Origin of the sequence: Pantoea sp. GM_Pan_3 (genome assembly GCF_026541045.1) — a bacterium.
Lineage (GTDB): Bacteria > Pseudomonadota > Gammaproteobacteria > Enterobacterales > Enterobacteriaceae > Pantoea > Pantoea anthophila.
On record NZ_JALNVA010000004.1, the window covers coordinates 1 to 115,343 of the forward strand.

Genomic DNA, 115,343 nt, shown 5'->3' on the forward strand with positions numbered 1-115,343 from the left:
ATGGCAGATAAAGACAATGAAAACAAAGCGTTGCTAGAACCTTTTCTGTCAGTGACCAAAAACAGTGGTGAAGTTATTCAGCTTCACCCCAATAAGAATAATACCGTTCAGCCGGTCGCCTTAATGCGTCTGGGACTGTTCGTGCCGACCCTGAAATCGACGGCTCGCGGTAAATCCGGTGCGATGGCCTCAACGGATGCGACTAAAGAGCTGAAGAACCTGACGCTGGTGAAAGCCGAAGGTTACGAAAAGATTACCATTACCGGCGCGCGGCTGGATATGGATAACGATTTCAAAACCTGGGCGGGCATCATTCAGTCGTTCTCCCGCTATCCCACCAAAGGCGATACCGTCACACTCCCCTTTATCGACTTTGTGAAGATGTGCGGCATTCCCTCGGCAAACTCTTCAGCCGCACTGCGTAAGCGCCTGGACGCGTCGTTACGCCGTATCGCGACCAATACCCTCTCCTTTGAAGGCAATGGCAAGGCGTATCACACCCACCTTGTTCAGTCTGCTTATTACGATCGCGAAAAGGATATCGTGCGTATTCAGGCTGACCCAAAGCTGTTCGAACTCTATAACTTTGATCATAAAGTCCTGCTTCAGCTGCGCGCGATATCCCGTCTGAAGCGCAAGGAGTCTGCTCAGGCGCTCTATACCTTCCTGGAGAGTCTGCCCACCAATCCGGCCCCTATCTCACTGGCACGCCTGCGCATGCGCCTGAATCTGGGCTCCAAGACCACGACGCAGAACCACGTGGTACGACGTGCGATGGAGCAGCTGAAAGAGATTGGCTATCTGGACTATTCAGAAGTAAAGCGTGGTCGCTCAGTCTTTTTCATTATCCACAGCCGTACGCCAAAGCTGGATGGCATCAGCAATCTGGAGAGTATCGACTCCCTGGATGACATCGAGTTTGATGACTAACGGCTCGCGTTCACTGTAATCAGCAGTCCGCGTGGCAGTGTCACTTTCCCGCTGCCTGTGGGAAGCGAGCCTCTCCTCACCATTCACTGTAATCAGTCACCACCACTCATTCACTGTATTCAGCAACGTTCACTGTAATCAGTAGCCTTTTACCTCTCAGAACGATACCAGCGATAATCCTTTTCCTGCAGGTTCTACCGTTTCAAGCCTTTAGAAGAAAGTGTGTACTCACATACATTTCTCGTCATCTTCTCTGCGCTGACGTTTACTGATTACAGTGAACGTTCCGGGCCGTCCTCTTATCCCCTGTTGCTGATTACAGTGAATGCAGCAATCTCTCCCTGCTTTAAAGCAGCGTGATGATGATGCACCGGTTCAGCGCGCTATGATCCTCTGCCGCCAGGGTCAGAACAGCGGGGTGGCGTTACTGATTACAGTGAACAGTAACAGTCTGAGGCTGTCGTCATACAGGGTGGCGGATTGCTGCGTTACCGCTACTGATTACAGTGAATATTTCTGACGCCTGCCTGAAGCTTGCATGCTGATCAGTAGACGATCGGAAGCATTGTACTGACTACAGTGAATGTTCTACTGATTACAGTGAATGCCTGGCTGTTAACGAACAATTCCTGCTCCTGTTTGCTGATTACAGTGAACGTTAGCAGGGAATCAGAGATACCCTGCAGTGACGTTGTCAGTTACTGCGTCAGGCAGGGCCCTGATTAATCCTTACAGCAGCCAAACCGGATCTGACATTTCTGCTGATTACAGTGAATGTCAGCCTGGACTTTGTTCAATTACCGACTACAGTGAATAGTAGCCCACAGTGGGCCGGCTGATTACAGTGAACGTTACCAGCCACACGCCGATAGTTATCCGCCGGTGAAGTGACAGTTTCACCTTTTATCTGCTGTTCAGCGTCATGTTTACCCTCCGTGAAGAAGGTCAGCAGACTATTGCTGATTACAGTGAATTTTTGCCCTGCCCTCTCTGCCTGATTGGCGTATACCATGCCATTACTGATTACAGTGAACATCAGACAGGCCATCGTCAGCAAACTGAACGCTACTGATTACAGTGAACGTTTTGATTTGTGCTGGCTGAGCCACGGAAGAGGCTTTTTCCCGCTAAAAGCAGATATCCGCAGGTTGCCCAATCCTGGTCTGGCGAACCATCCTGCCGATCGCTACCGGCATTGTGATTATGCTGCTGCTGATTACAGTGAATGTTTTCCGCTTATCTTCCTGTGCCTGCTGTTTTTCCCTCTTGTCTGTCATTGCAATCATCCACTGCTTACCCTTAAGCGGCTCACTCATTACAGTGAACGTTGTGCTGATTACAGCGAATGTTTCCGGTTCTGAGCGCGCGATATCGTTCCGCTCTGCTGCAATAGTGTGATGAAGCTCACTATAACCCGTGCTGTTACATAAAAACGCAGATTGTGTTGAGAAGATAATTTATTGCCTCATGTGCAGGATTTCTGTATAAAGTCGTAAATCCTACATATCTGGAGCAACTATGGCTAACGACGACAAGCAGGTGATGAAAGTTGCACAGCGTTCAGAACGCATGCTGCTCAGCCTCACCGAGCAGATTCAGGCGCAGAAGCAGGAACTGCATGAAAATACTTATTATCAGGTCTACGCCAAGGCGGCGTTAGCTAAGTTGCCTAAACTGACCCGAGCCAGCGTCGATTATGCCGTTAATGAGATGGAAGAGAGTGGCTATCAGTTTGATAAACGCGCCGCAGGGACGTCTGTTAAGTACGCCATGTCGATCCAGAATATTATCGATATTTATCATCATCGTGGCGTGCCAAAGTATCGCGACCGCCATGGTGAAGCCTACACCCTCTTTGTCGGCAATCTGAAGGGCGGCGTTTCCAAAACCGTTTCAACCGTCTCCCTTGCGCACGCGCTGCGCGCCCACCCCCATCTGCTGTTTGAAGACTTGCGTATCCTGGTTATTGATCTCGATCCGCAGTCCTCAGCCACGATGTTTCTGAACCACGAGCGCTCAGTGGGGCTGGTGGAGGCGACGGCTGCTCAGGCGATGCTGCAGAATGTCTCGCGGGATGAGCTGGTTAACGAATTTATCGTTCCTTCAATCATTCCCGGTGTAGATGTGCTGCCAGCCTCGATTGACGATGCCTTTATCGCTTCGCGCTGGGATGAGCTTTGCGCTGAGCATCTGCCACAGCAGAACGTTCATGCCGTGCTGTATGACAACGTTATCGCTAAGCTGAAAAAAGATTATGACTTCATCTTTGTCGACAGCGGGCCGCATCTGGATGCGTTTCTCAAGAACGCCATCGCGGCTTCTGATCTGCTGATGACGCCGGTTCCTCCGGCCCAGGTTGACTTTCACTCAACGCTTAAGTATCTGACTCGCCTGCCAGAACTGATCGCGATCATTGAAGATTCCGGCGCAACCTGCCGCTTACAGGGCAACATCGGCTTTATGTCCAAGCTCTCAAATAAAGCAGACCATAAACTCTGCCACAGCCTGGCAAAAGAGATTTTTGGTGGCGATATGCTTGATGCAGCCCTTCCCCGCCTGGATGGTTTTGAACGTTGTGGTGAATCCTTTGATACGGTCATTTCCGCGAACCCGTCGACTTACGTAGGCAGCAGCGAAGCCCTGAAAAATGCGCGCTCCGCCGCAGAGGATTTTGCAAAAGCCGTTTTCGACCGTATCGAATTTATTCGCCTGAACTGAGGTTTGTATGAGCGCAAAAAGAATCACGATTGGCAGAACCTTCAGCCAGACGCCACTGGAAAATGATGCACCTGACAGCCAGCACAGCCAGACTTTCGTGCTGGCAACCGGCAAGCGAGCGCAGTTTCGTTTTGAACGCATTGCCGCAGGCGATGTAGAAAGCAAAACCTTTGTCACGATGGAAACCAACGGACGCGATCAGGCAGGACTGACACCTGATTCCCTGCGTGACATTATCCGCACCATCAAACTGCAGCAGTTTTTTCCTGCGATTGGTGTGATGCGTGACGGACGCATTGAGATCCTTGACGGCTCACGTCGCCGTGCCGCTGCGCTTTACTGCAAGACCGGTTTAGATGTCCTGATAACCGAATCGCCTGTCACCGCCGATGAGGCGCGCAGACTGGCGCAGGATATTCAGACGGCCCGGGAGCATAACCTGCGTGAAGTGGGGATGCGTCTGCTGACGCTGAAGGATGGCGGATTATCACAAAAAGAGATTGCCGAAAATCAGGGGCTGTCTCAGGCAAAAGTTACGCGTGCGCTTCAGGCTGCCAGTGTCCCTGCCGATCTGATTTCGCTATTCCCTAATCAGGCTGAACTCACTTATCCGGACTATAAAGCGTTATTACAGGCAGCGGAGAAGCTGAACGAGTCAGGACAAAGCACAGAGGCGCTGATTGAAGCCATCTCGATGGAAATTGATGTAGTGTGCGCCCGCGAAGGTCTGGCGGAGGATGAGATTAAAAATCACATCCTGCGACTGATTCGTCAGGGAAGCCAGACGCTGATCAAGGAACCGGAGAAAGATAAAACGCACTCAGTGGCGCTCTGGTCATTTGCTGACAAAGATCGCTTTGCCCGCAAAAAGGTGCGTGGCCGGATGTTCAGCTATGAGTTTAACCGGCAGTCGAAAGAGTTGCAGGAAGAACTGGATAAAGTCATCGCCGAGACGCTAAAAAAATATCTCAACCGCTGAGTTCATGCTTTTCTCATCAGCCAGCCTTCGGGGCTGGCTTTTTTTATTGTTATCCCTGCATACGCCGTCTGACAGACGACTTAAAGCCGAATTTCAGGCTGAAATCGCCATGATTTCAGCGTGTGGATAATGATTAACCTGTTGAATAGAATGTATTTATTCATAAATTATCTGCTTTCAACCGTCATGAAATCGCCACGTCATCAGCCCTTTTGACGCACGCTTCGTCGCCGCCCGGTTTACGCTAAAGGTATACCCTTGCCTTTCTCTGCTTTACCTTTATTGCGCCGGTTCGGACCGCCTGGTCAGCGTAACGGCATACTGCTGTCGCTAAGGTGCTTCATTAGTGACCAGCCCGGCCAGACTGATTTTGAGTCGTCGTGCCTTAGCTCAGAATTATCCAGCGCCGCCAGGCGAACCTTCAGTAAAAGTGCGATTGTCTGCGTGATGGTTCTCACCTTAACCCATTGTATTTAATCTTTATGTACTGAGAATTTCAGCCTGAAATCGCCATTAGCGCCACTAACCCGTCACCAGCGTGGTGTTTACAAATGAGCAGAAAGGTGGAGAAACGAAGCCTGTCTGCTTCATAGCCTGGTGAAGCTCAGCCAGTATGAAAAGATACTCAGAAAATATCCCTCAGTTATCCACAGAAAAAGTGGATAACTTTTCTCTCCGGCAATAAGCCTGCTACTGTTTACAGTGAATCGGGAAGTCATCGGTTCCGGGTACTGCACCGACAGACTTTACGCCCTGCTTCCCACGGCTGTCCCTTTGCACTTACCGCCACACTTCGCCCCTGGACACTGGCGTCGAGAAGGTAGCGCAATCATCCGATCTGTTCATAACGATAGTGCGTCGATATTCCACCTGCACTGTCCACTGCAATCAGTAAAAGGACGTTCAGGTGTCATCCGGGGTTGTCAGGATCAGATCGGAAAATGCACATTTCTGCCAGCCAGCTGACGCGGTATCCGCCGGACAGCATCACCATGAGCGATGTCATCACACCGGCAGAGGGTTAGTCAGTCAGCGCGACTATCACGCTGATTAACCTGTTTAAAAGTCACGCTTTATAAAAAGTGCCTTGCCAGAGCTAACTCCAGAATACCGTCTACACTTCTTTACACAATTGGTGCGAATGTTCCATTTCTGGTCCGTATGAAATTTAATCAGGTGGGCCGCTTAACTTTTATGACAGGGATATGATGAATATTAATACTTCAGACTCGGGTGATAAGGGCGACCACGCGCCTGCCGATACGGTTCGCCAGCGTATTTTTCTGGTGGTGCTGGTGGCGACGATGGGTGCGCTGGCTTTTGGTTACGACACCGGCATTATCTCAGGTGCATTACCTTATATGACGTCCCCGCCTGCTCAGGGCGGGCTGGGGCTCAACTCCTTCACCGAAGGACTGGTCGCCTCTTCGCTGGTATTCGGGGCCGCGATCGGTTCTTTCCTCAGTGGTTTCTTCTCTGACCGCTTTGGTCGCCGTATTACGTTACGTTCACTGGCGGTGATTTTCGTGCTGGGTTCACTGGGTACGGCGCTGGCGCCTTCGGTCAACGTCATGGTGGCAATGCGCTTCCTGCTGGGGATCGCTGTCGGCGGAGGCTCGTCGACTGTGCCGGTGTTTATCGCCGAGATTGCCGGGCCGCGCCTGCGTGCGCCACTGGTCAGCCGTAACGAGTTGATGATTGTGACCGGGCAGCTGGTCGCCTACGTTGCCAGTACGCTGCTGAGCTATCTGCTGCATGATGAGCACCTGTGGCGCTATATGCTGGCGATTGCGATGGTGCCGGGGCTTCTGCTGTTTATCGGCACCTTCTTCGTGCCTGCATCGCCACACTGGCTGGTGGCGGAAGGCCGACTGAAAGAGGCGAAAAAGATCCTGAAGTACCTGCGTGAGACGCCGCGTGAGGTGCGCCATGAGATGGCGCAGATGAAGAAGCAGGCGAGGGCGGCAGAGCGGGGTCCGGACGCGAAAACCCTGATCCGTGAGAAATGGGTCATCCGGCTGATGATCATTGGCGTCGGTCTGGGCTTTGTCGCGCAGTTCACCGGCGTTAACGGGTTTATGTACTACACGCCTATTATCCTGAAGTCGACCGGTCTGGGCACCAGTGCCTCGATCGCCGCCACCATCGGTAATGGCGTGGTATCGGTACTGGCCACCTTTGTCGGCATCTGGGCTATCAGTCGCTTCCCGCGTCGCACCATGCTGATCACCGGACTTTGCCTGGTTGTCACCGCGCAGATTCTGCTGGGGAGCGTGCTGACCTTTATGAGCACCAGCCTGATGCAGAGCTATCTGGCGCTGGCCTGTATTCTGCTGTTCCTGTTCTGCATGCAGATGTGCATCTCGCCGGTCTACTGGCTGATGATGTCGGAGCTGTTCCCGATGCAGCTGCGTGGCGTCCTGACGGGCGGTGCAGTGTCACTTCAGTGGATTTTCAATGCGGTAGTCGCGTTTGGCTTCCCACCGATCATGGAATATGCCGGCAGCACTACCTTCTTTATCTTTGCCGCGATTAACGTCGGATCGCTTATCTTCGTGATGGCGATGGTGCCGGAAACGCGCGGAAAGAGTCTGGAAGAAATCGAATCGCACATGAAAGAGAAGTTTGGCGAAAAGCAGAAAGCGGCTGAAGCCTGATAATTCCACCCCCGGATTCGGCACACGCGCCGAATCCGGTTTTCCTCTCCGCATTCCCCTCAATCTGCCTTTTTCTTCCTCCGGCTGATGCGTCACCAGAATAAACGTTCACTGTAATCAGCATAGAGGTGTGGTCTGTTTTTATACCGCCTTGGCGATTTCAGGCTGAAATCGCCAGAAAACAACGCATTACTCTCCCGGTAGCTATTACAGAACCGGTCAGTCAGATGAAGCATGACCGCAGACAAAGATTGCCTGAGGCGCTGCGCTATACTCCCTTGTCATCTGCTCTGCACACCAATCGTAAGGGGTTCACCGCGCGGAGGGCTCAGAAAACGCTGCTGTTCTGATGCGCTTTTATTCAGAGAGTCTCAGGCGCTGAACGGGCCGTTCACTCACACTCCCGGCCATACAGTAACGGCAATGTGCCGTTCGCAGGGTTCGCTGTACATTCTGATTTTTCTGGAAAGGAACTATGACCCGGAAGCTGAAAACCATTTCCCGCAGGCTATGGCATGTCATCCTGGTGGCTGGGGGGCTGATACTTCTGTTACTGATTTTTCGTATCTATGAAGCAGAACGCGGACCTGAGCTACAGCGCTGGCATACCTGGGTTCCGCATGAGCTGACCGTTGAAGCGCTCGATAAGGCGAGCTATGCCGACTATCTCAGGGCAGAGAACCGGCTGTTCGATGAGATGAAGCAGCATGTCACTGACCAGCTCAGCGATGATGAGAAAACCCCGCTCAACCGCTACTCTGCCGACAGCATGATCTATCCGGGCCATTTTGCTCAGGACTGGAACCGCTCCTATATTCTGCACCCGACCGGCAAACCCCGTGGAAGCGTTGTCCTGTTGCATGGGCTGACCGACAGTCCCTATAGCCTGCGGCACGTTGCAGAAGTGTATCGTCAGCAGGGCTATGTGGCGGTCGCAATAAGGTTACCGGGTCACGGGACGGTGCCCGCAGGGCTGACCGATGTTGACTGGCAGGACTGGATGGCTGCGACACGTCTGGCGGTGAGAGAGGCGACGCGGCTGGCAGGCACGCAGACGCCTCTGCATCTGGTGGGATTCTCGAACGGCGGGGCACTGGCCGTAAAATATGCCCTCGACAGCCAGAATGATCCCACGCTGCGTCAGCCGCAGCAGCTGATTCTGTTATCGCCGATGATCGGCGTAACCCGTTTTGCCCGCTTCGCGGGCATGGCCGGTCTGCCCTCTGTGTTGCCGGCCTTTTCGAAAACGGCCTGGCTGAACATCGTGCCGGAGTTTAACCCGTTTAAATATAACTCCTTCCCGATACACGCAGCCCGCCAGACCTGGCTGCTGACGCAGGCGCTGCAGAAGGAGATTCAGCAGAATGCCCGTGACCAGCGATTGTCAGATTTCCCGCCGGTGCTGACCTTTCAGTCAGTGATGGACTCGACCGTGAGTACGCCTTCGGTCATCCGATCGCTCTATCACTACCTGCCGGAAAATGGCAGTCAGCTGGTGCTGTTTGATATCAATCAGGCGGTCAGCGTCAGTCCGTTATTCCGCCGCTCCTCCTACACCGCGGTCAGTCAGCTGTTGCCAGAGGCGCGTCGGGATTACGCCACGACCCTCATCACCAACGCATCACCCACCTCGCTCAAAATGGTGACCCGAAGCGTGCCTGCGGGAGAGACGCAGGAGAAGAGAGCGCCGCTGGCGATCGACTATCCTGCCGGCCTCTACTCTCTGTCACATGTCGCTATTCCGTTTCCGGCGGAGGATGGGCTTTATGGCAGTGCGCCTGAAAGGAAAAATGAATTCGGCATCAGTTTTGGCACGCTGTCGCTGCGCGGTGAAAGTGCCGTGCTGATCGTGGGGCTGGACTCGATTATGCGTGCAACCTCTAACCCGTTCTATCCTTACATGATCGCGCGCATCACGCATCACATTGACTGCAGTGACAGGCCCCCACTGGCAGCCTGCCTCAGTGACTTCTGAATGCAGCATCACAACCGGCCTGCGCGTGCAGGCCGGGATTTATAGCGTATTCAGTTTTGCCATCACCTCGTCTGACAGCACCAGGCTGCGGCTGGCGAGGTTCTCCTGCAGATGCGCGGGGGAGGAGGTGCCCGGTATCAGCAGAATATTGGGCGAACGTCGCAGCAGCCAGGCCAGGGCGACCTGCATAGGGGTGGCGTTCAGGGACGCAGCCACCTCATTAAGTTGCTCCGACTGCAGGGGAGAAAATCCGCCCAGTGGGAAGAAAGGCACCCAGGCGATGCCCTGCTGAGCAAGCTGATCCACCAGCTCATCATCCTGCCGATGCGCGAGGTTATACATGTTCTGTACGCAGACAATCGGCGTCATCGCCCTGGCCTCTGCGATCTGCGTAGCCGTGACATTACTCAGACCGATGTGGCGAATCAGCCCGCGCGCCTGCAACGCCAGCAGTGCCTCCAGTTGAGGGGCCAGAGAGCCCTCTTTGGGTTTAGCCGGATGCAGCATACTGCGCAGATTCACCACCTCAAGAACGTCCAGGCCCAGGTGGCGGAGATTATCTTCTACGGCCTGGGTCAGCGCCTCCGGCTCCATCGCCGCCTGCCAGCCGCCTCTGGCATCACGACGTGCCCCCACTTTGGTGACAATACAGAGATCCTCCGGATAGGGATGGAGCGCCTTCCTGATTAATTTGTTGGTTTCGTGCGGACCGTAAAAATCGCTGGTGTCGATGTGGTTGACGCCAGCCTCAATGGCGTCACGTAAAACCTGTATCGCGCGCGCTTCATCTTTAACCGGGCCAAACACGCCAGGCCCGGCCAGTTGCATAGCGCCATAGCCAAGACGGTTAACTTCGCGATCGCCTAACTTGAAAGTCATGGTGGTATCTGACATGAAAACCTCCTGCGTGGATGTCGATTAAGTGTAATGGTGATTCAGCGATCCGGCAGGTGTTCAGCTATACCAGCTGAGACCCTGTGGCACCCGCGAAAAACCGGCGTGGCGTAAAGCGTTAAGCAGGGGAGACTGGGTTACCGGTTTGCCATCTGCCCGCTCCAGCGTAAACATGGATGAATTTTCCCGTTGCAGCGCCGCACCCAGCGCCGCCACCGCCGCCTGTTGCCGTGCGGGATCGTCGGTAAAGGTCAGTAACTCTTTACCGCCGGGGGTCAGGTAGAGCAGCAGTGCGCCACCGGCAATCACCACGCGTCCGCCCGGACGACGGGTGGGGCGTGTACCGCTGCCATGAACCGGCCAGCTCAGCATCGCGCCAAACGGATTAGCCGGATCGGGTGCCGCCAGTACGACGGCGTCAGCCTCAGCGAGCAGGTTCTCTGCCAGCTTGCGCAGTCGTTCAATCGTCTGCTGATCGGCAAACTGTGCACCGCCCGCACCGTCGACAAAACGTCCGCGTAACAGCCGGCCGGCATCTTCCATACTGCGCAACACCGGCTGCAGAGCCGGAAACCCTCCCGGGACCTGTTCAGCGACCGCGCTGCCACGGGTGATCACGCCATAACGGTCAAGCAGGTTCTCCGCCAGCGACAGGGCCAGTTGGGCAGGCGCAACCGGCTGACGCGGAAGCCGCGACCAGCGTCCGGCCAGAGTGTTGACCGCCGGTCTGCGGGCCGTCAGCGCACCATGTGTAAAGCGCTGGCCAAAACGCGTGCGCAGAGTACGTGCCGGACGCGCACGGGATGCACCGGGTGTCGTGAGCAGGCCCCGCACCGCAATCCAGCTGTCTGCGGTGACATAACCCTGCCACACCAGTTGCCACAGCGCCTCACATAGGCTGTCAGACGGCAACTCTGCCTCCCCCTGCTGCGCCATGATCTCATGAACAAACCAGGAGCCACCCCGGCTGAGTGTGTCAATAACCTGCTGCTGCAGCGGCGTGACAGGCTGGGTGGTGTCAATGACCGGCAGCGTCTCTGCGGCACATTCCGTCAGGTGCAGCGAGATCAGCCCATCGTTGTGGCCCAGCGCCTTATGACCACACCAGATCACCTCGCCACGGCTGAGCAGTTCATCAAGCATGGCGGGTTGATAGTCGGCCACTCTGGCGCGCAGGATCTGCGACTCCCAGAGCGAGGCGGGTAACGGCACGCCGGCGAGCTGCTCAATGACCCGCAACACACCCTCGGCACCCTGCTGCTCCTGACGCCGTTCATTCAGCACGCCGTGGCGCTCCAGCAACAGAGTGACCCAGACAGCGGGCGGAACAGGGCGCGTGGCTTCACGTGCTGATTGCAGTGAACGCAGTCGCAGTCGCGAGAAGATATCGGCGGCAACCCACGCCGGTTCCGACTCGCCTGCTGCCGATCCCATATTCAGCAGGCTGCCCTGCTGAAGCAGGGTCAGCAGTACCTCATTCACCACGGCGACACCCAGACCATAGCGGGCTGCCAGTGACCGGGCGGTGAACAGCGTATGGGTGCGTGCATACTGGCCGATCAGATCATGCAGCGGGGCGGCGGGTGGTAACAGAAACGTCGCTGGCAGGTCATCAGGTAACGCTACCGCCAGCGCATCGCGCAGCCGGGCAGCATCTTCAATGACGGCCCAGCGATCTTCACCCGCGATAATGACCGGAATAATACGCCGCGCAGCCGCAAACTGCGTTAACGCCCCGGTAACCTGCTGTGCATCCCCGCTGAACCGTGCCCGTACCTCCGTTACGGAGAGCGGACCGAGATCGCGCAGCAGATCGATGATGCCTTCGGCGTGCTGTGCCTGATAGCGGGGATCACGGCGCTGTAACGCCTGTTCAACCCCGGCGACGACAGCGGGTTCCAGCAGGTCACGCTTGCGGGTCTGGCCAAGCAGTTCACCCAGCAGGTTGCTGTCGAGTGACAGCAGAGAGGCACGACGTTCCGCCTGAGGGGCATCGCTGGCATAGATAAATTCAGCGACATAACCGAACAGCAGCGGAGCGGCGAAAGGGGAGGGCTGTCCGGTGGTGACTTCGCTGAACTGCACCTCGCCCTGCGCTATCTGCTCCATTAAATAGTGCAGGGCTGGCAGGTCATAAACATCCTGCAGACATTCGCGTGCGGTCTCGATCAGGATCGGAAAGTCATCATGCGCGCTGGCAACCGCCAGCAACTGACCGGCGCGCAGCCGCTGCTGCCAGAGCGGGGAACGCTTGCCCGGATTGCGCCTGGGCAGCAGCAGCGCGCGCGAGGCACACTCACGAAAGCGGGCGGCGAACAGCGCAGAGTGACCCACACTCTCGGTAACGATCTGCGTGAGCCTGTCACTCCCGAAGACAAAAAATTCCGCGCCCGGAGGCTCCTCCTCGCTGGCGGGGAAGCGGGCGACGATGCCATCATCGCTGGCCGCCACAGAGGCATCCAGGCCCATCCGGTGCTCAATACGTGCGGCAATGGCCAGTGCCCAGGGAGCATTGACCCGCTTTCCCCACGGGGAATGGAGAATGACCCGCCAGTCACCCAGTTCATCACGGCAGCGTTCGATCAGCAGCGTGCGGTCGTCCGGGATGACGCCGGTTGCGGTGCGTTGATCCGCCAGCAGGGCCAGCAGATTGGTCACTGCATGGGGATTCAGGCCCAGCGACAGCAGCTGTTTCTCCGCCTCAGCCGGGGAGACGTTATTCAGCTGGCGCAGAAACAGCCCGAGGCTGGCTCCGGCATCGGCCGACCGGCCAACCCCTTCTCCCCGCCAGAAGGGCAAACGAGCCTGACGGCCCGGAGCAGGCACCACCACCACCTGGTCGTGCGTGATCTGCTGAATCCGCCAGGAGGAGGCGCCCAGAGTGATGATGTCATTGATGCGCGACTCATACACCATCTCTTCATCCAGCTCCCCGACGCGACGCGAGCCAGCCTGCTCTTCGCCTTCCGGCAGCATCACGCTGAACATGCCGCGATCGGGAATGGTGCCGCCACTGGTCACGGCCAGGTGCTGAGCGCCGGGACGCGCGCTCAGCAGACCGCTCTCTCGATCCCAGATCAGCTGTGGCCGTAGCTGCGCGAAACCCTCCGAGGGATATTTCCCGGCCAGCATATCCAGCGTGGCGTCAAACAGGCGGCGCGACAGCCCGCGAAACGGGTCGGCCCGGCAGACGAGGCTGTACCATGCATCAACCTGAAGGGCGTCCATGGCAACGGCTGCCAGCGTCTGCTGCGCCAGAATATCCAGCGGATTAGAGGGAGGGCTAAGCGCATCGAGCTGGCCGGTACGCATCGACTGTAAGGTGACAGCGGCATCCAGCAGATCGTGTCGCGTCCGGGGAAACAGGATGCCGGTTGACATGCCGCCAACCTGATGTCCGGCTCGCCCCACGCGCTGCAGAGCGCTGGCGACCGACAGCGGAGCGCCTACCTGAATCACCAGATCCACCGGCCCCATATCGATACCAAGTTCAAGGCTGGAGGTGGCGACCACGCAGCGCAGGCTGCCCTGCTTGAGTGCCGATTCGATCCCGGCGCGCTGCTCTTTGGAAACGGAACCGTGATGCGAGCGGGCGATAGGGTCAGCACGGCTGTCGCTGCTTGCGGTATCCGGATCTTCCGCCGCCTGCCTTTCAAAAAAACGCGCATTGAGACGGGCAGTGAGTTTTTCAGCCAGCCCTCGCGAATTAACAAACACCAGCGTGGCGCGATGGGCCATCACCTGCTGCAGAATGCGTGCTTCGATATGCGGCCAGATCGATCCGCTGGCTGACGGCGTTTCGCCGCTGAGGTCGCTGTCACTGGCGATGTCCGTCATATCCGGCACCGGCACCTCGATAGTCAGGTGCAGGGTGCGATCGGAGGAGGGGTTAACCACCTGGACGGGCTGGCTGCCACCCAGGAATGCAGCGATACGCTCAACCGGCCGCACCGTGGCGGAGAGCCCCACGCGCTGAGCGGGCCGCGGCAGCAGTGCATCCAGCCGCTCCAGACTCAGGGCGAGCTGAGAGCCGCGCTTCGAACCCGCTACAGCATGCACTTCATCAACAATAACCGTGGTGACACCCTGCAGCGTCGTGCGCGCTTTTGAGGTCAGCATCAGAAACAGCGATTCCGGGGTGGTGATCAGAATATCGGGTGGGCGGCGCAACAGCCGGGCGCGCTCTGCAGCTGGCGTATCGCCGGAACGCATTCCGACAGTCAGGGTGATCGCGGGCTCATCCAGCGCCTGCCGCTCAGCACAGACACCGGCAAGCGGAAGCGTCAGGTTGCGCTGCACATCCGCCGCCAGCGCTTTGACCGGCGAAATGTAGAGCACGCGGGTCGTGGTTTCACGTGAGGGGGCGGGCTGTTCTGCCCGGACCTGAAACAGCGCATCGATGGCGGTCATAAAGGCGGCCAGCGTTTTTCCTGAGCCGGTAGGGGCAATCACCAGCGCATGCGCTCCGCTGGCGATGGCCTGCCATGCCGCCTGCTGTACCGGGGTCGGGGCCTTAAAGGCGGCAGAAAACCAGCGCCGGGTTGCAGGGGAAAAGCGGTCTAGGACCGGAAGGGATTGGGATTTCGGCATCATTCTCACGGTATCGCACAGCAACTGCACCAGACATTAATGCGTTGAGTGTAAGTGAAAATCGCCGATTGTGGATGACGCGGCTGCTAACCGGCCGCGTCATCCAGGGATCAGGAACCGGCTGCGCCCGCCAGCGCACGGCCTCTTACTGCCAGCAGCGACACCATCGCCAGCACCAGGATGGTCATCCCGTAGCACCAGGCCGTCCGGGTCAGTCCGAGATGCGGCGCGACAATACCGGCGGCAATTGCGGGCAGGGCAAACGCGAGATAACTTTTGATCAGAAAGGCGGAGAAGAGGCCCGCGCGTTCATGACTTTCCGCTAACTGCATGATGATCTTCAGCACGTTAGCGAAAATAGAACCAAACCCCTGGCCCGCGAGGGCGGTGCCGATATAAAGCCAGGCCACACTATGCAGCGAAAGGCCGGTCAGCGTCACGCTCACGCCGGTCATCAGCATCAGCGTCCCGATGACCAGTGCGCGGGCGGGCGGCAGCGGACGAAAGAGAAAGACCGCTGCCGTTGCGCTCAGCATCAGCGTCGCAACAACCGAGCCGCCGATGAAGGGCGAGGTGAGTCCGGTGGCGTTTGCCACCATCGTGGGCATCAGAGAGAGGTAGAAACCGCCGAGCATCCAGGTGGCGATATTCACCGGTGCCACTTTTAACAACGGGCCGAGCGCACGGCGCGGTATGCTGACCTGAGGGCGCAGAGCGGCCAGCACGCCCGGCTGAGGCGAAATGGTTTCAGGGATAAGCGGCAGCAGTGCCATGGCAATCAGCATCAGTAACAACAGGAGTGCATACAGCGTTACGGTAGGATAGGGGGCCAGACTCACCAGAATGCCGCCCGCGAGGGTGCCCAGCGTCATCCCCAGGAACGCGGTAAACGAGTTGAGCAGCGGCCCGCGTGTTTTGCTGGCATCCAGCAGGCTGGCACCGAATGTCGGTAACGCAATTCCCGTGGCAAACCCCTGCACCAGACGGGCTGCAATCAGGGTTGCCGCCGACCCGGCGGTCATAAAGATCACCAGGGCAATGGCGTTGAGCGCCAGCGCCAGCAACATCAGCGGACGTCGCCCGGTATAGTCGGACACTTTCCCTACCGTCAGCAGCGCCGCCAGCAGCGCGAAAGCATAGGCACCAAAAATCAGCGTCAGCATCGTCGGCGTCAGGTGAAAAAGAGTCCGGTAAAGGGGATAGAGCGGTGTGGGCGCACTGCTGGTGGCGGAGATCAGCGCGGCGCTGGTAAAGCTGAAGATCGTGGTGCGGGTTGCGGCCTGAGGCGTCAGAGCATGGGTCATGATAAGTCCCTTAATGCAAAATATTAGCTTTAAAAGAGGTATACGCCTGCTCAGAGCTTAATGCAATATCTTTGCTTTAACGAATCCTGCTGTCTGAATGATGCGCCTCTCCGGCGCGTTGATCATCTGACGCTGAGACGGCCAGAGGCGGGTGAAATGTCATTAAATCAGACTGAGTAAGAATCTCAGAAATCGGGTTTAAGGAGGCCTGAACATGAAAATAGCGGAGATCGATCATATCCATTTGTACGTTGAAGATATTGCACAGGCCGAGCAGTGGTATAACGCAGTGCTGGGCTTTTCACGCGATGTTTCGCTCGCTTTCTGGGCTGAACAGGGTGGGCCGCGGGTTATCAGGAATAACAGAGCATCACTCTCTCTCTTCCTCAGAACCACCCAGCCTCCCGGCCATACCGTCGCGTTCAGCGTGGCCGCCCCGGCGTTCGGCACGCTGATTCCCGTCCTGAGAGAGAACAGCATCCCGTTCAGCATCAGTGACCATGAGGTGTCGATGTCGGTCTATTTCAACGATCCCAGCGAAAATAAGATTGAAGTCACCTCTTACGACTACAGCCAGGCAAAGAGCATTCTGGCGCGCTTCGCCTGACGCTATCTCTTCCTGCTCTCAGCAATGAGCCTGCTGATCCCTGAAAAGCGATCGGCAGGCACGAAGGATCAATAGAGCGAATTCTTCAGGCGTTCTGGCAGCGCTTTGTCATAAGCGTCACCATCAATTTCCGCAATGTGCCGGAGAATGGAGCCGGTGCTGGGCAGGCTCTGCCGCGGGATCTGCGTTGTCACATCCCAGAGTCCGGCGCGGAGAATCGCCCGGCTGCACTGAAAGAAAACAGTGTCGACGGCGATACGCAGCACCGTTTTTGGCGGCTGGTTGTTGACGGCAAAACGTTCCAGCAGCGCTGGATCGGTGCTGATTGCGGCAGTGCCGTTTACCCGCAACGTCTCGCCAATACCGGGGATCAGAAACAGCAGCGCTACCCGATTGTCATGCAGAATATTGCGCAGACTGTCGATGCGGTTGTTGCCGCGCCGGTCTGGCAGCAGAAGTGTTCTGTCATCCTCGATGTCGATAAATCCGGCCGGATCGCCGCGCGGTGACACATCCAGCCCGTCAGGTCCCGATGTGGCCAGGGCAACAAACGGCGAAGCGTCGATAAACGGACGATAGGCGGGGTGGATATGATCCGTCACCTTAGCGATCGACGGCCGGGCTACCGTGCCGTAAAGACGTTCTAGTTCAGTAAGTTCAGTGATGACGCTGCTCTGTTCCGTCATGTTGCTCCATCCTCCTCATCAGTCAGAATGTCCATGATGCCGTGGCGACACGCCAACGTCCGGGCGCGTCAGATGAAACAGAAATTTAACACTAATAACCGCAGCGTCAGAACAGCTATGTTGTCATTTGTGATACCGGCCCGTCTGTAAAGCGCTGAAGGCATTCCGCTGCTCTCTCCTGAGAGGAGGCTGACCTGCGCGGTGTTGGTTACCAAAGACATTGCTGATATAAAAGTAAGCCGCGGCGTATTCCGTCCCCACAAGGAGCAGAAAATGTATTGGGAATCAGAGCGGTTGCTCTACAGATTTACCCGCCAGGAAGATATTGACGACCTCTTCAGAATCTACAGCGACCCTGAAACACACAGATTTAATCCGCGCGGCCCCTGGCCCGATAGATCGTATGCTCTGCAGTCCATGGAGCGCATCCTGCAGGGGTACCGGGAACAGGGGTTTGGCGACTGGACGATATTTGAAAAAGCGAACCCGGAAAAAATTATCGGCTTTGGCGGCGTCTTCAGAAGCCAGTTCGATGGCCGTCAGACCAATAATCTCGGCTATCGTTTTGAGCCAGCCGCCTGGGGAAAAGGTTATGCCACCGAACTCTCCCGCCGGGCCATACGTTATGGCTTTGAAGAAGCTGAACTCAGCGTCATTACGGGTGTGGTGCGCGAAAATCATCTCGCTTCGCGACGGGTGCTGGAGAAGGCCGGATTAACCTTCCTGAAAAAGGTCAACGATCTGGAGGGCTTCTCGCCGAGCCTGATGTTTACCCTGACCCGCAGCGACTGGCTCAGGGCAGGCAACGCGCCTTCCTCTCCCGGTAGCACGCTTTAACGCCTGTAAAATTTCAGATGCGGTACACTGCGATAATCCGTTAATGCAATTTCGTTGCTTTAATTTTACATCTGAAGCTGATGAGCCAGGAGGAAAAGATGGCGAGGGAGATGGTCCGACAGGGCGGGCGCAGTGCGCGTATTCAGGCGGAAGTGCACAACACCGTGAACCGGCTGCTTGAGACACTTGACCGCTCCGCGATTACGGTGCCGATGATAGCCGAACAGGCAGGCGTGACGCCCTCCACGATTTACCGGCGCTGGGGCGATCTGACGCAGCTGCTGGCCGACGTGGCAGTGGCGCGGATGCGGCCCATTGCTGAGCCGGAAGATACCGGGTCGATGACCGGCGATCTTACCCTGTTTATCCAGCAGTATGCGGAAGAGATGTCGTCAAAAGTCGGCCGCGACATGCTGGCCGACGTGATGAACAGTCATGCGGAGGAGGCCAGCCAGAAATGTTGCGGGTTTACCTATCAGCATCTCGAAACCCTGCACAACCGTGCTGTCGCGCGTGGCGAAGCGGGCTTTGACATCGATCGCGTCATGGATGTGGTGGTGGCGCCCGTCATGTACCATATTCTGTTCGGCGATCGTGACGTCTCTGCGGAGTACTGTGCTTCACTGATTACGCGGGCATTCTGACGGCGGGTCAGCGCTGAACAAACGGCAGAGCAGCTTCAGCGATCAGCTGCTGCAACAGCGTGCGCGCCGGATCTTCGCCCCGATCTGCGCGGGCGAGCGCGATGCCCAGTGTGCCAGGCGGAGGCAGCCGCTGTGATTCCGTCACCAGCCTGTCGGGCATACCGGCGCGGGTGCGGAGCGTCACGCCAAGACCGGCCTGCAACGCTGCCCAGATCCCGCTAAGACTGTGACTGGTAAATACCACCCGCCACGGAATAGCGGCTGCGTCCAGCGCGTCGATGGCTCGCGAACGCATCACACACGGCGCATCAAACACCACCAGCGGCAAAGGCTCGTCGCGCTGTAACATGCCCGCCAGGTCAACGTCCGGATGGTAAATCCAGGCTAACGGACACTGACCGATCAGCGGCGTGCCAGCCTGCGGTTCCGCCTGCCAGAGCAGGGCAAGATCCAGTTCATGACGCGCCAGCGCCGTAAGCAGTGGCAGATTTCTGTCGACGCGGGCGGTCAGCATCACCTCCGGGTGCTGCCGGTTAAAGGCGCCCAGAATCGCAGGCATCAGCGCCTCGCCAAAATCCTCCTGCATACCGATGCGTATTTCACCCTGCAATGCTTCGCCTCGCACGGCCCGCAAGGTTTCATCATTCAGTGACAGCAGGCGTCTGGCGTAGCTCATCAGCTGCTCACCGCTGCGGGTCAGCTGCAGGTGTCGCCCTTTTTTCATCACCAGTGCTGTTCCGCATTGCTGCTCCAGTTTTTTAAGCTGTGCGCTGATGGCGGACGTCGATCGGCACAGGTGCTGCGCCGCGGAGGCAAAACTGCCTGCGTCAATGCCCGCCACGAAACTGCGCAGCGCATCCATATCGAGACACTCGGGCACTTTATTCATGACTGTCCTGTTAACGTGGATGGTAAGTGCGGATTAATTTGATTTTCAGGATGATATCCTCAGGCGACACTCTCGCTGACAACACAGGAGAGCGCAATGAAAAATTCACTGGATCGGGAAACCCTGGCGCAGCGCGCGCCAAAACTGGCTGAACTGACGCAGCAGGTGCTGTTTGGGGATATCTGGCAGCGCGGCGTGCTGTCTCCGCGAGAGCGCAGCCTGCTGACGCTGGCCACGCTGACGGCGCTGGGACGTGTGCAGCAGTTGCCCTGGCACCTCGATTTCGCCCGGCAAAACGGGCTGTCGCAGGAGGAACTGATTGAGAGCTTCACCCATCTGGCCTTTTATGCCGGCTGGCCCGCCGCGGTTACCGCCCTGAGCTATCTGGAGGAGAATGCCTGATGCCATTTACCCGGATTACCTTAGGTGAGGGTTACAGCGACACCGCGCTGACGCAACTCTCCATCCTCCTTCAACAGGCGCTGGTTGCAGAATTTGATGTGCCTGAACGTGACTGCTTTCAGGTGACAGAAAGGCTGCCAGCCAGTCAGCGGGTCTTTGACCGGCACTACCTGAGCGGCGGACGGAGTGACAGGTTTGTGCTGTTTCAGGTGTTGGCGGGCAGGCCACGCACCCGGCATCAGAAGCAGAGCTTTTATCGCGCGCTCTGCACGGCGCTTCAGGCGGAGATGGCCATCGACCCTGACGATGTGATGATCATTCTTCAGTTCAACAGCACCGAGGAGTGGAGCTTTAGCGGTGGCCGGATGCTGGCAGAGGAGGAGGCGCGATGATTGCGATGCACTACCGGTTTACCCTGCCAGCGGATTATGACATGGCGATCATCAAAGAGCGCATCAGACAGAATGGCGCCCGGCTGGATGGATTTCCGGGGCTGGTAGCAAAGGCATTTCTTTACAGCTGTGAGAGTGAAGGCACGCTGCATGAAAACCGCTATGCACCGCTCTATTTCTGGCAGGAGGCCAGTGCGATGCAGCGCTTCCTGCAAAGTCCCGGTTTTGCCACTCTGGTCAGTGACTTTGGCTGGCCGATCATCGAAAGCTGGCTGGCGTTAGAGGGGCACTCTGTGGTCAGGCATCTGACCGACGCGCGGTTTATGACGCTGAAGCGCTGGACGATCGCTCCCCACTCCGACCTGGCGGCACTGCCGGTCAGGGGAGACTTTAATGCCTGGGACATCAGCCGCTGGCAGGGCGTGGAGATCTCGGCCAGCGTTCAGCCACCAGCAGACGGGCAGGAGAGTTATCGCATTGGCTATCTCGCACGCGGTGCTGTCGCGGCAGAGATGTTGCTTTAGCGAGAAAGAGCGATCAGCGCTTTAATAATTCCTGACAGGCCGCGCTGTCTTCTGCGGCGCGCTGTTTTGCATCAGGCGTCAGCTGTTGCCAGCGACCGATCACGCGGCTGCCCAGCGCGGGTTTATAACTGTTTTTCTGCAGCGCATAGTCAGAATTACTGCCCTCGATTACCTTTTGCATCTGCGGCGCCAGCTGCTGTTCATCTTGATGACTGATGGCGCAGAACACGGCGATGTAATAGGCCGTCTCTTCATCACTCTCATGCGGCATCAGCCACCAGGCCGCGGCGGCCAGAATCAGCAGGAGGGGAAGAATGAATTTGAGTTTTGTCATGTCAGTCACGCGTTGGGTGAAAATCAGTCTGCCGGATAGGGCAGGACGCAGGCCGCGTATCCTGCCACAGAGTCTGCGCACGGGTCACGCCGTTCGGCAAAATTTATGTCTGGCCTGCTGAGTATCGTACCTGCGCCTGCGAGCGCAAAAGGTCATGTTCACAGTGAACGGCACCCTGGCATTGCCAGACATTTTTACTTCACCGCTTCGCCGGGAAACGCCAGCAGTAAGCTTTTCAGCAGCCTTTCCAGCTCAGCGCGATCTTTCGCTGTCAGCGGTGCCAGCACGGCCTCCTGCGTGGCGGTGTGGATCGCCAGTGCGCGTTCAATCTGCTGCAGCCCGTGGGGTGTCAGTCCGACCAGCAGGCTACGCTTATCCCCTGCGGCAGCCACACGCTCAATCAGATTCTGCTGTTCCAGCCGGTTCAGACGATTCGTCATCGCCCCGGAGGTGACCAGCAGGGACTGATAGAGTTGGGTTGGCGACAGACGCCAGGGTGAACCCGCCCGGCGCAGGGTAGCCAGCACATCAAATTCACCTTCCTGAAAGCCAAAAGGCGCCAGCGCCTGACTGCGCGCCTTCGCCAGATGTTTCATCAGACGCAGCATCCTGCCGAAAATCTGCATAGAAGAGGCGTCGAGTTCGGGCATCGCGCTGTCCCACTGGCTGACAACGAAATCAATATGGTCCTGCATGAATCACCTGTAGTTGCTGAGGTTATGTTGTCGGGTTGTGCGCTACGGCTTAACACCGGCCATAATTTATCTTAACGTTAAGATAAATCATGGCGGCCTGCGGCTGTCATTGTGAATCCTCTCAGGGCCTCAATGATGAAAAATACAACACTGTTCCCCATTTTGTTTGCCGCCATTGCCTTTCTTATCGGACTCAACCTGCGACCGATGCTGGCTATTATCGGTCCGCTGTTTCCGGCGTTGCAACTGCAGGCCGGGCTGTCAGCGACGACCTTCAGTCTGCTGACCACGTTGCCCGTGGCGATGATGGGGGTGGCTGCGCTCTCCGGTCCCTGGCTGATCGCCCGGCTCGGGCCGGTATCGGGCATCGCCGCCGGTTTACTCTGTCTGGCGGTGGCCTGCCTGTGGCGGGGTTTTAGCCTGAGTGTACCTCAGCTGATCTTTACCGCGCTGGCGGGCGGGGCAGGGATTGGTGTGATTCAGGCGCTGATGCCGGCGCTGATCCGGCAACGCTTTGCTGACGCTGCAACAACGCTGATGGCGCTATTCAGCACCGGCATCATGGCGGGGGCGGCGCTGACCGCCGCGACTGCCGAACCGCTCTATTCCTGGCTTGGTTTGCAGCCTGCGCTGGCGCTCTCCGGCGGCATGGCGCTGGTGACGCTGCTCATCTGGCTGGGGGTTGTCAGGCGTGCGCCGCAAACGAGTGTGGGGGCGACAAAACCCGGACACCTGCCTGTCAGGCGGATCGGGCTGCTGACGATCTTTTTCGGTATTGGCACTGCGGCCTATACGCTGGTGCTGGCCTGGCTGCCTCCCTTTTATATTCAGCAGGGCTGGAGTGCGCGTCACAGTGGCTATCTGCTCGCCATCCTGACATTAACCGAAGTGGCCGCAGGCTTCATCGTGTCGGCAACGTTACATCGCTTTCCCGATCGCCGACCGCTGCTGCTCGGTGTGCTGGCCCTGCTGCTGGCAGGACTGCTGACTCTGGTGTTCTGTCCGGACTGGTTGCCGCTGATCCCGACGCTGCTGCTGGGAGCGGGTATCGGTGCGCTCTTCCCGCTGTCGCTGGTTGTTACGCTGGATCATGCCCGTGACGCCAGAGAGGCGGCTATTCTGCTGTCACGTGTGCAGGGGGGCGGATATCTGATAGCGGCCCTGATGCCGCTTGTGGCGGGCGGGGTGCGCGACAGCGGCGCATCGCTCTCCCTGGCGTGGCTGATCATGAGCGCGGGCGTCGTGATGCTGATGATCATGGCCTGGCGTTTCAGGCCGCTGAATGCTGCATCTGAACAAACCGATTGCTGAACCCCGCCGATCTGGCATGCTGAGTTTTCATCCCTGAATCTGGAGAGCATCGTGAAAGTCATCGGTCTGTTAGGCGGCATGTCGTGGGAATCTACCGCGCTCTATTACCGCATACTCAATCAGCAGGTTAAAGAACGGCTGGGCGGCCTGCACTCGGCGGAGCTGGTGCTCTACAGCGTCGATTTTCAGCGCATTGAGCAGCTGCAGGCGGCGGGAGAATGGCAGCAGGCGGGTGAGATACTGGCCGACGCGGCGCGCAATCTGGAACGGGCCGGTGCGCAATTCATCGTACTCTGTACCAACACCATGCATAAAGTGGCTGCGCAAATCAGTGCGGCAACAACGATACCGCTGCTCCATATCGCCGACGCCACGGGACGCCGTATCCGGCAGGCGGGATTACGTAAGGTCGGTTTACTGGCGACACGATTTACCATGGAGCAGGCCTTCTATCGCGGGCGGCTTCAGGAACAATTCGATCTGACGGTGATCACGCCGGATGAAGAGGATCGTCACTTTGTCCATGAGGTTATTTACCACGAGCTCTGTCTGGGCGAGATCAATCCCGCTTCGCGTCGCCGTTACAGAGAGATCATGGCGCGGCTGGTCGGGCAGGGGGCGGAGGCCATTATTCTGGGCTGTACCGAAATCACCCTGCTGGTGGATGCCACCGATGCCAGCGTCCCGCTGTTCGATACTACGCTCATCCATGCCGAAGAGGCGGTCATTCAGGCACTGGCCTGACGTCAGCGAGGAAAACAGATGAAAATTGAAAATCTGCCCTTTGGTCTGACGCAGTGGGATCAGATTGAAGAGACGGTCCATCCCGGCGAGCAGGGGCATGCGACCTGGCGAACCGTGAAGTTCAACGATATCCGGGTGCGGATGGTGGACTATTCACCGGGCTATGTCGCCGATCACTGGTGCACCAAAGGCCATATTCTGCTCTGCCTGTCGGGTGAGCTGCACACCGAACTGGCCGATGGCCGCCGTTTCGTTCTGACGCCGGGTGTCAGTTATCAGGTGGCAGATGACGCTGAACCGCACCGTTCCTTTACGTCAGCTGGCGCGCAGCTGTTTATCGTAGACTGAGATTGCGCTCCGGTGTTTCATCGCGTCGTTGACACTTTTAAAAGTAAACTGAATCTGCTTTATAAAAATCAGCAAAATTAATGGCTTATTTCATCAGAGTTATCTGGTTCTGACAGGAATTATTCGTATCAGGCTGTATGCTTTAGGTTTTATGGATTTATTGCAATCACCTGATGTGGGGTAGCCTGTGCTGATAAAAAAGAAGAAAGTGCGTTCGCATACCGAAGATCGACTGCTGGCGCTGGTGCTTGCCACCACCGCCGGTATCCTTAATGCCATGGCGCTGGGGGCGTTTGGGTTTTTCCCCTCGCACATGAGCGGCAACACCTCGCAGATCTCTGCCGAAGTTACCACCAGCGATCTCCACACCATGCTGTTTCTGATGGCACTGATTATTGCCTTCGTTTTTGGCTGTACCATTGCGCGGCTGGCAGTGGTGGTGGGGCATAAATACCGGTTACGCACTATTTTCTGTCTGATCATTCTGGCGGAGGGGCTGGCACTGACGGCGGCCTCGATCTTTGAGCTGATGTACTATCGGCCCAGTTACAACGGAGAGATCCTGATCGTGCTGGGCTTCCTGATGGGGATTCATAACGCCACCTCGACGCAGCTCTCCAACGGACGTGTCAGATCGACCCACATTACCGGGACGCTGACCGATGCGGGTATTGCGCTGGGTTCATGGATTTTTGCTCACACTTCACATGCTGTACATCTTGAGACGGACGACCGTCGCTTTTTCCAGAAGGTGCTGCATACCCATCTGACCACGGTCTTCTCCTTCTTAAGCGGCTGTATCGCCGGACTGCTGCTCTTCAAGGCCCATGGATTTAATGCCATGGTTGGCCTGGGGGTTTTCCTGATGCTGGTAGCGCTGACGGCGATCGCCGTCACCGTACAGCGTACCCGCAGGGTGCTCTACTGATAGAAAAAAGCGCCGGCCCGGTGTCCTATGTGCATCGGGCCGGTTGCTTACTGCCGGGTTCGGGTTGGCCGCACCACAATTTCGTTCACATCCACCTCTTCCGGCTGCTCAATCGCATAACGCACGGCGCGACCAATGGCGTCCGGCTGCAGCGCGATGGCGCGATACTGCTGCATCGCCTCCGCCGCTACCGGATCGGTGATTGTAGACGCCAGCTCACTTTCGACCACGCCGGGGTGAACGCAGGTGACGCGCAGCTCGCTGTTCTCCTGCCGCAACCCATCGGAAATCGCCCGCACTGCAAACTTCGTGGCACAGTAGACTGCCGCGGTGGGCGACACCGCCAGCGCGCCGATGGATGCGATGTTAATGATGTGACCACACTGGCGGGTCAGCATGGACGGCAGTACCGCCGCAATGCCATACAGCACGCCTTTGATATTGACGTCGATCATCTGATCCCACTCTTCCACACGCAGCGACGCCATCGGCGACAGCGGCATAATACCCGCGTTGTTGATCATCACATCCACCCGGCCCCATTTCTCCAGCGCATAGTCAACGAACTGCGTGACGTCATCGCGGCGTGTCACATCCAGCGCTTTGATTGCCACCTCAGAACCATTAAAGCGCAGCTCTTCCGCCAGGGCAGCCAGACGACTTTCACGACGTGCACCCAGCAGCAGAATGGCATCGCTCTTCGCCAGTTCGCGTGCGATGCCTGCACCGATACCGCTGGATGCACCGGTAATTAAAATCACTTTCTGCGTCATCTTTTCTCTCCACTCAGGTTGTGAGTGGCGATCTTACGACGGGTCGATTATAAAGATAATCCATCAACCGCTTTACAGACTGGTAACTGAAACTAACCAATGAACAGTGATAAAAATGCGCTCGAAATTTTTGTTATCGTGGCACAGACGCGCAACTTCCGGCTGGCGGCAGAACAGCTGGGCGTGACGCGTCCGGCCATCAGTCAGAGTCTGCGGCGGCTGGAGGACCGGCTCAATATCACGCTGATGCAGCGCACGACGCGGTCGGTTCAGCTGACGGAAGCGGGACAGCGACTCTATGCCGAGGTGGCACCGGCTATCAGCGCGCTGAATCGCGCCGTTAACGACATTGCTGAACTGGCGGCAGAGCCACGAGGACAGCTGAGGCTGGCGATCTCCTCTATCGCGGAACGCATGCTGGGGGGCGAGCTACTGGCGAGCTTCATCACCGCCTATCCATACGTTGAGCTGGACATCACCGTGACCGATGAAGAGTTTGATATTGTCGGGCAGGGTTATGATGCGGGTGTGCGACTGGGGGAGGTTATTGCTCAGGATATGATTGCGGTGCCGGTCTCGGTTGCTCAGCGTCAGGTCGCCGTGGCGTCACCGCACTATCTGGCACGTGCAGGCACGCCGCAACATCCGCAGGAACTGGTGCATCATCGCTGCATCGGCTGGCGCAAGGAACCGGGCCTGGCCCCATACCGCTGGGAGTTTGCTGAGCAGGGGCGCGAGTTTGATGTTGCCGTCAATCCGCAACTGACGACCAATGATATGGGCGTGATGATCCGCACCGCCTGCGCTGGCGGCGGCATCAGTTTTGGGATGGAGGAAACTTTCCGGCCCTACATTGATCGGGGCGAGCTGGTGACGTTACTCGACGAATGGCTGCCCACGTTTGCCGGTTTCTATCTCTACTTTCCGAGCCGCAAAAATCTGGCTCCCAAGCTGCGGGCGCTGATTGACCACGTCAGGCTGTCACCCCAGCCGGCCCCGGTTCAGCGCTGATTTTTTATCCGGGAGGAGGCTTTTCAGGCCGTCATGTTGTAACGGGTGATGATGTTGATTCTGGAGTAGGGCGCGGGTGGCTCAGATGCCGGCAGGAATCCATGAAACGCCAGCAGGGTTCTGAAGGCGTGCAGCGCATCGAGCTGTAAATTATGCTCGATCAGGGCATCGATTTTACCCTGATGCAGTAGCGCACAGTTCTCGCGATCAAGATCGTGCCCGATAAAGGCGTTCAGCGTGCGCTTCTCTCCCGCAAAAGCGCGCAGAATGCCGGGATTACCACCGCCCACGGTATAGACCGCATCTGCATCCGGATGCTGCTGCAAAAAACGCGTCACCGACTGATGCATCCGCTCATCAATCCCATATCCGCCAGCGACCACGCTCACCTGATGCTGAGGAGCAAACTGCGCTATTGCACGCTGAAAACCGTCGATTCGCTCCCTTTCGCCGATGAAGTCATGGCTGCCGGTCACTGCCAGGATGTGCGAACGGGTCACCCGCAGCCATTTTGACATCAGAAAGGCCGCCACCTTTCCGGCATCAAAATTATCCATACCGATGTAACGCAGGCGCGCGCTGCCGGGCAGATCGCTCATCATGGTGACCACCGGCACACGCTGTTTCAGCAGGGCTTCAAGGGTAGGGTAAAGCGCTTCAGCGCAGGCGGCTTTAAGAATGACCCCGTGACTGTGAAGCGCATTCTTATTCAGCAGCGCGTTAATCCCCTCTGTTGTGAGATTTGCCCCGAGGTGAAAACGCAGCTGAAGTTTAAACGCGGCAAAGCTGGCGATCTGGCTGCTGAGAGCCTCACGGATCAAAGGCTGGAACCGGTCAGGAGTATGCATGATGACGTCAAAATAGATCGTCCGCCCTCTGGCCAGTCCCGCTTTGTGCATCAGTTCCAGGTCAGCTATTGCCTGCTGAATACGATGTTCTGTGCGGGCATGCACGTTGCCGCGCTGATGCAGCGCGCGATCGATGGTTGCCAGACTCAGTCCCGACTGGGCAGCGATCTGTTTCAGGGTGAATTTTGCCATGTGCCCGCCCGTTAGCCGGAGAATAAAGTCTGTTTTATCATACTGCATGATATTACCCGAATGGGTTATGTTGCAGTATGAGAGGTGGTGCAGGCTGGCAGGGAAATGAAAAAGCCAGAAACGTGTAAATAAGCTGTTCAGCCGGGGCTTTATCGCCTGAATATAAGCAAAGCGCTAACCCTTGTGCCGCCTTTGCTATTCAAAACGCCGTTGTTATCTTAGCCGGAAATAATGCCCGGGAGGATTCTGATGTTGGCTAAATAATAGACATTCCGCCGCTTCGCTTATATTTCCGCTGTAACGGCTTTTTTGTTTTTTACTTCTCGCTAATGATAGACTGTACATTCATACACCGTTGGGAGGTCGTGTGAAGTACGACAACGATAGCGAGATCCGTGCACTGGTTGGCGCGGTAGTCAGTGATTTAATCAAGGCGGGAGAGCCGGTTAATTTTCACGACATCACGGACGCGCTGTTTCGCCTGAGCGAAGAGACGCGTGACAGCCGGCTGAAAGCACTGTGTCTGGAAGCAATAAGCTTCTTTACCCGCAAAATGCATTAAGGCTGATGGCACCAGTCAGGGGTGCCATCTCCAGCCTCATTTCTATTCTGACCCCGCCACCTTCACCCGGCCTGAAAATATCCGGCAAAGTATTCAGCGATTAATCTGAAAGGGCAGTCTGACCATTTTCGCCTGTTATTAGATATCTGATTATCACGCTGCGGTAACTTTTGCCGCAAAGAGGCTCTATTTCAGGCTACCTGTTCTCTGCATCATTATATTTGCAGCGCTCATAATCATTCATTCTGCCTTACCGGCTTCACAGGATAGGTGAAAGCGATACGATAATTAATATCAATTGTATTTTCATAAAGTCATCCGCTCTGACATGCCGTCAAAGGGAGTAATAATGAAAAGCCAGGAATAATCAATCATCAGCGATGGGGGAGAATGAGATACCCTGCGCTACCGATGCAGCGCAGGGCCGCCTGTCAGATGCCCGCATCGTCAGGTGTGCGGCCTACCACAATTTCCAGTGTCTTACGCAACACATCACCCCTGACTACGTCAGAAGTGCATTCCAGCTCTGCAATCAGATAGAGGATGATGGCTTTATTTGTTACGCGTCCCTGGTCAGCCACAATGTCGCGAATGATTGCGCCCAGCAGTTCAGTTTCCTGAGCAAGCAGATCGCCTTCACTACGGAAATACTCAATGATGGATGAATCTGTTGAAGAGTGTTGCATGGTTATTCTTTCTCTAAAGAAAAGGAGTCAGACGCAATGGTTGAAGTCAAAAACGAGTGTAGACGCTGTTTTCGTTTTGCCCAGCCGGCCTAAAATTTTTTAATGTGGCTGCCGCTTCGCTTAAAGTCAGCCGCGCACATCTAATACGCAACATTTTTCAATCAGTGTTTTTTGGAGCCGTCAGGCGGCCCGTCACTGTTCATACGATGTGCAGTATTTTCACGTTCGGTAACGTCACCCTTCACACGTTTGCGTGCTGCAACCATACCGTTACGGACTTCAATGATGGCTTTGCGAATAATCGAAACCTTCGCGGCATCATCATTGGCAGCAGCGGCCATCACTTCAAGCTGTGCGATCAGGGCATTGCTGGATACCGGTTTGTCTGACTTGAGTAATGTCAGAACGGCTTCACCGATCATGACATCTGTCAGTTTCTCGTCTTCACTTCTGTACATACTGGCTTCTCTGATTACGAATCAATGGCCATGCTGCGGGCCCGTATCCGTCAGGAGGTGCGATTGCGGGCACCTGATACGGGGAGGCAGTGCTGGGCTTCTTTACTAAACTGAATCTTCCTGAACGAGGGCTGAAAGCAGACGTCCTGAGTTACTCTGCGGGCCGTGGTAGGGCATTAATCTTCGCGGCGAAAAAGCATCGCGATCAATTCATGCAAATGATTCTCTTGTTCTGGTGTGGCGGCGAACTCGAGGCGACGCAGAAGCTTGCTACAGATCGCTTTGCGACTGAGACTTTGACCTGCGCGCAGAATTTCAACGACAACCGATCCCAGCGTCTCCTGTTGGGAAGGTGAGCTGGCCTGATTGAAGTAACGGGCAATATCGCTGATCGTTTCCGGGCTTTGACCGTTCTGACGCATGTTGATGTCCTCGAGTGATTAAAAATGCCACGCTCTGGATATGCAAATTATACACCTTTCCAAAACTTGTACAGGATTTTGAATTTTTAGCGTTATTTTTTTTGTGCAAAAAATGCTATCGCTTTTAAAACAGCATGTTACGAGGATATCAGGCGAGGTAAAAATTGTACCAGAATTTTGTATCGATATCACCCCCGGACGCTCCGACCTGTACAAGCAGGTCGGCAGGGAGATAAGTACTATGCTCAGTGTTTAATGACGATGTCATCCGCCGGGGCGGGAATGGCTGACTCTTTACCGAACGATCGGGAAAGCCAGTTTGCCGGGGCATTGCCGCGCGAACCGATGGTTTTAAAGCCCATCAGCCACTGACGCGCACATTTCAGTTTTTCAAGGCGAATCTCATTAACTTCCGAGTTAGCCATGACCTGTAGCTCATTTATCAGCAGTTCAACGTTGACTTCCTGACCGGCAGTAAACAGGTTCATTGCAGCTTCGCCAATGATGACATTTGCTTTTTCATCGCTGGAAAAATACACAATATCCTCCTGGGTGATTGCGGTAAGTAACTTTAACTGTAGCAAAAAAAATTAAGAAACTTAATCAATTCAGCCTATCGATAAGATAATATTAATTGTCCATTTCCTGAACGGATAAAGCGTTCTGACGCTCGTGTCATGACGGGCGATATCCGGCTGAATCGCCTTTTCCGAATCAACTTATTTTTGCCGATTCGCTTATCCCGCTCTCCATTTAAAGCGAAACGGCATAAACAGCCTGTTTTCTGCCCGCGTCATTCTCACTGACTGACCCCGGGGTGCAGAAATAAAGCATTGTGTTTCATTATCTTAATCATGGTATTTACATAACTTCACATCTGGCACCCGCCGCTGAAGAAACTTCACACAGGTGAGCTTTCGCACAGGTATAGCCTGTGCTATAAAAAATAGCTCTGGCTATTTGTGTTCTGTTTTTCACCACCTCCGGAGAGTGCCGTATGGCCCCATTTAAAAAAATCACCGCGATATTACTGAGTGCGCTGCTGACCACACTGATGGCCACCAGCAGTAATGCTGCAGAAAAATTTAAGGTCGTGACGACGTTCACTGTCATCGCGGATATGGCGAAGAACGTGGCGGGTGAGGCTGCGGAGGTGACCTCAATCACTAAACCGGGGGCTGAGATACATGAGTATCAGCCAACCCCGGGCGATATAAAACGCGCGCAGGGCGCACAGCTCATTATGGCGAACGGCCTCAATCTGGAGCGCTGGTTTGAGCGGTTTTATCAGCACCTGGAGGGGGTGCCGGAGGTGATTGTTTCTGCCGGCATCACGCCAATCGGGATCGGCGAGGGGCCTTATAACGGTAAACCGAATCCACACGCCTGGATGTCACCGGACAATGCGCTGATTTACGTCGATAACATTCGCGATGCGCTGGTGAAATATGATCCGGCGAACGCGGAAACCTATCGCCAGAATGCCGACGCCTATAAGCAGAAAATCAGTGCTGCGATCGCGCCTCTGCGCCAGCAGATAGCCGGGATCCCGGAGAACAAACGCTGGATGGTGACCAGCGAAGGGGCCTTTTCTTACCTGGCTCGCGATCTGGGGATGAAAGAGCTCTACCTGTGGCCGGTCAATTCTGACCAGCAGGGGACGCCGCAGCAGGTCAGAAAAGTGATCGATCAGGTCAGGAAGCAGGGCATCCCCGCAGTGTTCAGTGAGAGTACCGTCTCCGACAAGCCTGCCCGTCAGGTCGCCAGAGAAACCGGCGCACATTATGGTGGGGTGCTTTACGTTGACTCCCTGAGTCAGACTCAGGGGCCGGTGCCAACCTATCTGGATCTGCTGAGCGTGACGACGGAGACGCTGGTGAAGGGCCTTAAAGCCGGGGAGTCCGCGCAATGAAAGAGACTATCGTGGTGTCCGATGTTACCGTCACCTGGCGCAACGGCCATACCGCGCTGCGGAATGCGAGCTTCAGCGTGCCGGGTGGATCGATTGCGGCGCTGGTGGGTGTGAATGGCTCGGGGAAATCCACCCTGTTTAAAGCGCTGATGGGATTTGTCCGGCTCGCCAGCGGCAGCATCTCGATTCTGGGCATGCCTACCCGCCAGGCGCTGCGTCAGAGTCTGGTGGCCTATGTGCCGCAGTCGGAAGAGGTGGACTGGTCTTTTCCGGTGCTGGTAGAGGATGTGGTGATGATGGGGCGTTACGGTCATATGGGTCTGCTGCGTCGCCCCAAAGCGCGCGACCGGCAGAGTGTGACGGAGGCGCTGGCGCGGGTGGATATGCTCGAATACCGGCATCGCCAGATTGGTGAACTTTCCGGTGGCCAGAAGAAGCGGGTCTTTCTGGCGCGCGCTATTGCCCAGCAGGGCAGTGTGATCCTTCTGGACGAGCCTTTTACCGGCGTGGATGTTCAGACCGAGGCCAGAATCATCAGCCTGCTGGGCGAACTGCGCGATGAAGGTAAGACCATGCTGGTTTCCACGCATAATCTGGGGTCGGTGACCGCATTCTGCGACTACACCGTGATGGTAAAAGGCACCATTCTGGCCAGCGGCCCGACGGAGACGACGTTCACGGCGGCTAACCTTGAACGCGCATTCAGCGGCGTGCTGCGTCACGTTATGGTGAAAGGGCTGGATGATCAGATCATCACCGACGATGAGCGTCCCTTTATTGCGCCGCGCGGTGCACACCAGGAGGTGCGCTGACCATGGAACTGTTGCTGGAGCCCTTCAGTTACCACTATATGCTCAATGCGATGTGGGTCTCCGCCATGGTCGGGGGACTCTGCGCTTTTCTCTCCTGTTATCTGATGCTGAAAGGCTGGTCGCTGATCGGTGATGCGCTGTCACACTCCATCGTCCCGGGCGTGGCGGGCGCCTATATGCTGGGCCTGCCCTTCGCACTGGGGGCGTTTCTCTCCGGTGGCCTGGCGGCGGGCAGCATGCTGTTGCTGAATCAGCGCACCCGCCTGAAGGAGGATGCGATCATCGGTCTGATCTTCTCCTCCTTTTTTGGTCTTGGCCTGTTTATGGTGTCGCTCAACCCGACAGCGGTAAACATTCAGACCATTGTGCTGGGCAATATTCTGGCCATTGCGCCTGCGGATATCCTGCAGCTGGCGCTGATTGGCGGCATCTCGATCGCGGTTCTGCTGGTTAAATGGAAGGATCTGATGGTGACCTTCTTTGATGAGCAGCACGCCCGGGCGATTGGTCTGCAGCCTGAACGGCTGAAAATCCTTTTCTTTATCCTGCTGGCGGTCTCAACCGTGGCGGCACTGCAGACGGTCGGCGCGTTTCTGGTGATCTGTCTGGTGGTGACGCCGGGGGCAACGGCCTGGCTGCTGACCGACCGCTTCCCGCGTCTGCTGGTTATTGCGGTGGCAATTGGCAGCCTTACCAGTTTTTTCGGCGCATGGGCGAGTTACTACCTGGATGGCGCGACGGGCGGCATCATTGTGGTCGCCCAGACGCTGCTCTTTCTGCTGGCATTCATCTTTGCACCGCGACATGGTCTGCTGGCTAACCGGCGTCGTGGCCGGCATCAGGCTAAAAAGGAGGCAGGCTGATGTGGATAGCTGAACCTTTTCAGTTCGCATTTATGAACAATGCGCTGCTCATCGCGCTGGTGGTATCCATACCCTGCGCGTTGCTGTCGGTGTTTCTGGTGCTGAAAGGCTGGGCGCTGATGGGTGATGCCATGAGTCATGCGGTCTTTCCCGGTATTGTGCTGGCCTGGATGGTGGGGGCACCGCTGGCGGCAGGCGCGTTTGTGGCGGGGCTGTTCTGTGCCGTCGCCAGCGGCTTTTTGCAGGATAACAGTCGTATAAAGCAGGATACGGTGCTGGGGATTGTATTCTCGGGCATGTTTGCGGTGGGGCTGATTCTTTATGTCGCGGTGAAACCAGAGGTGCATCTCGATCATATTCTGTTCGGGGAAATGCTCGGTATTAACAGAGCGGACCTCATTCAGACGCTGATTATCGCCGTGCTTATCGTGCTGGTGATTGTGGTGAAATGGCGTGATTTTATGCTGTTCAGCTTCGACCCGCAGCAGGCACAGGTAAGCGGTCTGCCCGCGCGCTGGCTCCATTACGGCTTACTGTGTATGGTTTCGCTGACCATCGTCGCTACCCTGAAAGCGGTGGGGATTATTCTGTCGATCTCGCTGTTGATTGCGCCCGGCGCGATCGCGATTCTGCTGACCCGACGCTTTTCACATGCCCTGCTGGTGGCAACCGGGGTATCCGTGCTGGTGTCGCTGAGCGGGGTTTATCTCTCATTCTTCATCGACAGCGCCCCCGCGCCGACCATTGTGGTGCTGTTTGCCGCGGTATTTATCGTGGCGATGGTTGTGACAGGCCGAAAAACACGGCAGCGCGAGCGTCTTAAAGGTCATCATCACGGCAGCGATGCGGAAACGGGCTGAGGCTGAACCGGCTATCATCCGGCCGCGAATCTGTTCGGGAGCGTTGTCGGTTGCAGACGGCAGCAGATCAGTGCAGGTGCCTGTAAACAAAAACGTCGCGCCCGGAGGGGACGCGACGTTTTTTATTGCTGCTTACTGATTCCGGTTTTCAGGGGTGGACTTTGACGGTTCGGGCAACTCTTTGCGTAGTTTTTCGACCTGTTCCGCTTTCACCGGTGGTGCCTGATTACCCCAGCTATTGCGGACAAACGTCACCAGGTCAGCCACCTCCTGGTCGCTGAGACGCCAGGCAAAATCTGGCATCGCCAGCCCGGTTACCGCATCCTTTGTAACCGCCATTTTGCCTCCTCGCAGCACAATGCTGATAACCGACGAAGGGTCATCACTCAGGACCGCAGAGTTACCGGCAAGGGAAGGGAAGGTTTTTGCATACCCCCTGCCATCAAGGCGGTGGCAACCAGAACAGTTATCCATATAGAGTCTGGAACCCGGCATGCTGACATCGCCCCTGATGAGTGCGGCGGTTGTCGCATCTTTGCGGGGTGCAGGAGGCGTTTCAGACGCCGATGACCCGATTGATTTCAGATAGGTTGCGACCGCATTGAGATCGGACTGGCTCCAGTATTGCGTACTGTGCTCAATCACGTCGGTCATCGAACCAAAAGCAGCCGAGGTGTTGGTGCGACCTGTTCTCAGGAATAGCGCGATATCCTCGTTCGACCAGCCGCCCAGTCCCGACTTAACATTTCCCGTCAGGTCGGGCGCGTGCCAGCCTTCCAGTGTTCCGCCGGTCAGATAACTTTTTCCCTGCTGATCCAGCGCTTTCTCCTGAAAAGCAATGCCGCGCGGCGTATGGCAGGTGCCACAGTGACCCAATCCCTGAACAAGGTAGGCACCCCGGTTCCACGCGTCGCTTTTCGTGGTGTCAGGGGCGTAAACCTTATCGTCGTGAAAAACGCTGTTCCATATGGCCAGAGGCCAGCGCATATTCAGCGGCCAGGGAATGTCGCTTTTTATGTTCTGCTGGTGAACGGGTTTAACGCCATGCATCATATAGTCATATAAGGCATGCATATCCTCATCATTAATTCTGGCATAGGCCGTGTAGGGCATCGCCGGATAAAGATGACGTCCATCTTTCGCAATACCCTCGCGTAAGGCTTTGGCAAAATCGTCGTAGGAATAGTCACCGATGCCGGTCTCTTTATCGGGGGTGATATTGGTTGAGTAGATCGCGCCAATTGGCGTCGACATCTTCAGTCCCCCGGTAAAACTCGCCCTGCCCGCAATGGAGTGACAGGCAACGCAGTCGCCCGCTGTAGCAATATATTTCCCCTTGCTGATGTTGTCCGGCGCAGTCTCTTCCGCAGCAGAGGCGAAGCTAAACAATAAAGTTAATAAGGGCAGTAACTTTACACAGGTTATCTTCATCGTCTTATTCCTTTAAGCCTGAACCATCGGGCCGGGGTTCTTCAGGTAGATCGTTTTTATGGCGTTTGCTGAAAAGAGCGTGGTCGCGCCGACGATTCCGGTTGGGTTATAGGCATGGTTTTGCGGGAAGCAGCTTGCGCCGGCCACGAAAACATTGGAAACGTCCCAGCACTGAAGATATTTATTCACCACGCTGGTCGCCGGGCTGTCTCCCATGATGGCGCCGCCTGTGGTGTGAGTGGACTGATAAGGGCGAACGTCGTAGTGGGCAGAGAGGGACTTGAACCCCATATCGTAAGAGTCAGGTCCGATCGCTTTGACGATATTTTCCGTTTTGCCCGCCATGAACTGGGTCATCCTGAGTTCATTCTGCTGCCAGTCAAAGGTCATCCTTAACAGCGGCAGTCCGTAACCATCTTTGTAGGTCGGATCGAGGTCTAGGTAGCACTGTTTATAGGGCATGACGGAGGAGCTGACGCCAATGCTCATGTTATGTAGATAGCTGTCACGGATAGCCTTTTTCCAGCCCGTTCCCCATTTGGGCGCGCTCTTCGGCGTGACCGTCTGTTCAATCGGGCGGCCACCGGTCACATGGGCAGAGACGGTGCTGCCGCCGATAAAGCCCGCTCCGGCGTGATCGAAGTTTTCACTGTTGTAATTGTCTATATAGGCCCCTGAGGCACCGGTAGCGGCAAAGTGGTTAAACCACGTCTTTTCATTGAAGAAGAGTTTGGCGCCACCCAGCATCTGATAGGCATAATTCTTTCCAACCACGCCTTCGCCGGTTTCCGGATTGTAGGGTTGGCCAATCTTAGAGAGCAAAAGCAGCCGGACGTTATGGAGCTGGAAGGCACTGAGAATGACAACGGATGCGGGCTGCTCGACTTCACGGCCATTTTCATCGATATAGGTGACGCCGGTGGCCAGTTTGCCCGAACTGTCTTTGTTGACGCGTAACACATGCGATTTACAGCGCAGCTCAAAGTTGTCGTACTGCCTGAGCGCCGGAATAATCGTGGTTTGCGGTGACGCTTTTGAATAGTTGTAGCAGCCAAATTTTTCACAAAAACCGCAATAGTTGCAGACGCCGAGTGCGACACCATAGGGGTTGGTGTAGGCTTCGGTGCATATCGCCGCCGGGCCGGGGAAGGGGTTATATCCCATCTCTTTCGCAGTTTTTTCAAACAGCATGGCGGAGTACTGATAAAGCAGCGGTTTAGTCGGGAAAGGATTCGCACGCTGCGCTTCGAACGGGTTACCGCCGTCAATGCGCTCCCCATTAAGATTTCCGGCCTGGCCTGAAGCCCCGCAGATCCGCTCAAACTTATCGAAATAGGGTTCCATTTCACTGTAGGTGAAAGGGTAATCCTGAAGGGTCATATCCCCCGGAATAAAGCTGGCACCATATTTCTCAGTGACGACCGTTTTCAGTCTGAGATCGGCTTCCAGAGGACGCCACAATAATCCATTCCAGTGAACGCCCGCTCCGCCGACACCATCGCCCGGCAGGAAAGAGCCCATACGGCGATAGGGCAGAGCCGTATCTTTAGGGGTATGCCTGACCGTGACACTCTCTTTTGAAATGTTCTGAAAGAGTTTAAGTCTTACGCCGTAGGTTAACTCATCAACGATGCGCGGATAGGCGAAATCAGGATAAGTGTCCCGTTGCTCACCCCGTTCAAGCGCGACAATCTTCAATCCCGTTGATGCCAGTTCCATCGCCATCAGCGAGCCCGCCCAGCCAAAGCCAACAATGACTACATCAACCGGTTCTTTTTTAATCGTCATTTTAATGCACCATACTTACCAGAAATACTGACCGGACCTAAGGGATAAGGTTTGTCCGGATTTTCCATTACCTGAATAAAATCCGCGCGTGCGCCCGGAAAACCGATCAGTTTCCAGGATGCCATGGTCTGATTACCGCCATGCACGGGATCGGCTAAATAGCCCTCTTTCGTGTTTTGTAATAACTGAGAGAAAAAGAGTTTTCCGGAGAGAGCGTCGAGGCTTAATTTGCCGGCATCCAGGTCATGTAAAATGGCTTCCTGTTTGTCTCTGGCTAAATCGGCAAAATTATGCTGGAAATTATCGCGGCAATATTTATTCAGGCTGGCGATCCCTCTGCGGTAAATATCGCGCGGCACCAGATTAGTCTGGTAGCCCATTTCCGGAATCGACTCCTGAAAAGGGGGGCTCATATACCAGAGGTAGCCATGACCGTAGGGGAGTTCCATCTGTCTGTCGATGTAGACCGGGACACCTTCACTTACCGCACCGGGGCCGAACTCATCCTCAGGGATCAGCAGGTCGGTAGCCGCTAAAATGAACCGCCACTCGTCATTATTAAAAAATACCGGGACGTAATGAAACGTTTCCCCTTTTTCTTTGGCCGATGCGACCGCGCTGACTGCTGTTGTTCCCGCGACCGCGGCAATGGGAATGAGTGAAAATGTTTTCCGAAGAAATGATCGTCTGGATGACTTCATCTGGCGCTCTTTTAAAATTTATACCGATTCTTCCTGAGCACAGAGATATTCCTTTCTGTACCCGTTTCCTTTGCTCGCCCTTATCTGAAAAAGGACATAATTAATAACGTTGCGTAATTTTTGTTGTGCAATCATCAACTTCAGATTGTGTCTGATCCTTCCTGGCGGACATAAGAATGAATCCCTGCTGTTTCCATTGATTTTATCCAGTAAAACACCGTTTCGCCTAGTGAAACAGGTGAGTTTTGTTATACATAAGTTTAACAAGGATGTTTTTTTGTTATTAATGTTGTCAGTTTGTTGCGGAGGGTTGACGACAGGCGGGATTTTTCACAACACCACCGGCCGCCTGACAGCAAAAGGCCAGGGCAGTAAATCCACCCTGGCCTGCTGGATCAGATCAGTTAAGCGTACAGATTATGCTGGATGAGGAGATCAGCCAGCGAACCCTCATGGCTGGCAGAGGGGGTGTGATAAAGATCGTATTGATGGCCTTCAATGTTGCGCTGCCCATCCTCACTCCAGACACCGCCTTCAGTGGTACTCAGCGTGACCGGATTGCCCTCTGCCTCTTTTATCGTCATCAACTCACGGGTATCGCCAGTCAGCGGTAACTGCTCTTTTTGCTCCAGCGTAACGCTGTTGCTGCTGAAGGCATTCAGGTCGATAACTCCGCTATTGCTGACTGACAGCCCGAGCGAGGCAAAGTCCAGCGCCTCGTGCGAGCCGTCCGGCATCAGGGTGTCGTGACCGGCAACGCTGTCCAGGTGGGTAAGCAGATTTAACAGAGAAGGCGAGGGCGTTTCACCGCTTTGTGTCTCTGGTGTGTCGCTATGGCCATCACTGTTGTGATGAAAGGAAGTGCTATCCATCGCGCGCGCAAGTGCTGGCTGTGGATCGGACGTATAAAGCTCGACGACGTGCGAAACGTGGTTAACGTTACCTGCCGCATCGCGAATGCTTGCGGTAAGCATATACTCGCCCGGTTCAGCGGTGTGCGTATTCAGCGCCTCAGGCTGAACGGCCCATTTGCCTTTGCTGGTCACGGTGGTTTGCCACTGGTGGTCACCCAGACTGACTGTGACGATATCGCCCGCTTCACCTGTACCAGATATCCGCTGCTGCAGGCTGCCAGCATTAAGATCGATTTTCTGTCCTTCTGTCAGATGGGTAAAAGCGATTCTGGGGGCGCAGGCATCTGCCTGATAGGTCGTGGTTATCGTAGCCGTGTGGCCTGTTGCGTCAGTCGCGGTCACGACAATGTCGTGCTGACCATGACCGAACCCTTTTTTCATTGTCTCCGGCGTCAGGGACAGGTTCCAGTGACCATCGTCACTGACTTCAGCAAGGCGATGTTTGCCGCCAGTCATCACGGTGACCGTCTGACCACTACCGGTTACGCCAGTTGTGCCGGTCAGCGTCGCGCCCTCTTTTTTCTCTGCACGATTGAGCCAGCCGTCACCAAATGGGGTATCAATGACAGGGGCAGGCTCGCCGGGGTGATCCACCACGGGCGGGGTACTGCCGCCGTCGGTGGGATTATCCGGCACGGACGGCACCGGGTCGCCGCTGTTGTCACTGACCGGTGAAGTCAGGTCGACCGTGACGTAGCCACCCTGTTCAAACCAGTTTCCCGCGCCATCCAGCACGCCAAACGACAGGCTGTTGCCGCCCTGAGAGAGCTCCGACGCGCTGATTTCTGCCCGCCAGCTGCCATCAGGCTGGATCACCGCATAATTCCAGTGAAAGGTATCATCAACCTGTACCGCAAAGGTCTGGAGCGGCAGCGGCGCTTCAAGCGTGCCGCTGATGACGTACCAGGTCTCACCGTCATGCTCTGTCTGATTTGCCTGAGTGATGTCGTTGACCGTCACCTTTGGGTTGCTGCTGTTGTAATGCGTAATCAGCAGCAGATCCTGGCTGAGGCTGGTACTGTTACCATTCTGATCCGTTGCGCTGACGTTAATGAGGTAGTTCCCGTCCTGGATAGTCCTGACGTCGCTGTCAGAGAGCTGAACCTGCCACTTATCCTGATAGACGCTGCCCTGCCAGGTTCTGCCGTCCAGGATCAGTTCAACCGGGGTACCGGAGGGGAGATGGGCAGCCGTACCGGAGAAGATAATGCCGTACATCCCCTCCTGATAACTCACCGCATTGTCGCCGGTGACCGGATCCAGCGTCAGCTGCGGTAACGCATCAGACGCATAGATTTGCACGCCTGCTGAGGCAGAGCGGCTGTTACCCGCTTCATCGGTTGCTTTGGCCACGACAGAGTAACTGCCTTCCTCCATCCCCTGCAGCGTTTCTGCAGGCACCGGGAACTGCCATTGACCGTTCTGATCGACGATGCCACTCCAGTGCAGGGCGCCAAAGGTAACCTCAATCGTGCTGCCCGCCTCACTGCTCCCGGCGATCACCAGCGCGCTGTTGATTTCCTGATTGTCGATCACTCCATCCCCGGCCAGCGGATCAATCCTGACAAGCGGATCCTGCGTATCGGTAATAAAGGTTGCCTCACTGGTTCCAGACTGGCCCCAGCGATCGGTGGCGGTCACCGTGATGGTATGGTTCCCCTCTGCTAACTCTGCGTCGGCCAGCTGGAGGGCTGAAAGCGAGACTGACCAGTTGCCCAGGCTGTCCACGGTGCCCGCATAGTTAACCCCATCCACGTCCAGGGTGATCTTCTGGCCCGCCCCGGTCACGCCGGTAGAGCCGCTCAGCGTTACGGGCTCAAAGCGCTCACTGGCGTTCATCAATCCATCGCCAAACGGCGTGTCGATGGTCGGCTGAGGCGGGGTCGCATCAGACGGCGGAACTGACGGCTCGACGGTGATCGCTTTGCTGGCGGTAGTCGTACCGCCAGCGCTGTTTTCAAAGGTGACGCTGATGCGGTTAGATCCGACCGGCAGCGCCTGCAGATCGGCAGCCGGCAGGATGACGCTCCAGCTGCCATCCGCTGCCAGGGTTGTCGTATAGGACTGACCATTCAGCATAATGGTCAGCGTGCTCTCTGCGGCAAGATTTTCTGTGGTGCCGCTGAACGTTTGTGATGTGAGTTTCTCTTCGGCGCTTAATACGCCGTCACCGGTAAAGCTGTTAATGGTTAAAGATGGCGGGGCACTCACGGGCGGAACCGGCGTGCCACCGTCGGCTGGTGGAGTATTGCCGCCATCCGCTGGATTGTCGTCGGTGATCGGCGGAACGCCACCCCCGCCCTCAACCGGCGTGGTGAGGTCGGCTGTGACATAACCACTCTGTTCAAACCAGTTTCCCGCACCATCCAGCACGCCAAACGACAGGCTGTTGCCACCCTGAGAAAGCTCCGACGCGCTGATTTCCGCCCGCCAGCTGCCATCCGGCTGGATCACCGCATAATTCCAGTGAAAGGTATCATCAACCTGTACCGCAAAGTTTTTGAGCGGCAGCGATGTTTCCAGGGTGCCGCTAAGGAGATACCAGGTGTCTCCGTCATGCTGTACCTCATCCGCCAGCGTGATGTTATTAACGGTGACTTTTGGATTGCTGCCGTTGTAGTGGGTGATCAGCAGCAGATTCTGACTAAGGCTGGTACTGTTACCCTCCGGGTCTGTTGCGCTGACTTTTATAAGGTGGTTGCCGTCCTGGATAGTCCTGACGTCGCTGTCAGAAAGCTGAACCTGCCACTTATCCTGATAGACACTGCCCTGCCAGGTTCTGCCGTCCAGCGTCAGTTCAATCGGAGTGCCGGAGGCAAGGTGCGCGGCGGTGCCGGTGAAGAGAATGCCGTAGATCCCCTCCTGGTAACTCACTGCATTGTCGCCGGTAACAGGATCCAGTGTCAGCGCCGGTAACGGGATAGCAGCAGTGGTTGCCTTCACGTCGTCAGACGCAGCGGGCGCGCTTAAAGTGGAAGTTTCAGAAGTAGACGCCAGCGTTAAGGTGGCGTTTTTTTCGCTGCTGCTAACCCCCGGAGTGACAGTTGCACCGTTTAACGCCGGATCTGTCGGAGCCAGGTAGAGGCTTTCTGTGGTTTCCACCGTTGATAAGGCGGGCTCAGGCTCTGCCACAGGCTGGGCCGGAAAGGGCGTTAAGGACTTCGCATGGTCAGAAGAATGCCACTCTGGCGTAAGCGTGGCGACACTCTGCGTATCGGCTGTGACATCCCGGCCAAATCGCGCCTGATGCAGTAAATTTCCCTCCTGAAAACGCAGCGTACTCTGCTGGCCTGCAAAATCAGTGAAGAAGTTCTGATAGCGAAGCGAGTCGCTTTCCTGCAGGTTGAGAATGAGGTCCTGCCCCTGTTTCTGATAAGAGGAAACCTGAGACGGCGGGCCCTGAAGCGTAATAATCGCGGGTTCATTCAGAACAGAGTGTAATTTGTCTGCAGTAAACTGAGACAGTGTCTGACCGTTTGTCAGCGAAACAACCGTGACGCGGCCCGTGCCTGAAAATGCCATGGAAATCTCCGTATATACCAGGTTGTGAGTAGGCAATGCCTTTAAAATAAAGCGCGACTTTATTTATTTCAGGCACGCAACGCCCAGCGCCCAATAAAGTTATAGAGCCGGGCCCGGTACTCAACGGATCAGACGTCATCCGCAGCAAGGATAAGGGTTAAAATCAGAGCCAGATTAACTATTCCGTTTGGAAGAGAGAATTTATCTGCTGGCAAGATAAAATAGCACCACTCATTGCAAGAGGTCGGGCGTCGGCTCATTTAAGCTTTATAGACTTTAACGACTTCTCGTCATTAAAAACGTGAACGGTTGACGCTGGGTAGAGATAAACTAATCCCCGTCTGCATGCGTGGCTATTAGGGAAAGTCTGGAATTTTCCCGTTTTGCGTTAATGCTTCAGGGTGGTTTAAATATTCTTTGAAAAATTAGCCGGAAGCTTTTCATTTCACGGCTGAATTTCCCGGACGTTAAAACCATAAAATCTTATCCGTCCTGTGACTATTCTTCCGCTGCAGGGTTATCTTTTTCAGGAGAATAGTGCTGATAAACGCATGCCAGCTTATGTCCGTCAGGATCGCGCAGATAGGCAACATAGAAATCGGGTCCGTACGCGGTTCGTGTTCCTGGCTCGCCTTCATTCTTTCCTCCCGCAAGGAGGCCAGCGGCATGAAACCGTCTGACAATGTCGGCGTTATCGGCGCTGAAAGCGAACATTGTTCCGTTTCCCGCCGTTGCGGGCTGACCGTCAAAGGGAGGGCAGAGGCAGAAGCTGAATCCTTCATCCGGATTATTTCCTTTTCCCCACATTGCCCAGCCTTCTGTCCAGGCAGGCTGCCGTTCATAGCCCAGGACGTCGAACAGAGCGTTATAAAAGTCAACGGAGCGCTGAAAGTTATTGGTTCCTGTCGTGATATAAGCCAGCATTTTCTTGCCTCCTGTTACCGGTTGTGAGCAGACCTTTTACCTTTCAGAGTAGCAACCATTAATTTCCCCTGATATGCCTGTTAACGGTTTGGGGTGAGGGCTGCCCTGATATCAGCAGTAATGTCGGCTTTCTGTTATCTGCTTTGCGCATTCCCTTACATTGCTCTCAGATAAAGAGTCTTTCCCTTATAAGATGGCGAATAAAACCTTTCTTTAACATTTGTATTGCACGACATGTGAAATAATTTTATTACTATTTAATCACTTATGCGCTGCTGCGCGCGGGATGCATTCATAAAACAGAATAAGGAGATTTATGACAACTAAACCCGTCGCAGAGGAGGGCACGGCGGCAGGATTAATCCAGACGCTGAAATCTTTTCCGGCAACAGTTCATGCGCTGCTCTTTTTTATGCTGGTCATCCGCTTCAGCTATTTCATGGCCTGGCCTTTTATCTCCGTGATCATGGCACAGCATTATCATATGTCACCGATTGCGATTGGCGTGGCGATGACCAGCAGCGCACTGTTCTCAGTGGTGCTGGGTATGTATGGCGGGCAGATCTCAGACAGGCTGGGTCGACGCGTCATTCTCCTTATGGGCTGTGGTTTTTCTGCGCTGGGCTATATCATTCTTGCTCAGGCCGCAGGCATCGGACTGTTTTTCATTGGCCTGATGATCATCGGCATTTCCTTTGCCTGGGTTGATCCTCCTCTGCGCGCACTCATGAGTGATTTGCTGGTGGACCGCCGCCGCAGAGCGCTTGCCCTGCAAATGCGCTACTACCTTATCAACGTCGCCGCGGTATTTGGTCCGCTGACCGGAATTGCGTTCGGGCTTACCTCTCAGAAGGGCACATTCCTGATTACGGGTTTGTCGTATATCCCTTTTTTCGTTTACGTCCTGCTATTTGTGCCCGCGGGCAAATTGCTGAAAGCGTCACAGGCTGGCAGTGAGGTTTCGTTAAAACTGCATCAGGTCGTACGTATTATTGCCAGGGACAAAATCTATATTGCCGCGCTGCTGTGCAGCATTTTGTGCAGTATTGTATTCATCCATTACGAAGCCATCCTGCCCCAGTACCTCCTTATACTGGATGGGGACGCCGCCATAAAACTGGTTACTCTGATACTGGTGACGAATGCCTGCACCGTTCTGGTCTTTCAGACGTTTATCATGCGGTTTCTGGCACCCGTTTCCCTGCCAAAACGCATTCTTCTGGGCGGGTTAATTTTCGCACTTTCACAAATCTGCTTTTTTTGTACCCGTTCGACGGACATCTGGCTCTGGCTGACAGTGACCTGTGTGTTCAGTGTCGGAGAAGCGATCCTGATGCCGAACCTGAACATCCTGCTTGATCAACTGGCACCGGCAGCGCATCGGGGGGCTTATCTGGGTGCCTCAATGCTGTCGTCTCTGGGAATTTCTGTCGGGCCGTTAATCGGTGGGGTAATGCTGGCGATGACTGGCGCGGGTGTCTTTATCGGCACGGCTTTGCTTAGCCTGCTGATATGCGCAATTATTTATACTTACAGAGGCAAAATGCTGGCGCGTCTGACGGAGTGATCTCAACAGGCGTCGGCGCCTCGCGCGGCCCCCGGGTTATGCAAAAGCGCACTGGGGCAGTATCTTCTGATCAGAGTGAAATAACCGACCACGTTCGGCATCGGGTGAGGTTTTTTATTGCTGACAGGGGCGTTCGCAGGCGGGGTGGTGCGGTAAATAAATTCCCCGCCTGAGGTTATTTTCAGTGAAGGTTTTTTTTCACTTCGGCACAGGCCGGGGGACGCTGAGAATAGAGGTACTCGTATAAGAGCAGCATTCCTACCGGATTATCATCCAGATTTTCGAAATCCACATGAAGCTTATCCAGAAGATACTTCCTCAGATCGTCCGGGGTCATGTTTTTATGGGCAGCCAGTGCCCGGCACAACTGGGTCACGATCTCGCACTTCACTGCGTACGGCACTTCAGGATTATAAATTTCCGGAACGGAGTGGGTCTGATTCATTTCGATACCCCCTATAAACGCATGGTCTGACTGAGAGGACAGGGTGCCCGCTGATTTGAGATAAGATATAGCAAGGATAAGACCTGGTGTAAATTGAGAACCCTATTGCGGTTAAGCACAGGGATTTGAGTTCGGGCAGGCTGCAGAGGACAGCCTGACAGCAATTTTATGTTAAACCCAACGTACAGAACCTGACATATTCCAAAATGCTCCCGCAGTTCAGGGATTTAAGAGCAAACGTTAAACAGGGGATTTAATTCATGATATTTAACATACGGGATGCGGATCTGACGGATTCAGGAATATTGAATGAGCTCGGCTACAACATTTATTGCTCTCATTTTAGTCACATGTGGATTTCAGAATCCGAAATGAATGTATTTCTAGATGCTGAGTACTCGTATCCTGCGCTTGAAAAAAGTCTGCAAGATCCCAGCACATCGTGGTATCTGGCAGAAGCACATCACCCTATCGGCTTTGCAAAGATCACCTGGGAAAGCTGTATACCAGAGACTTCTATTTCAGGTGTCTTACTTAATAAGCTATATCTGATACCCACAGAGACGGGTAAGAACTACGGAAAGATGATGTTTGAAAGATTCATAGCAATTGCGCAAAACCGTGGAAAAAAGTACCTGTGGTTGGAAGTACTTGAGCAGAATGAGCGTGCTTACAGATTCTATGAAAAACAGGGGATGCTACATGTCAAAGACACAGTTCTCAGCACAGCTTCCCAACAGAGCACGCTAAAGATAATGGGGATGCCTATCTGAGTTCGCAGCCGGGTTGTAATCTTTCAATGTGGTGGTAATAATCTGACGTCGAGTTTATGACGTTCGCTTTTCACTTATAGCGGACCTTCAACCTATAAGAATGCCATTTTGTGCCAGAAGCGGACTTCTTAATATATTTCTTAAGCGAGATTCCTCGAGTAGCCGCTAACGCGCATGTGTACTCGCATTTATTCCATTGAACCAGCGCGATGACAGTGACAACCGGGCTATTCTGGGCATTAACCCTTACACGACTACAAAGCCAGAGTATGCCGCTTATTCAGGTTGCACAGAGACGAGTCATAAGTCGCTGATGCCTGACTGCATTGAAGCCTGAGAAGTCAGCCGGCGCTGGCCGGCTGATTCGCCCTTTTACAACGAATGAATCACGTCGTTTATTTAAGATGTTCCTTCAGCTCTGCTGACGCCTGGCTAATCGCCGTTCGCACCGTTGGCTCTTTACTCAGGGCATTCAGCAAACCAAAGTCATGGATCATGCCGTTATAGCGCGTGACGGTTACCGGCACACCAGCAGCATCCAGTTTTCGGCCAAATGCTTCCCCTTCATCACGCAGTACATCCAGCTCGGCAGTCTGAATCAGCGTTGGCGGTAAACCCGCCAGCTCGGCTTTGGTTGCGCGCAGCGGCGAGGCCAGAATGTTACTCCTCTCCTTTTCTGAGGTGGTGTAGTTGTCCCAGAACCACTTCATCATGTTTCGCGTCAGAAAATAGCCGTTGGCGAATTGCTGGTAAGAGGCATCATCGAAATGAGCATCGGTAACAGGCCACAGCATCACGTCGTAGCGAATTGCCGGTGATTTATGTTGTTTAGCCTGTAACGCGACGGCAGCAACCATATTTCCGCCCACGCTGTTCCCCACCAGTGCCAGACGCTTACCGTCCACGCCAATTTCACTGCCATGTTCGGCCACCCATTTTGTTGCCTCGTAAGCCTGCGTAATCGCAACCGGATAACGGGCTTCAGGTGAAGGTGTGTAGTTCACAAATACCGCCGCTGCACCGGACTCATTAACGAGATCGCGAACCAGACGCTCGTGTGTAGGAAAGTCACCCAGTACCCAGCCACCGCCGTGGAAAAACATGAACACCGGTAACTCGCCAGAGGCACTGGCAGGTTTCACTATCGTCAGCGTCAGCGGTTTACCCATCACCGTGATGGTTTTTTCAGCGATCCGGGCGGGCGGCAGTGGGGCACCTTTCTGCGCCCCGGTCAGTACTGCGCGGGCCTCTTCAGGGGATAAGGTCTCCATGGGCTTTCCGCCACTGCTGTTCAGTGCGCTGAGGAACGTCGCCACGCCAGCGGTAGGTTGCGGCACGTTTTCAGCAGAATCTGCCCAGGCTGACGTCATCTGACTGGCTAACAATAAAGCACCTGCGGTAATTTTCACTTTCATGACGGCTTTCCTTATGTTTGCTATTAAGTAGTGTGCTATTTACTTTGGCTACACTGACAGCAAATGACCTTGTTGTAAACTATTAAATAGCGAGCGATGTAGATGGTGATGTTATCGCAACAGAAGGAACACTTCGGACTGATTCCCGTCCGGACAAGACAGGAGAGGGGCGCGACCAGACATGCGGACCGGTTAAACTTTACGGCTCAGCTAATTTGTTGATAAAGGATACAATGTGTCCTTCGTTCTGCCTCTTCGCGCAATTTCTTCCAATACGAATTACAGATCGGCTGCTTAACTGGTCGGGTAAACGGGGATGTTAAGACGATTAGAGGTTTTACAATATGATTGAGTTTTCGAATGGCTTCTTACTGAGCCTTTCATTGTGTCTTGATATCGGGATTGCCAACATTGCGATGATCACCCTTGCCATGCAACGCGGATATTTTCATGGTTTCTGGCTGGGAATGGGGACGTGTGTGGGTGATCTGGCATATGCACTACTGGCGCTGGCGGGCATGGCCGTACTGCTTCAGTATGAAGTCGTGCGCTGGATACTGTGGATCGGGGGTGGCGCGATGCTTCTCTGGTTCGCAGGCAAAATGCTGATAGCCGCTTTCAGAAACGCTTTGGAGCCTGACGTGAGCGAAACGCATCACTCCCGTCCGCTCATACGTGAATTCGGGCGTGGTGTAGTGCTTGCCATGTCCTCTCCCTCGGCCATTCTCTGGTTTGCGACCGTGGGCGGTGCGCTGATCTCCCGGATGGGTTCGCACAATGTTGCCGCTACCTCCTGGTTTCTGGGTGGATTTTTCATCGCGGGCATGTTCTGGACGTGTGTCCTGTGCCTGGTTGGAAGTTTTGGCGGCAAACTGCTGGGTCAACGCCTGCTTAAATATTCCTTTATCGCCTCGGCGATCATATTCAGCTATTTTGCGCTTTACGTGATTGTCTCAGGGTACCGGGAATTTATAGTGGCCTGATCTGACCTGCGAAGCATAGTGATGGGGGGTAGTTCCCATCACTTTGCGAAATGCATTAATGAAATGACTCTGATCGTAAAATCCCAGCCTGAGAGCTGCATCAAGCGGATGCACATTTCTGCGAAGCAGGTCGCGGGCATGGTGCAGACGTAGCTGCATGTGATATTGCAGAGGCGGCATACCTGTGTGCCGGGTGAAGACGCGAACAAGATGATATTTACTCATCCCTGCCAACTGAGCGAGCATCTCCAGCTGCGGTCTTACGCTAAGGTGCTCCCGCAGGCAGGCAATAACAAGATTGATTTTCTGCTCATCCCCCTGCTGAAGAAGAGCTGGCGACTCAAGCAGTTCACCAAAAAGTAAAATCAGTTCCTGCTCCTCATCCATGCCCCGATCAAGCCGGGCCGATGATGCAAAACGGGTCAGCGCGTCAAACAGGCGGGTGTTATTGATTATGCCTTCGCGCAGAACCGGGGCTTCGTGAGCGCTATTGAGATTCTCCTCCTCAGCCAGCTTTTTTATCAGAGCCTGAGGTATGTGTACGCTGATAAATTCAACTGCGTGAGTATCAAAACGTGAGGCCTGAATCGTTCCCGGATTGTATAAGGTAACCTGCCCACTTTTGACATAAGCGGTTTTTCCCGCCAGCCAGATTTCCTCTACCCCCGTCAGGTTTGCACTGATGACATATTCATCGTGAAGATGTTTCGGAAAGCCAGAGTTACGGGCTCTGACCCGTGAACACTCTATGCCATTCCGGCTAAACCACTCTGCGGATTTTAATGACAATGCTTCTGGCCTTATTCAGCATTCAGGAATAGTTATTGATAAAACCATTTACTGAGTGCCTTATCAACAGGTGTAATGCCAGTAAAACATTTCCTGCAGGCACGGTCTCTGGTGTCAGGAGATTGTCAGCTCTGGACGGTATTCATTATCGGAAGTGTCGGGCATACAACATTGCAGCAGTAACTATCCGACTGACTCATACGCATAGCGTGTTCCTGTGACTTCTTTTGAAAGGCTTACTACGTTAAACCTTGCCTCCGGAAATGACTGAATTCTGCAGCAGAAATGCCGGATGCAGGCAGCAGAGGTTCAGTTTGTTCAGAAAAATTTTCTTAGCGAATCGTTTTCCAGCCAATAGTGCTGCTTTTGTCTGGCTATGTCTTATGCACCTTTATTTGTGAAGAGTTATCGAGCCTCCTTATCGCAGGCACCAGGCTTACGGGTACAGTGACGATGACAACGGCTACCGCTGAAACTAAAAGTACATTACTCAAACCGTAATGAGTAGCCAATGGTCCTGCGACCAGTTCCCCGAAAGGAATGGCCAAAAACGATCCCACCGCATCATAGGCGTAAACGCGAGCCAGTTTTTCCTGCGGAATATGGGTTTGTAAAGATTGAGCCCAGACAACCCCAAAAAGACCAAATGAAACTCCAGCCATAAAGAAAGCTGCCATAAGCCACGATGCCGAAGCAAGCTGACTGAGCATGAAAATCGGCACTGCGCAAACTGACACGAGCATGACACCAATGAGAAGATCGCGCCTTGGACGCCATCGCAACGTCAGAAACGAACCTGCAATCAGTCCGACACTTTGTGCTGCAATAATTATTCCCCAGTTCGTTCGTCCAAATGAGGTATCAGCAATCACAGGTCCGAGTACCATAACTACGCCACTAAAAGCAGCATTGATAACGGTAAACTGGACGACAATCGACCATACCCATGCCCGGCTGGAAAATTCTTTCCATCCTTCTTGCAGGTCTTTCAGGATGTTATCCTGCGGAGCGCATGCTTTAACTGACGAAACGCGAATCAGAAAATATAGCGGCGCAGCGGCTGCGAACCCTAATGCGTCAATTGCCAGTCCCCATCCCGGTCCGACAGAACTGGTCAATACCCCACCCAGTGAAGCTCCAAGCACGGTGCCACTATAGATACCCAACTGAATTAAGGCATTGGCTTCACGTAAATTGTGCGCCGGAACAACCTGGGGAATAAGCGCAGAGGATGCAGGTAAGGCGATACCCGCGGCTGCTCCATTCAGGGCTCCCAGTAAAGCGAGGCTCATTACCGTCGCAGAACCATCCAGTACAGACCATGCGACAATTCCTTGAGAAATTGCTGCAATCAATGAAGAAAATAGTAATACCCGACTACGTGAATATCGATCCGCCAGCGCACCACCAATGAGCAGAAATAGAACGTTTATGATAGAGCGGGTCGCAACAACGATACCCAGTTCAGAAATAGTGCCTTCCATATCAAGCACAGCAAATGCCAGAGCAATCGGCGCTACACCATTACCGAGGACAGTAAGCAAGCGGGCCACAAAGAGATAACGAAAAACTGAAAAGTGAAAGGCTCGAACTCTTTGGTTGCCTGAATTCATAGGATTAATAGTTTCTGTTTGTCAGATGAATTTCAGAATACCTTTATTTAAGTCACTCTTTCCATCGGCTTCCCGTGATAATTCTGTCAAATGATCGCTTTTATCGGTATCACGGTAATGATCTGAAAAAAATAGAGCTGTTATCGGGTTTTCTTCCGGATGCCGACTGCCCAGGATTAGATACGTCTGTCGATAGTCAGTCCCGAATGGAAGAATGTTTAATGCATCGACGAAGCGGTCATGCCATGAAGAAGGTCTCATTCGTCCTTTTTTGTCGATCTTTTGCCACGCTTTTACCACCTGACCAGACTGCGCACCCCGGTAACGTTGGGTTGCGATTCCGGCGCATCATCAGGCAGGGGTAAATGAGGGATTCAGGATTTCCACCACCGCGCCATGCCGTCAGCAGACGACCGGCTTACTCTGCGGCATAGCTGAGCCATAAAAGATCAGGATTGATGGTGGCTCCCGCTTCAGCAATGCGCTGATCAAAGCATCCAGGGTCAGGGCTGAAAATTGTTCCATTTTCTTCTGCGGAGGAATTGGGTGATTTCAAACTCAACACATATGAACTAACATATATGTTTTCGAAGGCGCGGAGTGGAAAATGCTACAGCCTGTTCAGCTTTTTAAAATCCTATCGGATGAAACACGGCTCGCCATCGTGATGCTTCTGCGGGAATCCGGAGAACTGTGCGTGTGCGATATCTGTGCAGCCACGTCCGAATCACAGCCCAAAATATCACGCCATATGGCGCTTCTTCGCGAGGCGAAGCTTGTGCTTGATCGTCGCGAAGGTAAGTGGGTCCACTATCGTCTGTCACCGCATATACCGGCGTGGGCCGCTGAGACAATCACGACGTCCTGGCAGTGCCTGCGGGAAGAGGTGCGAGAATGGCTGGCAAAATCGGCCTGCACCTCCTGCTGAGGCTGGAAAACATATTCACGTAATCATATGTAATGGAGTCTGAAATGTTACTGGCTGGAGGGATATTTCTACTGACGCTGATACTGGTGATCTGGCAACCCAGAGGGCTGAGTATTGGCTGGAGCGCAAGTATCGGAGCTGCGCTGGCGCTCGGAACCGGCGTCATCCATATCGCTGATATTCCCGTTGTCTGGAATATCGTCTGGAATGCGACAGCGGCATTCATTGCGGTCATCATCATCAGCCTACTGCTCGATGAGTCCGGCTTCTTTGAATGGGCCGCTCTGCATGTCTCCCGCTGGGGTAACGGACGTGGCCGCCTTTTGTTTACCTGGATAGTCCTGCTGGGTGCCGCTGTTGCTGCATTGTTTGCCAATGACGGTGCTGCGCTGATCCTGACGCCAATAGTTATTGCGATGCTGCTCGCACTGGGATTCAGCCAGGGCACGACACTGGCCTTTATCATGGCGGCAGGATTTATTGCAGATACGGCCAGTCTGCCGCTCATTGTTTCTAACCTGGTCAATATCGTCTCGGCAGACTTCTTTGACCTGGGCTTTACGCAGTACGCCTCCGTGATGGTGCCCGTGAATCTGGCAGCGATTGTGGCCACGCTGGTCATGCTGCATCTCTTCTTCCGCAGGGATATTCCGGCGACCTATGACGTTTCGCTGCTGAAGACGCCAGCCAGTGCGATAAAAGATCTGGCAACCTTCAGGGCGGGCTGGATTGTCCTGTTATTGCTGCTTGTCGGTTTCTTTGTTCTGGAACCGCTGGGCATCCCGGTCAGTGCGATAGCAGCGGCTGGCGCAGCAGTGCTGTTTGTGGGGGCGAAAAGAGGCCATGCCATTAACACCGGGAAAGTCCTGCGCGGTGCACCCTGGCAGATCGTTATTTTCTCGCTTGGCATGTATCTGGTCGTCTATGGCCTGCGCAATGCAGGGCTTACGGAGACCCTGTCTGGCGTGCTGGATCTGCTGGCAGACAAGGGTTTATGGACAGCGGCGTTCGGTACCGGCTTCCTGACGGCGTTTCTCTCATCAGTGATGAACAATATGCCGACAGTTCTGATTGGCGCGCTGTCGATTGACAGCAGTACGGCGACCGGTGTCGTCAAAGAGGCAATGATTTATGCCAACGTAATTGGCTGCGATTTAGGGCCGAAAATCACCCCGATTGGCAGTCTGGCTACCCTGCTGTGGCTGCACGTGCTTGCCCGGAAAAATATCACGATTACCTGGGGATATTACGTGCGAACCGGCATTGTCATGACTGTGCCCGTTCTGTTTATCACTCTGGCGGCGCTGGCGTGGCGGCTCTCTGTCACTTTGTAATGAGATACTGATATGAGCAACATAACCATCTATCACAACCCGGCCTGTGGCACCTCACGCAACACGTTGGAAATGATCCGAAACAGCGGCAACGAACCTGCAATAATTTATTATCTCGACACGCCTCCGGCCCGTGATGAGCTGATCAAACTTATTGCAGATATGAGGATTACGGTGCGCGCCTTACTGCGTAAAAACGTTGAGCCTTATGAACGTCTCGGTCTTGATGAAGAGACATTCAGTGATGAGCAGTTGATTGATTTCATGCTTCAATATCCGATTCTGATTAATCGACCGATAGTGGTTTCGCCGCTGGGCACTCGTCTTTGCCGCCCTTCAGAGATCGTGCTGGATATTCTGTCGGAAGGTCAGAAAGGCGCGTTTACAAAAGAGGATGGCGAGAAGGTTATTGACGAAACGGGGAAGCGGGTAAAGTAATCCGTCCACTTCAGGTGAACGGACGCCTGGTAACGCTATAGGGCGTCCGCTTTTCGCTCAAGGCTAAGCTCATTTATATATGGGGCCAAAGAGTCAAGGGCTGTGGTTGGGCTAAACCCCGGCTCGACTGTGGCATTTTTTCAGTGAAAGGGAGTAAACATGGAAGTAACAGTAGAAATATGTCCGCCAGATGAATGGGAATCCATGGTGAAAATTTTTACCGAGATGGAAGAGCACTACTATGGTAAGGGCATTATTCAGGAAGCACTGTTGAAGCATTATCTCAGTAACCGACTCTTCAGTCCGCTCTCCGCTACGCTGGTGCTCAGGGCGCGTCGCGATGCTGAAATCACTGGGCTGGCGTGTTGCACTATTCTCTATCCCTCGCCGAGGTACAGTGGCGAAATGCACATTAAAGAGCTGTATGTCTCCCGGCGTGAGAGAGGTAAGGGTACAGGTAAATCCCTCATGCGTTTTATGGCGAAACTCGCTCTCAAGAATGAGTGTCGTAGCCTCAGCTGGAATGCCGAGAAATCAAACGCTGAAGCAAACCGTTTTTATCAGTCATTAGGGGGCAAAATAAATAGCGATATCGTGAATTATTATCTTCATGGTCACCTCCTCAGTGAACTGGCTTCCGGCAGTCCGGCATTGTCTGGCGACTCTGCCGGTCAGGCTGTCGCACCGATTTGGCCTGCGAGCAGGGCAGAGGGACCTGCGGAATAGTGATGCCAGGTCCGGAGTGCCAGAAGCGGGCCAGTCACCTGCACGCTGCCTGAGTAAGCATTCACGGCCAGGGGCGTGTATGTATGCTGGCTGAGAAAATCGCGAAGTCAGAAAAGGGCTTCTTTAATGCTGATTTCCTCTACCCGGAGGATTGAGGACATGTCGAAACCTTTCATGTCAGACCTGAAGGCCTCGCTGGTCATATACTCCTGATTTATAGCCTGTATGTCGGCTCCCTCCTGATAGGTCACGGTGGCAATGACCTGACACTCATCACTCAGATAGACATTATTGACATATATATTAAAAGCGGGAAGAGAAATCATATGCCGGGGCCAGTGTGTACGGAAATAAATTTTTGCTGACTGTCTGTCTTTGAGTGTGTAAATCCTGACCTGTTTCATCTCATCCATCCTGTTGTGGTAGTTTTCATTAAAACGACCCGCCAAAGCATACTCACATTATTTTTTAGTAAACTAGCAAAAGACCACTTTCCGCCAGGATATGACATTTATAGCGAGGATTTTTTTAACATCGCTGATGACGTTTCTTCTCTGAGCACCTCTGAAATAACACTCAGTACGAATTTAAGATGCTGACAAGGCCGGCGTAAATGATGGAGTGAGGCGATGGGGCCGAAGGCAGAATGTTTTATCTGATGCACATCAGTGCAGACACCTCTGCAAGGTGTCTGCACTTTTCAGATGTTATGCGTCGGCATCTCCGCAACCCACACCCAGTGACGGATCGTCACAGCTTTTGTTAATCTCCAGATGGTGATGCCAGGCGGCCAGTTTTACCGCGCTTGCATCAACAGTAGCCCCCGGTTTTTTTACAGAGACGCTTCCGGCTGAAGCTGAATCAGGGATTATCTGAGAAGGCTGCTCTTTGGCAAACGAAGCGCCCTGTAAACCGGCCATGACGACTGCTGCTAAAGCTGTCGTTTTAAGCGCGTTTTTAATCACAGATGCCGACATAATAAATCCTCTTGGCTTGAGTAATGGGACGCTGTCAGCTCTGAGTTGAGCGCAGCGCGTGGGAAAAAAATCATAAATCTGAGCGCAGAACACGCGATATAAGCCATAGCAGGCAGGAGCCGGTTAATAAGCATGTCTGCCATGAAATTTTATTAAGTCACTTACAGTGTATGGTTATTCAGATTATATGACTGGCGCGGCGCGGTCAGGGTCATCACTGACAAAGCGGGCACCTTCCTTTTTCAGAATAATCCTGAACGCATTAACAAAACCGGAAACGCATTGCGTAAAGCAGGTATTAAGTCGTTGTGACTTAAACTACCGTAAGTCACGTCTGGAAATATACTCACAAAATCTGATTTTGATGTTTCATTCGTTTTTATAGCGTGTAGCGTTATTTCCAGGTGTTACATAAAACATAATCATGATACTTAAATGACAGCCAGCGACTAAATCAGCGGTAAAAAAATAAAGTCTCATATAAATAACCTGATAATAATTAGCCGCTTAATATTTAAAAAAGATATTCTCCATGCAGCATTTATAATTCATCATGTATAAAGAACCGCGAAGCTGTCACATAAGCTCAGTCTGGTTTCAGGGGCCAACCCGCGAAGAGCTGGAAAACGTTGCGCATAAAAGCGGTTAAAAGCCTGCTCTGCTTCTATTCCGGCGACAGGCGTTGATGCATACAGGCGCATCATCCCGGAGGTGGCGATAGCGCTGATTCAGTACCTCGCGCGGCTGCTGCTCAGGCGTGGAAAAACCGTCGGTGGCGGCAGTGACGCCGGTTCATCCGGCACGTTAATCAGCATGCGCAAAAAGGACCCGGCCCAGGCATGGCTGTTGTGTATATGCAGGATGTTCATCAGACGGGCATGCAGATTTCGCCGTTCGCGTAACGGCATCTGCAATGCAGTATGTACCGCACTGGCCATGCCGTCAGGATCGTAAGGGTTAACGGTGATGGCCCCCTCCAGCTGCTCGGCTGCACCGGCAAACTGGGAGAGGATCAGCACGCCGGGATTATTCGGGTCCTGCAGAGCGACATACATTTTGGCCATCAGGCTCATGCCCGCCATTAATGGCGTCACCAGCGCCACGCGTGAGGCACGATAGATCCCGGCCTGTTCCTCGCGGCTGTAAGCCTGCGTCAGATAGTTCACCGGATACCAGTTCATGGCGCCATGTACCCCGTTAAACTCTCCGCAGCGCGCCTCCAGTGCCTGGCCCACTGCGGAGGCATCATGTTCGTGTCCGGCTGCCGGTGAGGCCAGTTGCAGCAGCGTAATGTTTTTCTGATAACAGTCATGTCTGCGCAGCAACACTTCAAGAGTGCTGATTCGGTAAGGCAGGCCTGAACTCTCATCAAGATGGCCGCCGCTGAGCACTCTGTTTTCCGGCAGGCTGTCGCGGCACTGCATCTCCATAAAGGCACAGCTGTTGCTCTCGCGCAGTGCCTGGACATCATCCAGGTCAATCCCCACCGGAAATACGCCCACCCTGATAATCCGGCCGTGAACACGAAAACAGTGCGACTCCAGGCGTTCAGTCCGGAATTCCCCCTCCAGCCAGACGATAAAGTTATTCATATCCTGCACGGTCTGAAAGCCAATCAGATCGCAACACAACAGCGACTCCGTCAGCCAGCGCCATTCAGGAATGGTTTCAAATATCCTGCCCGCGGGGAAAGGCTGATGCAGGAAAAAACCCACGGCCTGGGTCAGTCCCTCTTCACGGAGAAAAGCGGCACAGCCAAGCAGGTGATAATCCTGAATCCAGATAACATCATCGGGCGTGATGTTTTCACAAATCGCGCGCGCAAAGGCTTTGTTGAGGCTTTTATACGCCTGGAAGCCGCTGGCGGAAAACCGGGCCATGTCGGGGCGCTGATGAAAAACGGGCCAGAGCCCTTTGTGAATATAATGGCGATACCCTTCATTCAGCTCGCCCGGCGTCATCGGGAAGGTAACGGTTTCATACTGGCCTGTCTGCTGCACGGCGCAGGGTCTTGGTGCATCGTCAGGGATGACGCTGCTTTTGCCATCCCAGCTAATCCAGAGTCCTCCCTGTCGGGAAAGAATGCCGTCATAGATAGCTGTAAGCGTCGAACGTTGACACTGATTATGAGAAACAAGGATCAGGCCTGACATGATGTATTCCTTAAGGGCCGGCTGCAGGCAGGCAAAAGCGCCGCGCAGCCTGTCGCTGTTAATCGGAGGTCGGAGAATAAACTGAAGAAAACCGCTCATGCGTGTGCGCCCCAACGGCTTAATGCCTGCTGGCGCTGTTTGTGCAAACCGGGGTGTGATTCCCGTCATGCAGCGTCGTCACGTAGACGCCGGGTAATGAGGGAAAAGCCATAAATCCGTTGCGTTCGAAAAAGTCCGGAACGGACTCGCCCATGGCGATGATATTACGGCAGCCTCTGGCCCCGGGATGCGACAGGCAACAGTGCAGCAGCCATGAGCCGAGCCCGACGAAACGATACTCGGGCGAAATGAACAGATTCCTGATCACCCAGGTCTCCACCATATCGGTCACGACCCGGGCAAAACCGATTTGCCGGCCATTACGGTAAAGACCAAAACAGAGGCTGCTGTTCAGCGCCAGCGTCAGTGAGCGGGCATCCGGGAGGGTTGCGCCCAGCCACTGCGCAATCAGGCGCGTGTTCAGCAGCGCCGGATCCGTATTGACCTCAATGGCATCTCTGAACCATTTGCGGGGTGAGATAAGACGCAGGCGCTGCTGTTCAGCAAGCTCAGCCACGGCAGCATCGCTGCCTCCCGCGATGGAATAGGGCTTAGTAAAACATTTCATCCACGACTTCCCTGAACATGGGCGCAGAGGCGCCCGGAGTCGCTAATTAAAACGTTCAGCCCGTAAAAAAGGCGTAAAAAGAACCGGATGAATTGTAAAAACGCTGCAAATCAGTCATCAGACATTAAGGAATCGAAAATCGGGCGTGCAGCAGCGACCTCTGATCCTGGCCTTATCACCTCATGCGCCTGGCGATGAAGGCCGCGTGACCTTGCCCTGGAAAATGACCGGTCCGGACGGTCCGCTTAACGTTGATCCTCCAACCGGTTCCAGGCTTATCGCCAGGACCGTCTGATGATCTAACGTACCAGGAGGAAGCGGGAAAACGTTATGGTCAGGGTGCGTAATGAGGCCCAGCGATCGCGGCGGGGCACTGCCTCTGATCAGCCACAGCTGCAGGTTCTTGTTTTGCGGCAGCGTAATGTTAAGCGCAGAAAGCTGAAGGCGCGAAGCGGCCCTGTCCAGCGTCACCACAAATTGTGCATCGGGCTGCGTGCCACTGAGAACCGCAATCGGCTGCTGCGCCTCGGAGATCTCCGGCTTGTTCAGGTAAGTAAAAAGGAGCAGACCCGAGAGTGCCGCGGCAAGGCCCCAGCCCAGCCAGAAGCCGGGATGGCGGAGCGGCAGTTTTGTGTTGGCAGCGTGCCGATTAATATCCCGCTCAATCTGCCGCCAGACAGCCGCGCGAGGCGTGGCCTCCGGGGTGATCAGATCGATACCGCTAAACGCTTTCTGCCAGTGCAGCACCTCCGCGGCAAAGGCGTCATCTTCAGTCAGGCGTTTATCCAGCCTGAGACGGGTTTCCGGGTCGCTGAGTCCCAGGACATATTCTGCCGCCATCAGATCGTCGTGTTCGGGACCATTCATAGGCCTATGCACTCCCGAAGGTGAGTTAATGCGCGCCGGATCCAGCTTTTTACCGTTCCTTCAGGCTGCCTCATGGAGAGGGCTATCTCACTCTGGGACAGGCCACGGTAGTAGGCGAGCGAGAGGCTTTGTCGCTCTTCAGCAGGTAAGTGTGCCATACAGTGCTGAAGCCGCCGCGCCTCTGCATGACTCTCATCGGCGGGAAGAGATGTCTGAAAACCCGCTTCCGCTTCGCCGATCTCTTCCATGGAGCAGCACCGGTTCTCATGTTTACGCAGGAAATCGATCGCCCGATTACGGGCAATGTGGCTCAGCCAGATGTGCGGTTCACTGCGCCGCTCATCGTAATAGGTTGCTGACTGCCAGATTTGAATAAAGGTATCGTGCAGGATCTCTTCTGCCCAGTCCCGCCGTCTGACCATCCGCAGAATAATGCCGTAAAGTCGGGGCGAGAGGACGCGGTAAAGCTGCGCGAGTGCCGCTTTGTCGCCGCAGGCTATCCGGTTCATTAAGTCGGCCTGAATCGGGGGCACATTTTTTGTCATCGGCTTCCCTGTGAAAGGTGTGGCCACCGTGCTGGTGGCCACACACAGTATAGGTAATGCGTTATGGCATCAGCACGGTGTCGATCACATCGATAACGCCGTTACTCTGGTTGACATCATACGTTGTAATGCTGGCAATATTGCCCTGCGCATCTTTGAGCTGGATGTTATGCGGGCCATTTGCCATCACCCACAGCGACGCACCATTCACCGTTTTCAGCTCGGCCTTGCCGCCACCCGCTTTGATCTTCTTCTCCAGTGCTTGCATATCCAGTTTTCCTGAGACCACATGGTAGGTCAGGATGCTGGTGAGTTTCTCTTTGTTCTCAGGTTTCAGCAGAGAGTCGACCGTGCCCTGCGGCAGTTTTTCAAACGCCTCATTGGTGGGTGCAAAAACAGTGAACGGGCCTTTGCCTTCGAGCGTCGGGACCAGCCCGGCGGCTTTAACGGCAGCCACCAAGGTGGTGTGGTCCTTTGAGTTAACGGCATTCTGTACGATATTTTTCGACGGGTACATGGCGGCACCGCCGACCATCACCGTGTCGCTGCTCATGCTCGCCGCGTAAGTGGCACTGCTGAAAACTAAAGCTGAAAAAATCAGAGTTGGCAGGAATGCTTTCATTTTCACTTCCCTCATTGAGTTTGCAGACAGGGCCAGAGTGCCCCTGTCTGTTAATACGAATGAGCAGGGAAAACGGATGAAAGAAATTTAAAATATTTTTCTGTCACCCGGATGTCGCGTCAGCTCCCTGGACATCTGCCGTTTTACTGCGAATCGGGAAACAGCATGCTGATAGATGTGAAGTGAGTGGAAAATGTAGTGACGAGGATTTTTCACAAAAAATAGGGCATCCTTCATCACCTGCATCCGGCGGGCTTAACTATCAGAAATGGATTTTGATGTGATTGACTTTATGGGTTTCAACAATCGTTATAGACAGCTTAATTCGGCATTGCCCGGTGCTGAAGAGGGTATTACACGCAGGATAGATGGGATTCAGATCCGGACCTGGGAACCCGCAGGCGAAGTTGACGATGTTCTGGTGATTTATCACGGTGGCGGCGTAAATTCAGACGCCGGATACGATATCCCTGCCCGCCAGATAAGCCAGCGTGAATCCGTGTGTGTCTGCCTTGTCGATATTCGGGGACACGGCGAGTCATCAGGTCCGGAAGGCCACATTTCCCATCCTGAACAAATCTGGCGTGATGTTGATACGGTGATTGAGTTGCTTGCAGACACCTTTCCCTCAGCCAGAATTCATCTTCTGGGTCATTCCAGCGGAGGAGGCATGCTGATTAATTACTTCACGCGCCATACGCCTTGTCAGAAAACCGACAGCCTGATTCTGCTTGCCCCCGAGTTAGGCCCCTTCGCACCAGCAAACCTATTCAGAAAAACCGCCTCACCCTTTGCCTCGGTCAACAAGTGGCCATTCATCCTGAATGCGCTCAGCAGGGGGATGATCTGTGGTGCCAGCTTAGCCGTTAAACTTAACTTTCCTGAAACAGTGCTGTCAGTAAGGTCAGATTTTGTCAGGAGATATAGCGTCAATATGGCAAACGCCCTGACACCGCGTCAGCCTGCCAGACAGATTTCAGCCCTGACATTACCCGTTTCTCTTCTGTTTGCAGAACAAGATGAATTAACAGATGCCTGGGAGATGAAATCATTTGTTGAAGGATGTGGTAACCCGAACCTGTTCTGCAGCATCATCAGGCAATGCAATCATTTAGAGTCTATTTTTGAAGCCAGTGACAGTATTGAACAGCATTTTGCCCGCTTCGATCGCCTTCGTGCATAAGTTTCCAGCAGCTTACTGATTCACTCCGGACACCACATACTGCGGTCGTTCCAAAGCCAGCCCCACACAGACAGATTGTCCGGGTGGGGTGCAACGTCGCTTTGCAGCCTGCCACTACACCTGAAAATCGCCCCGGGATAGATGTTACTGGAAAATCTTATCGAAAAAGTCACACAGGCCGCCGTTGGGGTTGTATTCAAAAGACGTCCTGATAAAAAAACTAAAAATCAATGCATTAGAATATTTTAAGCCATGCGGCTATGCCCGTTTCGGCCGCTCAACGCTTCGGATAACGCTGACTTTCCCCAATCCTTCCGCCAGATTGCGAAAAAGCTGCTAAACCTTAAGTCAGAGATACGCGCGTAAAGATTAGGGTTATCACGCTATTCCCCGATTCAGATCCCGTCAGCAGTAAGCCAATAAAAACTATATCTTTCAGCCCGCCAACAATGGGAAGCAGACAATGTCGGAAAAAATATCGCTAACAATGCAGGTCAATGGCCAGCCGCAACAGATGCAGGTCGACCCGCGGGTCACGCTGCTCGACGCACTGCGCGAGCATCTTAATCTGACCGGTACGAAAAAAGGGTGCGACCAGGGACAGTGCGGAGCCTGCACGGTGCTGATAAATGGTGAAAGGGTGCTGAGTTGTCTGACCCTGGCGGTTCAGGCGAACAACGCGCAGGTGACCAGCATCGAAGGGCTGGCCTCCGCCGAAGGTGAACTGCACCCGGTGCAGCGCTGCTTTATGGAAAATGATGCCTTTCAGTGTGGCTACTGCACGCCGGGCCAGATTATGTCTGCCGTCGCCTGTATTAAAGAGGGCCATGCCGGGTCAGAGGATGAGATCCGTGAATATATGAGCGGCAACCTCTGCCGCTGCGGCGCCTATCCCCACATCGTGGATGCGATTAAACAGGCCGCCGCCGAAATGGCGAAGGAGTCGGCATGAATGAATTCAGCTGGAAAGTAGCGCAGTCGCCTGAAGACGCCGCTGCACTGAAACAGCAGGCTGGCAGCCAGTTGCTGGCGGGGGGCACCACGCAGCTCGATCTGATGAAATGTGGGGTTTTCACGCCACCGCAGCTAATTGGCATCACCGGACTGACCACGCTTAAAACCCTGCAGTTTGATGAAAACCGCATCACGGCGGGTGCGCTGGTCACCATGAGCCAGCTGGCCGACCATCCTGAGTGTCAGCAGAGGGCGCCAGCCATCTATGGCAGCCTCTGGCAGGCCGCATCGCCGCAGATCCGCAACATGGCGACGCTGGGAGGCAATCTGCGTCAACGCACCCGCTGCGCCTACTACCGCGACCCGGCGACCTTCTCTGCCTGTAATAAGCGCAACCCCGGCTCCGGCTGTGCCGCACGGGATGGCATTAACAGCAACCACGCTATTCTGGGTGCCAGTGACAGCTGTATTGCCGTCTATCCGGGCGATCTGGCGGTCGCGCTGGTGGCGTTTGACGCCATTGTGGTGGTGCAGAATCAGCAGGGTGAGACCCGCCGCATCGCGATTGATGACTTCTTCCTGCTGCCCGGCGATTCGCCCGATCGTGAGCACGATCTGCGCGAGGATGAGATCATTGTGGCGATCGAAGTGCCGCAGACCACGTCCCTTCGTCACTCACACTACCTGAAAGTCCGGGATCGCAGCTCCTACGAATTTGCCGCCGCCAGTGCCGCCGCGGGCTTTACGCTGGAGAACGGGGTCATGCGCCAGGTGCATATTGCGCTGGGTGGCGTGGCGACCAAACCCTGGCGGGTCAGGTCGGTTGAGCAGGCGCTGGAGGGACAGCCGTTCAATGAAGAGACGGTGTTCCAGGCCGCAGAGCTGATCACGCAGGAGACGCAGGCGCTGGCTCACAACGCCTATAAAGTAAAACTGGCGCCACGGGTCATTGCCCGCGCGCTGATGGCAGCAGGAGAAACCGCATGAGTGACGTGAATGACAAGGTGCGTCGGGATTTATTAAAGGCCACGGCGGCGATCTCAGCGGCGGGCAGCCTGGGGCTGCACATGCAGAGTGTCAGCGCCAGCGACAGCGCCACGGCTATGCCAGAAACGGCCAGTCCGGTTCAGGGATTAGGCGCAGCACGCTCCCGGGGTGACGGCAAAGTGAAAGTCACCGGTGAAGCGCGCTACGCGGTCGAGCATCAGCCGGAAAATCCGCTCTATGGTGTGGTCATCCAGTCCACCGTCGCCAGCGGTCGTATCAGCCGGATGTCCGTGGAAAAAGCGCAGCAGGCCACAGGCGTGCTGGCGGTCTACACCCATCTGAACCCCCTGAAGATTAACAAGCCCACCGCCATCGCAGACGGTGGCGCAGCGCAGTCAACCTACACCCCGATTCAGGACGATAAGATCATTCACAATGGTCAGAACATCGGGCTGGTGGTGGCAGAAACCTTTGAACAGGCTACCTGGGCCGCCTCGCTGGTTGAGATTGAGTATGAAACCTCCAGAGGCCTGATTTTCGCCACCGATGAGGGCGTGGAGCCGAAACCGGTGTCGAAGCAGGATATCGATATGGGTGACGCTGAGCAGGCGATGCAGCAGGCCGACGTGCGTCTGAGCGAGCGTTACACCACCCCGCGCGAATACAACATGCCGATGGAGCCGCACGCCTGCGTTGCACACTGGCAGGAGGGCAGGATCACCGTCTGGGAGCCCAGTCAGTGGGTGGCGGGTGCGCAGGTGGAGATCGGCGAGTGGATGGGCATTGACACCGAAGCCGTGCGGATTATCTCGCCTTACGTCGGCGGCGGCTTTGGTTCAAAACCGGTGCCTTACACCCACGTTGCACTGGCGTGCGTGGCGTCACGCGCGCTGAAGCGCCCGATCAAAGTGTCGCTGACCCGCCCGCAGACCTTTACCGGCCTGGGCGGTCGTCCGGCTACCTCGCAGCAGCTGGCGCTGGGCGCCTCGCGTGACGGTAAAATTCAGGCGATTATCCAGCGCAGCTTCAGTGAAACGTCACTGATTGACGTCTTCGCCGAGAACTGCAGCAAGGTGACCGCCCGCATGTATGCGGTGGAGAACGTCTCCGCTCAGCATCAGGTGCGCCCGATCAATACCGTCACGCCTGGCTGGATGCGCGCGCCGGGTGAAAATCCCAGCGCCTTTGGCCTGGAAGTGGCCATGGATGAGATGGCCTATGCCCTGAACATCGACCCGCTGGAACTGCGGCTGCGCAACTGGGCCGATAAAGATTACCAGCTGGATCTCCCCTGGAGTTCGCGCCGTCTGAAAGAGGCGTATCAGAAAGGAGCAGAGGCGTTTGGCTGGGACAGGCGGATTATGACGCCGCGCTCAATGCGGGAAGGACGCGAACTGATTGGCTGGGGCATGGCATCCGGCACCTATCCGGTCAACAAACTGCCGGCGGAGGCGAAAATAATCCTGACGCCGCACGGCCGGTTTGTGGTGCAGTGTGCAGGCGCAGATATCGGTACCGGCACCTACACGATTCTGGCGCAGACCGCCGCCGACATCCTGGGCGTCGACTCCACCACCATTGAGGTTGAGCTGGGTGACACCCGCTTGCCGCGCGCCGGCGTCGCGGGCGGTTCGCAGCTGGCAGGTAACGTCACCGCCGCCGTGAACGACACCGCTAAAAGAATGCGCGCGCAGCTGCTGAAGCTGGCCAGCGAGCTGCCACAGTCGCCGCTCAATGGCACCCCCGCCTCTCAGCTCACGCTGAAAGGCGACGCCGTGCAGCACACTCTGCGCAGCGGGCTGGCGGTTTCACTGGCACAGCTGGCGACGCTGGCACCGGCAGAGAGCCTCACGGTCACTGGCGGCACCTTCCCGGATGATATGTCGCAAAGCGAGCGCGACAAAATGGTGCGCAACCTGAACGACATGAGCCGTCCCGAAGCGTTTTCGGCGCACAGCTGGAGCGCGCAGTTTGTGGAAGTGCGGGTTGATGAGGATTTCGGCACCATCCGGGTAAAACGCATGGTGGCCGCGCTCGACAGTGGCCGTCTCTACAATCCGAAACTGGCTCGCAGCCAGTGGATTGGCGGGATGATCATGGGGGTCGGTCAGGCGCTGATGGAAGAGGGCATTATCGATCCGCGCAATGGCCGGGTAATCAATAACAACCTGGCGGACTACCTGGTGCCGGTCAACGGCGACATCCCGAGCATTACCACGATCAACGTCGGGGAGCCCGATTTTGAGGCGACCACGATGGGCGGGAAAGCCGTCGGTGAACTGGGGATTGTCGGCGTTGCGGCGGCGATCAGTAATGCCGTGTTCCACGCGACCGGCAAGCGCGTGCGCGATCTGCCGATTACGCTCGACAAGATCATCTGAGACGGTTCCTGACCTGCTCCGGCATGCCGGACAGAGGTCAGGCGGGCGCAGGCTGAGGGCTGCGCCCGTTTTTACGCTGCAGGGAGAGAGTGTGAAGATAGCGTTAATTGTGCTGGCTGCCGGACTGAGCCGCCGTTTTCGTCAGCAGGCGGGCGAGCATAAGTTACTGGCCCGCCTTGATGGCAAACCGCTGCTGCAACATACGCTGAAGCAGGCCGCGGCCAGTGGACTTGACCTGTTCGTGGTGACGCGTCCCGACGCCGCTGCGCTTCAGGCGCTCTGCACCTCCGCCACGCTGGTATTGTGTGACAGCGGCGGACTGGGGGAGTCGATCGCGGCAGGCGTTAACGCCACGCGCGACTATGACGGCTGGCTGATTGCGCTGGGGGATATGCCGTTTGTGTCAGCCGCGAGTTACCGCGCGGTCAGCACGGCGCTGGCAGTCGCGCCTGTCGTCCGGCCCTGGGTGACGGGCAGGCCGGGGCATCCGGTGGGCTTTCAGCGTCACTGTTATCCGGTCCTGAGCAGCCTGCAGGGCGACAGCGGACCGCAGGCGCTGGTGAAGGCCGCCGCCGTCCGCCTGCCGCTGCACGATCGCGGCTGTCTGTGTGACATCGATTTTCCTGCCGATCTGCAGTTAATAAAGGAATTCTCATGATAACGCTGGATCAACGCGTCATTAATGCCGCCCTCAGCCATTCTCAGGCGGGGCGGGCGGTGTGGCTCTGCACGGTTCTGCGCACCTACGGCTCCTCCCCGCGCGCTCCGGGGACACTCATGACGGTCAGTGAGACCGGAGAGAGTTGCGGCTCGCTGTCGGGCGGCTGTATCGAAGAGGATTTTCTGGCGCAGCTGGCTACCGGGGCTTACCGCGACAGCAGTCAGCGGGTGCGTTACGGCGAAGGCGGGATGCGGCCTGATGTCAGCCTGCCCTGTGGCGGCAGTCTGGAGATCGTTATTGAGTTTCTGCCGCCCGATGAGGCCACGCTGGCCCTGCTGACGGCGATGCAGCGTGCGCTGAGCGGTCAGCAGCCGCTGGTAAAAATGATACGCCCCGGTGAACGGGCGCAGTGGGAGGCCATCGCCGCCAGTCGGGTGTTGCCCGCACTGGATGCCAGCGAGCAGCAGATCGTGCTGCCGGTGGGGGCGATCCCGGAACTGCTGGTCGCGGGCTATTCCAGCGTGGCCTATGAGTGCATCCGGCTCGGCCAGATTCTGGGTTTCCATGTGCGGGTCTGTGAGCACCGTCCGGAGATGCTGACGGAGCTGGAGAGCCATTTCGGCGGCGCGGACAACGTGACGCTGGTGTCACAGCATCCGGCGCGCTGGCTGGAACTGAACGGGGCGCATGCAGCGGTGGCGATTGTGGCGCTGACCCACGATCCGCGCATCGACGATTTGACCATGATGGAGGCGATCGCCACTCCTGCCTTCTACATCGGCATCATGGGCTCAGCCAAAAACAGTGAGAAGCGGCGCGCGCGTCTGCAACAGATCGCCGGTATGGATCGTGCCGAACTGGATCGCATCCATGCGCCCATCGGTCTGCCTATCGGCAGCAAAACCCCGGCAGAGATTGCGCTGTCGGTGATGGCCGATATTGTCCGCATTAAAAACGGCGGCCAGTCAGCCGCCTGACCGCTGCGCCGTGTCCGGGGCCAGCCGGTAGAGGTAAGTGCCGGAGAAGGGGATCGGCATAAATCGCTGGAACAGTTCACGCAACGTCTGCTCCGGGTCAACATCGCTGAACAGCTGCGGATAGAGCGTGGTGGCAAAGAACTCGGTTGCCACCACGTGCCACGGACTGAGGTAAAAGTTGTGCCAGATCGCCCCGGTGTGGCCGTCCCGCAGTGCGGTCAGCTGCTTCAGGGCGTGCTGCTGACCGGTCAGTGCCAGCAGGCTCTGCCGGGTCTGCGCGGCGGAGACGTCGGGTCCGAGTTGAAGTGACCCGGCCTCATCCGCGCTGCCGGTGCCGGTGGCAAAGTAGAAGTCGGGCCGGGCGGCGATGACGCTCTCCTCGCTCAGTCGCCCGAACACCCCGTTGACCTGCTGGCTGGCAATATTATCCCCGCCGGCAAAGCGCAGCAGGTCGCCCAGATTACCCTTTACCGAGGTCACGCAGCATTCATTTCTTCGGCCAAGATGCAGCTGCAACAGCACGCGGGGCCGGGGGCCATGATAATCAGCCAGCCGCGTTTCAATGCGCTGCATATGGGTGCGGTAAAAATGATTAAACTCAGCAGCCCGTTGAGGCTGATTCAGCACCTCCCCCAGCAGCGTCATGCTGCGTTCCGTGTTGTTCAGCAGGTCAACCCGCAGGTCGATCTTCACCACCGGGATATGCGCCGCGCTGAGCATCTTCTCCAGCAGGGCGCCGTTTTCACCGTCACGCGCCAGCTGAGGCAGAACAACCACGTCCGGTCTGAGTGCAATCACCTGTTCAGGGTTCATGTCATTGACCCCATCCAGCCCGAGTGGCGTAATCTCGCGCATCTGCGGAAACTGGCGGGCAAAAGCCTGCCAGGTCTGAGGATCATACTTTTTCAGGTCGAGCGGCCACCCCACGATATGCTGCAGCGGATTGCCTGAGGTCAGCAGCGCGACGCTGTAGAGCATCCGGCTTTCACCCAGCACGATGCGCTGCGGATGATCGGGAATTGTCACCTGGCGACCGGTGATGTCGGTCAGCGTCCGCGCGCCTGCGCCGGCGCTGATGCACATCAGGCCGAGCAGCAGCCCGGCACGCAGCGATTTAAAATTCCACACGGGCCTGTACCATCAGGTTACGGGTTTCACCTTCACGGACGCGCAGATTGCCGCCGCTTGAACTGTAGTAGTGCTGGTTGAACAGGTTATTCAGATTCAGACGCAGCTGGGTTTTTTCACCAAACAGGCGATTGTTCCACGCCACAAAGGTGTCTGCCACCACATAGTCGGGCAGGGTAAAGCTGTTATCAGGATCGCCTGCACGGGTGCCGACATAGCGGGCACCGCCGCCGAGTCGCAGTGAGCCTGGCAGCCCGCTGACCTGCATCTCATGACTCAGATAGAGCGCACCGGACTGGCGCGGCGCATTCTGCAGCCGGTTGCCGTTGTTGTCCGGATTGACCCGGTCGCTGAAGATCTCCGCCTGGTCATAGCTGTAGCTGGCGCTGAGATCCCAGCCGGGAGAAATCTCGCCGTTCAGCTCAAACTCCGCGCCGGTGGATCGCGCCTTATCGATCGCCCGCGTGCTGCCATTGATGTTCAGCGACATCGCCTTTTCATCAATGCGATAGAGAGCCACGGTCGCCAGGAGTTTCGGCGACAGCTGCCATTTACTGCCGACCTCCCAGCTGGTGCCCTGTTCCGGCTTGCCGACGTTGCCATTGTCATCCACGTCGGTGGAAGGGGTAAACGACTTGCTGACGCTGGTGTAAAACGAGAGGTCGGGCGTCAGTTTGTAGATCACCCCTGCCTGCGGCAGAAATTTATTTCCCTCATCGTTCAGGGTTTCCACCTGCGGATTTACACCGCGTGAGGCCCGCTGTTCGTAGTGCTGATAACGGCCGCCCAGCACCACAATCCAGTCGGATGAGAGCGAAATGCTGTCCTTGAGATAGAGTGAACGGCTGTGAATGCGGTTCAGGTTATTGGCCGCGGTTCTGTTTTCCGTGCTGGCATCGGTCACCGGAGAGAGCATGTCATAGTCGGGACTGAAGTAGCTGAACTGACGGTTGACCCTGCCCTGATACTGATGCGCGCGGTAGGTCTGGTTCATCTCATAATCTGTCCCCGCCACCAGCGCGTGCGACATACCGAGGATTTCTGGATTCCCCAGCAGATCCCAGCTGACATATTTGGTTTTATGGTTAAAACCACGATTAGCATCGGCACGGCGCGTGACCACGCCGCTGCTGGCATTCACCGCCGTCACCCGCACTTCATTATTGTCATAGCGCCGCTGGTTCCAGCCCAGGGTCAGACGGGTTGTCCACTCGTCGTTAAACTGCCAGTCGTAGTGCGCGTTCAGGGTTTTGTTATGTCCCCAGGCGTGATTGGCTTTGTCATCCAGACGATCTTTATAGCCGATATCAATCGGCCGGCCATTGATAAAGGCGGTGCCGCGATCGTAGGGGATATCATAACGGTAGTCGGCATAGCTGATCAGAAAGCTGGCCTGCTCACCGAACCATTGCAGTGAGGGGGCCACCAGCGTGTGCTCCTCACGGCCAAAGTTGCGCCAGTAATCCTGATTCTGTTTCTCGGCAATCAGCCGGAAGGCGAAACCCTTGCCCAGCGGCCCGGTGACGTCCAGCGTGCCTGCTCCGCCGCCTTCGCTGGCGTAGCGCCCGCTGACGCTGGAGTGCCAGTTGTACTGCGGCTTTTTGCTGACCACATTGATGATGCCGCCCGGATTCTGAATGCCGTAGAGCAGGGAGGAGGAGCCTTTCAGCACCTCCACCCGCTCCGTGGTGGCATCGACGTTAAGGCCCTGACTGCTGCGGATCCCATCACGGTAGATCGACCCGTCGGCATTGCTGCCGAAGCCGCGTCGCACAAAGCCATCCTCGGTTCCGGCCAGGGTGTTCGCTTCGCTCACCCCGCTGACAAAACGCATCGCTTCTGCCAGCGAGCTGACCTGATAATCCTCCAGCTGCTGCTGTGTCACCACGCTGACCGACTGCGCTTCATCAAGCCGGGCAGTGGGCATTTTGCTGGCAACGCTGCTCTGGCTGGCGCTGTAATTTCCCTCCGGATTCGCCTCTGCGGTGACGGTGATATCCGGTGCGCTGTCGGTTGCTGCTTCAGCCTGCGGCAGCAGGATGCTGCCGCAGATCGCCACGACCAGAGCAGAGTGCCGGGCCGGATAACGGGAGTCTGAACTGTTTTTCATTTTTCTTTTCGTTTCTGAAGCTGAGGTCAATATCGCCCGGCATGACCTTCTGTCGGTCACACAGGGCTTCCCTGGAGGTCTTCTGCAACATGCAGTGTGTTAAACAGCGAAGCGTTAAGCCGGAAGGGGGAAAGAACCTCTCACCGCCCCGACGAAAATGCTTCTCATCTGTAATTGAGAATCATTCAATCATCAGCCGGTGTAGTAGTAAATATAATTTAATCGTAAAATACTACATTTCGCCTGAGTCAGATTTTCAGCGGAAGGCTAAGCGAAGCTCTGTTTATCTATTTGTAATATCGATAAATTATTTATTTTTAGTCTGAATGATGACGCTTAATCCACAGCGTTATCAGGTGAATATTCAGACACTCCGACTCTTTCACTACATCTTTTTCGCCGATCGGGTCGTGAAAATGAGAGCAGGAGAGAGAGACGAAAAATTAATTTCCCCTCAATCAGGTGAAGCATGAAATCGATCCGGACAGTAAAGAACAGAACCGATGTGCTGGCAGAGCGCCTGCGCGCCAGGGAAAAGCAGCTCTCGCCGCGTCTGCTTGCCGTAGCCCGTTACCTCGATCAACAGCGCGAAACGGTGCTGGAGAGCACGGCGATGGAGATCGCCCTGGCAAATCAGACCTCAGATGCCACCGTCATCCGCGCGATTCAGGCCCTGGGTTTTAGCGGCCTGCGTGACCTGAAAGAGACGCTGAAAGTCTGGTTCGGGCCGGCGCTGACCTCCGAAGATAAGATGGTGACGACCGTCAGTGAGGTGACCAGCGACGTGAGCAGCGCCATCGACTTTGTGCTGTCGGGCCACCGCCACGCCTGTGAGGTGCTCTCTCAGCCGCAGAACCGCGTGACGGTCGCGGATGCGGTCACATTGCTGAGCGAAGCGCGCGCCGTCGCGATTTTTGGCATCAACGCATCGGGCATTCTGGCGGACTATAGCGTGCGGCTGCTTAACCGCATCGGCCTGCCAGCCTTTTCACTGAACCGTTCCGGTGTGGCGCTGGCTGAACAGATGCTGGCGATGCAGCGGGGCGATGTGCTGGTGATGATGGCGCAGCAGTCGGCGCACCGGGAGGGGACAACGGTCGTGCGTGAGGCGAAAAGGCTCGGCATTCCGCTCATCCTGCTGACCAACGCCACCGACTCCTTTTTTGCCCGCGAAGCGGATGTGGTGATCAACGTGCCTCGTGGCGGTGAAAAAGGACGCATTCCGCTGCATGGCACCATCATGGTCTGTCTGGAGATGCTGATCCTGTCGGTGGCTTCTGCGATGCCGCAGCGCACGGTCAAAACCATGAAACGTCTGCAGGATTTCTATCGTGGCCTGAAGCCCGCCACTAAAAAGTAGCCGCGCTGACTCCGCTGTAGCCGGTGCGGCCGCAGACCGCTTTCACGCCAGATTTTTCCCGCTTTGCGAGCCAGGTCTCGCCTTTTTCTCAGCCTCTTTCGCTGGACGACTACGCTTACAGCTAACCGTGCCATCGGGTGCGGTTCGTCCTCCTTTACCCCTGTGCGGAGCTGCTGATGAAACCCCTTCACGCGCAAACCCTTTTCTGCTGTGCGATCCCGAGTCTGCTGTCACCGTTGCCCGCCGCGGCATGGAGCCACCTCACCGTCTTTGGCGACAGCCTGAGCGATGGGGGGAACGTAGGGCGCTTTACCTATGATGGCGCAACCCACCCGCTCTATGACGAGATCGTCGCGCAGTCGCTGGGCGATACCTTACGTCCTTCATCGCAGGGCGGAAACAACTATGCCGAGGGCGGTGCCGTCGCGGTACCGGCGATCAATCCCCTGTTTAATACCCAGGATCAGCTGCAAAGTTATCTGGCATCCCGCGGCGGGCGGGCCGATCCCGATGGCCTCTATATCCACTGGATCGGCGGCAATGACTTAGCGGCGGCGGCGCTCTCCCCCCTGACTGCCCGGCAGCTGGTCGATAACAGCGCCGGTGCGGCGGCCTTACAGGTTGGCCGGTTGCTGGATGCCGGCGCCGGAACGGTGATTGTGCCAACGGTGCCCAACGTGGGGGCCACCCCCGCGCTGTTGCAGGCGATTCTGCAGACGCTCGGACCCGCCGCGCAACCGGCCACGGCGGCGTTGTTTCAGTCGCTGAGCACCCGCACCACGCCAGACCGGGCCGCGCGCGAGCAGGCGATTGAAACGGCCCTGGGTGAGGCGGCGGGGCAGCTTTCTGCGATTCCGCCGATCCGTGAGGCGCTCGCGCAGCAGCTGATCGCTGCCTGGCGGTTGCTGAGTGAGGCCGCCTCGGCGCTGACCGACCGTTACAATCAGGCCGAAGAGGAGGGGCTGCTGGCGGCCCGCGGCAACATCGCCCGGGTAGATATCAATGGCCTGTTTAATGAGGTGATCGATAATCCGGGCCGTTATGGACTCACCAACACCGCCGGCATGGCCTGCCCGCCCGGCGTGTCGTCAATGGACTGCACCACTTCCACGCCGGGATTTTCATCCTCGCAGCAGTATCTGTTTGCCGACCGGCTGCATCCCAGCCCGGCAGTCCATGCGCTGATCGCCGATTACATTCAGTCAGTGCTGAACGCACCGCTGCAGGTGGCGGCGCTGAGCCGTGCCCCCTCAATGCTGGTGGGCGATGCGCAGAATACGCTGGATGGGCATCTGCAGCAGCAGCGTCAGCAGCCCGCAGAGGCGGGCACGTTAACCATTTTTGGCGGTTACGCCGGGCAGCAGCGGGATTTTCGTGGCGACAGTCTGCTGGATGGGGATGCCACCAGCGCCACCGGCACCGTGGGGGTGGGCTATCAGCTGACCGATGCATGGCAGGCCGGTGCGATGCTCTCCACCACCTCGCAGCGCCAGCAGCCCTCGTCGCGCTTCGATTACCGCCTGCGCGGTAATCTGGTGGCGATCTGGAGCCAGCTGAACTACCTCGACCACGGCTGGATAAACGCGGACGCCCACTATGCCGATCTGGATTTCGACGATATTAAACGCCAGGTGAAACTGGGGTCTGCGACCCGCACCGAACAGGGTAACAGTGGCGGGAAAGTGCTGGGGATGCGGGTGCAGACCGGCTGGGATCTTCCCGTTGGCCGTTACGTCACGACCGGGCCGGTGGCGAGCTATGCGCTCGACTACACGCGGGTCGGCGGCTATCAGGAAGAGGGCAACAGCAGCACCTCTATGCGCTTTGACGACCAGAAGCTGCACGCCCAGGTCGGCTCCCTGGGCTGGCGTATCGACAGCAAAGATTTGCCGGTCAATCCCTGGGCGCAGATCAGTTACAACCATCAGTTTGGTGACAGTGATTCCGCGGTAACGGCCGGACTGAAATCGACCCGCACCGCCTTTACCCGCAGCAGTGATGGCAGGGATGACAACTGGATCAACATGGCCGTGGGAGCCAGTGTGCCGCTGGGTGCCGCAGTGAATGCCTTTGCTGGCGTTTCGGCCGTGGCGGGTAACAGTGAGACGCATCAGGTGACGTGGAACGTGGGAGTGAATGCCCGTTTTTAACCGGGCAGATCAACGGCGCTGACGTCCTGGACCTGCCGCCCCGCCAGCGCGGAGCGGCAGGTAACCTGCAGCAGAGCCAGCAAAAAAAGCGGCAGCTAAGCGCGGATCAGCGCTTCCTGCGCCTCCAGCTCACGCACCCGGGGTATGACCTCGCGTCCGAAGAATTCCACTTCTTCATGAAAGTGCAGAAACGCCAGCAGCAGCAGATCCACACCGGCCCGCTTCAGCGCGATAATCCGTTCGGCAATCTGCTGCGGTGTTCCGATCAGGTTGGTTTTAAAGCCATCGTTATACTGCACCAGATCCTCAAACGACGATTTCGCCCAGTTTCCCTCGCCCTCCGGTGATGCGCTGCCCGCATTTCTGACCTCATGCTGAAAGCCTTTGACCGCATCCGGGTTAGCTTTGCGGATGATCTCCTGCAGCACCGCCTGCGCCTCCTGCTCACTGTCACGGGCAATCACAAAACCGTTCAGGCCGATCCGCACCTTGTGCTGGTTGACGCTGGCTTTCGCCCTGATGTCGGCCACCTGCTGACGCACCCCTTCCGGGGTATTGCCGTTGGTGAAGTACCAGTCTGACACCCGGGCGGCCATATCCCGCGCCGCCCGTGAACTGCCGCCCTGAAAAATTTCCGGCAGCGGTGACAGCGGTTTCGGTTTCATGGCGTAGTCGCGAAAGCGATAAAAATCCCCGGCAAAGGTAAAGCTCTCTTCGCGCCAGATGCCGCGCAGGCAGCGGATAAACTCTTCCGAGCGCAGGTAGCGCTCTTCATGATCGAGCCAGGGCTCGCCGATCGCCTTAAATTCGCCCCGGAACCAGCCGCTGACAATGTTCACGGCGATGCGCGGCCCATAGAGATGACTGATGGTGGCGATCTGCTTCGCCGCGAGCACCGGATTCCACGGGCCGGGCAGCAGAGCCGCAATCACTTTCAATCGCGACGTCTGGCTGAGCAGATCCTGAGAAAAGGTGACCGACTCATGCTGATTGTCCGCGCCGTAACCGGCGGTAAAACGGATCTGCGTCAGTGCGTAGTCAAAGCCCGCCTCTTCGGCGATCTGTGCCAGTTTCCGGTTATATCCGGCATCCCAGCGGGTACGCTGCTCTATCTGACTGATCACCAGTCCGCCTGAGACATTCGGCACCCAGTAGGCGAACTGCAGGGGTTGAGTTTCTGACATCGTTGCTCTCCTGATATAGCTGAATCACTGGTAACGTAAATTTATCCAAACTTTCAGATATAAAAGAAATGGCTAAGCAGTAAACATGCCAGTCAGTAAGCCGCTGTTTTAACAACAGTGAATCCGGATTGACGCCGCCGGTGCTGTTGCAGATGCAGCAGGATGAAAACAGCCGGTTTGCCAATGCAACAGCCCTGTTCAGTCACTAGCCGAGCGCGCCACAACGTGGTGTGATAGCGAACCGGGTATTCAGCAAAAGGAGGGCAGTATGATAGTCAGAGAAGCCTCGCCTGAAGAGGCGCATCGTTTATGGGAGATCAGAAATCGGGCGATCCGCCACGGCTGCCAGCATGTCTATCCGCCAGAGGTGCTGACCGCCTGGACGCCAGATCGGATGCCCGCCAGCTTTCCGGTGATGATCCGGGAGAACCCTTTTTTTGTGATTGATGGCCCGGACGGCGAGCCGGTTGCGACCGGATTGCTGGATCTCAGCGCGGCCAGCGTGGAGGCGATTTTTACGCTGCCTGAATTTACCGGACAGGGCCTGGCGGGCCGGATTATCGACAGAATCAAAGCGGAGGCGCTACAGCGTGGCTATCATCGTCTGACGCTGGCTTCGACGCCCAACGCCGCCGGCTTTTATCAGCAGCATGGCTTCCGGGTTCTGGGCGAAAGTCTCTATCCTTCGAAGCTGGCGGGCTGTGCGTTACGCTGTGTGGAGATGGCGATTACGCTCTGACGCTCTGCTGTGCGGGCCGCGCCACAAGTTTCCCGCGCAAAGACTTCGCAAGCTCACGCCGGTAAGGTATAGTCCGCGTTTTTTGGAGGAACCATGCTGACTGACTCATCAACTCGTCTCAATAAATACATCAGCGAGAGCGGTATCTGCTCCCGCCGCGACGCCGATCGATACATCGAGCAGGGCAACGTTTTCATTAACGGCAAACGCGCCACTGTGGGCGCGCAGGTATTTGCAGGCGATGTGGTGAAGGTGAATGGTCAGCTGATCGAGCCGCGTGATGAAGAGGATCTGGTGCTGATCGCGCTGAACAAACCGGTGGGGATTATCACCACGATGGAAGAGGGCGAGCGCGATAACATCAGCGACTTCGTTAATCACAGTAAGCGCGTCTTCCCGATTGGCCGTCTCGACAAAGATTCTCAGGGCCTGATTTTCCTGACCAACCACGGCGATCTGGTCAATAAAATCCTGCGCGCCGGTAACAACCACGAGAAAGAGTATGTGGTGACCGTCGACAAACCGATCACCGATGAGTTTATTGCCGGTATGGGCGCGGGCGTGCCCATGCTCGGCACCGTCACCAAAAAGTGCAAAGTGAAAAAGGAAGCGCCGTTGGTCTTCCGTATCACGCTGGTGCAGGGGCTGAATCGCCAGATCCGCCGTATGTGTAAGCACTTTGGCTATGAAGTGACGAAGCTTGAGCGTACCCGCATCATGAACGTCAATCTCAAAGGTATACCGCTGGGCGAGTGGCGCGATCTGACTGACGACGAACTCATTGAGCTGTTTAAACTGCTGGAAAATTCTTCGTCTGAAGAAAAACCCGCAAAGAAAGCCAAAACGCCTGCTAAACCTGCGGCGGGAAAAAAAGCGCAGAAAGGCCCGGCGAAACCGGCTGAAAAAGCGGATGCCGGTGGTGCCTCACGCAAGCGCTTTACCCAGCCGGGCCGCAAGAAGAAAGGGCGCTGAGGCCTTGCCCTCGCAGAGCGCCACCCCTGCGCGCTCTGCCTCACGTCTCTGATCCGGGCTTCACGGAATGAGGCGGGCCGCTCTGAAGCGACTGAACAGATCGCAAAACATCTGATCCGTCGCGCGATAGTGGTGAAACCCCGCCCGCCGCAGCTTGCTGCCATCACCAAACATGTCGTAATCCCAGCCAAAGACAAAATCCGCGAACGTTCCATCACTCAGGGCCAGAATGTCGGGCTGCACCAGGGCGTTCTCTTCCGCAATCTCCCGCCAGAGCCCACGGTAATCCTGAAAAAGCTGCCGGAAGGAGAGAGCAACTGGCGGCGCGATCGCCAGTTCAAACCAGGCGGCGATGACCGGCCACAGTTCACTCCAGCGCCAGAGATCGCCATTGTTGATATTGAAGGCCTGGTTGGCCGCCGCGGGCGCACGTGCGGCCCAGAGCGTCGCATCGGCAAGCAGTGAGGCGTCGGTAAAGTCGACCATACTGTGCCAGGTTGCCAGCGAACCTGGAAAGCGTAACGGCAGCCGCGCCGCCCGGCAGAGGGAAGCATACAGCGCCAGACTCAGGGCCAGATTCATGCTGTTGCCCGGCCGGTCGCTGCCCACCACGCCGGGTCGCAGGGCGCTCCAGTGCCAGGCTTTACCCTGCTGCTGTGCGCTCAGCCAGGCCAGCTGTGCGGCGTTAAATTCGGCACCCGGCACACCGGGGTCGCTCTCCCGCGCCGGCGTTTTGAACCGGCCGAGATGCGCGCCGTAGACTTTGTATCCCTGCATCAGGCTGACATGCTCAAGCGGCGCGATAGCCTCAATGACCCGCACCAGATTCTGCAGCATCACCAGATTAGGCTCCACCATCGCCTGCCAGTCAGCGGCGCTGAGCCAGGCACTGTAGAAGAGATGCGTGACGTCAGTCAGCGAAGCGAGCTGCTGCGCACTCTGCTCTGGATCCCGCAAATCGACCCGCAAGGTTTCAATCCCGCTCCCGGCAGCGGCAGCGCGGTGGGTCAGCGCCCTGACCTGCCAGTGATTGTCAGCCAGCGCCTGGCAGAGTTGCTGCCCGACAATCCCGCTGGCGCCTGCCACTAATGCCACCCTGTTTTTCTGCGTCATGCTCACCTCCACTCTCTTATTGAGTAACGGAACGCATTCTCACCTGCCAAAGATTCTGATTAAATCCCACCAGCCGGATAACACTTATCAGGAAAATCATTGAATGCAGAACAAACTTAACGCCATTCAGACCTTCATCCGGGTCGCGGAAGCGGGCTCCTTCTCGGCGGCGGCACGGCAGAACGGCATGAAACAATCGGCCGTGAGTCAGCAGATTGCAGCGCTTGAGGAGGCGCTGGGCGTTGTGCTGCTGCACCGCACTACCCGCAGGATGGCGCTGACGGAGCAGGGGCAGCGTTATCTGCAGCAGGTCAGACACCTGCTCAATGCGATGGATGAGCTGGAGCAGCAACTGCGGCCCGACTCGCAACCGCTGAGCGGGAGGGTGCACATCCAGTTACCGAGCGGCATCGGGCAGCGGTTGATGCCGTCTCTGATTGCGTTCCAGCAGGCGCATCCGGCCCTGCAGTTAACCCTTGCGCTGGAAGATCGTCTGTCAGACCTGATTGCGGAGGGCGTTGACCTGGCGATTCGCCTGAGTGAGTCGCCACCCACCACGCTGGCGGCCCGGGTACTGGCCACCGTTGAAACCGTGCTGGTGGCGTCCCCTGACTGGATCGCCCGTCACGGTACTCTCCTGACACCGGCTGAGCTGGCGCATCATCCCCATGTCCGTTTCAGCGGCGTTTCCCCGGACGCCCCGCTACAGTTGCTCTCGGCAACAGAGAGGATCTCTGTTCCGGTGAAGAGCGTGTTTCGCGCCAATAACAGCGATGCCCTGCGGCAGGCTCTGGAGGCCGGGCTGGGGATTGGCGGATTACAGACCCTGATTGGCGCGGAGGCGCTGGCATCCGGCAGGCTGGTACGGCTGTTACCGGACTGGCGGCTTCCCGACCGCTATCTCTACGCCATTTTCCCTGATGCCCGTTTTATTCCTCACCGGGTACGCGCGCTGGTGGCGCGGTTGAGTGAAACACTCAAAACCCTCGCGCAGTTGTGATCTCATAAGCCGGACATCGCGCGTCATCAGGACGCGCCTCTCAGCTGCCTGCTCTGTGCGGTGAAAGATCCTGAACCTCCCCGGTCGTTCCGCCGGACCCCATCCGCCACGGCCATTAAGCGGTCACATTCAGAACAGCGACACTTTTCACTCTGATCAGAGCGTGGCAGGATAAGCGCAAACTATCATGGAGTGAGCCTGATGTTACTGAAAGGTATGAACGATCCGCTGCTGAAAGCGTATCAGCATCCGAAGTCACGGATGATGATCAACCGTTTCAGGGGACTGGCGGGCGATCGACGCATCAGTGACTGGCAGGCGTTCACTATTCTGGTGACAGGCTTTACCAACTACTGGTTTGTGCAGGCCGGTCACTACTCAATTAATGTCACCCTGACCAAAACCCGCCAGTTCGATTTTCTGCAGGACTTTCTGCATTTTACCGTGACGCTGGATGGCCTGATTGCAGATGAACATTTTCGCAGCCCGGACTTTGTACTGCCCCATTACGACGTGCCCTACGAATTCTGCCGCTGGCGCAACAAACGCGGCTACGACGCCTTAACCACCTATGTCAGTAAACAGGGCGTGAAATCCCACAAGGGGATCTTTACCGTCTCGGAAGGCCTCTCCCCGGAGGAGCAGGTGATGAAATGGGAAGGGGTGGTAAACGTCTACGACAAAACCTTTTTCAGCGTGACGAACTTCAACACCACGCAGGAATTTCTGATCAAAGATATCAGCCGATCGATTCAGGAAGGTCTGCTGAAACACCTGAGTTTTTACCGCGACCTGTTTCACTACATCTTCCCCACACCCGCTGAGGCGCGATTGCAGGCGCGGGATGACAGGCGCTATCTGGCTAAAAAATAGCGCTCTGGCGCACCCCGCGTTGTGCCGCAAAGTCAGCCGTTTCTCTGCGGGTTTACCACTTCATCTCGCCGGTGTTCACTTTCGCGCTGAGCTCCAGCGAACCCGGCTCGGCCAGTCCTGGCCAGGCGGCCGTCATGGCGTCAATCACCTCTGCTGAGGTTTTGTGCTGCGACAGCGCCTGCTCAAAGGACTTCAGGTAGTTGAGGGTAAAATCCACGGCCTGCGACCCGGCAGGGCGCGCACCCAGATAGTGACCCGGGATGACGTTCTGCGGATGCAGCGTCTGCATCTCTGTCAGGATATGACGCCACGCCGCACGGCTTTCAGGGGTCTGGGTGTCTGCTGTCCAGACATGAATGCCGGAAGAGAGGGCCGTCCCACCCAGAATGGTGCTGGCGGAGGGGATCCAGACGTAAGCGGCATACTGATCCGGATGACGCAGCTCCAGCACTTCACCGTCTACGCTAAACCGTGTCTCATGCGTCACCTCTGGCACGGTCAGCGCGTCAGGCGCGCCCTGTTTCATCTGCGGACCCCAGTACTTCAGCTTCGCCTCATGCGTCTCCTGAATATGTTTCACCACAGCGGGTGAGGCCACCACCTTCACATCCGGCCAGGCTTTAACAATCGGTTCAAGGCCAAAATAGAAGTCGGGATCGCCGGAGGTTATCACGATTTCTTTCAGTTTTTTGCCGCTCTGTTTAATCATCGCCACCAGCTTCTCACCATCCTGCGTGCTGAACTGCGCGTCAAACAGAATGGCTTCGGTGGGGCCGGAGACCAGCGTAGATGAAACGGCAAACAGGCCCTTTTCCTGCGGATTATAGGTTTCAAGTTTCAGGGTCGTGGCGCTGGCAGAGGCTGAAGCCAGCATCATAATTAAAGCGTGAGCGGCAATTTTCATGTTTATCCTCAGAGGGTAATCACCGCACAGGGCGGCGCAAATGATCATGTTTTGTGTCAGTGGCGCTATTTTACGCATTCTGACATCTGTTAGAATTCCCGAAATCAGACATGCTGAGTTTCATAATCCGAACAGGTAAAACAGATGGACAGAGTGACTGCGGCGGCCGTTTTTAACCGGATCTGTGAGCTGGGAAGCCTGAGTGCGGCATCACGCGCACTGGGGATCTCCCGTCCCATGGTGAGCCGTTATCTGGAAGAGATGGAGAGCTGGGCCGGAACGCGTCTGCTGCATCGCTCGTCACGTCGTCTGACGATCACTCCTGCAGGCGAGGCGATTCTGGAAAAGACCCGCCAGCTGGCACGCCTTTCGGAGGAGATCCGCCAGGAGACCCCGCAGGGAATACCCGCCGGGACATTGCGCATCGCCTGCGCGCACTTCACGGCTGTCCACCTTGTCGGTCCGGTGATCCCCGACTTTCTGGCGCGCTATCCGGCCCTGCGCATCGAGCTGGAGATCAATAATCAGCCTGTCAGCCTGATTGGTGAACGGATCGATCTCGCCATCCGCATTACTGATACGCCGGAGCCGGGCACTATCGCCCGCCGCCTGGGTGACTGCTGCTCTGTCCTCTGCGCCTCACCGGCCTATCTGCAGCAGCACGGGATGCCGCAAACGCCTGACGATCTGGCGCACCATAACTGCCTCTGTTACAGCCATTTCGCCGGACAGAGCTGGCACTTTACCTCCCCGCAGGGAGAGAAAATGGCGGTGGCGGTAAAAGGAAATTTCAGCGCCGGGATCTCCTCTCTGCTGTGCGATGCGGCCAGTGCAGATTGTGGAATTGCGATGGTGCCCGAGCAGGAGGCGCGTCACGCTCTGGAAAGCGGAAAACTGGTCACCTTACTGCCCGATTATGAGCCGGGACGCATTGGCATCTGGGGACTTTACCTGTCGCGGGAACATCAGCCTGCAGCACTGCGGCTGATACTCGATGAACTGCAGCGCAACCTTTTGAGTCCTGCCTGAGCCAGCCTCACAACCGATAACAGGGAAGAAGAAATGAGTGACAATCAACCCCTTTACTGGAATCGTATGGTGCCAGAACTCACCGTAACCGATTTTGCCGCTTCACTGCATTTTTACACGACGTTACTGGGATTCAGCGTGAGAATACAGCGGCAGCAGCCGGACTTCGCCTACCTGTGCTATGGCGAGGTGCAACTGATGATTGAGCAGTTTCATCCTCAGGGCTGGAACACGGCAGAGCTTCACAGGCCGCTGGGACGGGGCATCAATTTTCAGATTGAAGTGGATGATATCCAGGTCGTACTGGCTCGGGTGCAAAAGCAGGGTATTCCGCTCTATCGCCCGCTGCGGGATACGGTATATGACACCGGCGGGACAACCGCCTGTCAGCGCGAGTTTCTTCTGCAGGATCCGGATGGTTATCTGCTGCGGTTCAGCCAGTATCTGGAATGAGTTGAAAACATTTTGGGTGAATTCTGCCGGGCAGCGCGGATATCTCTCATTCCGGAACGCCTGAGTGATATTTATTTTGAACAGGCAGTCAGAATAAAAATCAGCATGCCCATTTCTGTCACTGCAGAAAGTGCCTCAGCTTATTTAAGCTCTCCTCCTGGACGTCTTTGCGTTTAAATCCTGTTCTTCTGTGTTGATGTTATTTATACCGTTAACGCAAAAAATTCTTTTTTTACTATCGATGTTAAAAAATCCAGGGCGATGAAAAGTCCGGCTGGTGAAGATTTACATTTAATTCTCTTTTCAGTGCTTAATCTTTTGCGATCTGCGCCGATAACTCCTGACACACATTCAGGAGGATGCAGGATGAAATCATTTTTACTCGCTGGCTTTACCACGCTCTTAATGACAATCGCCGGGGCAGCAAGTGCTGGTTCGGATTCAGGCACGATTACCTTTCGCGGCATGGTGACGAATGATTCATGTGATATGAACACCGGAAAGAATCAGGTCGTGTTCAGTTGTTATGATTCTGGCAGGGGAAAGACTACGCTGACGACGGCTGATCTCAGAAATCTCCACGCCCTTGACAGGTTACCTGCAGAAGTGAAAATGCACTGGTTAAACGCCGAAAAAACCAGAGGGATTCTGTCCCTCACTTATCTTTAATTTTTTCTGCCATTCTGACGAAAATTGATTGCGCCCGGGGCGAAACAGGAATAAAAGTAATGTTACCAAACCCACAGCGAAAAAGTGGGTATCAGAGAAAACCTTATATCGCCAGACCCTTTTTGTCAGCACCAGGGAACCAGATGCAAAAAAAAGCCCACCTTATAAAAGGTGGGCTTTTTCACTGTTAATGCGCTTCAGTTAATTATGACGGGTCAGAGGAGCGCTGCACAAAATAGCGCGTGCTTTTCTGTTCTGCCTTTTTACGGCGCAGCAGCAGGCTGGTCGCAATAATAACCAGCGTTAAACCGCCCGTCGCCACTAATTCTGTCTGGTGTTTAGGATCAAACAGCATGATCACCAGCACCGTGACGATAAACAGAATCGTGACCCAGGTCAGACCGGGAAACAGCCACATGCGGTAAGTCAGGACTTCACCCGCCTGCTCGCGTTTTTTGCGCAGCACCAGATGGGATGCGGCAATCACCAGGTAGACCAGCAGCGCAATGGCACCCGAGGTGGCGAGTAAAAATTCGAAGACCGCGCTGGGTGCCAGGTAGTTGGCGATCACCGCCAGAAACGCCGCCGCAGTCGAGAGCAGCACCGCAACCCAGGGTGTGCCGCTGCGATTGGTGCGTGAGGCCGCAGCGGGCGCATCCTTGCGGCGTGACAGCGAGTAAAGCATACGCGAGGAGGTGTAGAGCGCCGAATTCAGACAGCTGCACACCGCCATCAGCACCACCAGATCGACGATCAGCCGGGCATGAGGAATGCTCATCGCCTGCAGAGCGGTCTGCCAGGAACCCTGTTCAACCAAGCCTGGCGTATTCCACGGAACCAGCGCCACCACGAAGAAAATCGACAGCAGGTAGAACAGCGCGATACGCCAGATCACCGAGTTAGTCGCTTTCGTAATCTGCCGGCCGGGATTTTTCGACTCTGCGGCGGCAATAGTGACAATCTCGGTGCCCATAAAAGAGAACATCGTGGTCAGGATAGCCGCCACCACCGCGCCGAGGCCATTTGGCATGAAGCCGTTGGTGTCATAAAGATGCGACAGGCCGCTGGTGTGACTGTCAGGCAGCAGGCCAAACACGGCGGCACCTGCGACGGCCAGGAACAGGATGATCGCCACGACCTTGATCAGGGCAAACCAGAATTCAAACTCACCGTAGTTTTTCACGCTCAGCAGGTTGGTAATGGTCAGTAAGAGTGTGATGGCGAAGGTGAACTGCCAGATGGCCACATCGGGGAACCAGGCGTGCAGGATCGTGCCTGCCGCATTGGCTTCCAGCGGGATCACCAGCACCCAGAACCACCAGTAGAGCCAGCCGATGGTAAACCCGGCCCAGCGTCCCAGCGCTTTCTCCGCATAGGTGGAGAATGACCCGGAATCGGGTGAGGCCACCGCCATCTCCGCCAGCATCCGCATGATCAGCACGACCAGCAACCCGGCGGCCGCATAGGAGATCAGCACGGCGGGGCCCGCTTCAGAAATAGCATGGCCGGAGCCAACAAACAGCCCGGCGCCAATTACGCCGGCAATCGAGAGCATGCGCACGTGGCGCGGTTTCAGGTTCTGAGCCAGCGAATCTTCATTCGCACTCTGAGTCATCGTCATGTCAACGTCTCCGGGGGACGCCCGGCCATGCTGACCGGACGAACAGGAAAGGGGCTTGCGATTAACGAGCCAGTGAAATCATGCCGGGACGACAGGGTGTCCGGCAGGGGCAACACAGCGATCGATCACCGTGGAGAGAAGGGTCAGCGCCTGGCTGAACTGTGCATCCGGAATGGTAAGCGGGTAGAGGAAGCGGATAACGTTGCCTTTCGCGCCGCAGGTCAGCAGCAGCAGGCCCTGTTCCATCGCCATCTTCTGAACGGCCTGCGCGGTGCTGGCCTGATAGAACTCCATCGCCACCATCGAACCCAGCGCCCGCACTTCGGCGATATCAGGGTGTTTGCGCTGCTGCGCCTCCAGTTCAGCGACAAGCCGGCCACCGAGATCCACGGCGCGCTGACAGAGCTGCTCCTCCTCGATCACATCCAGCACCGCGTGAGCCGCCGCGATAGCTAACGGATTTCCGGCATAGGTACCGCCCAGGCCGCCAGGGGCAGGCGCGTCCATCACCTCAGCGCGACCGGCCACGGCGGAGAGGGGCATCCCGCCCGCCAGGCTTTTCGCCATGGTGATGATGTCGGCTTTCACCGGATAGTGTTCCATGGCAAACAGCCTGCCGGTGCGGGCAAATCCGCTCTGTACTTCATCCGCAATCAGCAGGATGCCGTGACGGTCAGCCAGTTCACGCAGCTGCACCATAAACTCTGCCGGTGCCGCATGGAATCCACCTTCACCCTGCACCGGTTCCAGTACGATTGCCGCAACATCATGGGGCGCAATGTCCTGTGTGAAAATCTCATCCAGGCTGGTCAGTGCCGCTTCAACGCTGATCCCCTGCACCGCGCTGGGGTAGCGGGCGTGGAAAACGGAAGGGGGCATCGGGCCGAAATCGCGCTTGTAGGGGGCGACTTTGCCGGTCATGGCCATGGTCATAAAGGTGCGGCCATGAAACGCGTTGCCAAAGGTGATGATGCCGTGACGACGGGTATAGGCACGCGCCACTTTAACCGCGTTTTCTACCGCTTCGGCACCGGTGGTAAAGAAGGCGGTTTTCGCTGCACCGGCAACCGGCACCCGCTGATTGATGCGTTCAGCCAGTGCGATATAGCTTTCGTAAGGGGTGATCTGGAACGCCGTATGGGTAAACTTTGTTAACTGTTCGGCCACCGCCTGCTCGATGCGTGGATGGCGATGACCGGTGTTCAGCACGGCGATGCCGCCTGCGAAGTCGATCCAGCTGTTACCAGCCTGATCCCATAAGGTGGCGTTTTCTGCCCGGGCAACGTACCAGTCGCACAGCGTACCGATGCCCTTAGGCAGAGCCTGTGCTTTACGTTCCTGCATCAGGTTATTTTTTTCGCTCATTTGATCCACCTCATTGATATGCGTGTTTACAATTCCCGACAAACACGTTTATTTATGCCTGAGGCGTGGTGAGTTGCCAGAGCCAATTATCAGAGGAAGGATGGAGCCAATTGCGACTCTTGTACGCCGATCATCTATTAGCACGGTTACAGTTTATGAAAACCGGTTCCCTGCATCAGCGACTGCTCAACTGTATGCAGGCCGCGATCACGGAAGCGGTCTTTCCGCGCGGCAGTCGTTTGCCGCCCACCCGCGATCTGGCGCGTGAACTCGGCGTGTCGCGAAACACGGTCATGCATGTCTATGAAAGTCTGATGGCGCAGGGCTATGTGACCGCGCGCACCGGCAGCGGCACGTGGATTGCCGAGACGCTGCCGGAGAGTTCGCTGCAGAGTGATGCGATTGCCGACCTGGCCGCCGTGAAGGCGCAGCGACCGGCCACCCTGTCGAAGCGCGGTGCCACACTACTGGGGCACGCCACGGCATCCCCTTATCAGTGGGGAGCGTTCGTGCCTGGCGCGCCCGACGTGACCGAATTTCCCCATAAGCTGTTCAGTCAGATTCAGGCGCGCCTGAACCGGGAGCCTGACGTCCATCGGCTGGTTTACAGCAGCGGCGGCGGCTGCCCCGATCTGCGTCATGCGCTGGTCGATTATCTGCGGGTGGCGCGTTCCGTGCAGGCCGATGCGGATCAGATTCTGATCACCGAGGGCGTTCATCAGGCGGTCGATCTGGTCACGCGGGTATTGTGTGACCCAGGCGATCGGGTCTGGATGGAAGAGCCGGGCTACTGGGGAACCCGCAATCTGCTGCGGATGAATGGCCTGAAAATCCGGGCCATGCCGGTGGATGAGCAGGGCCTGGTGCCCGACAGCGGGCCGCCACCCAAAATGGTGTTTGTCACACCTTCCCATCAGTACCCGCTGGGGGTGCATCTGAGCCTGGCACGTCGTCAGGCGTTGCTCACACTGGCGCGCCGTCATCAGAGCTGGATTGTCGAAGATGACTACGACAGCGAATTTCGTTTCTCCGGACAGCCGCATCCCTCGCTGCAGGGGCTGGAAGCCGATGCGCCGGTGATTTACATGGGCACGTTCAGTAAAACGCTCTATCCCGCCCTGCGCATTGGCTATCTGGTGGTGCCAAAACCGCTGGCTCAGCCGATGCGCATCGCAGCAGCGGAACTCTATCGCGGCGGACATCTGCTGATTCAGCGGGCGCTGGCGGAGTTTATCCGGCTGGGTCATTACATGGAGCATATCCGGCGGATGCGGCTGCTTTATCGACAGCGGCGGCAGTTTCTCTGTCGGCTGATCGAGCGCTATCTGGGGCCCGCCTTCTTACCGGCTTTTAACCATGAAGCCGGTCTGCATCTGGTGATGCCGCTGCCGGCAGGCAGTGATGATGTCGCCATTGCCGCCGAGGCGCTGAAGCGCGGCGTCAAGGTGCGGCCACTTTCACAATATTATATGCATCCTCAGGAGACGCGAGGTCTGCTGCTGGGGTATGCCTGCGTCAATGAACGGCAGTGTCAGGACGCCTTTGGCACCCTCAAAGCCTGTCTGGCGGCGGCCGGTATTGTGTTCAGTCCCCAGCGCTAACGCATTGACATTTAATCAGAGTCACCGAGAATACTCCTCTTTGCGTCACGACCAGATAAAACTGGAGTTTATCATCGCACTGAATCTTATTCCTGCCGCAGCCAGCGTGGCGTTAAGGCGCGGGGCCGCACTGGCTGCGGCACTGTTGCTCGTCAGCTGCGCCTCTGAGCCGCCGCGATCGCTGGTGACGCCTTTTCCATCGGTCACGAAACAGCCGTTACCGCCAGCCAGCCAGCCGGTGCAGCCTCAGGCCCGACAACCGATGCGCGGCGTCTGGTTAGCTACCGTGTCCCGTCTTGACTGGCCTCCCGTCGCATCGGTAAATGGTGCCAGCCCGGCAGAGCGCATCCGGATGCAGCAGCAGTCGCTTATCGACAAGCTGGATAAACTGAAAAGTCTGGGAGTTAACACGGTTTTTTTCCAGGTGAAGCCCGATGCCACGGCGCTCTGGTCCTCTAAAATTCTGCCCTGGTCCGATATGCTGACCGGCAGAATCGGCGAAGATCCCGGTTACGATCCGCTGCAGTTTATGCTGGATGAGGCGCATAAACGCGGTATGAAAGTCCACGCGTGGTTCAACCCCTATCGGGTTTCGGTCAACATCAAACCCTCTACCGCCAGTGAGCTGAACCGCACGCTCTCTCTTCATCCGGCCAGCGTGTTTGTGCTGCACCGTGACTGGATTCGTACCGCGGGCGACCGCTACGTGCTCGATCCCGGCATCCCGGACGCACGCGACTGGATCACCAGTATTGTGGCCGAGGTGGTGGCGCACTATCCGATCGACGGTGTGCAGTTCGATGACTATTTCTATGCGGAATCGGCAGGCTCCCTTCTCAACGACAGTCAGACCTTCAGCCGTTACGGGCAGGGCTTCGCCAGCAAAGCGGACTGGCGGCGTCACAATACGCAACAACTTATTGAGCAGGTCTCCCGTACCATTAAACAGCTGAAGCCGGAGGTGGAATTTGGTGTCAGCCCGGCGGGTGTCTGGCGCAACCTGTCGCACGATCCGGCGGGTTCAGATACCCGAGGCGCAGCGGCCTACGATGAAGCCTATGCGGATACCCGTCGCTGGGTTCAGCAGGGTCTGCTGGATTATATCGCGCCTCAGCTCTACTGGCCGTTCTCCCGTCAGGCTGCCCGTTATGACGTGCTGGCAAAGTGGTGGGCAGAGGTGGTGAAGCCGACCAGAACCCGGCTTTACATCGGTCTGGCGCTCTACAAGGTGGGCGAGCCTTCGCGGATTGAGCCTGACTGGACGCTGCAGGGCGGAGTGCCGGAACTGAGAAAGCAGCTCGACCTCAATGAGTCCTGGCCCCATATCGACGGCACCATTCTTTTCAGAGAGAACTATCTCAATCAGCCGCAGACTCAGCAGGCGGTGAGTTATCTGAAAAGTCGCTGGGGCGGCTGACATCGACACGGCAGCATAGTTATGGCTTCTGCGCTCAACGCATACCTGACGAAACGAATGTTGGTGAAGCTGGCGTGATGCATGCTCGCGGTTGCTGCCTTCTCCCTGCGACAGGTGTAACGGTAACGGACTCTCCATTTCGTTACACCTGTTCACAGGACGGCAGTAATGCAACAGCAGCAGATAACCGGATTGGAAATACTCCGACGTGACAAAAATCCGGGGGTGACGTAACTGTGTTATCTATTAATTTCAGAAGTTGATTGGTGAAGTCAGTCAGGAGCACTTATGATCTCGCGTAGTTATTCCACTCATCACGATATACGATATTGCCATCCGTATATTTCCATGTGATTGCCTCATAGCGTAATTCCAGCGTTTCGAGATGCGTACTGCTCACCCCGCCAGGGGCAAGGTAGGGTGCAACTGTCGTAAATTTGACATTTTCCAGAATGATATTGAAATATTCGGCTTCGATTCCGGATTCCAGAATGCGATACATTCGGATAGTGCCTTTCTTCATTGTCCGGCCTTCACAGACTGCTCTGTAGAGTAGCGGGGTTGTTTGATCAAATTCTTTGACTATCGTTACAGGGCTATGGACCCGCGTTCCCGTGAGCTTTCCCCAGCTGGGATCGACAGGTATGGTTACACCGTGAGAGAACGATTTTAATTCGATGGAGCCCAACCGCAGTGGCATCTGACAGCTGCCTGTGACGGGAGAACCGTTTTCATCTTCAAGCCATAAATGGGCGGGTATAGACATAATTTTTTCAATTCCTTATGAGGTTAAAAAACTAATGGCACTTCACCACTTCACATAGCGACTAAATATATATATCACTATCAGTGCAAATATTGGCACAAACCAGAGTGGGGCTGAAGGAAATAGTATTATCTGGAATAAGGCATAGGCAATTATTATAGCCTGCGGGGCATATAACCCTATCAGTGAAGTGAAAATCCGCTTCAGAAGTCGTTTAATAATATTAAGCAGCATCATCTTATCATCCTGGTGATGATGTTTGCTATATTTTCATCTGACGCTACGTGCTGAAATACCTCAGCACGTTTAAATAGGGGGTCTATTAAAAAATACATCATTTCAAGCTCATGAGTGTATAAAGCCTGAAAATAAGCGGGGGATTTAATATGTAAGCTTTGAGCACTATCAGCGGCTTTTTGCACTATGCCATAAAAACCCGTTGCCATTACAATGCCCCCTCCCATACGTCCTGCAAGAGCTGCTATGTTTTGATGAATATTTAAACCTAATGAAACTGCAGTTGCCGTCGCTGATGCAAACCCTAAATTAGTCAATGAACTTGCTGCGATATGAATATTTGTTGCCATAAGCAAATGCTTAATATGTTGTAGTTGCTCAGATGTTTTATAGCGCAATATCTCATTAAAATAGATATTAAGCATTTCATAAATAATATCTTCATGTCGCAATAGGTGGTAAATACCTTTCGCAAAGCGAATATCTTCGGTCTTTTGCTGCAGGCAAATATCTTTATATTCATCGGTAAAGCAGGAGGTGTAATAGAGCAAGCGTCTGGCACCAGCGCCTGTCATCTCAATCTGATTTAATACGGCTTCCTTAACGCCTGAAACAGCGTGATCGAGTTGATTAGCTAAAATGTTATTTTGTTGTAAATATCTTATCACCTGATAGCTGTATGGCATTGCTCATTCCCTCGAACCATTCATCCCTGATTTATGTCTCACATTATCTGGCCGTTCTTTTTATGTAAATATGGTTAACGCTTCAGTAATGCGCTTGATCAATATAACCTGAAAGATGTCCCGTAATTGTGTGATCGGTTTATTCACATAGCGCTTAAATAGGTTACCTTCGGTTCTTTTTGATGAATTGTCGGAATATGAAAAAGGGATTTCAGGAAAGAGCGATTAACGCCGCAGGTATGATAAAGGCCTCTGCTACCTGTCTGCTTTTTAGCCGCGGTCAAACGGTGAAGCAGGCATTAATCGCCTGAAGGGTAATGGCTCAATCCGGGCGGCGCGTTTCAGCAGATAGCATTGCATTGTCAGTTGCACACAGCGCTTTAAAGATGTCCGGTAACGGGACTGACTTTATAGCGCACCGGCGGTGAGTGATTCGGTGACTTTAACCCCGGCGTTTTAAACGTATACACAGACGCAGACGTGTTTAGAAACGGTTACAAAAGGGTGCTCAAAAACCCTCGAATTACCAAGCGTGCGAATACGTTACTGTTATAGTTGCTTTTTAAATGGGAGGAACTATGAGCGATCTGATTGATATTTTCACAAGTCACAAAAGTGAACGCAGTTTCACTGAGCAACCCGTTGATGAGGCTGTACTGGATCGGATTATCAGTACCGCTTACCGTGCGCCAACATCGGTCAACTCGCAGCAGGTTTCTGTCGTCATCACCCGTGACGCAGGCCGTCGCGCGGAGATCGCCGCGATTGCGGGTGGTCAGCCGTGGATTGCTAAAGCACCGGTGTTCATCACCTTTGTACTTGATATGCATAAATCTGCCGTAGCGATGTCTGCGGTCGATCAGCAGCAAATCGCGCATCAGAGCATCGAAAGCATCGTCTCTGGCTCAACCGATATCGGTATTGCGCTGGGCTCTGTGATGGCTGCCGCGCGCGCAGAAGGATTAGGCATTGTGCCAATTGGCGGGATCCGCCGCGATCCACAAGCGATGATTTCATTGCTGGATCTGCCGCCGCTGACGTTCCCTGTGGCAGGTGTGGTCATTGGTCATGTTGATGAACCCGCTCATCAGAAACCCCGTCTGCCGCTGGCGACCTTCCGCCATGATGAGACCTATAAAACCCAGGGGCTGGAGCAGCAGATTGCCGCTTATAACGATGAGATGGTACAGCACTGGAAAAACATCGGCCGCGACGATGGCGAAAGCTGGAGTGCAAGCGTCGGTGGTTATTACAAAAACATCTACTTCCCGGCTGTGCTGCCTGCACTGCTGAAGCAGGGTTTCGGCACCGATAAATAAGCCGCGCATTTAACGCGAAACACGTCAGGGCCACCCGTATCCAGATACGGGTGGCCTTTTTCATTTTGTTACTATAACGAAATGTGACTTTCCTCGTTGTAACACATAATTTCCTTTTTAACCGAAGCGCAATTGCCTTTAACACTTACCTTCCAGGGAAATAACATGTCACAGCGTTCTCTCTACGCGCTCTGTTTAATGAGCTTTTTTCTGGCCGATGTTCGCGATGGGCTGGGGCCATTTCTGGGCATCTTTCTGACGGAGCGACACTGGCGTCCCGACGAAATCGGTCTGGTCATGACCTGCGGCGGCATCGCCGGGTTACTGGCCACGCTGCCTGCCGGGATCGCGGCCGACGCCACCCGACACAAGAAAATGATTGTGCTGCTGGGTTGTCTGGTGATCACGGTCGCCACGCTGTTGCTCTGGTACAGCAATCAGACCTGGACCGCCATGGTCTCACAAATCGTGGCGGGAATAGCGGCGGCCTTTATCGGCCCGACCGTGGCGGGCATCACCCTGGGACTGACCGGCCAGCGCGGCTTTAACCATCAGATGGGTCGCAATGAGGCCTTTAACCACGGCGGGAATACCATCGCCGCACTGCTGGCGGGGTTTTCAGCCTGGTACTGGGGAATGGGCGCGGTCTTTATTCTGATGACGGTGATGGCGCTCTTCGCTGCTGTTGCCACGATAGCGATTCGCGGTGATGAGATCGATAACGACGTTGCCCGCGGTTACGAACAGAATGAAGAGCGTGAACCCGCGCCGCGCTTATCGATGTTGATACGCAAACCGGCTCTTCTCGTGGCCGGTGTGACGCTGCTGCTGTTTCATCTTGCCAATGCCGCACTGCTGCCGATGCTGAGCATGCGCGTCGCCTCGGCAGGCGGGCAGGCGGCGGTCAGCCCTGGCCTCTTTGCTGCGGCAACGGTGGTGATCTCGCAGCTGGTGATGATTCCGGTGGCGCTATGGGTCTCTAAACGGGTCGAAACGCACGGCTACCGACTCTTTATTATGATCGCCCTGATGATCTTACCGCTGCGCGCGGTAATTGCGGCGGGCTTTGCCGCTCCCCTCTTTGTTATACCGGTTCAGGTACTGGATGGGGTGGCAGCCGGGATCCTGGGGGTGGCGGTGCCGGGTTATATCGTCTCTCTGCTGCGTGGCTCCGGCCATGTTAACGCCGGGCAAAGCGTGATTATGCTGATGCAGGGAGCGGGCGCTGCGTTAAGTCCGGCCATGACGGGCATGATCGCCGCGCGTTACTCCTACAGCACCGCCTTTGCTGTTCTGGGCGTGATCGCCCTGGCGGCACTGATTTTATGGTGGCGCACCGGCAGCGCACCAGCCGCACGCCTCGCCTGACCGACACAAAAAAGGCTGCCCGTTGGGCAGCCTCTTCTGGCAATTCCGTTTGCGACCATCCGTTATTTATACAGTTCTGCGGTCATATGAACACGGTTGTTGGTGTTCGCTTCGGTGATTTTGTATTGCGCGCCCTGTTCCTGTGCCTGAGCAGCGATTTTTGACTCTGCGCCATCCAGTGTTGAGGAGGTGACAGACACGCTCTGCGCGAAGCTGCCAAATGAGATCAGTGAAAGGGTGGCGAGAGCGGCAATTGAAAGTGCTTTTACGTTTTTCATGGTCATATTCCTGTTTATCAATGAGGAGGATGTGTGCCTCCGATGGGAATAATAATAACCATAGTTACCATATCAATATTAACTATTAGTGCGGTAATCGTGATCATGCTAACTAGTTGTGTCGGGTTGTGCTCATCTCAGGCTGGTGAGAGAACCTTTGCAGAGAGTCTGACACGCTTATCCGGCAGAAAAACGAAAAGAATAGTGATGAACTATAATGGGTTGCGGATCACTGAATATTAAGCGGTAAATTTCAGTGATTCCTCAGAGTCCGTCACGACTGACGGACAAAACAGAAGAAGGCGCGATTAACATCGGGTATGACGCGCCTGAACTCTTAACCTGCAACGCTTACAGGGAGCGGACATGAAGATTCTGATGGTTTTGACCTCACATGATGAGCTGGGTAACACCGGCAAGAAAACCGGTTTCTGGCTGGAAGAGTTTGCCGCACCTTACTATGCCTTTCTTGACGCGGGTGCAGACGTAACCCTGGCATCCCCACAGGGAGGACAACCTCCGCTCGATCCTAAAAGTGATGAAGCCGACTCTCAGACCGCGGATACCCGTCGCTTCCATAGCGATTCGGCTGCGCAGGCGGTGCTGGCTTCTACCCACAAACTGGACAGCGTGAGCCCGAATGCCTTTGACGCTGTATTCTATCCGGGCGGCCATGGCCCGCTATGGGATCTGGCAAATGACAAACACTCCATTGCACTGATTGAGCAGACCCTGCAGGCTGGCAAACCGGTAGCACTGGTCTGCCACGCACCAGGCGTATTGCGCGATGTGAAAAATCCGGATGGCACGCCTCTGGTTAAGGGGAAGAAAGTCACGGGATTCACTAACAGTGAAGAGGAGGGCGTTGGCCTGACCGACATCGTGCCATTCCTCGTGGAAGACGCGCTGAAACAGAATGGCGGTCTCTATTCACGGGGAGAGGACTGGCAGTCCTATACTGTCCAGGATGGTCTGCTCATTACCGGGCAGAATCCGGGCTCCTCTTCTGAGACCGCGAAGGTTCTGCTGGCGAGTCTGAAAAAATAGCGTCGGGTCTTTCACAGGGGCGTCTGTCGGCGCCCTTGTGATCGCCTTTTAATCCTCTCTGTCAAAATAGTTACCTGCCGAATTATTCAGGATCAATATATCGATTATTACTCCCTGCATAATTTCCGGAACACTGAAGATATAAACATGGGTTAAATTCCAGTGTTGACATTATTTATATCAGAGGTAGATTAAGAATTATCAGCGGCATGAAAGTGCCCTGACACACCGGGAATTAACGGTGTTATCGGTGTCGATGGACTTATTCGCTTAAGCTGTCGGCGGTTCTGTTAAACATTGTTGTCATCAGCTCTTTTGAGTTAATCACAATCCTGTTAAATCGAGTCGTAGTAACGCACTGAGAGATAAGCAGTATTGCATCGCGATGATGTAAAGCCTCGTAGTTCTGAACGTGACTTTACGACGGTTACGGTTGCGGATTACACGTCGTAATGAATGTAAGGCAACGCATCAAAGAGTATATATCGCGATGGGGGTGTGCAGATTTATACGGGCCTGACCTGTCTTTGTCTCACGAAAGACTCTCAGGTGGTTGAGACCGTTAATAATAGTGACATTCTGTAACCGTGTTCATTATTATCCGCAGAATCTGTTCATAAATAGCTGTACCAAAGTTGTTCCTGTTTATTAAGTTAGTTAATGGTAAATGTTAAATCAGTAGTAACCTAAAAGCCCTGGCTGTCTTAGTCAGGGCTTTTATCTTTCTTTCCAGCATTTAATCGACTCTTGCTCAGTGACCCTTCTCTTTCAATGTGACCGTTCCGGCTCTGTGACAGTCCGATGACAATTTCCTGCTCTGGATGGCAATTCAGCCAGTCTGGTCCATAGTGAGTATTTGCCGGCTGGTTTATACATTTATCTGCGCCCGGTTCGGGTGCCTGTCCAGAGAGGGTAACATGTCTGCAGAATCTCCAGAGGATATTGCCAGCGATCTGTCTCAGTTCGTGGGTACGCACTTTGTCTATACCTATGATAATGGCTGGAAATATGAGTGGTACGCGCGTAACGAAACGACCTGTGACTACCGCATTCATCAGGGGCTGGTGGGCGGCCGCTGGGTGACCAACCAGAAGATGCACGCGGTTCAGTTTGCCCCGGGTATCTATAAAGTAGACTGGCATGAGCCGACCGGAACCTGCGTCAGCCTGCTGTTCGATCTTAATCGCACTCTCCTGCACGGAACCATCTTCTTCCCGCAGTGGATCGCCGGAGAAGGTCAGCATCCTGAAAAAACTATCTGCTATCAGAATGACTTCATTGAGGATATGCATCGCTTCCGCGACGAAGGCCCCGCTTACCCCTACGTGATTATTCCTGAGTTCGCTAAGGTCACCTACATGAAAAATGAGGGGCCGGATAATGATGAAGTGATCAATCTGGCTCCCGGCCAGATGCCTGCTGACTATTTTGATGACAAGTAAGTGGCCGGGCTACCCGCCCTGAGAGGCGGGTAGCCGGTTGGGATAAGAACCTTTATCCCGCGGCGTGAATGTCCGCCTAAGGAGGCGTCACGGCCGACTGCCGGGCCAGCGTGCGGGCCAGAATAGATGAATAGAGCGGTTTGCCCCCCAGGAACTGCGCCAGCAGCGTCGCGCCCAGACAGGTGATAATCATCGGTAAGATCAACTGATAGTTGTCGGTCATCTCCAGCACCAGCACGATGCCGGTGAGAGGTGCTCTGACCGAGGCCGCAAACAGTGCACCCATTCCCGCAATAGCGAACGTACCGGGCTCCAGCTGATAGAACGGAAAGAGATCGGTCATCGCCACACCAAACGCGGTACCCAGCAGGGTTCCCAGCGCCAGCATCGGCGCAAAAATACCGCCCGGCGCACCTGAACTGAAACAGAGCAGGGTGGTAATCAGCCTCACCAGAAAGATCAGCAGCAGCAGCGCGAAGGGGAAGACGCCATGCACAGCCTGGGGGATCAGTTCTGAACCGCCACCCGCTCCTGGGGCGAACAGCAGCGCCAGAATGCCACAGCCGCCCCCTAACAAGCCCCCCGCCAGTACAACCCGTGCGGCTTTACCGGCGTAGAAGCGGGCAAACATATCCTGCGTCAGAAAAATCAGGCGATTAAACAGTACACCAACCATCCCGATAATCATGCCCAGCACCAGGTAGAGCCACAGCGTCTGCACCGGCGCATCCGCCAGTTTGCCTACGGAGATGACCGCCTGTTCGCCGTTAAAGCAGCGAAAGACGATGCTGGCCATAATCACGCCGGTAAACACGGCCTTAATGGATATCAGGTTATAACGGAATTGCGGACGCATCTCTTCAATAATAAACAGAATGCCCGCCAGGGGCGCGTTAAACGCCGCTGCCAGACCGGCCGCCGCACCGGTTGCCAGCAGCGTATGGCGCGCCTCATTGCTGCGCATCCCGAGAATATCAATCACCATCCGGCCGATATTGCCGCCCAGCTGCACCGTCGGGCCTTCCCGGCCCAGTACCATTCCGGCACCCAGCGTGCCCATACCACCAAAAAATTTCACCGGAATCACCCGCCACCAGCGCACCGGCCTCAGCTCCTCCAGTGCCCCTTCAATTTCCGGAATACCGGAGCCACCGGCTTCGGGGGCGAAGCGTCTGACCAGAAAATAGCCGACCATCGCCAGCAACGCCGAGATGGCAAAGGCGGCCACATAGAGTGTCCAGCCCTGAAAGTGGGCGGGTAGCAGTGTGTCGGCGCGCCATTGCTGGATAGCCTCAACGGCGCGGGCAAAGGCTACCCCGGCCAGGCCAACCAGCGAACCGACCAGCGCAGCGCAAAACAGCATCGCCAGCGGCGTCTTATCACGGTGGAGCAGGGCGCGGAACATCCGGCTGCGTGCCGCGATGGAGCGGGGGACATAAACCGGTTGCGGTATTTCTTCATTCATTGAGATGGATTCTTGTTCAACCAGACCAGCGCTCCAGTGTACTGAGAGATAAGGTGAAAACAAACGTCAGGATCAATTTCAGCTGAGGAAAGCGGCTATTTCGCCTGCGGTGGACAAACCACTTGCGCCATGCGTTCGCGGTAGGCTGGCGTATCCTGATTTTTCAGTGTCTGAGCCACGCACTATCGACCGACTGTGGCGTTGTCGCCACGGTTGACGCAATAATCATAGCAACACTGGCGTGACAGGGAGCCGACATGCAGCCACATTCTACTGAAATCCTCACCGCTGACTGTTGTATTGTCGGGGGCGGCCCGGCTGGCCTGATGCTGGGCTATCTGCTCGTCCGGGCAGGCGTGCGCGTGGTAGTCATCGAAAAGCACGCTGATTTTCTGCACGATTTTCGCGGTGACACCATTCACCCCTCAACGCTGGAAACGATGCACCAGCTTGGCCTGCTGGAGGCATTTCTCAGGCTGCCGCATCAGAAGGTCGAAAAGCTGGAGGCGGAGATTGCCGGCCAGAAAGTCACCATGGCCGACTTTTCCCGCCTGCCGGTTCAGTGCCGCTTTATCGCTTTTATGCCGCAGTGGGATTTCCTGAATTTTATTGCCGATCACAGCGCCCGATATCCGGGCTACACTCTCCTGCGGTCAACCGCCTTTGCGTCGCTTAATGAGGAAAATGGCACGGTCAGTGGCGTCACGGCACTGCGCGGAAATCAGCGCATTCATGTCCGCTGCAAAGTGGTGGTGGGTGCGGATGGCCGACATTCTCAGGTACGCGCAGCGGCAGGATTGACCAGTCAGGCTTTTGGCGCGGCACGGGATGTCATCTGGTTCCGTCTCAGCAGGCAGCCGCACGACCCTGATATGGGCGTGGGGCATACGGGACCGCGACGAAACTTTATCGTTATCGATCGCGGTGACTACTGGCAGTGCGGGCTGACTATCCCCAAGGGGGAGTTTGACGCGAAACAGGCCGCCGGACTTGATGCGTTTAAAGCGGAGATCGCGGCCCTGTCACCTTTTGAAGCCGCGCGAATGGCGGAAATCGAGGACTGGACGGCGTTTAAGCTGCTCTCTATCCGCATTGACCGGCTCGATAAGTGGGCGAAGCCTGGTGTGCTCTGCATTGGCGATGCGGCGCATGCAATGTCGCCCATAGGTGGGGTGGGTGTGAATCTGGCGATTCAGGATGCGGTGGCGACGGCGAATATTCTGACTGCGCCGCTTAAAGCCGGTGAGCTGCAGCTGCGCGACCTGGAAAAAGTGCAGAAGCGCCGTCAGTTTCCTACCGTTGCCACGCAGTTTTTGCAGATCAAAATGAGCCGCAAAAAGAGCAAAAAGAAAACCGGTGGCAGCAGTCGCATCCCCGGGATGATCGGTCGGCTGCCTTTTCTGAAGTTTATGGCCGGTCGCCTCATCGGACTCGGGTTCCGGCCGGAATCGCCGCAGGTTGCACGTGGTAAGGACAATAAATGATTTCGACAGCGTTCAGATATCATGCGACACTGTTTCGCTGTGGAATTACTGTCAGATTGAGCCGCTATTTATCTGATAATTGGGCGCTAATTGAGCATTAAGCAGCGAAATTATTTCGAATTTTGCGCCTGCATAGGAGAGGTTTCGTGCATAACGAGCAAAATGGCAGTGACGTGAAACGACTGAGTGCTATTAAGGCACTGCTGTCACCGGATGAAACCCGGGATGAGGTGCTGGAGAGATTTGTGAATCTTGCCAGTGAGGTCCTGGGTATCTCAGGCAGCTTCATTTCGATTATTGACGACCATAATCAGTATATTAAAGCCTCTCGCAACTTCGATCTTCAGCAATCGACCCGGGATGAGTCACTTTGCCGCCATGTGATTGATGGCGAAGGCCATCTGGTGGTGGTCGACACCCTGCTGGATGAGCGCTTCGTCACCCACCCGTTTGTAGAGGGCGATCCGCATATCCGTTTCTACGCCGGTGTCTCGCTGCAGAATCTTGAAGGTTCGGTACTGGGAACCCTCTGCGTCACGGATACCGAGCCTCACCCCTTTACCGACGAGAAACTGACGGTTCTGCGCTCACTGGCAACGCTGGTCACCTCGTTTCTGGATGCCTGGAACAATGCGGGCTTTGCCGATGTCATCACGCATCTGCCGAATCGTCCACGCCTGCTGCGCGATATTCAGCAGCTGACCCTGACCGCACCGCACAGCCGCTTTCGTCTGATCCTGATCGACTGCATCGACATTATTCGCGCGTATGAGCTTTCACGTGCCGTCGGGATCGCACCGATGGAGAAACTGCTGAAGCAGATGGCAGAAGATGTCGCTCACCGGCTCAATCTGACTGAAAACGAAACGCTCTACAGCTTTGCACCGGGCCGCTTTGCCATTATTCAGCCCTGGTCTGGTCGCTACACTGCGCAGAATATGATTGACCTGTTCACAGGCCTCAAGGCCGACCTGGCCGAGAACATTACGCTCGATCTGGATGTTCACACCGGCGAAACCGAATTTGTGCCGTCGCAGATGGATGCCAATGAAACGGTGCGTCAGGCAGTGAGCGCGCTGCACGAAGCGATTGATGAGAACATCAGCGCGATGGTGTTTGATGAGAGCTACGATACACGTCGCACCGATGACTTTATGATCATGAACGATCTGGCGCAGGCGCTGCATAAAGATGAAGAGCTTTATCTCGCCTGGCAGCCCAAAGTCTGCCTGAGAACCGGCAAAACCGTCGGGCTGGAGGCACTCATCCGCTGGAATCACCCTGAGCGGGGTGAACTTTTTCCTTCGGAATTTATTCCGTTAGCGGGTAAAACGAATCTGATTTCCGACCTCACCAACTGGGTCATCGATCACACGATAGAGCAACTGGCGCGCTGGAATCGCGAATACGATCTGATTCCGGTCTCCATTAACGTCAGTGAACGTGATTTCTCAAAAGCAGATTTTGCCGACAACCTGCTGGCGAAATTGACGGCCGCGCAGCTCCCGGCCTCGATTATGGGTATTGAATGTCTTGAGAATGAACTGATCACCAAAAGCGATGTGGGGATCAAGGGGCTGGAGGCACTGAAATCGCACGGCTTTGTCATTTCACTGGATGATTTCGGCGTAGGCTACAGCAACATCAGCTACCTGCAGGATATCCCGCTGGATGTGATCAAAATCGATCGCTCCCTGATCTCGCGCATGGGTGAGGATGAGGCATCTAAAATCATCGTCAGGTGCATTATTCAGATGCTGAAAGAGCTCAACTACACCGTTCTGGCGGAAGGGGTAGAGACCGAGTCGACGCTGGCACTGCTGAAAAGTTACGGCTGTGACGAAATTCAGGGTTACTTCTTCTCAAAACCGCTGCCCGCCAGTGACATCGAACACTGGCTCTATCAGAAGGTCCGCTAGGAAATCGGCCCGCAGCGCACGCTGCGGGCCGGTCTCTTATTCGCTGTCAGTGGCGTAGCGATCAACCGGGGTCATGCGTTTAATCAGCTGGTTATCGAAGAGAAATTGTTCATAAGCCTGATAGCGTGCGCGATCCAGTTTTGCCGGATCGGCGGCGAACAGCGGCAGCGTCGCCATCCATGACTGGTGATTCAACGGCGTATTCAGTTCCGGATGGGCGCGGGCAAACCGTTGCCAGCTCGCTTCAGGCTGGGCCTGTAACGTCGCATTTCCCTTCTTCAGTGCCCGCAGAAATTTTCTGATCTTTTCTGAATGCGCCTCATCCCGATGGGCCACGATGATCAGCTCGTCATAAGCCGGAACGCCGTAATCTTCAACGTTAAACACCACCGGATCTTTCCCCTGATCTTTCATCTCCAGCGCTTCGATGTTGCGATAGCCACCGATCACCGCATCCACTTTTCCGGTCAGCAGGGCGCTGGTGAGCTGAAAGTTGACGTTAATCAGCGTCACCTGATCGGCCTTTACTCCCTCATGGCTCAGCATGGTCGCCAGCGTCGCCTGCTCAATACCGCTGACGGAATAGCCGATGCGTTTGCCTTTTAACGCCCCCGGACTCTTCATCGACCTGTCGAGTGTGATCAGCGTATTCAGCGGCGTATTGATCAGGGTGCCGACCCGCATCAGCGGCAGGCCCTGGTCGGCGAAGAAATGCAGCTGAGGCTGGTAAGTGATGGCTAAGTCTGCCTGCTTTGCGGCCACCAGGCGCGGCGGCAGCGCCGGATCGGAAGGGGGAATGATGCTGACCTCCAGCCCCTCTGCGGCAAAGGCGCCGGTCTGTTGTGCCACCATGATCGGCGCGTGATCGGGATTGATATACCAGTCGAGCACCAGCGTCAGTTTTTCCATTGCCTGAAGGGGAGTGGCGAAGGCGGCACCCAGCAGCAGGGTAAAGAGCGGTATTTTCGTCATACTTTTTTCTCGTCAGTTAAGGTCATTAATCCGTTTCGGGGGCCCAGCTAATCAGGCGACGGAGCAGGAAATCGATGAACAGCCACAGCAGCAGCGTCATCAGCACCAGAATGAACAGTGCGGCAAAGCAGAGATCACTCTGCATCCGGGCATTGGCATTCAGCATGACGTAGCCCAGTCCTTCCGCTGAACCGACCCACTCTCCGATAATGGCGCCAATCGGGGCCACCGCGGCCGCCATCCGTAAACCGGACCCCAGCGCGGGCAGTGCCGCCAGCAGCCTGACATGACGCAGCTGAGCCGCGCGTGAGGCGCCCAGCGTGCGGGCCAGATCGAGATAGCCGGGCGGGACGCGACGCAGGCCATCAAAAAAGGCGGAGGTCACCGGGAAAAAGATGACCAGCACCGCCATTGCGACTTTGGCGCTCATCCCGAAGCCGAACCAGAGCACCAGCAGGGGCGCCAGCGCAAACACCGGGATCGCCTGGCTGGTGATCACCAGCGGCATCATCCAGCGCTGCAATCGCGGCGAAAAGGACATCCCCAGCGCCAGCAGGGCGCCCAGCAGCACGCCCAGCGCCATGCCGCTGAGGATCTCCGTCAGGGTGATGAGGCTGTGCTGGCTGAGATAGCGGGCGTTCTGCCAGAGCGCGGTGGCGACCGCCGGGGGTGAGGGCAGCAAAAAAGCGGGGACGGAAAGGGAAATGAGCCACCACAATCCGATGAGGCCTGTAAAAAGCGTCACACCCCGGCGTAGTCCGCCAGATCGTTGTCCTGACGTCATCCGGCTAACCTGCTCAGCTGATTCAGCAGGGCAGCCTGACTCCGGATGACGCTGACATCCTCTGCCGCCCGTGGAGGCTGCCCATGGAGGGAGGGAGAGGCTTCGATACCCGTGGGGCCGATCACCAGCAGATGATGACTCAGCCGACAGGCTTCTGCGGCATCATGCGTTATCAGCAACACGGTGTGCCCGGCCAGCACTTCCGCGGCCAGCGTCTGAATCTGACTGCGGGTCAGGGCATCCAGCGCAGAGAAGGGCTCATCCATCAGCACCACGGGCTGGCGGGTGTAGAGGGTGCGAGCCAGTGCGGCGCGCTGACGCATCCCGCCGGAGAGCGTCGCGGGCCGAGCGGTGGCATAACGACTCAGACCGACACGCGCCAGCAGGTGCTGCGCCCGCTCACGATCGGGCTTCTCCCCGTTCAGGCGGCTGGCCAGACAAACGTTCTGCTCCACTGTCAGCCACGGATAGAGCAAGTCCTGTTGTCCCATCCAGGCGATGCGTCCGGTCAGCGGCAGGCCATCACTGCCGCTGACCTGGCCGGAGCAAGGCGGTAACAGACCGGCAATCACCCGCATCAGACTGCTTTTACCCACGCCGCTCGCCCCCAGCAACGCTGTAAACTGGCCACCCGCGATCTCCAGAGTGAGCTGGCTGAAGAGCTGCTGCTGACCCAACCTGAGTGACAGCTGACGGATTGCGATACCGGGCGGCGCCGAACAGGCTGACGGAATCATGGGCTGACCTGCAGACTGGCCGAATGATTAAGTCCCATCTGCCAGAACGCAGATTCCAGCCGTGTGGCGGTAGTAAAAATCTGCGCCAGAGAGGCAAAACGCTGCTCAGCCGCACGCTCGCCCGCCAGGGTTTCAAACAGCGAAAGGGCGTTGCGAACGCCGTTCAGATAGGACTCATCGCCGTAGTTTTCTATCCACGCCGCATAAGGATTACCGCTGAAGCGGGTTGCAGGATCCTGTAGCAGGGTCAGACCCGTTTCAGCGTACCCGGCGACACAGGGCATCAGCGCGGTCAGCAACTCCAGCGCATCGCCGCTGTGACCCACATCCAGCACATAGCGGGTGTAGTTGAGCGTTTCCACCGCCTCCGGTTCGCTCGCCATTGCCGCTTCGCTGATGCCCCACTGCTGGCAGTAGTCCAGATGCAGCGGCAGTTCGCTGACGATGGCGTTGAGCGACGCCGTCGCGCTGCGCAGGGCGTCCGGTGCGGAGAGCTTGCTTATCAGCAGGCCCCAGGCGCGGGCGAAGTGCAGCAGAAACAGATAATCCTGGGTGAGATAATGGCGAAACGCGGCGGGGGGCAGCGTACCCTGACCGAGCTGTTGTACAAAGTCATGTGCCACATAGGCGTGCCAGTGAGGGCCAGCCTGCTGACGCAGACGACCGTAAAAGCCGGTTTCGAAAAGCGGATGTGTCATCAGATCTCCTGTCACAATGGAGATCCGGGCATACGGGCTGGAACAGGGAGTGATGCAGGAGATGACGCAGAAATATCTGCCGACCCGTCCCTTCGCTGGCATGACCCAGATCAGGTTCAAAGGGTTCGGCTTACGCCATCTCAGCCCATAACAGGACACCCCTCGGAGACATCGGTTATACGATAATTACCGGCAGAGTACAACGGCAGGTTGACTGCATACCTGCGGCGTCGCTGACAGGCGTATCACCGCAGACACAACACTCAATAAGTGACGTTGTCACTCAAGATCGGCTCCGTTGCTGGCAATGACCTTCTTATACCACCAGAATGACTTCTTACGCGTGCGGGCCAGCGTACCACGCCCGAGATCGTCACGGTCAACATAGACAAAACCGTAGCGCTTACTCATCTCACCGGTTGAGGCCGCCACCAGATCGATACAGCCCCAGCTGGTGTAGCCCATGACCGGCACGCCATCTTCAATCGCGTCACCCATCGCGCGGATGTGTTCACGCAGATAGCTGATGCGGTAGTCGTCATGGATTTCGCCACTGGCATCGGGTTCATCGCGTGCGCCCAGACCATTTTCGACCAGGAAAAGCGGCTTCTGATAGCGGTCATACATCATGTTCATGGTGATCCGTAATCCGAGTGGATCGATGCCCCAGCCCCATTCACTGCGCGGCACATGGGGATTCGTCAGAGACTTCACCACATTGGCGGCGCTGCTGTTCTGCTCGTTCATCTCCGCCGAGGCGCAGCGTGAGGCGTAGTAGCTGAACGAAACAAAATCGACGCTGTTTTTCAGAATCTCCGCGTCACCCTCCTCGATCTTCAGCGTTACGCCTTTCTCCCGAAACAGCCGGGCCGCGTAGGCGGGATAGGCGCCGCGTGCCTGCACATCGATAAAGAAGAGGTTTTCACGATCTTTCTCCAGCGCTGCCCAGACATCCTCCGGTTTACTCGACCAGGGGTAGAAGTTGCCGCCCGCCAGCATGCAGCCAACCTGGTTAGCCGGATTGACCTCATGCGCAATGCGGGTCACCTGCGCGCTGGCGACCAGTTCATGATGCGCCGCCTGATATTTCACCTGCTCAGGATTCTCGTCGGGTTCAAATACCAGTCCGGCACCGGAGAAGGGGCTGTGGAGCAGGATATTAATCTCGTTGAAGGTCAGCCAGTACTTCACCAGACCATCAAACGCCTCGAAACAGCTGCGGGCATAGCGGGCAAAAAAGTCGATCATTTTACGGTTACGCCACGAGCCATACTCCGTCACCAGATGCATCGGCACATCGAAATGGCAGAGGGTGACCAGCGGTTCGATCTGATGTTTCCGGCACTCTTCAAACACCGAACGGTAAAAAGCAATGCCTTCCGGGCAAGGTGTCAGCTCATCGCCGTTGGGATAGAGACGGCTCCAGGCAATCGAGGTGCGGAACACGCTGAACCCCATCTCCGCCATCAGCGCGATGTCCTCCCGGTAGCGATGATAAAAATCGATCGCATTATGGCTCGGGTAGAACTCGTCGTCGCGAAGCGCAAACCGTTTTTCAAGACCGAGTTTGACCGGCATCCGGTGCGGGCCATGCGGGATCATATCGACGGTGGTTAACCCTTTTCCGCCTTCGCGAAAACCGCCTTCGCTCTGGTTGGCGGCCAGTGCACCGCCCCATAAAAACCCTTGCGGAAACCTTGATTCAGACATGCATTCCTCTTTTCCGGGTCGCTAAGACCCTTTCCTTTAGTGGCTGTTAATGGCGTTAACGCGTTCGGGTACGGCTGCCGGTTGTGTCGTGGTGGTGGCGTCGGTTTCAGGGATATCTTCAAAGCCTAACAGCAGCGTCAGCACAAACGACAGCACCACAGACAACACCATCACCGCGCCGACCCAGACAATACTCATCGGGTTGGTGGGATCAAAAAACTGCACGCTGGTGAACAGGCCAGGCGACGCCATTGAGTGGCTGGCCAGCCCGCCAATGCCCGCTACCGCGCCGCAGATAAAACCGCTGATCAGACAGGCGACCAGCGGGCGTTTCAGGCGGACGGCCACACCATACAGCGCAGGTTCTGAAATGCCGGCAACGATAGCGGAGGCCGCCGCCGCGAGCGCGGTCTGACGCAGTTCCCGGTTTTTGGTGCGGAAGGCTACCGCCAGAGACGATCCCCCCAGCGACAGGTTGGCACCAATCTCGGAGGGCATCACCATGCCCTCTTTGCCGGTTTCAGCAATGGTCTGAATGATGGTCGGGGTAAACACCCGGTGCATACCGGTCATCACCAGCAGGGGCCAGATCGCGCCCATAATCGCGACCGAGAGCCAGCCGAGATAGCCATGGACGGTGTAGACCAGCGCAGAGATGCCGCTGCCGATCCAGATGCCAATCGGACCAATCAGCACGATCGCGATGGGTGCGGCAATCAGCACAATCAGCATCGGTTTCAGGAAGTTTTTGGTGACGGCCGGGGTAATGCGGTCCACGCCGCGCTCAATGTGTGACAGGATCCAGGTCATCACCAGCGCCGGAATCACCGTGTAGGTATATTTCACCGCCGTGACCGGAATGAAGGCAAATTCTACGGCCTGACCCTGCGCCGCTTTCGCCATCAGATCGATAAAGTTAGGGTGCACCAGCACGCCAGCAATGGCGATCGCCAGCGACATATTGGTTTTAAACTTCAGCGCGGCAGAGGCGGCTACCATCACCGGCAGGAAGAAAAAGGCCCCGTCGCCAATCACGTTGAGGATCACCAGCGTGGAGGAGCCTTTTTCAAACACACCGGCCATATCCAGTATCATCGCCAGCAGCTTAACCATCGACCCGCCGATAATGGCCGGGATCAGCGGTGACATCGTGCCGACCAGCGCATCCAGAATGCCTGCGCCGATGCTTTTCAGCGTGATTTTGCGTTTCACCGGCGTGGATGAGTCGGCGGCAGGGGATCCCATCGCCTGCAGCGCCTGAAAGGCCTGAGAGACGTTATTGCCAATGATCACCTGACACTGGGTGTCGTTGTGAACCACGCCCATCACGCCATCGATCGCTTTCAGCCGGGGATAGTCCACCTGGGTTTCATCTTTCACCACAAACCGCAGTCGGGTCATGCAGTGCGTTACGGCTTCGATATTGTTGAGGCCGCCTAGCGCATCGACGATGGCGCGTGACACCTCGGCATAGTTTCTGGGCATGATCGCTCTTCTCTGTAGGGTAAATCGGTCAATGTTGTTATGTTTTTGCGCCTGCATGCAGGCAGATAGGAAACCGGTTTCACAAAATCATGAAGGGCTTTTATGTCCGGGACAAGCCTAAAAATCAGCCAGATTTTCGTTTTGTGACCGGCGTCACCTGCCATTGGCGCAAAGGCCGGCTGAGCGCGAGGGTAAATATTTCCAATATTGAGAGGCTTAGGTAGACTGCAGAACGACGCAGTAAAGGAGCATCAGCATGGCAACGATTCAGGAAGTGGCGAACAGGGCGGGCGTCTCAAAAGCGACAGTGTCACGCGTGCTCTCCGGCAAGGGGTATGTCGGTCAGGAAAAGCGTCAGAGAGTTCTCGACGCGATTGCCGAAACCGGCTACCGCCCTAATCTGCTGGCGCGCAATCTGGCAACGAAAAGCTCTCAGACTATCGGGCTGGTGATCACCAACACCCTCTACAGCGGAAGCTACTTCACGGAACTGATGGCGCACTCGGCGCGCATACTGGAGCAGCAGGGCCGCCAGCTGATTCTGGCCGATGGCAAACATACGGCGGAGCAGGAGCAGGCGGCAATTCAGTTTCTGCTCGATCTGCGCTGCGACGGCATCATCATCTATCCGCGCTTTCTGTCCATTGATGCGCTGGATGCCATTATCTCTCGTCACAAACAGCCGATTTTAGTCATCAACCGGCGGCTGCGTGTCAATCAAAGCTACTGCATCTACAGCGATCAGCACGCCGGCAGCGTCACGGCGGTGAGTCATCTGCTGAATCAGGGGCATCGCGACATCGCCTTTATTACCGGATCGCTCGATTCCCCGACCGGGGTGGAACGCCTCTCCGGCTATCGTGCCGCGCTGGCAGCACAGGGTATCGACGCCGATCCGGCGCGTATTGTGTCAGGCCGCTGGACGGCTCAGAGCGGGATGGAGGCCGTGGATACGCTGCTGGCACGCGGGGTATCCTTCTCCGCGCTGGTGGCGAGTAATGATGAGATGGCGATCGGGGCGATCAAACGGCTTACAGCGTGCCGGATAGCGGTGCCCGATCAGGTTTCAGTGATCGGTTTCGATGATATCCCGCTGGCACCCTACATCACCCCGTCATTATCCAGCATGAAACTGCCGGTGACGGAGATGATCAATGAGACGATTCATCGCCTGCTGACCATGCTGGATGGCGGTGACTGGTCTGCCCATCCCCCCTTTACCGCCAGCCTGATGCTGCGCGATTCGGTCACGCAGGGACCGGGCGCGGTTTAACCCGTGGCGACCGTTATCACGTTAACTGCGCGCGCCTTAAGCTGCTCTGCCGTGACGGCATCCAGCGTTTCATCGGTAATCACATGCCCGACCTGATAACCGGATGAGAGCGGATAGGGATGGATCTGGCCAAATTTAGAGGCATCGGTCAGGGCGTAGCTTTCCGCCCCTTTTGCCAGAACGGCATCCACCACATCACAGCGCAGCATGTTGCGACCGGTAAAGCCGGTTTCCGGATGCCAGCCATCCACGCCGACAAATGCCCGGTGAAAGTGAACCTGCTGAATGGAGTAGCGGGTCAGCGGGCCGACAACCGACTCACTGCTTTTCTGCAGCATCCCACCCAGCACAATCACTTCGCAGGCCGCCTCACGCAGAAGCTGGGCAATGTAGTGGCTGACGGTAATCAGGGTCAGATCGGCACGGTCAGCCAGCGCGCGCGCCAGCAGGGCGTTGGTGCTGCCGCCTTCAATAAATACGGACTCCCCCGGCTCAACCAGACGGGCGGCGTGAAGCGCCAGCGCCTGCTTGATGGGATAGCGGGTGTTCAGGCGGGTACCGACATTATCGCTGTCCAGCGCCAGCGCAGAGCCGTGAACCCGCCGCAGCAGACGGTCACGCTCCAGCAGCGTGAGATCCTGACGCACGGTAACTTCAGAAACCCCGGTGAGCTGTGCCAGTTCACTCACCGTCACGCTGCCCCGGCTATTAACCAGTTGAATAATCTGATGATGTCGCGGATTCATAATGGGATGTCGCAGAAAAACAGGAGTGGCAGTGTATCAGGGTTTTCCCCGCGCCGGTGCAGCGCGGGGGCAGATCAGGCTAAATCCAGCGAGCGACGTCCGTTAAGATTGAGATCTTCCGGCCTGAAACGTTGATCCCACGACGCTTCATAATGCTCCGGAGGAAAATCGCCTGGCGAATGACCCTGCGCCAGCGCCTGTGCGACATGGCGGGCATAGAGGCGGTTTTTTTCACACAGCGGGGCGGCCGGAATGTACATCACATTGCTCCAGCCCTGCTGATCCCTGACCGGCGCCACGGCGTGAATCACATCACAGTGCCACCACACCGAATCCCCGGCCTCTAAGGCCGGTATCGGACAGAGTCCGGCCATCAGATGCGGATGCCACTGCTCGTTAACCGGCAAGACCCGGCCTGGGGCAACGCCGCAGAGCTCATCCTCCGGTACATCCGAAAGCAGTGGACGCAGCAGCACATAAGCCATCGCCTGCGGCACCGGCACGACGTGCAGCAGGCCCTGACCGGGGATCATATCAGAGAGGGCAGTCCAGCCCTGAAAGGTGCGGAACACAGAACATTTGGTGGTGCCAGGCAGATCATACTCATCCACTTCAGTGCGGTGTGCCGCGTCCCAGGGGTCATAAGCGGCAAAGTCACCGTGAAACAGCTTACTGAAAACCTGCTGGTAAGCCGGGAGCAGCCAGCGTTCCAGCGCGCCGGAATCGGTATGAGCCCCTAATCCGCCGGAGGTGGTGCCAGGCAGGCGACGGCGAATGCGATCGGGATAGATGATGCTGACATCCGGGTCAAACCACTCTTTGCCCTGTGAATCAAAGGTCCATAACCTGTTCAGGAAAGATTGCGCGTGCGCCATTGCCGGGCTTTGTCGCGCCTGCATTTGCGCCTGCGACCAGTAAACAGGATAAATTTCAGGACGCGAGGCGGCCAGCGTGCCAAAAAAATCATCGCCCGGCCCGCGATACTGTTCGTCAAACCGGTTGAGCTCCAGATAGTCGAGCATCGACTTATCCCAGGCCAGCGCCTGGTCCCGGGGAAAGTGCTGCTTAATCACGACACAGCCGCGCCGTTTAATCCGCGCCCGGGTTTCATCTGAAACCTGTCCGTCTGCAATATCCTGCATCGGCACTACTGGCCAGGCGCTGCCCGTCCACTCCTCATCCGCTTTTGCCTCCGCAATCGCCGCTTCGATGTTGTCACACACCTGCCGGAACAGGCCTTCAACATCACCTATCTGCTGCCGCAACTGCTGTTTCACTGCGCGTATTGCCGCTTTGACGTCTTCCGGCAATGGGGTCGATCGGGTCTCATCACGCATCTCAGGCTCCTCACTATTCGGGTTGAGTTACGAATGTAATTAAAATAACCTTCATTCGTAATTTGCGGCTGAGATTAACATCTTTTTAACGCTCCGAAACGTGCGTGATAACACAACTCCGGAACCGGAAGGCTCCGAAAGCCGTTAGCAACGTCACTATTTGCATTCTCATTAATCCACACAGCGAGTAAGCTTTATGAATCAAATCAATCAGCCGTAAGGACAGAACGGCGACTCTATAGGGGCAGGTGAGATGGCGGTTAAGATGATTGCGGTGGATATGGATGGCACCTTTCTGGACGACAACAAAGCGTACAACGTTCAGCGGTTTTCACGGCAGTATGCGCTGCTGAAGCAGAAGGGCATCCGTTTTGTGGTCGCCAGCGGAAACCAGTATTACCAGTTACAGCGCTATTTCCCCGACATCAAAGATGAGATCGCGTTCGTCGCGGAGAATGGCGCGTGGGTTTCAGACTGCAACGAAGAGATCTTCTGTGGCGAGCTGGCCCGCGAGAAGGTGCATAAGATTCTGGATATCCTCGCGCATGAACCCGATATTGCGGTGGTGGTGTGCGGGCGTAATGGCGCTTACATGCACGCATCGGCTTCTGACGAGGTGATGGCTAAGCTCTCAAATCACTATCACCGGCTGGAAAAACGCGATGACCTCTATGCCATTGACGATACAATTTTTAAATTCTCGCTGAATCTGGAGCATGAAGGAGTGGATGCCCTGCTGCAACGGCTGCATGCCCGACTCGGCGAGCTGGAAAATATCATGCATCCGGTCTCCAGCGGGTTTGGCTTTATCGACCTGATCATTCCTGGCTGCCACAAGGCGCATGGCATTGCGCTGCTGCAGGAGAAGTGGGGCATCAGCGACTGCGAAGTGCTGGCCATCGGTGACAGCGCCAACGACATTGAGATGCTGCGTCAGGCCTGTTTCAGTTTCTCAATGGCGAATGCCGCCGCTTCTGTCGCCGCCGTGGCGCGATATCAGACGCAAAGCAACAATGAAGAGGGGGCGCTGAATGTGATCTCCCGCATGCTGGCGCGCGAATTTCCCTTTGAGTGAGGCCGGGCCGGGCTGACAGGCCCACCTGGTCCTCCTTACACCTCCCGATGGCTGCGCGCGTGATCCTCCATTTCATCCAGCGCAGCCTGATTTTCCAGGCCCCACTGATACATCTGCTCAATCGGCCCGGCAAATGTCATGCCCAGCGCGGTCAGGCTGTACTCCACTTTCGGCGGCACCACCTGCCAGACATGGCGTGCAACCAGCCCGCGCTGCTCCAGCTCGCGCAGCGTCTGAATCAGCATCTTCTTTGAAATTCCCTGCAGGCTCCGCTCCAGCTCACCCGTGCGCGCACGGTGTTCCGGCCAGTGATAAAGCGCATGCAGCACCATCGTGCTCCACTTGACGGAAAAGAGTTCCAGCAGGCGGCGCGGCGGTGAATCCGCATAAAACAGCAGTTTTCCATCAACCCAGGCTGGCATCATTGCCTCCTTAGCAGGGTGGTAACCAAAAGGTAACTACTACCAAAACCGATCCCATGTGTCTATAGTGTGCCGCTTTCTTTACGACCATCAGGTGAGAAGAGGCAACAGATGAAGATTAATGCACTGGTCGCCAGTCAGGCAGATCAACCGCTGCGCGCAGGTCAGGTGGAGTTACGCGAGCTGCAGGCTGACGATGTTAAACTCGAGATCCTTTACTGCGGCGTCTGTCACTCCGATTTGCATATGGCGCGCAATGAGTGGGGCGTAAGCCGCTATCCCCTGGTGCCGGGTCACGAAATTGTCGGCCGGGTGGTGGCAGTGGGTGAGAACGTCACTCAGTTTGCGGTCGGAGAGATCGCTGGGGTCGGCGTGATGGTTGACGCCTGTCGCGAGTGCCATTTCTGCCAGCAGCATGAAGAGCAGTATTGTGAGGCAGGCTTTACGCCGACCTACAACGGAACCGATAAGTACACCGGTAACACGACCTTTGGCGGTTATGCCCAGCATGTGATTGCCGATCACCATTTTGTCGTGCGGGTGCCCGATAACCTGGCGCTGAGCGCGGTGGCACCGCTGCTCTGCGCGGGCGTCACCGTCTGGTCACCGCTGCGCCACTTTAACGTCAAAGCGGGGGATCGCGTCGGGGTAGTAGGCCTGGGCGGCCTGGGCCATATGGCGGTTAAGCTGGCCAGTGCGCTGGGCGCAGAGGTCACCTTATTTACCACCTCGCCAGAGAAAGGGGCGGATGCCCGCCGGCTGGGCGCTAAAAACGTGGTGGTTTCCCGTGACGCGGCCCAGATGGCAGCCTGTCAGGCATCGCTGGATATCATTCTGGACTGCGTGGCTGCGCCACACGATCTCGATCCCTATCTGAATACGCTGAAAACCAACGGTCAGCTGGTGCTGGTGGGTATCCCCGATCAGCCTCATCCGTCACCAAATGTGACACCGATGGTGTTCCGCCGTCTGAGTATTACCGGCACCTCAATTGGCAGTATTCAGGAGACGCAGGAGATGCTCGACTTCTGTGGGCAGCACAACATCACGGCGGATGTTGAGATGATTACCGGTGAAGAGGTCGAAACGGCCTTTGAACGTATGCTGACCAGCGATGTGAAATATCGTTTTGTGATTGATATGCAGAAAACGCGCTGGTAACGCCAGGGGGCACGCTGTGAAGGCGTGCCCTTTACGATGCCCGCGTTGCTGAATGAGCGATGATAGTTACAACATACTGTTACGTTGCTGAATCAGGTTTCAGATAGCCGGGTGCGAAAGGGCTGAGCAGCCAGACCGGGCCTGTTGCAGCAAAAAAATACCCGGCTTGCGGGCCGGGTATCCTCTCGATTCTGGCGTTTTAGTTACGCCTGCGCGTCATCCGCTTTATCCTTCGCCGCTTCCTCTTTCTCTGCAGCATGAGTGAAAGGTTTGAGCAGCTGTATATCCAGAATCACATAGACCATGGTGCTGATGAACAGCGAAATCACACTGCCGAAGACGCCGCTGGTGGTGAAGGTCAGATAGTTATAGGTGACCAGCCAGGTCAGGCAGATAAACAGCGCGAGAGAAATGTAGAGATTGGGCACGGAGTAGTTACTGGTGCCGCCCCCCTGGGTATGGGTAGCTTTAAACAGATTGCCAATGGAATATTTTTCCAGCACCAGGATGGCATTTTCCCAGTTGCGCTGTTTACGCGCGCTGGCGCGTGTCAGGAACAGATAGAGAATAGAGACAAAAAAACCGGAGAAGGCGATCAGCACCGGAATCGCCTCCAGCGCATATTCGATGCTCTTATGGCCGGTGGTGGTGCTGAGATCCAGCGTCAGCGAGGCACCGAGCGCAGCATATAAAAACAGGAACAGCAGCATAAACGTCAGAGTGCGTTTCCAGTCACCGTCGACCTCTGCCTCTTTTTGCTGGATAGCCAGCTGAAGCGATTGCTGAATCTGTCGTGCCTGAGGTGAATCTGTGTCGAGCGTGTCGCAGGGCGCAGCAAAGAAGTTATGCATAAACAGCGCATCTTCTTTCTGAATAGTGATTTTCATCAGAAACCTGTGTGCGGAGAAATTTCCTTTATTCTAATCGGCACGACATGAATTAACAGTCACTTTGCCTTTTAAGCCCGCATTAATGGGAAATATACCTTCTCCCGCTTGTCCTTATGGGTGAGATTAACGGCCAGGATTTCACGGCTTTTCTGAAGCACGCAGTAATCGGGCATGACTATTTCTCCACAGGTGTGTCGAGCGCCTTAAACTGCTTGATGGCGTCATGAATATTGTTGGTTTCCACGGTCGCAATGCAGCGGTCACCGTTGAAAACATCATAACGGGCATTGCGCAGCTGAAAC

General features: G+C 55.8%; 106 protein-coding genes and 1 riboswitch (1 of these 107 running past the window's edge). Of the genes, 55 read left to right on the forward strand and 51 right to left on the reverse strand.

Features of this window, described 5'->3' with window-relative positions; genetic code table 11:
* The 6 genes from OXR04_RS12690 (at nt 1) to OXR04_RS12715 (ending at nt 9,259) form a co-directional block, all read left to right on the forward strand.
* Nucleotides 1–930, forward strand: coding sequence for a RepB family plasmid replication initiator protein (locus OXR04_RS12690; protein ID WP_009092744.1), 930 nt, complete (start codon nt 1–3; stop codon nt 928–930).
* A gap of 1,010 nt (nt 931–1,940) precedes the next feature.
* Nucleotides 1,941–2,291, forward strand: coding sequence for a hypothetical protein (locus OXR04_RS12695; protein ID WP_267370571.1), 351 nt, complete (start codon nt 1,941–1,943; stop codon nt 2,289–2,291).
* Between the two features lie 157 nt (nt 2,292–2,448).
* On the forward strand, nt 2,449–3,648 hold the full coding sequence (locus OXR04_RS12700) for an AAA family ATPase (protein WP_009092746.1): 1,200 nt from the start codon (nt 2,449–2,451) through the stop codon (nt 3,646–3,648).
* A gap of 7 nt (nt 3,649–3,655) precedes the next feature.
* Nucleotides 3,656–4,627 (forward strand): ParB family protein, encoded by a 972-nt coding sequence (locus tag OXR04_RS12705; protein ID WP_140029285.1) that lies wholly within the window; start codon nt 3,656–3,658, stop codon nt 4,625–4,627.
* Between the two features lie 1,208 nt (nt 4,628–5,835).
* Entirely contained in the window at nt 5,836–7,284 is a 1,449-nt protein-coding gene (locus OXR04_RS12710; RefSeq protein ID WP_267371282.1) for a sugar porter family MFS transporter, read from the forward strand.
* A gap of 475 nt (nt 7,285–7,759) precedes the next feature.
* Nucleotides 7,760–9,259 carry an alpha/beta hydrolase gene (locus tag OXR04_RS12715; protein ID WP_267370577.1) on the forward strand — a complete coding sequence of 500 codons (1,500 nt, stop codon included), beginning with the start codon at nt 7,760–7,762 and terminating at the stop codon, nt 9,257–9,259.
* Between the two features lie 39 nt (nt 9,260–9,298).
* Here OXR04_RS12715 and OXR04_RS12720 read toward each other — a convergent pair whose 3' ends face one another.
* From OXR04_RS12720 to OXR04_RS12730, 3 genes are all read right to left on the reverse strand, one after another.
* Nucleotides 9,299–10,153, reverse strand: coding sequence for an aldo/keto reductase family oxidoreductase (locus OXR04_RS12720; protein WP_154928918.1), 855 nt, complete (start codon nt 10,151–10,153; stop codon nt 9,299–9,301).
* Nucleotides 10,154–10,213: 60 nt separating this feature from the next.
* The gene (locus tag OXR04_RS12725) at nt 10,214–14,743 is read right to left on the reverse strand and encodes an ATP-dependent helicase (protein WP_267371285.1); all 4,530 of its coding nucleotides are present in this window, start codon (nt 14,741–14,743) and stop codon (nt 10,214–10,216) included.
* 110 nt (nt 14,744–14,853) lie between these two features.
* A complete protein-coding gene (locus OXR04_RS12730) occupies nt 14,854–16,047 on the reverse strand; it encodes an MFS transporter (RefSeq protein ID WP_267370581.1) in 1,194 nt (397 codons plus the stop codon).
* Between the two features lie 214 nt (nt 16,048–16,261).
* Here OXR04_RS12730 and OXR04_RS12735 point away from each other — a divergent pair, with 214 nt between their 5' ends.
* A complete protein-coding gene (locus OXR04_RS12735) occupies nt 16,262–16,654 on the forward strand; it encodes a VOC family protein (protein WP_267370584.1) in 393 nt (130 codons plus the stop codon).
* 68 nt (nt 16,655–16,722) lie between these two features.
* Here OXR04_RS12735 and OXR04_RS12740 read toward each other — a convergent pair whose 3' ends face one another.
* Nucleotides 16,723–17,340 carry a pyridoxamine 5'-phosphate oxidase family protein gene (locus OXR04_RS12740; RefSeq protein WP_267370586.1) on the reverse strand — a complete coding sequence of 206 codons (618 nt, stop codon included), beginning with the start codon at nt 17,338–17,340 and terminating at the stop codon, nt 16,723–16,725.
* Between the two features lie 273 nt (nt 17,341–17,613).
* Here OXR04_RS12740 and OXR04_RS12745 point away from each other — a divergent pair, with 273 nt between their 5' ends.
* Together OXR04_RS12745 and OXR04_RS12750 are read left to right on the forward strand one after the other, a co-directional pair.
* Nucleotides 17,614–18,177 (forward strand): GNAT family N-acetyltransferase, encoded by a 564-nt coding sequence (locus OXR04_RS12745; RefSeq protein ID WP_046102828.1) that lies wholly within the window; start codon nt 17,614–17,616, stop codon nt 18,175–18,177.
* 98 nt (nt 18,178–18,275) lie between these two features.
* A complete protein-coding gene (locus OXR04_RS12750; protein ID WP_009092756.1) occupies nt 18,276–18,821 on the forward strand; it encodes a TetR/AcrR family transcriptional regulator in 546 nt (181 codons plus the stop codon).
* 7 nt (nt 18,822–18,828) lie between these two features.
* Here the strand turns inward: OXR04_RS12750 and OXR04_RS12755 are convergent, their stop codons facing one another.
* The gene (locus OXR04_RS12755; RefSeq protein ID WP_267370590.1) at nt 18,829–19,710 is read right to left on the reverse strand and encodes a LysR substrate-binding domain-containing protein; all 882 of its coding nucleotides are present in this window, start codon (nt 19,708–19,710) and stop codon (nt 18,829–18,831) included.
* A gap of 96 nt (nt 19,711–19,806) precedes the next feature.
* Between OXR04_RS12755 and OXR04_RS12760 the strand changes: the two genes are divergently transcribed.
* Genes OXR04_RS12760 through OXR04_RS12770 form a run of 3 tightly spaced genes read left to right on the forward strand, consistent with a single transcriptional unit; the run spans nt 19,807 to nt 21,028 of the window.
* Nucleotides 19,807–20,112, forward strand: a complete 306-nt coding sequence (locus tag OXR04_RS12760) for a carboxymuconolactone decarboxylase family protein (RefSeq protein ID WP_046102826.1) — start codon at nt 19,807–19,809, stop codon at nt 20,110–20,112.
* A complete protein-coding gene (locus OXR04_RS12765; protein WP_267370593.1) occupies nt 20,112–20,504 on the forward strand; it encodes a tautomerase family protein in 393 nt (130 codons plus the stop codon). The genes OXR04_RS12760 and OXR04_RS12765 overlap by 1 nt, the downstream gene beginning before the upstream one ends.
* Nucleotides 20,501–21,028 (forward strand): DUF4865 family protein, encoded by a 528-nt coding sequence (locus OXR04_RS12770; protein WP_267370595.1) that lies wholly within the window; start codon nt 20,501–20,503, stop codon nt 21,026–21,028. Before OXR04_RS12765 ends, OXR04_RS12770 begins: the two co-directional genes overlap by 4 nt.
* 13 nt (nt 21,029–21,041) lie before the next feature.
* Here the strand turns inward: OXR04_RS12770 and OXR04_RS12775 are convergent, their stop codons facing one another.
* On the reverse strand, nt 21,042–21,362 hold the full coding sequence (locus tag OXR04_RS12775; protein ID WP_267370598.1) for a hypothetical protein: 321 nt from the start codon (nt 21,360–21,362) through the stop codon (nt 21,042–21,044).
* 194 nt (nt 21,363–21,556) lie between these two features.
* On the reverse strand, nt 21,557–22,057 hold the full coding sequence (locus OXR04_RS12780; RefSeq protein ID WP_267370600.1) for a MarR family transcriptional regulator: 501 nt from the start codon (nt 22,055–22,057) through the stop codon (nt 21,557–21,559).
* 135 nt (nt 22,058–22,192) lie between these two features.
* Between OXR04_RS12780 and OXR04_RS12785 the strand changes: the two genes are divergently transcribed.
* The 4 genes from OXR04_RS12785 (at nt 22,193) to OXR04_RS12800 (ending at nt 25,388) form a co-directional block, all read left to right on the forward strand.
* Complete coding sequence (locus OXR04_RS12785) at nt 22,193–23,368, forward strand: MFS transporter (RefSeq protein ID WP_267371288.1); 1,176 nt, start codon at nt 22,193–22,195, stop codon at nt 23,366–23,368.
* A 51-nt stretch (nt 23,369–23,419) separates the two neighbouring features.
* Entirely contained in the window at nt 23,420–24,112 is a 693-nt protein-coding gene (locus OXR04_RS12790) for an aspartate/glutamate racemase family protein (protein ID WP_009092763.1), read from the forward strand.
* A gap of 18 nt (nt 24,113–24,130) precedes the next feature.
* Nucleotides 24,131–24,460, forward strand: coding sequence for a DHCW motif cupin fold protein (locus tag OXR04_RS12795; RefSeq protein WP_058957266.1), 330 nt, complete (start codon nt 24,131–24,133; stop codon nt 24,458–24,460).
* Nucleotides 24,461–24,647: 187 nt separating this feature from the next.
* On the forward strand, nt 24,648–25,388 hold the full coding sequence (locus OXR04_RS12800; RefSeq protein ID WP_267370603.1) for a YoaK family protein: 741 nt from the start codon (nt 24,648–24,650) through the stop codon (nt 25,386–25,388).
* Nucleotides 25,389–25,435: 47 nt separating this feature from the next.
* On the opposite strand, the gene OXR04_RS12805 is transcribed toward OXR04_RS12800, so the two are convergent.
* Nucleotides 25,436–26,161, reverse strand: a complete 726-nt coding sequence (locus OXR04_RS12805; RefSeq protein ID WP_009092766.1) for an SDR family oxidoreductase — start codon at nt 26,159–26,161, stop codon at nt 25,436–25,438.
* Nucleotides 26,162–26,260: 99 nt separating this feature from the next.
* On the opposite strand from OXR04_RS12805, the gene OXR04_RS12810 reads away from it, so the two are divergent.
* Entirely contained in the window at nt 26,261–27,172 is a 912-nt protein-coding gene (locus OXR04_RS12810) for a LysR family transcriptional regulator (protein WP_267370607.1), read from the forward strand.
* Between the two features lie 23 nt (nt 27,173–27,195).
* Here the strand turns inward: OXR04_RS12810 and OXR04_RS12815 are convergent, their stop codons facing one another.
* Nucleotides 27,196–28,212, reverse strand: coding sequence for a LacI family DNA-binding transcriptional regulator (locus OXR04_RS12815; protein WP_267370610.1), 1,017 nt, complete (start codon nt 28,210–28,212; stop codon nt 27,196–27,198).
* A 367-nt stretch (nt 28,213–28,579) separates the two neighbouring features.
* Here OXR04_RS12815 and OXR04_RS12820 point away from each other — a divergent pair, with 367 nt between their 5' ends.
* Entirely contained in the window at nt 28,580–28,774 is a 195-nt protein-coding gene (locus OXR04_RS12820; RefSeq protein ID WP_009092769.1) for a hypothetical protein, read from the forward strand.
* A 431-nt stretch (nt 28,775–29,205) separates the two neighbouring features.
* Here the strand turns inward: OXR04_RS12820 and OXR04_RS12825 are convergent, their stop codons facing one another.
* The 4 genes from OXR04_RS12825 to OXR04_RS12840 form a co-directional block, all read right to left on the reverse strand.
* Nucleotides 29,206–29,460: a biofilm/acid-resistance regulator YmgB/AriR gene (locus tag OXR04_RS12825; protein ID WP_009092770.1), complete on the reverse strand. Its 255-nt coding sequence runs from the start codon at nt 29,458–29,460 to the stop codon at nt 29,206–29,208.
* A 161-nt stretch (nt 29,461–29,621) separates the two neighbouring features.
* Nucleotides 29,622–29,918 carry a hypothetical protein gene (locus OXR04_RS12830; RefSeq protein WP_009092771.1) on the reverse strand — a complete coding sequence of 99 codons (297 nt, stop codon included), beginning with the start codon at nt 29,916–29,918 and terminating at the stop codon, nt 29,622–29,624.
* Nucleotides 29,919–30,094: 176 nt separating this feature from the next.
* Nucleotides 30,095–30,340 (reverse strand): regulatory protein YcgZ, encoded by a 246-nt coding sequence (gene ycgZ / locus OXR04_RS12835; RefSeq protein WP_009092772.1) that lies wholly within the window; start codon nt 30,338–30,340, stop codon nt 30,095–30,097.
* A gap of 245 nt (nt 30,341–30,585) precedes the next feature.
* Nucleotides 30,586–30,879 carry a hypothetical protein gene (locus OXR04_RS12840; RefSeq protein ID WP_009092773.1) on the reverse strand — a complete coding sequence of 98 codons (294 nt, stop codon included), beginning with the start codon at nt 30,877–30,879 and terminating at the stop codon, nt 30,586–30,588.
* 515 nt (nt 30,880–31,394) lie between these two features.
* Here OXR04_RS12840 and OXR04_RS12845 point away from each other — a divergent pair.
* From OXR04_RS12845 to OXR04_RS12860, 4 genes are read left to right on the forward strand one after another with little or no spacing between them, the layout of a single operon-like run.
* Entirely contained in the window at nt 31,395–32,252 is an 858-nt protein-coding gene (locus tag OXR04_RS12845; protein WP_276047266.1) for a metal ABC transporter substrate-binding protein, read from the forward strand.
* Entirely contained in the window at nt 32,249–33,064 is an 816-nt protein-coding gene (locus OXR04_RS12850) for a manganese/iron ABC transporter ATP-binding protein (RefSeq protein ID WP_267370616.1), read from the forward strand. The genes OXR04_RS12845 and OXR04_RS12850 overlap by 4 nt, the downstream gene beginning before the upstream one ends.
* Before the next feature lie 2 nt (nt 33,065–33,066).
* Nucleotides 33,067–33,927, forward strand: coding sequence for an iron/manganese ABC transporter permease subunit SitC (gene sitC / locus OXR04_RS12855; RefSeq protein ID WP_267370619.1), 861 nt, complete (start codon nt 33,067–33,069; stop codon nt 33,925–33,927).
* The gene (locus tag OXR04_RS12860; protein WP_267370622.1) at nt 33,927–34,787 is read left to right on the forward strand and encodes a metal ABC transporter permease; all 861 of its coding nucleotides are present in this window, start codon (nt 33,927–33,929) and stop codon (nt 34,785–34,787) included. The genes sitC and OXR04_RS12860 overlap by 1 nt, the downstream gene beginning before the upstream one ends.
* A gap of 132 nt (nt 34,788–34,919) precedes the next feature.
* On the opposite strand, the gene OXR04_RS12865 is transcribed toward OXR04_RS12860, so the two are convergent.
* The 5 genes from OXR04_RS12865 to OXR04_RS12885 form a co-directional block, all read right to left on the reverse strand.
* Entirely contained in the window at nt 34,920–36,218 is a 1,299-nt protein-coding gene (locus OXR04_RS12865; RefSeq protein ID WP_267370624.1) for a cytochrome c, read from the reverse strand.
* 12 nt (nt 36,219–36,230) lie between these two features.
* Complete coding sequence (locus OXR04_RS12870; RefSeq protein WP_267370626.1) at nt 36,231–38,006, reverse strand: GMC family oxidoreductase; 1,776 nt, start codon at nt 38,004–38,006, stop codon at nt 36,231–36,233.
* Nucleotides 38,003–38,707, reverse strand: coding sequence for a gluconate 2-dehydrogenase subunit 3 family protein (locus OXR04_RS12875; protein WP_111207238.1), 705 nt, complete (start codon nt 38,705–38,707; stop codon nt 38,003–38,005). Before OXR04_RS12875 ends, OXR04_RS12870 begins: the two co-directional genes overlap by 4 nt.
* Nucleotides 38,708–39,111: 404 nt before the next feature.
* Nucleotides 39,112–43,143 (reverse strand): Ig-like domain-containing protein, encoded by a 4,032-nt coding sequence (locus tag OXR04_RS12880; RefSeq protein WP_267370630.1) that lies wholly within the window; start codon nt 43,141–43,143, stop codon nt 39,112–39,114.
* A 498-nt stretch (nt 43,144–43,641) separates the two neighbouring features.
* Nucleotides 43,642–44,067, reverse strand: coding sequence for a VOC family protein (locus OXR04_RS12885; RefSeq protein WP_140029303.1), 426 nt, complete (start codon nt 44,065–44,067; stop codon nt 43,642–43,644).
* A gap of 316 nt (nt 44,068–44,383) precedes the next feature.
* On the opposite strand from OXR04_RS12885, the gene OXR04_RS12890 reads away from it, so the two are divergent.
* Nucleotides 44,384–45,634, forward strand: a complete 1,251-nt coding sequence (locus OXR04_RS12890; RefSeq protein WP_267370634.1) for an MFS transporter — start codon at nt 44,384–44,386, stop codon at nt 45,632–45,634.
* 181 nt (nt 45,635–45,815) lie between these two features.
* Here the strand turns inward: OXR04_RS12890 and OXR04_RS12895 are convergent, their stop codons facing one another.
* Nucleotides 45,816–46,079 (reverse strand): hypothetical protein, encoded by a 264-nt coding sequence (locus OXR04_RS12895; protein WP_267370637.1) that lies wholly within the window; start codon nt 46,077–46,079, stop codon nt 45,816–45,818.
* Nucleotides 46,080–46,339: 260 nt separating this feature from the next.
* Here OXR04_RS12895 and OXR04_RS12900 point away from each other — a divergent pair, with 260 nt between their 5' ends.
* A complete protein-coding gene (locus OXR04_RS12900; RefSeq protein ID WP_267370640.1) occupies nt 46,340–46,852 on the forward strand; it encodes a GNAT family N-acetyltransferase in 513 nt (170 codons plus the stop codon).
* A 395-nt stretch (nt 46,853–47,247) separates the two neighbouring features.
* On the opposite strand, the gene OXR04_RS12905 is transcribed toward OXR04_RS12900, so the two are convergent.
* Nucleotides 47,248–48,267, reverse strand: coding sequence for an alpha/beta hydrolase (locus OXR04_RS12905; RefSeq protein WP_140923671.1), 1,020 nt, complete (start codon nt 48,265–48,267; stop codon nt 47,248–47,250).
* Between the two features lie 344 nt (nt 48,268–48,611).
* On the opposite strand from OXR04_RS12905, the gene OXR04_RS12910 reads away from it, so the two are divergent.
* The gene (locus tag OXR04_RS12910) at nt 48,612–49,250 is read left to right on the forward strand and encodes a LysE family transporter (RefSeq protein ID WP_267370645.1); all 639 of its coding nucleotides are present in this window, start codon (nt 48,612–48,614) and stop codon (nt 49,248–49,250) included.
* On the opposite strand, the gene OXR04_RS12915 is transcribed toward OXR04_RS12910, so the two are convergent.
* Complete coding sequence (locus OXR04_RS12915) at nt 49,221–50,039, reverse strand: AraC family transcriptional regulator (protein WP_267370647.1); 819 nt, start codon at nt 50,037–50,039, stop codon at nt 49,221–49,223. The genes OXR04_RS12910 and OXR04_RS12915 overlap by 30 nt on opposite strands.
* Before the next feature lie 374 nt (nt 50,040–50,413).
* Nucleotides 50,414–51,652 (reverse strand): MFS transporter, encoded by a 1,239-nt coding sequence (locus OXR04_RS12920; RefSeq protein ID WP_267370649.1) that lies wholly within the window; start codon nt 51,650–51,652, stop codon nt 50,414–50,416.
* Nucleotides 51,653–52,259: 607 nt separating this feature from the next.
* On the opposite strand from OXR04_RS12920, the gene OXR04_RS12930 reads away from it, so the two are divergent.
* The 4 genes from OXR04_RS12930 to OXR04_RS12945 all read left to right on the forward strand — a co-directional run bounded on the left by OXR04_RS12930 (nt 52,260) and on the right by OXR04_RS12945 (nt 55,078).
* Nucleotides 52,260–52,580 (forward strand): transcriptional regulator, encoded by a 321-nt coding sequence (locus OXR04_RS12930; protein ID WP_046102799.1) that lies wholly within the window; start codon nt 52,260–52,262, stop codon nt 52,578–52,580.
* Nucleotides 52,581–52,624: 44 nt separating this feature from the next.
* Nucleotides 52,625–53,914: an arsenic transporter gene (locus tag OXR04_RS12935; protein ID WP_267370652.1), complete on the forward strand. Its 1,290-nt coding sequence runs from the start codon at nt 52,625–52,627 to the stop codon at nt 53,912–53,914.
* A 12-nt stretch (nt 53,915–53,926) separates the two neighbouring features.
* Nucleotides 53,927–54,352: a glutaredoxin-dependent arsenate reductase gene (gene arsC, locus OXR04_RS12940; protein ID WP_267370655.1), complete on the forward strand. Its 426-nt coding sequence runs from the start codon at nt 53,927–53,929 to the stop codon at nt 54,350–54,352.
* Between the two features lie 159 nt (nt 54,353–54,511).
* Entirely contained in the window at nt 54,512–55,078 is a 567-nt protein-coding gene (locus OXR04_RS12945) for a GNAT family N-acetyltransferase (protein ID WP_267370657.1), read from the forward strand.
* A 107-nt stretch (nt 55,079–55,185) separates the two neighbouring features.
* Here OXR04_RS12945 and OXR04_RS12950 read toward each other — a convergent pair whose 3' ends face one another.
* From OXR04_RS12950 to OXR04_RS12980, 7 genes are all read right to left on the reverse strand, one after another.
* Nucleotides 55,186–55,482, reverse strand: coding sequence for a hypothetical protein (locus OXR04_RS12950; RefSeq protein ID WP_267370660.1), 297 nt, complete (start codon nt 55,480–55,482; stop codon nt 55,186–55,188).
* A gap of 303 nt (nt 55,483–55,785) precedes the next feature.
* A complete protein-coding gene (locus OXR04_RS12955) occupies nt 55,786–56,055 on the reverse strand; it encodes a hypothetical protein (protein ID WP_267370663.1) in 270 nt (89 codons plus the stop codon).
* 728 nt (nt 56,056–56,783) lie between these two features.
* Nucleotides 56,784–58,208, reverse strand: coding sequence for a trehalose-6-phosphate synthase (locus OXR04_RS12960; RefSeq protein ID WP_267370665.1), 1,425 nt, complete (start codon nt 58,206–58,208; stop codon nt 56,784–56,786).
* Between the two features lie 118 nt (nt 58,209–58,326).
* Nucleotides 58,327–58,875, reverse strand: coding sequence for a GNAT family N-acetyltransferase (locus tag OXR04_RS12965; protein ID WP_267370667.1), 549 nt, complete (start codon nt 58,873–58,875; stop codon nt 58,327–58,329).
* Between the two features lie 180 nt (nt 58,876–59,055).
* On the reverse strand, nt 59,056–59,742 hold the full coding sequence (locus OXR04_RS12970; RefSeq protein ID WP_267370669.1) for an anti-sigma factor: 687 nt from the start codon (nt 59,740–59,742) through the stop codon (nt 59,056–59,058).
* Complete coding sequence (locus OXR04_RS12975; protein ID WP_046102791.1) at nt 59,739–60,287, reverse strand: sigma-70 family RNA polymerase sigma factor; 549 nt, start codon at nt 60,285–60,287, stop codon at nt 59,739–59,741. The genes OXR04_RS12970 and OXR04_RS12975 overlap by 4 nt, the downstream gene beginning before the upstream one ends.
* A 61-nt stretch (nt 60,288–60,348) precedes the next feature.
* Nucleotides 60,349–60,909, reverse strand: coding sequence for a fasciclin domain-containing protein (locus tag OXR04_RS12980; RefSeq protein WP_167431785.1), 561 nt, complete (start codon nt 60,907–60,909; stop codon nt 60,349–60,351).
* Nucleotides 60,910–61,177: 268 nt separating this feature from the next.
* On the opposite strand from OXR04_RS12980, the gene OXR04_RS12985 reads away from it, so the two are divergent.
* The 6 genes from OXR04_RS12985 (at nt 61,178) to OXR04_RS13010 (ending at nt 68,052) form a co-directional block, all read left to right on the forward strand.
* Nucleotides 61,178–62,092, forward strand: a complete 915-nt coding sequence (locus tag OXR04_RS12985; protein WP_267370673.1) for an alpha/beta hydrolase — start codon at nt 61,178–61,180, stop codon at nt 62,090–62,092.
* A 487-nt stretch (nt 62,093–62,579) separates the two neighbouring features.
* Nucleotides 62,580–63,044 carry a (2Fe-2S)-binding protein gene (locus OXR04_RS12990; protein ID WP_009092803.1) on the forward strand — a complete coding sequence of 155 codons (465 nt, stop codon included), beginning with the start codon at nt 62,580–62,582 and terminating at the stop codon, nt 63,042–63,044.
* Nucleotides 63,041–64,033 carry a xanthine dehydrogenase family protein subunit M gene (locus OXR04_RS12995; protein WP_267370678.1) on the forward strand — a complete coding sequence of 331 codons (993 nt, stop codon included), beginning with the start codon at nt 63,041–63,043 and terminating at the stop codon, nt 64,031–64,033. Before OXR04_RS12990 ends, OXR04_RS12995 begins: the two co-directional genes overlap by 4 nt.
* Nucleotides 64,030–66,414: a xanthine dehydrogenase family protein molybdopterin-binding subunit gene (locus tag OXR04_RS13000; RefSeq protein WP_267370681.1), complete on the forward strand. Its 2,385-nt coding sequence runs from the start codon at nt 64,030–64,032 to the stop codon at nt 66,412–66,414. Before OXR04_RS12995 ends, OXR04_RS13000 begins: the two co-directional genes overlap by 4 nt.
* Nucleotides 66,415–66,505: 91 nt before the next feature.
* Nucleotides 66,506–67,072, forward strand: a complete 567-nt coding sequence (locus OXR04_RS13005; RefSeq protein ID WP_267370684.1) for a nucleotidyltransferase family protein — start codon at nt 66,506–66,508, stop codon at nt 67,070–67,072.
* Nucleotides 67,069–68,052: an XdhC family protein gene (locus OXR04_RS13010; RefSeq protein WP_111207257.1), complete on the forward strand. Its 984-nt coding sequence runs from the start codon at nt 67,069–67,071 to the stop codon at nt 68,050–68,052. Before OXR04_RS13005 ends, OXR04_RS13010 begins: the two co-directional genes overlap by 4 nt.
* On the opposite strand, the gene OXR04_RS13015 is transcribed toward OXR04_RS13010, so the two are convergent.
* Nucleotides 68,041–69,135, reverse strand: coding sequence for an ABC transporter substrate-binding protein (locus OXR04_RS13015; protein ID WP_267371290.1), 1,095 nt, complete (start codon nt 69,133–69,135; stop codon nt 68,041–68,043). The two genes, OXR04_RS13010 and OXR04_RS13015, sit on opposite strands and share 12 nt — an antisense overlap.
* Nucleotides 69,136–69,166: 31 nt before the next feature.
* On the reverse strand, nt 69,167–71,290 hold the full coding sequence (locus OXR04_RS13020) for a TonB-dependent siderophore receptor (protein ID WP_267370686.1): 2,124 nt from the start codon (nt 71,288–71,290) through the stop codon (nt 69,167–69,169).
* Nucleotides 71,291–71,759: 469 nt separating this feature from the next.
* On the opposite strand from OXR04_RS13020, the gene OXR04_RS13025 reads away from it, so the two are divergent.
* Both OXR04_RS13025 and OXR04_RS13030 read left to right on the forward strand, forming a co-directional pair.
* Complete coding sequence (locus OXR04_RS13025) at nt 71,760–72,650, forward strand: MurR/RpiR family transcriptional regulator (protein WP_267370688.1); 891 nt, start codon at nt 71,760–71,762, stop codon at nt 72,648–72,650.
* Nucleotides 72,651–72,826: 176 nt separating this feature from the next.
* A complete protein-coding gene (locus tag OXR04_RS13030) occupies nt 72,827–74,800 on the forward strand; it encodes an autotransporter domain-containing protein (RefSeq protein WP_267370691.1) in 1,974 nt (657 codons plus the stop codon).
* 95 nt (nt 74,801–74,895) lie between these two features.
* Here OXR04_RS13030 and sfnG read toward each other — a convergent pair whose 3' ends face one another.
* Nucleotides 74,896–75,984: a dimethylsulfone monooxygenase SfnG gene (gene sfnG, locus OXR04_RS13035; protein WP_154928881.1), complete on the reverse strand. Its 1,089-nt coding sequence runs from the start codon at nt 75,982–75,984 to the stop codon at nt 74,896–74,898.
* Nucleotides 75,985–76,252: 268 nt separating this feature from the next.
* Here sfnG and OXR04_RS13040 point away from each other — a divergent pair, with 268 nt between their 5' ends.
* Nucleotides 76,253–76,723 carry a GNAT family N-acetyltransferase gene (locus OXR04_RS13040; protein ID WP_267370693.1) on the forward strand — a complete coding sequence of 157 codons (471 nt, stop codon included), beginning with the start codon at nt 76,253–76,255 and terminating at the stop codon, nt 76,721–76,723.
* Nucleotides 76,724–76,816: 93 nt separating this feature from the next.
* Complete coding sequence (rluF, locus tag OXR04_RS13045; RefSeq protein ID WP_267370695.1) at nt 76,817–77,695, forward strand: 23S rRNA pseudouridine(2604) synthase RluF; 879 nt, start codon at nt 76,817–76,819, stop codon at nt 77,693–77,695.
* A 60-nt stretch (nt 77,696–77,755) separates the two neighbouring features.
* Here the strand turns inward: rluF and OXR04_RS13050 are convergent, their stop codons facing one another.
* Entirely contained in the window at nt 77,756–78,814 is a 1,059-nt protein-coding gene (locus OXR04_RS13050) for an SDR family oxidoreductase (protein WP_267370697.1), read from the reverse strand.
* Between the two features lie 97 nt (nt 78,815–78,911).
* On the opposite strand from OXR04_RS13050, the gene OXR04_RS13055 reads away from it, so the two are divergent.
* Both OXR04_RS13055 and OXR04_RS13060 read left to right on the forward strand, forming a co-directional pair.
* On the forward strand, nt 78,912–79,808 hold the full coding sequence (locus OXR04_RS13055; RefSeq protein WP_267370700.1) for a LysR family transcriptional regulator: 897 nt from the start codon (nt 78,912–78,914) through the stop codon (nt 79,806–79,808).
* 201 nt (nt 79,809–80,009) lie between these two features.
* The gene (locus OXR04_RS13060; RefSeq protein ID WP_267370702.1) at nt 80,010–80,681 is read left to right on the forward strand and encodes a hypothetical protein; all 672 of its coding nucleotides are present in this window, start codon (nt 80,010–80,012) and stop codon (nt 80,679–80,681) included.
* 52 nt (nt 80,682–80,733) lie between these two features.
* Here OXR04_RS13060 and OXR04_RS13065 read toward each other — a convergent pair whose 3' ends face one another.
* Nucleotides 80,734–81,585, reverse strand: coding sequence for a Vmh family MBL fold metallo-hydrolase (locus OXR04_RS13065; protein WP_111207268.1), 852 nt, complete (start codon nt 81,583–81,585; stop codon nt 80,734–80,736).
* A gap of 144 nt (nt 81,586–81,729) precedes the next feature.
* On the opposite strand from OXR04_RS13065, the gene OXR04_RS13070 reads away from it, so the two are divergent.
* The 3 genes from OXR04_RS13070 to OXR04_RS13080 all read left to right on the forward strand — a co-directional run bounded on the left by OXR04_RS13070 (nt 81,730) and on the right by OXR04_RS13080 (nt 83,736).
* The gene (locus OXR04_RS13070) at nt 81,730–82,614 is read left to right on the forward strand and encodes a LysR family transcriptional regulator (protein WP_267370706.1); all 885 of its coding nucleotides are present in this window, start codon (nt 81,730–81,732) and stop codon (nt 82,612–82,614) included.
* A gap of 33 nt (nt 82,615–82,647) precedes the next feature.
* Nucleotides 82,648–83,067: a VOC family protein gene (locus OXR04_RS13075; RefSeq protein WP_140923155.1), complete on the forward strand. Its 420-nt coding sequence runs from the start codon at nt 82,648–82,650 to the stop codon at nt 83,065–83,067.
* 366 nt (nt 83,068–83,433) lie between these two features.
* Nucleotides 83,434–83,736, forward strand: coding sequence for a type 1 fimbrial protein (locus tag OXR04_RS13080; RefSeq protein WP_009092822.1), 303 nt, complete (start codon nt 83,434–83,436; stop codon nt 83,734–83,736).
* A 205-nt stretch (nt 83,737–83,941) separates the two neighbouring features.
* Here the strand turns inward: OXR04_RS13080 and gabP are convergent, their stop codons facing one another.
* Nucleotides 83,942–85,357 carry a GABA permease gene (gabP, locus tag OXR04_RS13085; RefSeq protein WP_009092823.1) on the reverse strand — a complete coding sequence of 472 codons (1,416 nt, stop codon included), beginning with the start codon at nt 85,355–85,357 and terminating at the stop codon, nt 83,942–83,944.
* Between the two features lie 78 nt (nt 85,358–85,435).
* A complete protein-coding gene (gene gabT / locus OXR04_RS13090; RefSeq protein WP_046102773.1) occupies nt 85,436–86,722 on the reverse strand; it encodes a 4-aminobutyrate--2-oxoglutarate transaminase in 1,287 nt (428 codons plus the stop codon).
* Between the two features lie 110 nt (nt 86,723–86,832).
* Here gabT and OXR04_RS13095 point away from each other — a divergent pair, with 110 nt between their 5' ends.
* A complete protein-coding gene (locus OXR04_RS13095) occupies nt 86,833–88,323 on the forward strand; it encodes a PLP-dependent aminotransferase family protein (protein WP_181161937.1) in 1,491 nt (496 codons plus the stop codon).
* A gap of 40 nt (nt 88,324–88,363) precedes the next feature.
* Nucleotides 88,364–89,740: a glycoside hydrolase family 10 protein gene (locus OXR04_RS13100; RefSeq protein ID WP_267370714.1), complete on the forward strand. Its 1,377-nt coding sequence runs from the start codon at nt 88,364–88,366 to the stop codon at nt 89,738–89,740.
* A 286-nt stretch (nt 89,741–90,026) separates the two neighbouring features.
* Here OXR04_RS13100 and OXR04_RS13105 read toward each other — a convergent pair whose 3' ends face one another.
* Together OXR04_RS13105 and OXR04_RS13110 are read right to left on the reverse strand one after the other, a co-directional pair.
* The gene (locus OXR04_RS13105) at nt 90,027–90,506 is read right to left on the reverse strand and encodes a type VI secretion system tube protein Hcp (RefSeq protein WP_267370716.1); all 480 of its coding nucleotides are present in this window, start codon (nt 90,504–90,506) and stop codon (nt 90,027–90,029) included.
* A 233-nt stretch (nt 90,507–90,739) separates the two neighbouring features.
* A complete protein-coding gene (locus OXR04_RS13110) occupies nt 90,740–91,429 on the reverse strand; it encodes a hypothetical protein (RefSeq protein WP_267370719.1) in 690 nt (229 codons plus the stop codon).
* Between the two features lie 578 nt (nt 91,430–92,007).
* Here OXR04_RS13110 and OXR04_RS13115 point away from each other — a divergent pair.
* Both OXR04_RS13115 and OXR04_RS13120 read left to right on the forward strand, forming a co-directional pair.
* Nucleotides 92,008–92,748, forward strand: coding sequence for a nitroreductase family protein (locus tag OXR04_RS13115; protein ID WP_140029340.1), 741 nt, complete (start codon nt 92,008–92,010; stop codon nt 92,746–92,748).
* A 165-nt stretch (nt 92,749–92,913) separates the two neighbouring features.
* Complete coding sequence (locus tag OXR04_RS13120) at nt 92,914–94,116, forward strand: MFS transporter (RefSeq protein WP_009092830.1); 1,203 nt, start codon at nt 92,914–92,916, stop codon at nt 94,114–94,116.
* Between the two features lie 62 nt (nt 94,117–94,178).
* Here the strand turns inward: OXR04_RS13120 and OXR04_RS13125 are convergent, their stop codons facing one another.
* A complete protein-coding gene (locus tag OXR04_RS13125) occupies nt 94,179–94,394 on the reverse strand; it encodes a YdgH/BhsA/McbA-like domain containing protein (protein ID WP_009092831.1) in 216 nt (71 codons plus the stop codon).
* A 366-nt stretch (nt 94,395–94,760) separates the two neighbouring features.
* Between OXR04_RS13125 and OXR04_RS13130 the strand changes: the two genes are divergently transcribed.
* Nucleotides 94,761–95,441, forward strand: a complete 681-nt coding sequence (locus OXR04_RS13130; protein WP_058957080.1) for a type 1 glutamine amidotransferase domain-containing protein — start codon at nt 94,761–94,763, stop codon at nt 95,439–95,441.
* A 917-nt stretch (nt 95,442–96,358) separates the two neighbouring features.
* Nucleotides 96,359–96,883, forward strand: a complete 525-nt coding sequence (locus OXR04_RS13135) for a phenolic acid decarboxylase (RefSeq protein WP_009092833.1) — start codon at nt 96,359–96,361, stop codon at nt 96,881–96,883.
* Between the two features lie 76 nt (nt 96,884–96,959).
* On the opposite strand, the gene clcA is transcribed toward OXR04_RS13135, so the two are convergent.
* Nucleotides 96,960–98,348, reverse strand: coding sequence for a H(+)/Cl(-) exchange transporter ClcA (clcA, locus tag OXR04_RS13140; RefSeq protein WP_267370727.1), 1,389 nt, complete (start codon nt 98,346–98,348; stop codon nt 96,960–96,962).
* A 257-nt stretch (nt 98,349–98,605) separates the two neighbouring features.
* On the opposite strand from clcA, the gene OXR04_RS13145 reads away from it, so the two are divergent.
* Together OXR04_RS13145 and OXR04_RS13150 are read left to right on the forward strand one after the other, a co-directional pair.
* Nucleotides 98,606–99,832 (forward strand): FAD-dependent oxidoreductase, encoded by a 1,227-nt coding sequence (locus tag OXR04_RS13145; RefSeq protein WP_267370728.1) that lies wholly within the window; start codon nt 98,606–98,608, stop codon nt 99,830–99,832.
* Between the two features lie 146 nt (nt 99,833–99,978).
* Entirely contained in the window at nt 99,979–101,751 is a 1,773-nt protein-coding gene (locus OXR04_RS13150) for an EAL domain-containing protein (protein ID WP_046102763.1), read from the forward strand.
* Between the two features lie 36 nt (nt 101,752–101,787).
* On the opposite strand, the gene OXR04_RS13155 is transcribed toward OXR04_RS13150, so the two are convergent.
* The 6 genes from OXR04_RS13155 to ascF all read right to left on the reverse strand — a co-directional run bounded on the left by OXR04_RS13155 (nt 101,788) and on the right by ascF (nt 108,137).
* Nucleotides 101,788–102,723 carry an ABC transporter substrate-binding protein gene (locus OXR04_RS13155; protein ID WP_267370731.1) on the reverse strand — a complete coding sequence of 312 codons (936 nt, stop codon included), beginning with the start codon at nt 102,721–102,723 and terminating at the stop codon, nt 101,788–101,790.
* Nucleotides 102,724–102,748: 25 nt separating this feature from the next.
* The gene (locus OXR04_RS13160; RefSeq protein WP_154928865.1) at nt 102,749–103,507 is read right to left on the reverse strand and encodes an ABC transporter permease; all 759 of its coding nucleotides are present in this window, start codon (nt 103,505–103,507) and stop codon (nt 102,749–102,751) included.
* Nucleotides 103,504–104,244, reverse strand: a complete 741-nt coding sequence (locus OXR04_RS13165; protein ID WP_267370734.1) for an ABC transporter ATP-binding protein — start codon at nt 104,242–104,244, stop codon at nt 103,504–103,506. Before OXR04_RS13165 ends, OXR04_RS13160 begins: the two co-directional genes overlap by 4 nt.
* On the reverse strand, nt 104,241–104,942 hold the full coding sequence (gene tenA / locus OXR04_RS13170; RefSeq protein WP_267370737.1) for a thiaminase II: 702 nt from the start codon (nt 104,940–104,942) through the stop codon (nt 104,241–104,243). Before tenA ends, OXR04_RS13165 begins: the two co-directional genes overlap by 4 nt.
* 70 nt (nt 104,943–105,012) lie before the next feature.
* Nucleotides 105,013–105,115: riboswitch (TPP riboswitch) on the reverse strand.
* A gap of 106 nt (nt 105,116–105,221) precedes the next feature.
* Nucleotides 105,222–106,652: a 6-phospho-beta-glucosidase gene (locus OXR04_RS13175; RefSeq protein WP_009092841.1), complete on the reverse strand. Its 1,431-nt coding sequence runs from the start codon at nt 106,650–106,652 to the stop codon at nt 105,222–105,224.
* 36 nt (nt 106,653–106,688) lie between these two features.
* Complete coding sequence (ascF, locus tag OXR04_RS13180; RefSeq protein ID WP_140029350.1) at nt 106,689–108,137, reverse strand: PTS cellobiose/arbutin/salicin transporter subunit IIBC; 1,449 nt, start codon at nt 108,135–108,137, stop codon at nt 106,689–106,691.
* Nucleotides 108,138–108,393: 256 nt separating this feature from the next.
* On the opposite strand from ascF, the gene OXR04_RS13185 reads away from it, so the two are divergent.
* Nucleotides 108,394–109,410 (forward strand): LacI family DNA-binding transcriptional regulator, encoded by a 1,017-nt coding sequence (locus OXR04_RS13185; protein WP_046102756.1) that lies wholly within the window; start codon nt 108,394–108,396, stop codon nt 109,408–109,410.
* On the opposite strand, the gene OXR04_RS13190 is transcribed toward OXR04_RS13185, so the two are convergent.
* Entirely contained in the window at nt 109,407–110,156 is a 750-nt protein-coding gene (locus OXR04_RS13190; protein WP_267370743.1) for a DNA-binding transcriptional regulator YciT, read from the reverse strand. The two genes, OXR04_RS13185 and OXR04_RS13190, sit on opposite strands and share 4 nt — an antisense overlap.
* Nucleotides 110,157–110,230: 74 nt before the next feature.
* A complete protein-coding gene (locus tag OXR04_RS13195) occupies nt 110,231–111,493 on the reverse strand; it encodes a DUF1479 domain-containing protein (protein WP_267370745.1) in 1,263 nt (420 codons plus the stop codon).
* A 253-nt stretch (nt 111,494–111,746) separates the two neighbouring features.
* Here OXR04_RS13195 and OXR04_RS13200 point away from each other — a divergent pair, with 253 nt between their 5' ends.
* On the forward strand, nt 111,747–112,568 hold the full coding sequence (locus OXR04_RS13200) for a Cof-type HAD-IIB family hydrolase (RefSeq protein ID WP_267370747.1): 822 nt from the start codon (nt 111,747–111,749) through the stop codon (nt 112,566–112,568).
* Between the two features lie 35 nt (nt 112,569–112,603).
* Here OXR04_RS13200 and OXR04_RS13205 read toward each other — a convergent pair whose 3' ends face one another.
* The gene (locus OXR04_RS13205) at nt 112,604–112,990 is read right to left on the reverse strand and encodes a helix-turn-helix domain-containing protein (protein WP_009092848.1); all 387 of its coding nucleotides are present in this window, start codon (nt 112,988–112,990) and stop codon (nt 112,604–112,606) included.
* A gap of 111 nt (nt 112,991–113,101) precedes the next feature.
* On the opposite strand from OXR04_RS13205, the gene OXR04_RS13210 reads away from it, so the two are divergent.
* On the forward strand, nt 113,102–114,151 hold the full coding sequence (locus tag OXR04_RS13210; protein WP_267370749.1) for an NAD(P)-dependent alcohol dehydrogenase: 1,050 nt from the start codon (nt 113,102–113,104) through the stop codon (nt 114,149–114,151).
* Nucleotides 114,152–114,354: 203 nt separating this feature from the next.
* Here the strand turns inward: OXR04_RS13210 and OXR04_RS13215 are convergent, their stop codons facing one another.
* Nucleotides 114,355–115,038 (reverse strand): hypothetical protein, encoded by a 684-nt coding sequence (locus OXR04_RS13215; protein ID WP_009092850.1) that lies wholly within the window; start codon nt 115,036–115,038, stop codon nt 114,355–114,357.
* Between the two features lie 178 nt (nt 115,039–115,216).
* A protein-coding gene (locus OXR04_RS13220; RefSeq protein WP_009092851.1) for a hypothetical protein crosses the window boundary here: on the reverse strand, nt 115,217–115,343 show its 3' portion. 98 nt of this gene lie beyond the right edge of the window; the window shows 127 of its 225 coding nt (coding positions 99–225); the start codon falls outside the window, past its right edge; the stop codon is at nt 115,217–115,219.

Bases quoted from the DNA above. Each gene is read 5' to 3' on its own strand.
- OXR04_RS12870 (WP_267370626.1), bottom strand. From the start codon at position 38,006: ATGACGATTAAAAAAGAACCGGTTGATGTAGTCATTGTTGGCTTTGGC.
- OXR04_RS12910 (WP_267370645.1), top strand. From the start codon at position 48,612: ATGATTGAGTTTTCGAATGGCTTCTTACTGAGCCTTTCATTGTGTCTT.
- ycgZ (WP_009092772.1), bottom strand. From the start codon at position 30,340: ATGCGTCAGAACGGTCAAAGCCCGGAAACGATCAGCGATATTGCCCGT.
- OXR04_RS12995 (WP_267370678.1), top strand. From the start codon at position 63,041: ATGAATGAATTCAGCTGGAAAGTAGCGCAGTCGCCTGAAGACGCCGCT.
- OXR04_RS12830 (WP_009092771.1), bottom strand. From the start codon at position 29,918: ATGTACAGAAGTGAAGACGAGAAACTGACAGATGTCATGATCGGTGAA.
- clcA (WP_267370727.1), bottom strand. From the start codon at position 98,348: ATGAATGAAGAAATACCGCAACCGGTTTATGTCCCCCGCTCCATCGCG.
- OXR04_RS12900 (WP_267370640.1), top strand. From the start codon at position 46,340: ATGATATTTAACATACGGGATGCGGATCTGACGGATTCAGGAATATTG.
- OXR04_RS13030 (WP_267370691.1), top strand. From the start codon at position 72,827: ATGAAACCCCTTCACGCGCAAACCCTTTTCTGCTGTGCGATCCCGAGT.
- OXR04_RS13070 (WP_267370706.1), top strand. From the start codon at position 81,730: ATGGACAGAGTGACTGCGGCGGCCGTTTTTAACCGGATCTGTGAGCTG.
- OXR04_RS12815 (WP_267370610.1), bottom strand. From the start codon at position 28,212: ATGGCAAAATTCACCCTGAAACAGATCGCTGCCCAGTCGGGACTGAGT.
- OXR04_RS13075 (WP_140923155.1), top strand. From the start codon at position 82,648: ATGAGTGACAATCAACCCCTTTACTGGAATCGTATGGTGCCAGAACTC.
- OXR04_RS12965 (WP_267370667.1), bottom strand. From the start codon at position 58,875: ATGAAATGTTTTACTAAGCCCTATTCCATCGCGGGAGGCAGCGATGCT.
- OXR04_RS12735 (WP_267370584.1), top strand. From the start codon at position 16,262: ATGAAAATAGCGGAGATCGATCATATCCATTTGTACGTTGAAGATATT.
- OXR04_RS12700 (WP_009092746.1), top strand. From the start codon at position 2,449: ATGGCTAACGACGACAAGCAGGTGATGAAAGTTGCACAGCGTTCAGAA.
- OXR04_RS12880 (WP_267370630.1), bottom strand. From the start codon at position 43,143: ATGGCATTTTCAGGCACGGGCCGCGTCACGGTTGTTTCGCTGACAAAC.
- OXR04_RS13205 (WP_009092848.1), bottom strand. From the start codon at position 112,990: ATGCCAGCCTGGGTTGATGGAAAACTGCTGTTTTATGCGGATTCACCG.
- OXR04_RS13195 (WP_267370745.1), bottom strand. From the start codon at position 111,493: ATGCGTGATGAGACCCGATCGACCCCATTGCCGGAAGACGTCAAAGCG.
- OXR04_RS13025 (WP_267370688.1), top strand. From the start codon at position 71,760: ATGAAATCGATCCGGACAGTAAAGAACAGAACCGATGTGCTGGCAGAG.
- OXR04_RS12885 (WP_140029303.1), bottom strand. From the start codon at position 44,067: ATGCTGGCTTATATCACGACAGGAACCAATAACTTTCAGCGCTCCGTT.
- OXR04_RS12845 (WP_276047266.1), top strand. From the start codon at position 31,395: ATGGCCACCAGCAGTAATGCTGCAGAAAAATTTAAGGTCGTGACGACG.
- OXR04_RS12750 (WP_009092756.1), top strand. From the start codon at position 18,276: ATGGCGAGGGAGATGGTCCGACAGGGCGGGCGCAGTGCGCGTATTCAG.
- OXR04_RS13065 (WP_111207268.1), bottom strand. From the start codon at position 81,585: ATGAAAATTGCCGCTCACGCTTTAATTATGATGCTGGCTTCAGCCTCT.
- OXR04_RS12890 (WP_267370634.1), top strand. From the start codon at position 44,384: ATGACAACTAAACCCGTCGCAGAGGAGGGCACGGCGGCAGGATTAATC.
- OXR04_RS12710 (WP_267371282.1), top strand. From the start codon at position 5,836: ATGAATATTAATACTTCAGACTCGGGTGATAAGGGCGACCACGCGCCT.
- OXR04_RS13040 (WP_267370693.1), top strand. From the start codon at position 76,253: ATGATAGTCAGAGAAGCCTCGCCTGAAGAGGCGCATCGTTTATGGGAG.
- OXR04_RS13010 (WP_111207257.1), top strand. From the start codon at position 67,069: ATGATAACGCTGGATCAACGCGTCATTAATGCCGCCCTCAGCCATTCT.
- OXR04_RS13185 (WP_046102756.1), top strand. From the start codon at position 108,394: ATGGCAACGATTCAGGAAGTGGCGAACAGGGCGGGCGTCTCAAAAGCG.
- OXR04_RS12730 (WP_267370581.1), bottom strand. From the start codon at position 16,047: ATGACCCATGCTCTGACGCCTCAGGCCGCAACCCGCACCACGATCTTC.
- OXR04_RS12740 (WP_267370586.1), bottom strand. From the start codon at position 17,340: ATGACGGAACAGAGCAGCGTCATCACTGAACTTACTGAACTAGAACGT.
- ascF (WP_140029350.1), bottom strand. From the start codon at position 108,137: ATGCCCAGAAACTATGCCGAGGTGTCACGCGCCATCGTCGATGCGCTA.
- OXR04_RS12975 (WP_046102791.1), bottom strand. From the start codon at position 60,287: ATGACAAAAAATGTGCCCCCGATTCAGGCCGACTTAATGAACCGGATA.
- OXR04_RS12875 (WP_111207238.1), bottom strand. From the start codon at position 38,707: ATGAAGTCATCCAGACGATCATTTCTTCGGAAAACATTTTCACTCATT.
- OXR04_RS12930 (WP_046102799.1), top strand. From the start codon at position 52,260: ATGCTACAGCCTGTTCAGCTTTTTAAAATCCTATCGGATGAAACACGG.
- OXR04_RS12905 (WP_140923671.1), bottom strand. From the start codon at position 48,267: ATGAAAGTGAAAATTACCGCAGGTGCTTTATTGTTAGCCAGTCAGATG.
- OXR04_RS13055 (WP_267370700.1), top strand. From the start codon at position 78,912: ATGCAGAACAAACTTAACGCCATTCAGACCTTCATCCGGGTCGCGGAA.
- OXR04_RS12865 (WP_267370624.1), bottom strand. From the start codon at position 36,218: ATGAAGATAACCTGTGTAAAGTTACTGCCCTTATTAACTTTATTGTTT.
- OXR04_RS13175 (WP_009092841.1), bottom strand. From the start codon at position 106,652: ATGTCTGAATCAAGGTTTCCGCAAGGGTTTTTATGGGGCGGTGCACTG.
- OXR04_RS12860 (WP_267370622.1), top strand. From the start codon at position 33,927: ATGTGGATAGCTGAACCTTTTCAGTTCGCATTTATGAACAATGCGCTG.
- OXR04_RS12775 (WP_267370598.1), bottom strand. From the start codon at position 21,362: ATGACAAAACTCAAATTCATTCTTCCCCTCCTGCTGATTCTGGCCGCC.
- OXR04_RS12695 (WP_267370571.1), top strand. From the start codon at position 1,941: ATGCCATTACTGATTACAGTGAACATCAGACAGGCCATCGTCAGCAAA.
- gabP (WP_009092823.1), bottom strand. From the start codon at position 85,357: ATGACGATGACTCAGAGTGCGAATGAAGATTCGCTGGCTCAGAACCTG.
- arsC (WP_267370655.1), top strand. From the start codon at position 53,927: ATGAGCAACATAACCATCTATCACAACCCGGCCTGTGGCACCTCACGC.
- OXR04_RS12805 (WP_009092766.1), bottom strand. From the start codon at position 26,161: ATGACGCAGAAAGTGATTTTAATTACCGGTGCATCCAGCGGTATCGGT.
- OXR04_RS12720 (WP_154928918.1), bottom strand. From the start codon at position 10,153: ATGTCAGATACCACCATGACTTTCAAGTTAGGCGATCGCGAAGTTAAC.
- OXR04_RS12825 (WP_009092770.1), bottom strand. From the start codon at position 29,460: ATGCAACACTCTTCAACAGATTCATCCATCATTGAGTATTTCCGTAGT.
- OXR04_RS13130 (WP_058957080.1), top strand. From the start codon at position 94,761: ATGAAGATTCTGATGGTTTTGACCTCACATGATGAGCTGGGTAACACC.
- OXR04_RS13015 (WP_267371290.1), bottom strand. From the start codon at position 69,135: ATGTGCATCAGCGCCGGCGCAGGCGCGCGGACGCTGACCGACATCACC.
- OXR04_RS12920 (WP_267370649.1), bottom strand. From the start codon at position 51,652: ATGAATTCAGGCAACCAAAGAGTTCGAGCCTTTCACTTTTCAGTTTTT.
- OXR04_RS12760 (WP_046102826.1), top strand. From the start codon at position 19,807: ATGAAAAATTCACTGGATCGGGAAACCCTGGCGCAGCGCGCGCCAAAA.
- OXR04_RS12705 (WP_140029285.1), top strand. From the start codon at position 3,656: ATGAGCGCAAAAAGAATCACGATTGGCAGAACCTTCAGCCAGACGCCA.
- OXR04_RS12955 (WP_267370663.1), bottom strand. From the start codon at position 56,055: ATGTCGGCATCTGTGATTAAAAACGCGCTTAAAACGACAGCTTTAGCA.
- rluF (WP_267370695.1), top strand. From the start codon at position 76,817: ATGCTGACTGACTCATCAACTCGTCTCAATAAATACATCAGCGAGAGC.
- OXR04_RS13060 (WP_267370702.1), top strand. From the start codon at position 80,010: ATGTTACTGAAAGGTATGAACGATCCGCTGCTGAAAGCGTATCAGCAT.
- OXR04_RS13145 (WP_267370728.1), top strand. From the start codon at position 98,606: ATGCAGCCACATTCTACTGAAATCCTCACCGCTGACTGTTGTATTGTC.
- OXR04_RS12785 (WP_267371288.1), top strand. From the start codon at position 22,193: ATGAAAAATACAACACTGTTCCCCATTTTGTTTGCCGCCATTGCCTTT.
- OXR04_RS12980 (WP_167431785.1), bottom strand. From the start codon at position 60,909: ATGAAAGCATTCCTGCCAACTCTGATTTTTTCAGCTTTAGTTTTCAGC.
- gabT (WP_046102773.1), bottom strand. From the start codon at position 86,722: ATGAGCGAAAAAAATAACCTGATGCAGGAACGTAAAGCACAGGCTCTG.
- OXR04_RS13115 (WP_140029340.1), top strand. From the start codon at position 92,008: ATGAGCGATCTGATTGATATTTTCACAAGTCACAAAAGTGAACGCAGT.
- OXR04_RS12725 (WP_267371285.1), bottom strand. From the start codon at position 14,743: ATGCCGAAATCCCAATCCCTTCCGGTCCTAGACCGCTTTTCCCCTGCA.
- OXR04_RS13160 (WP_154928865.1), bottom strand. From the start codon at position 103,507: ATGACGTCAGGACAACGATCTGGCGGACTACGCCGGGGTGTGACGCTT.
- OXR04_RS13105 (WP_267370716.1), bottom strand. From the start codon at position 90,506: ATGTCTATACCCGCCCATTTATGGCTTGAAGATGAAAACGGTTCTCCC.
- sitC (WP_267370619.1), top strand. From the start codon at position 33,067: ATGGAACTGTTGCTGGAGCCCTTCAGTTACCACTATATGCTCAATGCG.
- OXR04_RS13120 (WP_009092830.1), top strand. From the start codon at position 92,914: ATGTCACAGCGTTCTCTCTACGCGCTCTGTTTAATGAGCTTTTTTCTG.
- OXR04_RS13125 (WP_009092831.1), bottom strand. From the start codon at position 94,394: ATGAAAAACGTAAAAGCACTTTCAATTGCCGCTCTCGCCACCCTTTCA.
- OXR04_RS12950 (WP_267370660.1), bottom strand. From the start codon at position 55,482: ATGAAACAGGTCAGGATTTACACACTCAAAGACAGACAGTCAGCAAAA.
- OXR04_RS12745 (WP_046102828.1), top strand. From the start codon at position 17,614: ATGTATTGGGAATCAGAGCGGTTGCTCTACAGATTTACCCGCCAGGAA.
- OXR04_RS13155 (WP_267370731.1), bottom strand. From the start codon at position 102,723: ATGACGAAAATACCGCTCTTTACCCTGCTGCTGGGTGCCGCCTTCGCC.
- tenA (WP_267370737.1), bottom strand. From the start codon at position 104,942: ATGACACATCCGCTTTTCGAAACCGGCTTTTACGGTCGTCTGCGTCAG.
- OXR04_RS12970 (WP_267370669.1), bottom strand. From the start codon at position 59,742: ATGAATGGTCCCGAACACGACGATCTGATGGCGGCAGAATATGTCCTG.
- OXR04_RS13135 (WP_009092833.1), top strand. From the start codon at position 96,359: ATGTCTGCAGAATCTCCAGAGGATATTGCCAGCGATCTGTCTCAGTTC.
- OXR04_RS13110 (WP_267370719.1), bottom strand. From the start codon at position 91,429: ATGCCATACAGCTATCAGGTGATAAGATATTTACAACAAAATAACATT.
- OXR04_RS12990 (WP_009092803.1), top strand. From the start codon at position 62,580: ATGCAGGTCAATGGCCAGCCGCAACAGATGCAGGTCGACCCGCGGGTC.
- OXR04_RS12935 (WP_267370652.1), top strand. From the start codon at position 52,625: ATGTTACTGGCTGGAGGGATATTTCTACTGACGCTGATACTGGTGATC.
- OXR04_RS13000 (WP_267370681.1), top strand. From the start codon at position 64,030: ATGAGTGACGTGAATGACAAGGTGCGTCGGGATTTATTAAAGGCCACG.
- OXR04_RS12715 (WP_267370577.1), top strand. From the start codon at position 7,760: ATGACCCGGAAGCTGAAAACCATTTCCCGCAGGCTATGGCATGTCATC.
- OXR04_RS13200 (WP_267370747.1), top strand. From the start codon at position 111,747: ATGGCGGTTAAGATGATTGCGGTGGATATGGATGGCACCTTTCTGGAC.
- OXR04_RS12960 (WP_267370665.1), bottom strand. From the start codon at position 58,208: ATGTCAGGCCTGATCCTTGTTTCTCATAATCAGTGTCAACGTTCGACG.
- OXR04_RS13210 (WP_267370749.1), top strand. From the start codon at position 113,102: ATGAAGATTAATGCACTGGTCGCCAGTCAGGCAGATCAACCGCTGCGC.
- OXR04_RS13020 (WP_267370686.1), bottom strand. From the start codon at position 71,290: ATGAAAAACAGTTCAGACTCCCGTTATCCGGCCCGGCACTCTGCTCTG.
- OXR04_RS13080 (WP_009092822.1), top strand. From the start codon at position 83,434: ATGAAATCATTTTTACTCGCTGGCTTTACCACGCTCTTAATGACAATC.
- OXR04_RS12895 (WP_267370637.1), bottom strand. From the start codon at position 46,079: ATGAATCAGACCCACTCCGTTCCGGAAATTTATAATCCTGAAGTGCCG.
- OXR04_RS12945 (WP_267370657.1), top strand. From the start codon at position 54,512: ATGGAAGTAACAGTAGAAATATGTCCGCCAGATGAATGGGAATCCATG.
- OXR04_RS12765 (WP_267370593.1), top strand. From the start codon at position 20,112: ATGCCATTTACCCGGATTACCTTAGGTGAGGGTTACAGCGACACCGCG.
- OXR04_RS13215 (WP_009092850.1), bottom strand. From the start codon at position 115,038: ATGAAAATCACTATTCAGAAAGAAGATGCGCTGTTTATGCATAACTTC.
- OXR04_RS12850 (WP_267370616.1), top strand. From the start codon at position 32,249: ATGAAAGAGACTATCGTGGTGTCCGATGTTACCGTCACCTGGCGCAAC.
- OXR04_RS12810 (WP_267370607.1), top strand. From the start codon at position 26,261: ATGAACAGTGATAAAAATGCGCTCGAAATTTTTGTTATCGTGGCACAG.
- OXR04_RS12985 (WP_267370673.1), top strand. From the start codon at position 61,178: ATGGATTTTGATGTGATTGACTTTATGGGTTTCAACAATCGTTATAGA.
- OXR04_RS12690 (WP_009092744.1), top strand. From the start codon at position 1: ATGGCAGATAAAGACAATGAAAACAAAGCGTTGCTAGAACCTTTTCTG.
- sfnG (WP_154928881.1), bottom strand. From the start codon at position 75,984: ATGTCAGAAACTCAACCCCTGCAGTTCGCCTACTGGGTGCCGAATGTC.
- OXR04_RS12795 (WP_058957266.1), top strand. From the start codon at position 24,131: ATGAAAATTGAAAATCTGCCCTTTGGTCTGACGCAGTGGGATCAGATT.
- OXR04_RS12755 (WP_267370590.1), bottom strand. From the start codon at position 19,710: ATGAATAAAGTGCCCGAGTGTCTCGATATGGATGCGCTGCGCAGTTTC.
- OXR04_RS12780 (WP_267370600.1), bottom strand. From the start codon at position 22,057: ATGCAGGACCATATTGATTTCGTTGTCAGCCAGTGGGACAGCGCGATG.
- OXR04_RS13165 (WP_267370734.1), bottom strand. From the start codon at position 104,244: ATGATTCCGTCAGCCTGTTCGGCGCCGCCCGGTATCGCAATCCGTCAG.
- OXR04_RS12770 (WP_267370595.1), top strand. From the start codon at position 20,501: ATGATTGCGATGCACTACCGGTTTACCCTGCCAGCGGATTATGACATG.
- OXR04_RS13190 (WP_267370743.1), bottom strand. From the start codon at position 110,156: ATGAATCCGCGACATCATCAGATTATTCAACTGGTTAATAGCCGGGGC.